We start from the raw sequence: 114,633 nt of genomic DNA on the forward strand, positions 1-114,633 counted from the left end.
ACCAGTTCGATCTGGAGCGCCTCCATATGCGCGTCATAGGCCTTGCCCTTCATCTCCTCGCGGTAAGGGTAGGACGGATCAAGAATGTCATCCTTTCCGGCCTTCTCTATCGCCTTGCGGACCGAAGGGGGGGCTTTCTCCTTGAAGAATGCGCTGATTGCGCCGTCAAAAGGCAATGTCATGCGTGGCTCCATCCTGTGTGCGGCCGCCAGCCTGTGGCCCGCTGTCTTTGGCAAGTATGGCGATTGGCCGCCTTAGCGCAATCCGGCGCGCAGGGCGGCCCTGTCGATTGCGGCTATAACTGCCTCGGGGTGGGTGTGATGCGGCATGTGGCCCGCACCTTCCAGAACGGTCAGGGCGGCGTTGGCAATCATTTGCGACAGCGGCTTGGAATGGATGTGCAGGGGAACGATTGTATCGGCATCGCCATGCACGAGTTCGATCGGCAAGGTCAAGCGCGGGTAATCCTGCTGCATCTTCTCTACCTGTGGTCTCAGGCCATTGATTTGCATGGCATTGGTGGCCATCGAGCTTTTGCGCAAGATCAGATCGATGCCCAGATGGTCGGCATATCCTTCAGGCACGTGCTGCGGCGCGAATACCCCGTCAATCGCGCGCCGCACATAGCTGTGACTGACAAAGGCCGAAGCCAGGGGCAAGATCGCGATGCGTCCGACGGCCGAGGCTGTGATCCGATACCAGATGTCCAGCTCCCCAGGCCACGGCAACGACGGGGAGGAGACAAGCACAAGGGCGGCGGGCGGGGCCTGCAGCGCCCATGCAAGCGCCACGGTGCCGCCATAGCTTTGTCCAAGCACAACAGGGTTTTGGGCCCCGACTTGCGCCACCGCCTGCCGCAGCACCTGCGCCTGGGCGGCGACGCTCGCTTCGTCCTCGGGAAGCGCGTCGGAATAGCCGAGGCCGGGACGGTCCACTGCGATGACCCGGTAGCGGTCTGAAAGCTGATCCATCATGGCGAAGGTGAATTCGCGCAGGTTTCCATTTGCGCCATGGATCAGCACAAGATCGGGGCCTTCGCCCGCGACCTGCAAGTGAACGCGGCGGCCTTCGACCAGTACGAATTCCCCGCTCGGCGGATGCGAGGCCAGCGCAGCCTGATCCCGCGCCGCCATGCGCCCCGTTGTGCCGGCCATCATGCCAATTCCGATGAGTGCGGCACTAGCGGCCAATATCCTGAGGGTCATAGGGCGTTGACTGGTAAATCTCGTTTATCCAGTTGCCATATAGAAGGTGCGCGTGACTTCTCCAGCGATTGAGAGGCTTTTTCGCGGGGTTGTCGTCGGGGTAATAGTTCAGCGGGACATTGATCGTCGTGCCATTCGCGATGTCGCGGTCATATTCCTGCTTGAGCGTATCGCTGTCATACTCGAAATGGTTGAAGATATAGAGCGCGCGGTGGCCCGGGTCTTCCACCAGACAAGGGCCAACCTCATCACTGCCCAGCAGCGTGCGCAGCCCGGATCGGGCGTCAATCTCTTCCTGCCGCATCTCGGTCCAGCGGCTTACGGGGATCACGCAATCATCTGAAAAGCCGCGCAAGAGGGGCGAGGTCGGGTCAAGGTTGCGATGGCGGAAACAGCCAAAAGCCTTGTGGTCCAGCATGTGCTTTTGCACGCCATGGAAATGGTTGATCATCGCCATCCCGCCCCAGCAGACGCCAAAGGTGGACTGCACGTTTGTCTGTGTCCAGTCAAAGACCTCGCAGAGTTCTTCCCAATAGGTCACTTCGGTGAAGGGCAGATGTTCGATCGGCGCGCCCGTGATGATCAGACCGTCGAACTTCTCTGTCTTTACCTCCTGAAACGGGCGGTAAAATGCCTCCATATGCTCGGCGGCAGTGTTCTTGGTCTGGTGCTCCGACATGCGAATCAGTTGGAAATCGATCTGCAGCGGCGTCGCCCCGATCAGGCGCGCGAACTGGTTCTCGGTCTGGATCTTCTTTGGCATCAGGTTGAGCAACCCGATTTTCAGCGGCCGGATGTCCTGCCGCGCCGCGCGTTCGGGCGTCATGACCATCACGCCCTCGTTCCGAAGAACGTCAAAGGCGGGCAGGGTCTCTGGCAGGGTAATCGGCATGGAACGCTTCCTTGGAGCGGAGGATGTAGGGTCGGGTTCAGCGCCGATCAATGGCGCGGGCGATCAGGGCGTTGAAATCATCAGGGCTCGATACGGCGGCCACTTCTTCGGCCGTCACGGTCGCCCCCCATGTCGCCATCGCGGCATAGCGCGGCTGACGATGGGCCAAGGCACGGGCATAGGTCCAGCGCACAAAGTGATCTGGGTCGCAGGTTTCTTCGGATTTACCGCTTGTTACACGGTATTCCTCCCACGCTGCATGAAGAAACTCCGGCTGGTAATACATCGGCTTCGGCGCGCGGTCGAACCGCCGCGCCAGTTCCGCTGTATGCGCATCAGATCCTTTGATCCAGACCAGCAGCAGGGTATCGGCCAGTTGCCGCATCACCGGATCGGCGTGGTCATCGGGGTTGACGACCTCGCAGATGGAGCCCGAGGTGTCGCATACAAAGTTCTGATAGCCGTAGATGGTTTCGGCGCGGCCCATGAAATGCGCGGTGTCGAGCATTGCCGCAATCTCGGCCCGGCGATGCTGGTCCTGCCGGATCATGTATTCGGCGAAGGGCAGGCCGCCCTTTGCCGGATCGCCCGGCTTGCCCAGATAGGTCGAGAGCGGTGCCAGATTGTCGAAGGTGATGTTGGAAGCGATATAGACCGAATCCGTCATCAGCAGTTCGCGCAGCAGCGGAACCTTCATGGCTTCGCGCTTGAAATTGTCGGCGATGTATTCGCCCATGTAGCGGGTGCCGATCCGGTAATCGACCGAGTAATGGAACCAGCCCCCATGATCGGGACGGCTGGCACGCAGCATGTTGGACAGGTGGGTCTTGCCCAGACCGGACATGCCAAAGAGCAGCACACGCTTTTGCGCTGCCGCCAGATAGTCCGCCCCGGATGCGTAGATCATCGCCTTGCCCTTTTGTTTGCCCCTGACAGTTACCGCCCGCCGCCGCCGCCTTCAATGAAAAACCCGCCCCTGTGAAGGGGCGGGTCTGTGGCCTTGTTCGGTCTGGATCAGAAGCTGAAGCCGACGCGGAGTCCGAAGGCGAGCGCGTTGTTTCCGGCAAAACGCGCGTTGCCCGTCGTCGAGGTCGGCGTGGACTTGAGCGCCGAGGCATTGCCGATATCGACATAGCGCACGCCTGCGGTGATCTTCATGTTCTGATGCGTATAGGTGCCGCCCACTTGCAGGCTCAGCAGGCCATCCGTTGGCCCGAGGTTCCCGGTGGGGATGCCTTGGGTCTTTTCGTAGCCGATCGAAACCGCCCCCGAAAATGCGTCCGAGAATTTCCGTCCGACGCCGATGTTATAGGTGATGGTGTCCTTGGCATAGCTGACCAGCGGATTGACCGGCGGCAGCGGTGCAGGCGGGTTGGCAAAGGGGGCGTCAAGGCGCGTCACGCTCCAATCCACCCAGCGGATCGAGCCGAACACCAGCGTATCTGCCGCCACACCCGACTGGAAATCGAGGGTGAGCGATTTGGGCAGGCGCACGGTGGTCGAGCCCGAAATGACGCCGCCCGGCGCAAAGGCGGAAAAGCCCGAAGCATCAAGCTCATGCTTGGTTTCCGAGGCATAGGTCAGGCCAACGCGCAGCGCGATCTCGGGCTTTTCATAGGCGACGCCGATCAGGTAGCCCACGTCACGGTCATTGTTGAAAGTCGCGCGATAGAAGTTCGAGCCGCCGTTCACAAGGCTCACATCTCCGCCGATCCCGACCGAGCGCAGACCGCCATGAACCGAGACATTCTCGTTGATCTTGTAGCGGCCGATCACAGCAAGTGTATCGCCGCGCAATTTGGCCGTAGACCCGGCAATGGGATAGCCGGTTCCGGTCGGATAGGCGACATCGGCGCCAAAGGTCGGATCGAGCGTGACGCCAAGCGAAATCTGGTCATTCAGGTCGCTTTTGAAGGCAAGACCGACCGTGCTGTAATTCTTGGTCACGTTGCCCGTCGTCACCGAAGGGGCTGCGTTCAACGCGCCGGAAACCTTGGGACGTGCCGAGCCAAAGCTCAGTTCGGCATAGTTGCCTTTTTCAAACATGAACCCGAGCGGCGTGGCCGAACGCTCAAACCCACCTGCCTGTGCCGAAGTGGCGCAGGCTGTCGCAGCAGCGGCTGCGATCACGATTTTCTTCATCTTGTTCCTCATCCTGTGTAAAGGATTTCCCCTGCAAGAAGGCTATTTGACGCAGGCTTGCGCGGTCAATCAATGACGCGGCGTCACAGACTTCTGGATTGAAGGCTGTGTGTCTTTCGGGTCTCGGAGCGGATATTGATCCAGTTGGCCAAGACGATCAGCCCCGCCCCGACAAAGAGCAGCATTTCAAGCTGTTCCTGATAGAGCAGCGCCCCCGCCAGGGCCATGAGGGGAAGGCGGATGAAGTCGACAGGCATGACAAAGGTGGCAGGGGCGAGCCGTAGTGCTGAGGTCAGGCACAGATGTGCAAGCACGCCCGTGACCCCGATCACGAAAAGCCAAGGCGCCGTAGAGGCAGTGGGCCATGCGATCTGTCCGTCTGCCGCGGCAAGACCCGCGCCGAAGATGAACTGCATCACCGTCAGCCAGAACAGGATCGACAAGATGGTGACATCGCGTGCAAGGCGTTTGGTCGCGATATTGGTCGCGGCAAAGCAGACAGCCGCTCCTGCCGCGGCCAGAACGCCGATGTTGAGCGCGTCGAAATCGGGCCGCACCACGATGAGAATGCCGACAAAGCCAAGCCCCGCCGCCATCGCGCGCGGCTTCGTAATCCGCTCGCCCAGCAACAGCGGCGAGAGCAGGATGACCCAGAGCGGCGAGGTAAACTCGATGGCAATCAGCTGCGCCAACGGGATCAGGGTCAGCGCCCAGAACCATAGGTTCTGGCCTGTGAAATGTACCACATTGCGCAGCACATGCCCCCTGAGACGCAAGGTGCTGATGTCACCCATCTTGCCCATCGCTGCAGCGGCAGCCAGCACGAGAAAGAAGCTGACGAACGAGCGGGCGGCCATGATCTCGAAAGTATCATGCGCGCCCTGAAGCTGGCGTCCGGCAATCGCCATACCGCTGAAGGAAATCACGGAGCCCAGCATCCAGAGGATCGCGACAATCGGGCGGTAGGGTGCGGGCGTGTTCATGCCCTTGTTCTGGCCTCTCGGGCGCTGACTGTCCAGAGTGCATGCCGGTGCCACACGACAGGGGCGCGCGCGAAAAATAACGCTGCGGACGCTAGTCCCGCAGTTCTTCGATCTGGAAATCGCGCAAGATATGCCGCGTTGCTTCGAACCAGCGGCTGGCGCGGGTGCGGGTCTGATGGGCATCGAAATCGGCGCGGGTCCGGAACGATTCGCGCACGTCCCAGATCATCGGATCATCGGTCTGGCTGATCTCGAAAGACAGGCAGCCCGGTTCTGCCTGTGACAGGCGGATGTGTTCGGCCATATGCTCACGCACCGTCTGCGCTTCCTCGGGCGTCATGCAGATCAGGTGCCCTTTGAGGCGGATCATGGCGTCTCCTTTGCGAAACCGGGGCGGGGCGCGACAAAAGCGAGTTTTCTGCGCAGAATCCGCCCCCTCCGATCACTCCAGCTCGATCGTGCCCGGCGGCTTGCTGGTGCAGTCGTAAAACACCCGATTGATGCCCTGCACCTCGTTGATGATTCGGGTCGAGGTCTCGCCGAGGAAATCATGGGTGAAGGGATAGTAATCGGCGGTCATCCCGTCGACAGATGTCACCGCGCGCAGCGCGAGCGCATAATCATAGGTGCGCCCGTCACCCATCACACCCACGGTTTTCATCGGCAGAATGGCCGCAAAGGCCTGCCAGATCTCGTCGTAAAGGCCGTGCTTGCGGATCTGGTCAATATAGACCGCATCGGCCCGGCGCAGGATATCCAGCTTTTCGGCGGTGATTTCGCCGGGGCAGCGGATGGCAAGGCCGGGGCCGGGGAAGGGGTGGCGGCCAATGAAACTGGCGGGCAGGCCAAGCTCGCGGCCCAAGGCGCGCACTTCGTCCTTGAAGAGTTCCCGCAAGGGTTCGACCAGTTTCAGACCCATCTTTTCGGGAAGGCCGCCGACATTGTGGTGCGACTTGATGGTGACGGATGGGCCGCCGCTGAAGGAGACGGATTCGATCACATCAGGATAGAGCGTGCCTTGCGCAAGGAACTTGGCGCCACCGACTTCGGTCGCGTGTTTCTGGAACACATCGATGAACAGGCGGCCAATGGTCTTGCGCTTCACTTCGGGGTCCGAGACGCCTTCGAGCGCGCCAAGAAACAGCTCGGATTCGTCGGCATGGATCAGCGGCATCTGGTAGTGGTCACGGAACATGGTGACGACCTGCTCGGCCTCACCCAGACGCAGCAGCCCGTGATCGACGAACACGCAGGTAAGCTGGTCGCCGATGGCCTCATGGATCAGCACCGCCGCAACCGAGCTGTCGACCCCGCCAGACAGGCCGCAGATGACCTTCGCATCGCCGACCTGTTCGCGGATCTTGCGGATGGCCTCTTCACGATAAGCCCCCATCGTCCAGTCGCCCTTGAAGCCGGCGAGCTTGACGAAGTTCTCGTAAAGTTTAGCGCCCTTGGGGGTGTGATGCACCTCGGGATGAAACTGGACCGCGTAGAAATGGCGCGAAGGGTCGGCGGTGATAGCGAAAGGCGCATTGGGCGAGGTGCCGAACACCTCGAACCCCGGCGCGATGCGCGAGACATGGTCGCCGTGGCTCATCCAGACCTGTTCGCGCCCGCCCGTCGTGTTGGGATCGAACCAGCCGTCAAGCAAAGGCAGACCCGACCCGCTGGGCGTGACATAAGCGCGCCCGAACTCTGCGGTGCCGTGGCCGCGTTCGACATGCCCGCCAAGGCAGTGCATCATCACCTGCTGGCCATAACAGATGCCGAGGATCGGCACGCCCATCGTGAAGACCGTCGGCGGCGGCATCGGCGCGCCGGGCGCAAACACCGAGGCAGGCCCGCCCGAAAAGATCACAGCCTTCGGCGCGAAGTCGGCCAGAAAGGCATCGTCCACTTTGTTGAACGGGTGGATTTCGCAATAAACGTTCAGCTCGCGCAGGCGGCGCGCGATCAGCTGCGTCACCTGAGAGCCAAAGTCGATGATGAGGAGGCGATCATGATGGGTCATGCGCCCGCATACGAAGGGGCGCGCAGAATCGCAAGGGGGGAAAGCGGGCCTGCGCGCCACGGCGCGTGCGCCGCCTTGGGTTGCGCCACGATGGCGAGGCTTTGGCCGCATGTCGCTTTTGGGCGTCAAGCGACGGAAACGGGTGCCGGACGCGCAGGCTTTGGCGGCATAAGGGCGGCAAACAGGCTTTGGAGGGCTAGTCATGAGCGATGGTTCGGGTGAAGGGCGCCGGGCGCGCGGCGGTGGCGGTTCGGCCCGGCGCGCGGAACGCACCGCGGTGTCGCTGGAAACCGCAAAGTTCATTCAGCGCAACATTCCCAATTTCGAGATCCTGAACGAGGAAGCGCTCGCCATCATCGAATGGAACGCCGATACGGTTCTCGAGGAAATCGGCGTCAATTTCGTCGAGAATCCGGCGGCGCTTGCCTTGTGGAAGGCAGCAGGCGCCGATGTTCAGGGTGAGCGCGTGCGCATCCCGCGCGGTCTGGCCCGCAAGCTTTGCGCCACCGCGCCGTCCAGCTTTACCCAGCACGCGCGCAATCCGGCCCGCAATGTCGAGATCGGCGGGCGCAATCTGGTGCTGGCACCGGTCTATGGCCCGCCCTTCGTGCGGGACATGGAGGGCGGTCGGCGCTATGCCACGATCAACGACTTCCAGAACTTCGTGAAACTTGGCTACATGTCCAAGTGGCTGCACCATTCCGGCGGCACCGTTTGTGAGCCGACGGACGTTCCGGTGAACAAGCGCCATCTGGACATGCTGCATGCGCATATGGTGCTCTCGGACAAGCCCTTCATGGGCTCTGTCACCGAACCCAGCCGCGCCGCAGATTCGGTCGAGATGGCGAAACTGCTGTTCGGGTCCGATTTCGTGGACCAGAACACGGTGATGACCAGCCTGATCAACATCAACAGCCCGTTGACCTTTGACGGCATCATGATGGGCGCGCTCGAGGTGTTTGCCCGCGCCAATCAGGCGGCGATCATCTCTCCCTTCATCGTGGGCGGGGCGATGGCTCCGGTGACGGTGGCTGGGACGCTGACACAGGTGCTGGCCGAAGTGCTGGCGGGCGTTGCCTATTCGCAGCTTGTGCGCCCGGGCGCGCCGGTGATCTTCGGTGCCTTCGTGACCAGCATCGACATGAACTCGGGGGCGCCCACCTTTGGCACGCCCGAAGCCGCCCATATCACCTATGGCGCAGGGCAACTGGCCCGCCGACTCAATCTGCCTTACCGTTCGGGCGGCTCTTTCTGTGGCTCGAAACTGCCGGACGCGCAGGCTGCCTATGAAACCGCCAACAGCTTGAACATGGCATTGCTTGCGGGCGTCAATTTCATGCTGCATGCCTGCGGCTGGCTGGAGGGCGGCCTCGTGTCGTCCTACGAGAAATTCGTGATGGATGCCGACCAGCTTGGCACCCTGCATCATCTGGCCCAAGGCGTGATGATGGATACCAACGGTCAGGCGATGGACGCGCTGCGTGAAGTGGGGCCGGGGGGGCATTTCCTCGGCTGCGCACATACACAGGCAAACTTCAAATCGGCGTTCTGGCGGTCTGACCTTCTCGATTACAAGCCGTTCGAGACATGGGCCGAAGAGGGCGCGCGCGACACTCAGAGCCTTGCGGCGGAACGGGTCAAAAAGCAGCTGTCCGACTATCAGCAGCCCGCGCTTGACCCCGCGATCCGGGAATCGCTCGATGCCTATGTGGCACAAAAAAAGGCGTCGATGCCCGACGCCTTCATCTGATCAGTCTGACGTCAGAACGTAAAGGGCGGCCACCTCGGGGCCGCCCTTTTGCTTAGGCCTGACGCATGACCAGCCGAGACTCCGCCAGCAGCGCGATCAGCACCTCGATATGGCGGGCGATCGAATAGGCAGCATCACCGCGCTGCCTGTTTTGTTCCAGTTTATCTTCTTGCGACAACAATTGGCTGACCGTTGCCTCGGGTGAGGCCGGAAGGCTGATCAACCGCCGCAGATCACGTTCGCGGCGGTAGTCGGACACGCCAAAACGGGCGGCATGCATCAACAGCTTTGGGCGGCGCAGATCGGCAAGCGGGGCGCGGAAGTCAGACATTTGATGTCTCCTGATTGTTGCCAGATCAGCATAAATCACTCAACCCTGCGTTGCATTTTATGTGGATAACCGCGCGCTCGGTTCGAAATCGTTTCACTTTCTTCACCAATTATCCACAGAGCCGTCCGATCAAACCGGGAAATTAACCAATGCGTAACCGACTCCCTTCAGGTTGTGTTAACCATGATTAAGTCAGGACACCGCAGGGCGGCACCGGAAACGAAGATGACATCGAACCTGTCCGCCGAGATAAGCCTGCCAGAATGGTTGCCCGACGACGTCAGACTTTACCTCAGCCATATCGGCATCGGGGTGACGTTCCGGGAACTGGCGCGCCGCAAAGGGGCACATGCCTCGACCGTGATGCGCCAGATCCGCCGTTGCGAAGCCCGCCGCGAAGACCCGCTGGTGGACGAAGCGCTGGCACTTCTGGGCGGCAGGACGATGGCTCCACACACAGAGGAAGCCCCTGCCATGACCCTGTCCTTCTCGCCCCATACCCTGCAGATTGATGAAACCACACTCGCACGGGAAGGTCGGCGCATCCTGCGGCGCATGGCCGAGCCCGGTGCCGTTCTGGCCATCGCTCCGGATCTGGAAAAGGCGGTGGTTCTGCGCGAGTTTCCCGACGGCCAGCAGGCGCGAACCGGCGTTGTAGAGCGCGCCGTGGCGCAGGCCTTTGCCGTCAAGGACTGGATCACCTGCCGCAAGAAGGGCAGGGTCACCACCTACGAGATCACCGCAGCCGGTCGCGCCGCGCTCAAACGCCTGATCGACGAAAGCGATCTGGCTCGGCAGACGCATCACGCGGGGCTTGCCGAGGCTCCGATGCCCTTCGCCGGCCAGCACCGCATCTGGGACGAGCGCGACATCGAAGAGAACGGCGCCTCCCGCAAGATCCGCTACAATCTGGCCGAAAGCCCTCTGGCTGTGCTGGGGCGGCGGCGCGACAAGGATGGCAAACCCTTCCTTGAAAACGAGTTGATCCGCGCCGCAGAACGGCTGCGCGAAGATTTCGAACTGGCCCAGATGGGGCCGCGCGTCGCACAGAACTGGGAGCGGTTTTTGACCGCGGGCGATCGCGGCGGCTTTCGGCCCGATGCCGGACACGGCGAAGGGCCGGGGCGGGCGCGCGATCGTGTGGCAGCGGCGCTGCGCGATCTTGGCCCCGGTCTAGGCGATGTGGCGCTGCGGGTCTGCTGCTTTCTCGAAGGCATCGAGACGGCGGAAAAGCGCATGGGCTGGGCGGCCCGCTCCGGCAAGATCGTGCTGCGCATCGCCCTGCAGCGCTTGCGCCGCCATTACGAGGAAACCGGCGGCGAACGGCGCAATTTCATCGGCTGATCGCGGCAGAGTGCCCTGCGCACAGTCCGGCCCTGCCATGCACGGCATGCAATGCCTTGCGCCCGCAGCGCCGGTTGTGCGCGGGGCCGGTTCGGGCTAGATAGGGCACATGGCATGGTTTGGCGGAGGACCCTATGCGCGATCTGACAATTCCCGATCAGCGGCACCCGGAAAAGGCGCATCGCCCCGACAATGCCCAGCCCAAAAAGCCTGATTGGATTCGCGTCAAGGCACCCACATCCGAAGGCTATAAAAAGACCCGCACCATCCTGAAAGAAAAGAAGCTGGTGACCGTCTGCGAAGAGGCGGGCTGCCCGAATGTCGGGGAGTGCTGGAGCCAGGGCCACGCCACCATGATGATCATGGGCGAGATCTGCACCCGTGGCTGCACCTTCTGCAACGTGGCCACCGGCAAGCCGCAATCGCTCGATGCGTTCGAGCCGGGCCGCGTCGCCCATGCCGTCGCCGAACTCGGCCTCAACCATGTGGTCATCACCTCGGTAGACCGTGATGATCTCGAAGATGGCGGGGCCGAACATTTTGCCCAGACCATCCGCGCCATCCGCCACCGTAGCCCCGGCACCACCATCGAAATTCTCACGCCCGACTTTCTCAAATGCGCCCCTTCCGCGCTGGTAAAGGTGGTCGAGGCGCGTCCGGATGTGTTCAACCACAATCTTGAAACCGTTCCCGGCCTTTACCTCGAGGTCCGGCCTGGTGCGCGTTACTTCCACTCCTTGCGCCTCTTGCAGCGCGTCAAGGAACTCGACCCGACACTCTTCACCAAATCCGGCATCATGGTGGGTCTGGGCGAGGATCGCGCCGGCGTTTTGCAGGTGATGGACGACATGCGCAGCGCCGATATCGATTTCCTGACCATCGGCCAGTATCTGCAGCCCACGCCGAAACACCACCGAGTAGACCGCTTCGTCACACCTGACGAATTCAAAAGCTACGAGACGGCTGCCTACGGCAAAGGTTTCCTGATGGTTTCGGCCACACCGCTCACCCGGTCATCCTACCACGCCGGTGATGACTTCGCGCGCCTGCGCAATGCGCGTCTGGCCAAACTGGGCCGTGCCTGATCCCTGCATTTCTGCAAAGGCCGCTGCAAGCTCCGTCGCTTGCTGCTTGCCCAAATACTCCCGCCGGAGGCGCTTTGCCCGAGGAGACGCGCGGCACGCGCGCGACGAGAGATAGGGTCGCGCCGAAGGCGCTCCTTTGAGTCACCCACGCTCGGGTCATCGCCGCTCTGGTCAGCTGCGGCCGTAAAGCTCTGCTGCCCGCCTCTCGAAGGCGCGCACGATCCGCTGCATCGCCTCGTTGAACACCACCCCGATGATCCCCTGCAAAATGGCATTGCGGAACTCGAAGTCGACAAAGAAGTCCACTTCGCAGCCGCCCTGCGCCTCGCGGAACTTCCACGTGGACCGCATGTAGCGGAACGGCCCGTCCAGATACTCGGTCTCGATCCGATGCGCCTCGGGCCAAAGCACTACACGGCTGCCAAAACGTTCGCGAAACACCTTGAAGCTGATCACAAGATCGGCCTCCATCACTTCCGACCCGTCAGCGCGGGGCGTGCGCGACCGGATTCGCGCTGCCGAATTCCACGGCAGGAACTTCGGATAAGAACCGACATCGGCCACCAGATCATACATCTGTTGCGGCGCATAAGGCAGAAAGCGGGTTTCGGAATGGGTAGGCATCAGCAGGTCCCGTGACTCGGTCCGTGCTTTTCGATAGAAAGCGCGCAGAAATCAAGGGGACGCCATGACGCAACGACCTTATCTGATCGACCAGATGATCAGCGCCAAATCCATCGCGGCGCGGGTCGAGACACTGGCACGCGAGATCACTTCGCATTTTTCCGGCACCGACAAGCTGGTGGTGGTGGGTCTTTTGCGCGGATCTTTCGTGTTCATTGCCGATCTTGTGCGGGAACTCGATCTGCCGGTCGAGGTGGATTTTCTGGAAGCCTCCAGCTATGGCAACAGCATGCATTCCTCGCGCGAAGTGCGCATTCTCAAGGACTTGCGGGGCGAGATTGCGGGGCGTGACGTGCTCTTGGTCGAAGATATCGTCGACACCGGCTTCACCCTCGGCCATGTGATTCACCTGCTCAAGGCGCGCGAGCCTGCACGGCTCAAGGTCTGCGCGCTGCTGGACAAACCGTCGCGCCGCGAAGTGGCGGTCAAGGCGGATTGGACGGGCTTCGAGATTCCCGATGAATTTGTCGTGGGCTATGGCATCGACTTCGCCCAGCGCAACCGCAACCTGCCTTTCATCGGCAAGGTGCGCTTTGCCGACGGTGCGGAATGAACCCGATCTGGCTTTTGCGCATGGCCAAATGGGTGCGCAACCCGCCGTCTTGGGCGCGCGTCAAACTGGTGGCGGGGGTGGTGCTGGCCTGTTTCGTTATTTTCGGAATCGAATATTTCTTTGGCTGGCCCGAAGCACTGACCCCGCAACGCATCAGGCCCTGACCGCGCTGGCGAAAAGGTGATCCCGATGCGAGGACGAACCCGCTAGACTAAACCCGTAGCTATCGGGATCGGAGATTGCATGCGGCGGCTTTTGGGTCTCGCGCTGGCGGCGGCGGCGCTTGGTGGGTCGGCATTCTGGGGGCTGACCCGCCCCTTGCCTCTGCCAGAGGCCCGGTTTTCCGGTCTGACAGGGGACGCGCTGCGCGGTGAGGCGGTTTTTGACGCAACAGGCTGCGCCTCGTGTCATATGGCCCCCGGCGCCAGCGCAGAGGCAAGGCTCGTTCTGGCAGGCGGTCAGGCCTTTGTCTCTGACTTTGGCACTTTCCTCGCGCCCAATATCAGCCCTGATCCGCAGCATGGCATTGGCGGTTGGTCGCTCGGCGACTTTGCAAATGCCCTTCAGCGGGGGATATCGCCGGAGGGCGCGCATTACTACCCGGCCTTGCCCTACGGCGCCTATAGCCGGATGGAGCCGCAGGAGGTGGCAGATCTGTTCGCCTATATGCAGACCTTGCCCACCGATGCCACGCCCAGCCAGCCGCACCAGATCGGCTTTCCCTTCAGTGTCAGGCGCCTGGTGGGCGGGTGGAAACTGCTAAACACCCCGCCGGATTTCGTGGTGCAGGGACCGCTGAGCGAAGCCGAGACGCGCGGGCGTTATCTGGTCGAAGCAATGGCGCATTGCGGCGAATGCCATACGCCCCGCAACGCGCTTGGCGGTCTCGACACCTCCCGCTGGCTTGCCGGTGCGCCCAATCCGTCCGGCCAAGGGACCATTCCGAACATCACACCCGCCAAGCTCGACTGGTCCGAGGGAGAGATCATCGCCTATCTGACCAGCGGCTTTACGCCTGACTACGATTCGGCGGGCGGCCATATGGTGCCGGTGATCGAGAACATGGCGCGCCTGCCCGAAAGTGACCGCGCCGCCATCGCGGCCTATCTCAAGAAGGTTCCGGCGGTAGAATAATTCCCCGCCTGCCATAATCCATTCGCGAGCGCCGCATCAGCCGGTCACAGCGCTTCCAGCGCTTCGGCCAGAAGCATCAGCGCATGGCTCACACTGGCCTGTCGCACCGCTCTCCGTCCGATCGCGCCAAACTCTACCGTTTGCGTCCGCACCGCGCGCCCCGTCTCGGCGATGCCGAAGCAGACCCTGCCTTCCGGCTTGAACTCCGATCCGCCCGGCCCCGCGATTCCGGTGACCGATACCGCAAGACCCACTCCAGCCCGCGTCAGGGCTCCCCGTGCCATCTCGGCGGCGACCTCCTGGCTGACCGCCCCGTGACTGGCCAATGTCTTTTCCCGCACATCCAGCATCTCGACCTTGGCGCGGTTGCTATAGGTGACAAAGCCGCGGTCAAACACATCCGACGATCCCGCCACCTCGGTCAGCGCGCCTGCGATCAGCCCGCCGGTGCAGCTTTCCGCGGTTGCAATGCGGACGCCCTTGGCGCGAGCGAGTGCAAGAACCTGCTCCGCCGTCATCGCATCAATACCCCGTGCGCCAGACCTGCGGCAAGGATCACCGCCACACCGGCGAAAAGCCCTGCCCAAAGGTCATCGAGCATCACTCCGGCCGCATCGCCCCTGCGGTCTGCGCGGCCGACCAGCCACGGCTTCCAGATGTCGAACAGGCGGAAGAACACAAAGGCCGCCACCCAGCCCGGATAGGCCACCAGCCACCAGCCTTCCATGCCGCGCCACCAGAAAGCGGCGGCTGGGAAGAGCAGGGCAATCCATTGTCCTGCCACCTCGTCGATTACGATTTCGGACGGGTCCTCGCCGGGCCGGTCCCGCAGCGCCAGATCGCAAGCCCAAAAGCCCAAAGCCGTGACCGCTGCCGTTGCCACAACCAAAGCCGGAAATCCGATCAGATGGTCAATCGCCACGCCCAGCACCAGCGCCGCCGCCGATCCCCAGGTGCCGGGCGCGGGCCGCAGCAATCCGACATAGCCAAAGGTGGTGATCGCGCGGATCATGCCGGCACCAAGGTGCAGGAGGCCAACGCGGCAATCCCCTCTTCGCGGCCGGTAAAGCCCAGCCGTTCCGAGGTGGTTGCCTTGACGCTGATCCGCTCCGCCTCGATGCCCATGATATCGGCAAGCGCCGCCCGCATCGCCGCCTGATGCGGCCCGATCTTGGGCCGCTCGCAGACCAGCGTCACATCGCAATTCGCCACACGATAGCCGCGCGCGGCCACCCGTTCCATCGCATGGCGCAGGAAGATGTGGCTTGCCGCGCCTTTCCATTGCGGGTCGCTGGGCGGGAAATGAACCCCGATATCCCCTTCGGCCAAAGCGCCATAAATCGCATCGGTCAGCGCATGCATCCCCACATCCGCATCGGAATGGCCCAGCAGCGCCCGCCCATGCGGCACATGAACTCCGCAAAGCCAGACCCCGTTGCCTTCGGTAAAGGCATGCACGTCAAAGCCGTTGCCCAGACGGATTTCCATCTTGCGCCCTTTCAGAATACTGGCCGCGCGGGTGAAATCCCCCGGATAGGTCAGTTTCAGGTTGTCCTCGTCGCCCGGAACGATTGTCACCGCGTGACCCGCCCAGCGCGCCACTTCCACATCATCTGCCGCCCCGCCCGGATGGGCACGGTGGGCGGCAAGGATGCTTTCAAAATGAAATCCCTGCGGTGTCTGCGCCCGCCACAGCCCGTCGCGCGCGGCGGTCCCTTCCACCTGCGCCGTGCCGCGCCATAAGGCATCGGAAACAGGCAGCGCAGGGGCCGCGCCGGGCGCGCTGTCCAGCGCGCCCAGCACCGCAGTGACCACAGCCTCGGGCACCAAGGGGCGCGCGCCGTCATGGATCAGCACTTTCGTCACGCCGCGGCCATCCAGCCATTCCAAGGCATTGCGCACCGATCCCGCCCGCGTGTCGGCTCCGGTGACAATCGGAAGGCCAAACCCTTCGGCGCGGGCGATGTCTTCGGGGTGGATCACAAGCACGATCTGATCGACAAGACCCCTGAAGGCACGCACGCTGTGGACAAGCACGGGTTGACCTGCCAGATCCTGCCACTGCTTGGGCAAATCGCCCCCGGCACGGGTGCCGCGTCCTGCGGCGACGATGATGGCGGCTGTGGTCATGAACACCTCTTTATGCCTTGCTTAAATCAGGGGAAAGAGTTGCGCAACGTGCGCAGAAACCGCGCGTAAATGCCTAAAAAGTAGGCATTGCATGTTTTTCAACCGTTTCAATGCCCATCTGCCTTTGTTATCCCCGGCAAACACGGTTACCTCGATTACAGGCGCATAAGGATTGTGCAATTGGCCCTCTCGCTCGACACACTTCGCATCGACCCGCCGGTGTTGCTGGCCCCTCTGGCCGGAATAACCGACCTGCCGTTCCGGCGGATGGTGGCGCGGTTCGGGGCAGGGCTTGTGGTTTCGGAAATGATCGCGAGCGAGGACGTGATGCGCGCCCAGCCCTTGGCGCGTGCCAAGGCCGAACTCGGCTTTGGCGAAGCGGCAACCTCGGTGCAGCTTGCGGGGCGCGATCCATACTGGATGGCCGAGGCGGCGCGCTATGCCGAAGCGCAAGGCGCGCGCGTGATCGACATCAATATGGGCTGCCCTGCAAAGCGGGTCACCGCAGCAGGCGGCAATGGCGCCTGCGGCTCTGCCCTCATGCGCGAACCCGATCTTGCCACGGCGCTCATCGAGGCGGTGGTCGGTGCGGTTTCGCTGCCGGTCACGCTCAAGACCCGGCTGGGCTGGGACCATGACTGCCTGAACGCGCCGGAAATCGCGGCGCGGGCCGAGGCGGCAGGCGTCCGCATGATCACCATTCATGGCCGCACACGGAACCAGTTCTACAAGGGCAAAGCCGATTGGGCGGCGATTCGCGCTGTCAAGCAGGCGGTGGGCATTCCGGTGATCGCGAATGGCGATATCGTGGACAGCGCAGCCGCAGCACAGGCGCTCGCGCAATCGGGGGCCGATGGCGTGATGGTCGGGCGCGGGGCGCAAGGCGCGCCGTGGCGACTGGCGCAAATCGCGCATAGCCTTTTCGGCACTCCCGCGCCGCAAGTGCCGCAAGGCGCAGCGCGGGCCGAACTGATTGTCGAGCATTACGAGACGCAGCTTTCCTTCTATGGCCGCGCCCTTGGCGTCAAGACGGCGCGCAAGCATCTGTCCTGGTATCTGGAAGAGGCAGTTGCGTTGGCGCAGCGCGCGGCAATCGTCACCAGCGACGATCCGGCACAGGTGATCCGCCTGATCCGCGCCAGTTTTGCCGATGGCGGAAAGGCGGCCGCGTGACACCCTATCGCACGCCATATCCGGTGCCGGGCGTGATCTGGGCCAGCCTGCCCATTCCGGCGCTGTTGGTGGGGCCGGATGGCAGCATCACCGAAGTGAATCCGGCAGCCGAGACGTTCTTCAACGCCTCGTCCCGCTCTCTCATCGGGCAGCCGCTGCTGGACCGTCTGTCCATCGACGCGCCGATGGAAGAGGCCTTTCACCGCGCCCGGGCCAACCAGTCGACCATTTTCATCAATGATGTCGACGTGACCACAGGCGAGCGCGCGCCGGTGCAGTGCAATGTGCAAGTCGCGCCGATGCACGACAATGCCGATTATCTGATGCTGCTGATCAGCCCGCGCGACATCGCGGATCGTCTGGGCCGGTCGATGAGTGTGAAATCCGCCGCCAAATCGGCCATCGGCATGGCCGAGATGCTGGCCCACGAAATCAAGAATCCCTTGGCGGGTATTTCGGGGGCGGCGCAACTGATCAGCATGAACGCCAACCCCGAAGATCGCGAGTTGACCGATCTGATCGTCGAGGAAACCCGCCGTATCGTCAAACTGCTCGAGCAGGTGGAGCAGTTCGGCAACCTGCGTCCGCCAGACCGTCGCCCCGTCAACATCCATGACGCGCTCGACCGGGCCCGCAAATCGGCAATGGTGGGCTTTGCGGCCCATATGCAGATCGTCGAGGATTACGACCCCTCGCTGCCCTCCACTCTCGCCGATCCGGACCAGTTGATGCAGGTGTTTCTCAACCTCATCAAGAATGCCGCCGAGGCGAGCAAGGGCCGTCCCGGCACGATTCGTCTGCGCACCTTTTATGATCTGTCGCTGCGCCTGCGCCGCAAATCCGGCACTCCTTCGGTTTTGCCGCTGACAATCGAGATTATTGACGATGGTCCCGGAATTGCGCCGGAAATCGCGGCTGATATTTTTGAGCCCTTCGTTTCGGGCCGCGAGAATGGCACAGGCCTCGGTCTGGCGCTGGTCTCGAAAATCATTTCCGACCACGAAGGCTGGGTCCAGGTGGACTCTGTCCCGGGGCGAACAGCCTTTCGCGTCTCGCTCCCCGTGGCCCCCAAGAAGATGGAGAAAAGCTGATGGACGGCACTGTTCTGGTGGCAGATGACGACCGCACGATCCGCACCGTGCTCACGCAGGCGCTGACGCGCGCAGGCTGCAAGGTGCATGCGACCTCCAGTCTGATGACGCTGATGCGCTGGGTCGAAGAGGGCAAGGGCGATCTGGTGATTTCTGATGTGATCATGCCCGATGGCAACGGGCTTGATGCACTGCCCCGCATCGGCAAGATGCGGCCCGGCCTGCCTGTCATTGTGATCTCGGCACAAAACACCATCATGACCGCCATTCAGGCCGCCGAGGCCGAAGCCTATGACTACCTGCCAAAGCCCTTCGATCTGCCGGATCTGATGAAGCGGTCGGCGCGTGCGCTGGAGATGAAGCGGCGTGCGCCAAAAGTTCCTGTGCAACCGCTCAAGGACCCCGGTGACGATCTGCCGCTGGTGGGGCGCACTCCGGCGATGCAGGCGCTTTATCGGCTGGTCGCGCGGGTGATGAACACCGATCTGGCTGTGCTGGTCACCGGCGAATCAGGCACTGGCAAAAGTCTGATCGCCCGCGCGATCCATGATTTCTCCGACCGTCGCAGCCAGCCCTTCGTTGTGGCGCAGGCCGCAGACCTGCAAGGCATGGAAGGCCCGTCAAGCCTTCTGTCGCGCGCGCGCGGCGGCAGTCTGGTGTTTGACGAAGTGGCCGATTACGACGACGACACGCAGGCCCGTATCGTGCGGATGCTTGATCTGATGGGCGACGGCGCGCCGCGTATCATGGCGACAAGCCAGGTCGATCTTTCCGCGCGGATGGAGTCAGGGGCCTTTCGCCAAGACCTGTTTTACCGTCTGTCGGGCGTGACCCTGCATGTCCCGTCGCTGCGCGAGCGGGTGGATGATATTCCGCTGCTGGCTGACCATTTCCTGAGCCGGGGCGAGCGCGATATCGGTTCGGTGCGACGGCTGTCAAATGATGCGCGCGATCTGGTGCGCGGCTATTCCTGGCCGGGCAATGTGCGCCAACTCGAAAACACCCTGCGGCGGCTGATGGTCACCTCGTCCGAGGCGGAAATCAGTCGCGCGGAAGTCGAATCGGTGCTGGGCAACCAACCGGTGATGGAGCCGCTCAAGGGGGGCGGCGAGAATGAAAAGCTGTCGGCTTCGGTGGCGCGGCACCTCAAGCGCTATTTCGACTTGCATGGCGGACATTTGCCACCCGCCGGCGTTTATCAGCGCATCTTGCGCGAAGTAGAGATGCCGCTGATCGAAATCGCGCTGGATGCCACCGCAGGAAATCAGGCCAAATGTGCTGATCTGCTTGGCATCAACCGCAATACCTTGCGTAAGAAGATCACAGACCTCGATATCCGCGTGACACGGAGGCGCAAGCTGATGTAAAACCGCAACATCTGGCGTGTCCTTGTCGCCCTATGGCGGAATGGACGCATGATGTGGCGGAACAGGCACGCTTTGGGCGCGCCTGCATCGGGGGCAGGGACGAGTGCAGCGTGCGTTGGGATCAGCGGCCTGGGATCGGCTGGCGCATCTGCGCAGGCAACGCCGGGTGCAGACTGCGACAACCTTCGGGCTTGTGTTTCTGGGGCCGCTGCTGGCGGTGATGACCTTTCTCACGCTCGGGCCGTTCAGCCAAGGGTCGAACAGTCCGGCGCTTCGGCTGATCCTGCTGGCCGACCTTGTCTACATTCTTGTCGTGGCCGCATTGGTGCTGGCGCGCGTGGCGCGGCTGATGGCCGATCGGCGCAGCCAGTCGGCAGGCTCGCGGCTGCACTTGCGCCTGTCGGGCGTGTTCGCGCTGGTCGCGCTGGTGCCGACGGTTCTGGTCGCCGTCTTTGCGGTGCTGACGGTGAACATCGGCCTTGAGGGGTGGTTTTCCGACCGCGTGCGCTCTGTGGTGGGCAGCTCGCTTGCGGCCGCGCAGGCCTATGACAGACAAAGCCGCGAGGACCTGATCGAGGATGCAACCGGCCTCGCGGCCTATCTGAACGTTGCCAAACAGTCGACCTTCTTCTTGCCGGATGACGGGCTGCGCCCCTTGCTCTCGCAAGGGCAGGCGGCGGTGCAGCGCGGGCTGAAGGAGGCGTTTCTGATCGATGGCAGCGGCACTTTGCTCACGCGGGGGCAGCGGTCCTATCTGTTTGATTTCGAAACCCCGCCACCCGAGGCCCTGATCCGCGCCCGCACCGAAGGGCCTCAGTTGATCGAGGATTGGGAAAATGACGAATTCCGCGCCGTGGTGGCGCTGGAGGCCTTTGTCGACCGTTACCTCTATGTCAGCCGGACGGTTGATGGCCAGCTTCTCTCGCTTCTCGACTCCACGCGCGAAACCGTTCGGCTTTACAACCAGCTGGAGGCAGACCGGGGCAGGGTGCTGCTCAACTTCGGCCTGATCTACTTGGGCTTCGCCATCATCCTCATCCTTGCCGCCACGTGGATGGGCCTGTGGTTTGCCGAACGCCTGTCCAAGCCGGTGGGACGTCTGGCCGGAGCGGCGCAGCGCGTGGGCGGGGGTGATCTGGACGTGCAGGTCAAGGAGGAACAGGGCGATGACGAAATCGCCATGCTGGGCCGCCTGTTCAACCAGATGACCCGGCAGCTCAAAGGCCAGCGCGAGGCGCTCATGGATGGCCACCGCCAGACCGAACGCCGCCGCCGCCTGTTCGATTCCGTGCTCTCCAACGTCACCGCCGGGGTGATCGGACTCGATTCCGAAGGCAAGATCGACTTCGTGAACCGCGCTAGTGAGCGGTTGCTCGACATGGCGGGCGGTGTCGAAGATCAATCGCTGTCAGAAGCGGTGCCAGAGTTCGCGCCCTTGTTCGAGCGACTGCGCGAAAGCAACACCAGCGCTGTGCAGGAAGAGGTGCGGCTGACGCGCAAAGGCAAGCTGGAAAGCCTTCTGGTGCGCATGAGCGTGCGGCGCAGCGATACCGGGCGGCTGGAAGGCTATGTCGTGGCGTTCGATGATGTGACCGAACTGGTATCGGCGCAGCGCATGGCAGCATGGGGTGATGTGGCGCGGCGCATCGCGCATGAGATCAAGAACCCGCTGACGCCGATTGCCCTGTCGGCCGAACGCATCAAACGCAAGTTCCGCGATCAGGTCAGCCAGCCGGAGGACCTTGAGCAGTATACCGATGTTATTGTTCGTCAAACCAACGACTTGCGCCGCATTGTTGATGAATTTTCCAAATTCGCCCGCATGCCCGAACCTGACCGGCGCGAAACGGATCTGACCCGTCTTTTGCGCGACGCGGTGACTTTGCAGGAAAGCGGGCAACCGTCGGTGCAGTTCGTCACGGATATTCCCGAAGGCGCGCTGCTGATGGAAATTGACCAGACAATGATCACGCAGGCGCTGACCAACCTTATCAAGAACGCGGGCGAAGCCATTGAAACCCTGTATGAAAAGGGTGTGCCAGAGGGGCATCGCGCCCAGATCAGGGTGCAGATGCTGCCGGATGAGGAGGGAGTGACCATCCGCATCATGGACAACGGCACCGGCCTGCCGCCTGACCGGGCCCGCCTGTTCGAGCCCTATGTCACCACGCGCGAGAAGGGCACCGGCCTTGGCTTGCCGATCGTGAAGAAGATCATCGAAGAACACGGCGGCCAGCTGTCCTTGCTGGACGCCCCGATATTTGACGGAAACACCCATGCGGGTGCGATGGCAGAAATCCGTCTGCCACGCCTGACCCGCAAGCGGACACGCAACAACATGGTCGCACAGGGCCAGGGAGGCTGAGATGAGCATTCTGATTGTCGATGATGAAAAAGACATTCGCGAACTGATCGGAGACATTCTGAAGGACGAGGGCTATGCCGTTCGTCTTGCAGGAAATTCCGATGATGCGATGGCCGAGATCAACGCCGATCCGCCCAGCCTGATGATCCTTGATATCTGGCTGAAAGACAGCCGGATGGATGGCATCGACATTCTGAAAACCGTCAAGCGAGACAACCCTGATGTTCCGGTCGTCATCATTTCGGGGCATGGCAACATCGAGATCGCCGTCGCTGCCATCAAGCAGGGCGCCTATGACTTCATCGAAAAGCCGTTCAACATCGACCAGTTGATGGTGGTGGTCAGCCGCGCAATGGAAACCAGCCGTCTGCGCCGCGAAAACGCCGATCTGCGGCGGCGCGAAGTGACCAGCGCCGAAATGCTTGGCTCGTCGCCCGCGTTCCGCGCGCTCAAGGCGCAGTTGGAAAAGGTCACCAAATCGAACGGGCGTGTGATGCTGACTGGGCCTTCGGGCAGCGGCAAGGAAATGGCGGCGCGCTTTATCCATTCCAACTCCAACCGCGCTTCGGCGCCTTTCGTTTCGGTGTCTTCCGCGACGGTGGAGCCGGACCGAATGGAAGAGGTCCTGTTCGGGCGCGAAACCGCAGAACGTGGAATCGAGAAAGGCCTGCTGGAACAGGCACATGGCGGCGTTGTTTACTTTGACGAAGTCGCCGACATGCCCATCGGCACCCAGTCCAAGATCTTGCGGGTTCTGGTGGAGCAGCAATTCACGCGCGCGGGCGGCACCGACAAGGTGCGCGTCGATCTGCGGGTCATCTCCTCGACCACCCGCGATCTGCGCGCCGAAATCGCGGCGGGCCGCTTCCGCCAGGAACTTTACGACCGCCTCAACGTGGTGCCGATCCCGGTTCCCAGTCTGGAGGAACGGCGCGAGGATATTCCCGAACTCACCCGCCATTTCATTGACCTCTTCCACCGCACGCAAGGCCTGCCGCTGCGCCAATTGACGCAAGAGGCCGAGGCGATGCTGCAAACCACGGCCTGGCCGGGCAATGTGCGCCAGTTGCGCAACGTGATCGAACGGGTGTTGATCCTTGGCGAAGCCTCGGGCCCGATCGAGGCAAGCGAATTGCCGGGGCACGAAGCGGCGGTGGAAGGCAACGGCAGGCTGGTTCTGGGCGGGGCGATGGCCACGCTGCCCTTGCGGGAGGCGCGCGAGGTGTTCGAGCGCGAATATCTGCTGACCCAGATCAACCGTTTTGGCGGCAACATCAGCCGCACCGCGAATTTTGTCGGCATGGAGCGGAGCGCCCTGCATCGCAAGCTGAAATCCCTGGGCGTCGTCACCACATCAAAGTCGGGCGGACGCTCGGCGCATTTCGATGACGTGGAAGAAGACGACGAGGCATGATGGCCGCAACATTGACCCCGCCACCGGCTTCTGCGATGCAAGGTCGGTGTGGCGGGGCCAAGCGGCCCGCGCCATAGCATAAGGGGCTGATATGAAGGTCATCATCTGCGGCGCAGGTCAGGTCGGATGGCAGATCGCGCGTCAGTTGTCGAGCGAGCGCAACGATGTGACGGTGGTCGATGTGAACCCCGATCTGGTGCGCCGGGCAACAGATACGCTGGATGTTCAAGGTGTTGTCGGCTTTGCCTCTTATCCTGATGTGCTCGAGCGGGCAGGAGCGCGCGATGCAGATCTGGTGATCGCCGCCACCTATTCCGACGAGGTGAACATGGTCACCTGTCAGGTTGCCCATTCGGTGTTTTCGGTGCCGCGCAAGATCGCGCGCCTTCGGGCGCAGAATTATCTGGAGGCGCTGTATTCCGACCTCTACCGCCGTGACCATCTGCCGATCGACGTGGTGATCAGCCCCGAGCGCGAGGTGGCCGAAGCCGCCTTGCAGCGTCTGGCGGCCCCGTCGACCTTTGATACCGAAAGCTTCATGCTGGGCCGGGCGCAGCTTTTGGGCATCGCTCTGGATGAAGACTGCCCGGTGCTGAACACGCCGCTGCGCCAGTTGAACGATCTGTTTTCCACCCTGCGCGCCATCGTGGTCGGTGTGCGGCGCGACGGGCGGCTTTTTGCGCCCGATCCGGGCGATCAGCTTTTTGCCGGTGATCAGATCTATGTGTTCACCCATTCCGAGGACGTGAACCGCGCGCTTGAAATCTTTGGAAAGAAAACGAAAAAGCAGGAACGGGTCGTCATCATCGGGGGCGGCAACGTGGGCCTCGGCGTGGCTCGGACGCTCGAGGCCCGCAGTGACCGCGTGCGCGCCAAGATCATCGAGAAATCGCGCCCGACCGCAGAGCGTGCCGCCGACAGTCTGGAGCGGACGATCGTGCTGCATGGCGACGGGATGGATATGGACGTGCTGCTGGAGGCAGCGGTCGACCGTGCCGATGCCGTGCTGGCGGTGACTGATGACGACAAGACCAACCTGCTGGTCGCCGTGCGTGCCAAGCAGGCCGGCTGCAGCATGGCGATTGCCTTGGTGAACGACCCCACGCTGGCACCGTTGATGGCCCCGCTCGACATCGACGCCTACATCAACCCGCGCGCCACAACGGTTTCGTCGATCCTTCGGCATATCCGGCACGGCCGCGTGCGCGCCGTCTATTCCATCGGTGATGCCGAGGCCGAGATGATCGAGGCGCAGATCTTGTCGACCAGTTCCCTGGCGGGCAAGATGATCCGCGAGATCGACTTTCCCGAAGGGGTTCTGGTCGGGGGGGTGATGAAGGGCGAAAAGGTGATGAAGCCCACCGCCGAATTGCGGCTCGAGGCGGGTGACGTGATCGCTCTCTTCGCGATGGCCCCCGATGTGAGAGAGGTGGAGCGCTTGCTGCAAGTCTCCATCGACTTTTTCTGATGACCCTGCGGGACCGGGTGCTGGCGGCGCCGCTTCTGGTGACGCTCTCGGCCCTGTCCGGGCTGGCGATGTTCCTGCCCGCTGCCCACGCCACGCTCACGGGGCTGCACCGCGTTGCGCAGGCCTTCTTCTATTCGGGCGTTCTGGTGCTGATCCTTACGGGGATGGTCTGGCTCGCCACCTCCAACTGGCAACCCCGCAATATCGCGCGCAGCCAGCTTGCGGCGCTTGCAGGGTCTTATGCGCTGATGCCGGTGATCTTTGCCCTGCCGCTGACGCAGGCGCTGCCCGATACCAGTTTCAAGAACGCCTGGTTCGAAATGGTATCCTGTTTCACCACCACGGGGGCCACGATTTATGACACGCCGGGGAGGCTATCGCCCCCCTTGCACCTGTGGCGGGCCACGGTCGGCTGGCTTGGCGGGCTGTTCATTCTGGTGGCAGCAACGGCGATTCTGGCGCCGATGAATCTGGGGGGGGTCGAGGTCATGTCTGGCCGCGCGCCGGGGCGCGGCGCGGCAGGGCTTAGCCAGATCACCCGCGTCGCCGATCCGTCGCAGCGCTTCCTGCGCTATACCTTGCTGCTCTTTCCCATTTATGCGGGGCTGACACTGCTGCTCTGGCTGTTGCTGATGATTGCCGGCGAGATCAATCTGGTGGCGCTGATCCATGCGATGGGAACCCTCTCGACATCGGGAATTGGCATCGACGGTGATCTGAGCGGCCTCAGGACCGGTCTTTGGGGCGAGGCGCTGATCGTCTTGTTCCTGACACTTGCCCTGACGCGGCGCTTCATGCCCGGCACGCAGTTTGCGCTTATGGAAGGCCCGTTGCGCCGCGACCCCGAAGTGCGGCTGGCGGTGGTTCTGGTGGCGCTGACCACCTCTGTCCTGTTCTTTCGCCATTTCATCGGTGCGATCGAGGTCGAGGCGACCGATGACGCTGCCTCTGCCTTGCGCGCGCTGTGGGGCACATTTTTCATGGCCGTCAGCTTTCTGACAACCACAGGCTTTGAATCGGGCGAATGGACAGCGGCGCGCAGCTGGTCCGGTCTGACCAGCCCGGGGCTTGTCCTGCTCGGGCTTGCGATCATTGGCGGCGGGGTGGCGACCACGGCGGGCGGGGTCAAGCTGCTTCGCGTCTTTGCGCTGTTCCGGCATGGCGAGCGCGAGCTGGAAAAGCTGATCCACCCGTCCTCGATCGGCGGTCAGGGTCAACAGGCACGGCGGCTGCGCAGGGAGGGGGCCTATTTCGCATGGCTTTTCTTCATGCTGTTTGCGCTGTCGATCGCCGTCGGCACCGCTGCCCTGTCACTGATCGGGCGGCCTTTCGAAGATGCGCTGGTGCTGACCCTCGCGGCGCTGTCGACCACGGGGCAGCTGGCCGACCTCGCTGGGGCGGCCCCCATCCGCTATGCCGAACTTGAATCATCGGCAAAGGTGTTTCTGGCCATCCTTATGGTGGTCGGACGCCTCGAGACGCTGGCGCTCTTGGCGCTCTTTGCTCCGGCAAGTTGGCAACGCTGACCCGTCCTTCTGTAACGGACTGTTTTTTGGGCTGGAATCTCGCCGTTTCCCGTCCCATACTCGCGAACAATGCGCCATCGGCAGCCTGATAAGCCGAGGGACAGGGATAAAACGCGCAAAGTTAAGGGCACGAAGAGAATGGCCGGTGATAAACAGAATTTGCAGGATGCCTTCCTGAATCATGTCCGCAAGGCAAAGGTTCCTGTGACGATTTTCCTGATCAACGGGGTGAAGCTTCAGGGCGTCATCACGTGGTTTGATAATTTTTGTGTGCTTTTGCGCCGGGATGGCCAGTCGCAGCTTGTCTACAAACATGCGATTTCCACCATCATGCCGGGCGCGCCGATCAACCTTTATGAAGGTGAAGACTGATTTCCGATCTTCCTGAAGACGTTGACGACGACGAAATCTGGCCCGACAGGGGCACAGGCATCGACGCATACGAAAGCGAAAGCCCCGCCATGCGGGCCTTTGTGCTGCATCCTGACATCAAGTCGAACCCGTCGCGGCGCTTGCCCGAGCATGGTCTGGCCGAAGCTGTAAGCCTTGCCGCCGCGCTTCCCGCGATGGAGGTGGTGGGGGCGGAAGTGGTGCGCCTGCCCCGTCTGCACCCCGGAATGCTGTTCGGCTCCGGCAAGGTCGAGGAACTGGCAGCGCGTTTCAAGGCGCTCGACGTGGGGCTGGTGCTGGTGGATGGCCCGGTCTCTCCGGTGCAGCAGCGCAATCTGGAAAAGGAATGGGGCGTCAAGCTGCTGGATCGCACCGGCCTGATTCTCGAAATTTTTGCAGACCGAGCGCGCACCCGTGAAGGTGTGCTGCAGGTCGAACTGGCCGCGCTCAGCTATCAGCGCACCCGTCTGGTGCGGGCCTGGACTCACCTTGAACGCCAGCGCGGTGGATTCGGCTTTGTCGGCGGCCCCGGCGAGACGCAGATCGAGGCCGACCGTCGCGCCATCGACGATCAGGTGATCCGGCTCAAGCGCCAACTCGCCAAAGTGGTGAAAACCCGGGAACTGCACCGGGCGGCGCGCAAGAAGGTGCCGTTCCCGATTGTCGCACTGGTGGGCTATACCAACGCCGGAAAGTCGACACTTTTCAACCGGGTGACCGGGGCAGAGGTGCTTGCCAAGGATATGCTGTTCGCAACGCTCGATCCGACCATGCGGGCGATGGTGCTGCCGCCCGCCGGCTCGGGGCCGGGGCGCAAGATCATCCTGTCGGATACGGTGGGCTTTATCTCGGATCTGCCGACCCAACTGGTTGCCGCCTTCCGCGCGACGCTCGAAGAGGTGCTGGCCGCAGACCTGATCGTGCATGTCCGCGACATCGCCCATCCCGAATCCGCCGAACAGGCCGCCGATGTGATGGACATTCTGGGCTCGCTCGGCGTGAACAAGGCCACCCCGTTTCTGGAGGTGTGGAACAAGGTCGATCTGGTGGATGGCACGGCGCGCGAGGCACTCATCGCGCAGGCCCGCCAGCGCGATGATGTCCTCGCCGTCTCGGCGGTTACCGGCGAGGGGGTGGACGCCCTGCTCGAGCGCATCTCGCAGGGCTTTGACGAGGCCACCACGCAGCGCACCCTGATCTTGCCTTTCAGCGATGGCAAACGCCACGCTTGGCTGCACGCCCAAGGTGTGGTCGAGGCCGAAACGCAAGATGAGAGCGGTTGGACCCTGTCGCTGCGCTGGACCGCGCGGCAGGAAAAGCGGTTTCGCGACCTGTAGGCCCTGTGCCTTGCCCAACTGTCGCCGGGGGCTGTCTGCCCCCGCGGCCTTCGGCCCACCCCCGAGGATATTTAAGAACAGATGAAGGCGGATGCGTTGCTTTGCTATCTGTTACCAAAAATCCTCGGGGGGAAAGGGGGGGGCAGACAGCCCCCGGCGATGCTGACCACAATGGGCGGCATTTCCTCTTGCATCCCCCACAGACCCGTGAAACAGGGAACCGCCAAACGATCACTCCTAAGGAGGCTCCCATGGAGATTCGCGAGGCCCTTACCTTTGATGATGTTCTGCTTGTTCCGGCGGCCTCTTCGGTCTTGCCGTCCGATGCGGACACATCGACATTTGTCACCAAATCCATCCGGCTGAACATCCCCTTGTTGTCCAGCGCGATGGATACCGTGACCGAGGGGCGCATGGCCATTGCCATGGCGCAGGCGGGTGGCATCGGGGTTATCCACCGCAATCTCGACCTTGAGGCGCAGGCGCGCGAGGTGCGGCGCGTCAAGCGCTTTGAATCAGGTGTTGTCTATGCGCCCATCACCCTGACGCCGGACCAGACCCTTGCCGATGCCAAGCTGCTGATGGAGCGCTACAACATCACGGGCTTTCCCGTGGTTGATGCGCAGGGCCGTGTCTTGGGCATCGTGACCAACCGTGACATGCGTTTTGCCAGCGATGACAAGACACCCGTTTCGGTGATGATGTCCTCTGAAAACCTTGCGCTGCTGCACGAACCGGTGGACCGCGAACAGGCGATCAGCCTGATGAAGGCGCGGCGGATCGAAAAGCTTCTGGTGACCGATGGCACAGGCAAGCTGACCGGCCTGCTGACCCTCAAGGACACCGAAAAATCGGTGCTCAACCCCAATGCCTGCAAGGATGAGATGGGCCGCCTGCGTGTGGCGGCGGCCTCTACCGTGGGAGATGCCGGGTTCGAACGCAGTCAGGCCCTCATCGATGCGGGCGTCGACATGGTGGTGATCGACACCGCCCACGGCCATTCCGAAGGTGTGGCCCGCGCGGTCGAACGGATCAAGAAACTGTCCAACACCGTGCAGGTGGTCGCGGGCAATGTCGCGACAGGCGAGGCCACGCGCGCGCTGATCGGCGCGGGGGCAGATGCGGTGAAGGTCGGTATTGGCCCCGGCAGCATTTGCACCACCCGGATCGTGGCGGGGGTTGGTGTGCCGCAACTGACCGCGATCATGGATTCGGCGCAGGCGGCTGGCGATATCCCCGTGATCGCTGACGGCGGCATCAAGTATTCCGGTGATTTTGCCAAGGCGATTGCAGCCGGCGCCTCTTGCGCCATGGTCGGCTCTGCGATTGCCGGAACCGATGAATCTCCCGGCGAGGTGATCTTGTGGAACGGCCGGTCCTACAAGTCCTATCGCGGCATGGGCTCTCTGGGGGCGATGGCGCGGGGTTCGGCGGATCGCTATTTCCAGAAGGATGCCGCCTCTGACAAACTTGTCCCCGAAGGGATCGAGGGGCAGGTGCCTTACAAGGGCTCGGCCGCGCAGGTTATTCACCAGATGGTCGGCGGCCTGCGCGCCGCGATGGGATACACCGGCTGCGCGACCGTGGCCGAGATGCGCAGCAAATGCACTTTTGTGCGCATCACGGGCGCGGGCCTGAAGGAAAGCCACGTCCATGACGTGCAGATCACGCGCGAAAGCCCGAACTACCGGGTCGGGTGATGACGCCTGCCGCGCGCCTTTCCGCCGCGATCGAGGTTCTGGACCGTATCCTTGCCGGCACCGCCGCCGAGCAGGCTCTGGCCAATTGGGGACGGGCCAGCCGCTTTGCCGGATCTGGCGACCGTCTTGCCGTGCGCGATCTGGTCTATGATGCGCTGCGCTGTCGCCGCTCTTATGCGGCGCTCGGGGGCGGCGATACCGGACGTGGCCTAGTTCTGGGCGGGCAGCGCGCGGCAGGTGCGGATCTGGCCGCACTATTCACCGGCGAGGGGCATGCCCCTGCCAAAATCGCGGCGTCAGAGGTCGGGCAGGAGCCCGAGGGCGCGGCGGCGCTCGATTTGCCGGAATGGCTGATGCCGCAACTCGGTGCCTCTCTGGGCGCCGATCTGGGCGCCGTCGCCGAGGCCCTGCGCCAGCGCGCTCCGGTGTTTCTGCGCGCAAATACGCTGCGAGCGAGCCGGGACGAGGCCATCCGCGCCCTGCACTCCGATGGGGTGCTGGCCGTGCCGCATCCCTTGGCCGATACCGCGCTGCAGGTCATGGAGGGCGCGCGCAAGATTCAGGCCGGTCAGGCCTATCAGTCGGGTCTGGTCGAACTTCAGGACGCCGCATCGCAGGCCGTGGTCAATGCCTTGCCGCTCTGCGACGGACAGCGGGTTCTCGATCTTTGTGCAGGTGGCGGCGGCAAGACGCTTGGCATGGCGGCGCGCGCGCGTCTTTCGCTGTTCGCCCATGATGCCTTTCCGGCGCGTATGCGCGATCTGCCCGCACGAGCGCGTCGCGCCGGGGCCAAGGTCACGCTGACCGAGACGCCGGAAAAGCTCGCAACCTTTGATCTGGTGCTTGCCGATGCACCCTGTTCCGGCTCGGGCAGCTGGCGGCGCGATCCGCAGGGCAAATGGGCGCTGACGCCGCAACGTCTTGCACAGATCCTTTCGGTGCAGGACCAGATCCTGGACCGGATGGCGCATCTTGTGAAACCGGGCGGCTTTGTGGCCTATGCTACCTGCTCTTTGCTGCGTGCCGAGAACGAAGATCGCATCGCCGCCTTTCTGGATCGCACCCCGGGATGGCAGTTGCACAAGGCAGAGGTCTACACCCCCTTGTCTGGCGGCGACGGGTTCTTTGTCGCGCTGTTGACCCAAGCGAGCCGCTGAATTACACAACCATAAGTGGTATTTTTCAGTTCCCCGCAGCGCGGTTAAGAGCGCCTTAACGATTGGCATGCTCTGCTGGCCCGGAACAACGGACCGGATGGGGAGTGGGCGTGCTGGCGGGCATCAAAGGAAGCAACGAAGTTGTGGCCGCGATGCGCGGTTTGGCTTCGCGGTCACGCCTGTTGCTGGCAGCGGCCCTTGCGGCGCTGGTTGCGGCGGGTTTCGCCACCGATCCCTCGGTCCGGATTGCGGCGGGCGTGGTTGCGCTGACGCTGGGCGCGCTGGTGGGGCTGCTCTGGGGTGCTCTTTTTCTGGCGGAACGGTCCGACAGGCTGGCAGAGCGCGCGCTTGTTCTGCTTGTCGGGCAGGATGCAACGCCCTGTTTTACCACCGATGCCCAGGGTCAGATCCTTTACCGCAATGCCGCCGCACAAGCCCGGTTCGGGCTGGCAGTGGCAACGCTCATGGCGGCCTTGCAAGACCATTTCGCCAGCCCTGCCTCCGTGCTCTATCGTCTGCAGGCCCGCGCAGCGACCTCTGGGGCCGCACGGGAAGATGTCGTCACGCGGCGCGGCCACTCGCGTCTGGCGGTGCATCGGGTGGCCGATGGCAGGTTTCTGTGGCGGCTTGAGGAGTTCGTAGACCGCGGGGCCGCAGGCCGCGGGGCCGAAGGGCTGAGCCTGCCCATGCTGATCGTGAACAAGGCGGGGGTCGTGCTTTTCACCAACGAGGCGATGCGCCGCCTGCTGGGGGGGCGCCCGCGGCGGCTTGACCGGGTGTTCTCGACCCAGGTCCTGCGCAACGGCGAAGAGCTTGAGGTGGCGAGTATCGACGGCCCGGTGCGGGCGATCCTTGCCGAGATTCCCGGTGTGGGGGAACGGCGGGAAATCTATCTGATGCCCGTTGATAACCGCCCGTCGGGTGAACAGATTATGGAAAATTTCGAAGGATTGCCCGTCGCGCTCTTGCGCTTTGATGCCGAAGGACGATTGCAGGCCGCAAACCGCGCAGCCCGCGATGTGCTTGACCTTGGTCCGGACGCGCGGCCGATGTTCCATGATGTCTACGAAGGTTTGGGCCGTTCCGTGCTGGATTGGCTGGGTGACGTTGTGGCCGAACGCCATGCCGGCGGGTCGGAGGTGCTGCGCGCCCGTCTTGGTCAGCCGGATGCTTTCCATCAGGTGACGTTGCGGCGCCATGTCGATCACGGTCGTCCGGGGGTTTTGGCGGTTGTGCAGGATGCGACCGCCATGAAACTGCGGGAGGCGCAGTTCGTGCAAAGCCAGAAAATGCAGGCCATCGGCCAGCTTGCAGGCGGAATTGCGCATGATTTCAACAACTTGCTGACAGCGATTTCGGGCCACTGCGACTTGCTTTTGCTGCGCCACACGCGCGAGGACAAGGATTTTGCCGATCTCGTCCAGATCAACCAGAACGCCAATCGTGCCGCTGCGCTGGTCGGGCAGTTGCTTGCCTTCTCGCGCAAGCAGACGCTGAAACCCGAACGCATCGATCTACAGGAGGCGCTGTCGGAAATGGCGCATCTGCTCAATCGGCTGGTGGGGGAAAAGGTGCGGCTGCGCCTTGCCCATGCGCATGACCTGGGCATGATCCGCGCCGACAAGCGGCAGCTGGAACAGGTTCTGATGAACCTTGTGGTCAATGCCCGCGACGCGATGGCAGAGGGCGGCACGATCCGCGTCGAGACTGAGGCATTGACGCTGCACGACGAGATGCGCCGTGACCGTGCGGTTGTTCCTGCGGGGGAATATGCGGCAATCCGCGTGATCGACACCGGGATCGGGATTCCGCCCGAACGGCTTGACAAGATATTCGAGCCGTTTTTCACCACCAAGCGCGCAGGAGAGGGCACGGGCCTTGGCCTCTCCACCGTCTACGGCATCGTCAAGCAATCGGGCGGCTTCATTTTCGTCGACTCCACGCCCGGAGAGGGGTCTGTGTTTCATCTCTACTTCCCGATCCACATCGCAGGTGAAGAGGATGAGGATGCGCCCGCACCGGAGCCCGCGCGCAAGATCGTGCTCAAGCAAGGCGAAGGGGTGGTCCTACTGGTCGAGGATGAGGCGCCGGTGCGCGCCTTCGCCAGCCGCGCATTGCGCCTGCGCGGCTATACCGTGCTTGAGGCCGACTGCGCAGAAGAGGCGCTGCGCCTGCTGGAAGACGCGACGCTGCAGATCGATGTCTTTGTCACCGATGTGGTGATGCCCGGCATGGATGGCCCCAGCTGGGTCAAGCTCGCACGCGAGGCGCGGCCCGATGTGCGCGTGGTCTTCATGTCGGGCTACGCCGAGGATTGTCTTTCAGAAGAACAGGGCAGGGTGCCCAATTCGGTGTTTCTGGCCAAGCCGTTCTCGCTCAATGATCTGGCGGTGACGGTGCAGGGCCAACTGAATTGACCGTGCACCGCCATTCGAAGCCCCGTCATTCCAGACTGCTGTAAAGCGCGTAATCCTCGGCTGCGACCTCTTGCAGACGTGCGGCGGTCTTGGCGGACAGCTCGGTCGATCCTTTCGGAGAGACGTTGAGCTGCGGCAGAAAGATCTGGAAATCCAGCCGGTCTTCAAGAAAGGCGATGAAACGGTCGATGTTTTCGTAGCGGAACAGCTGATCGGCCCCGCGCCCTTGGCCAGCCTTCAGAAAGCGCGCCTGTGATCCGACATCGGCAAAGGCAGGGCGCGGATTGCTGCACCAACCTTGCACAAAGGCATCAAAGCTGATGCCTTGGGTGCTTTTCGCCGGATCGGGAATGTCGTCGCGGCTGCGGTAGCGATACCAGCTTCCCAGCCAATCGCGCGGCTCGCGCATCAGGGCCACCACGGTGAACGGCCCGCCGGCCGCGCTTTCCAGATAGGGGCCGACAAAGCGGTGAAACCGCGCGACATTGGTGTGCTTCAAGGCCGGAGGCCGCTGGATTGATACAGCAGCGAGCGATTCCAGCGCTGCCTCGATCGCTGTCGATCCGGTTTTTGGCGTGGCCAGAATGGCCAATCTTTGTTCCCAGAATACCAACACGGCCCTTGGTCCCTTTGCGTCTTGCCGGCAAAAGGCGGTGTGCCTTGCCTCTCAGGTTCGGGCCACGACATAAACGATCACTTAACCAAATTGTGAAAAAGTTGAATTTACGAAAAGTCGATTGAAATGTTCCCGATTTGATCTCATATAAGCGAGAACACTTCGCGAACACATGCAATGATTGCCGCGATGCTGTGGCTGTGAAATAAGGAGCGGGATGATGGCGGTGGCGAACCTCCTCGATTTGAACGGGAAGCGCGAAATGGACAAGTCGAAGGCGCTGGAAAGCGCTCTGGCACAGATCGAACGGCAGTTCGGCAAGGGCTCTATCATGAAACTGGGGGCCAACAGCCCCGCAATGGATATTGAAGCCACATCGACGGGCTCGCTCGGGCTTGATATCGCCTTGGGTATCGGCGGTTTGCCAAAGGGCCGGATCATCGAGATTTACGGGCCGGAATCTTCGGGCAAGACCACACTGACCCTGCATGTTGTTGCAGAAGAGCAGAAGAAGGGCGGGGTTTGCGCCTTTGTCGATGCCGAACACGCCTTGGACCCGCAATACGCCAAGAAACTGGGCGTCAACCTTGATGAATTGCTGATCAGCCAGCCCGACACGGGCGAGCAGGCGCTGGAAATCGTCGACACTCTGGTGCGCTCGGGTGCGGTCAGCCTTGTGGTCGTCGATTCGGTCGCCGCGCTTACCCCCAAATCGGAGATCGAGGGTGACATGGGCGATATGCAGATGGGCGCTCAGGCCCGTCTGATGAGTCAGGCGATGCGCAAGCTGACCGCCAGCATCGGGCGCAGCAACTGCATGGTGATCTTCATCAACCAGATCCGGATGAAGATCGGCGTCATGTTCGGCAGCCCCGAAACCACCACGGGCGGCAATGCGCTCAAGTTTTATGCCAGCGTGCGGCTTGATATCCGCCGCATCGGGTCGATCAAGGAAAAGGACGACGTGGTCGGCAACTCCACCCGCGTCAAGGTCGTCAAGAACAAGGTCGCCCCGCCCTTCAAGCAGGTGGAATTCGACATCATGTATGGCGCGGGTATCTCCAAGACCGGCGAGTTGATTGACATCGGGGTAAAGGCGGGCGTGGTCGAGAAATCGGGCAGCTGGTATTCCTACGGGGATGAGCGGATCGGACAGGGGCGTGAAAACGCCAAGCTGTTCCTCAAATCCAACCCCAGCATCGCTGCCGAGATCGAAGATCGCATCCGCGCCGCCAACGGGCTGGATTTCCACATGGCCGAAGGCGATGTCGCCGATGATGATGTAATGGACGGCTGAAACGCTGGACATGCAACTATGGCCGGGGCATGCCCCGGCCTTTTTCATGGCGCTTTCCCCGCCTTTTTGCCCGCTGTGCCACCGCCGCCGGTGGACAGGCCCCGCGCACGGCGCTAGACGGAAGCCAGACCCGATGAACCCCTCAGCCGAAGAGCACTAACATGGCGTCGCTGAACGATATCCGCTCGACCTATCTCGATTTCTTTGCCCGCAATGGCCACAAGGTGGTGGAAAGCTCGCCCCTCGTGCCGCGCAACGATCCGACGCTGATGTTCGCCAACTCCGGCATGGTGCAGTTCAAGAACCTGTTCACCGGGGTTGAGACGCGCGATTATACCCGCGCGACGACGGCGCAGAAATGCGTGCGCGCGGGAGGCAAGCACAACGACCTTGACAATGTGGGCTATACCGCGCGCCACCACACGTTTTTCGAAATGCTGGGTAATTTCAGCTTTGGCGATTACTTCAAGGCCGAGGCCATTGCCTTTGCCTGGGAATTGCTGACGAAGGACTTCGGCCTGAACAAGGACAAGCTGCTGGTCACCGTCTATCACACCGATGACGAAGCGGCCGAGATCTGGAAAAAGGTCGCCGGATTTTCCGACAGCAAGGTGATCCGCATCCCCACCGATGACAACTTCTGGCGCATGGGGCCGACGGGGCCCTGTGGTCCTTGCACGGAAATTTTCTATGATCACGGCGATCACATCTGGGGCGGCCCTCCGGGTAGCCCGGAAGAGGATGGCGACCGCTTCATCGAAATCTGGAACAACGTGTTCATGCAGAATGAGCAGTTCGCAGATGGCTCGATGCGCCCGCTCGACATGCAGAGCATCGACACCGGCATGGGGCTGGAGCGGATCGGCGCGCTGCTGCAGGGCAAGCACGACAATTACGACACCGACCTGATGCGCAGCCTGATCGAGGCATCGGCCCATGCGACGAGTTCTGATCCGGATGGCCCCGGCAAGACGCATCACCGCGTGATTGCCGACCACCTGCGCTCCACCTCCTTCCTGATTGCCGATGGCGTGATGCCGTCAAATGAGGGGCGCGGCTATGTGCTGCGCCGCATCATGCGCCGCGCGATGCGCCATGCGCATATGCTGGGCAGTCAGGACCCGGTGATGTTCAAGCTGGTTCCGGCGCTGGTGCGCCAGATGGGCGCAGCCTACCCCGAGTTGGCCCGCGCGCAAAGCCTGATCGAGGAAACGCTGAAGCTGGAGGAAACCCGCTTCAAGACCACACTCGACCGCGGTTTGAAACTTCTCGATGAAGAGCTCGGCCGCCTGCCCGAAGGTGGCGATCTTCCGGGCGCGACCGCGTTCAAGCTGTATGACACCTATGGCTTCCCGCTTGACCTTACGCAGGATGCGCTGCGCGAGCGGGGCCGTGCGGTGGATGTTGGCGGTTTTGACGCTGCCATGGCCGAGCAGAAGGCCAAGGCGCGCGCCGCATGGTCCGGCACGGGTGAGGCGGCAGACAGCAAGATCTGGTTCGAACTGGCCGAAGAACACGGCGTGACCGAGTTCTTGGGCTATGACACCGAAACGGCGGAAGGCGTCATCAATGCACTTGTGCGCGATGGCGCCGCGATTGACGCGGCCAAGACCGGCGAGACGGTGCAGATCGTCGTCAACCAGACCCCGTTCTATGCCGAGTCCGGCGGACAGGTCGGCGATACCGGCTGGATCCGCACTGCGACCGGCCTCGCCGAGGTGACGGACACCCGCAAGGTGGCGGGGGTGTTCCTGCACATCGCAAAGCTCAGCGAGGGCACGATCAGCAAGGGCCAGCCTGCCAAGCTGGAAGTGTCGCACAGCCGCCGCGGCCAGATCCGCGCCAACCATTCGGCGACCCATCTTCTGCACGAGGCGCTGCGCCGTGCGCTGGGGGATCATGTAGCGCAAAAGGGCAGCCTGAATGCGCCGGACCGCCTGCGTTTTGACTTCAGCCATGCCAAAGGCCTGACGCCGGCAGAGCTGAAGGTGGTTCAGGCCGAGGTGAATGATTTCATCCGCCAGAACACGCCCGTTGATACGCGGATCATGACACCGGATGATGCCCGTGCCTTGGGGGCGCAGGCGCTGTTCGGCGAAAAATACGGCGAAGAAGTGCGCGTCGTCTCGATGGGGCGGCTGGAGGGCAGCGCCAAAGGGGTCGATGGCGACACCTATAGCCTTGAGCTCTGCGGCGGCACCCATGTGCAGCGCACGGGCGATATCGGCGCTTTCTATATTCTTGGCGACTCGGCCTCCTCTGCCGGTGTGCGGCGGATCGAGGCGTTGACGGGGGCGGGCGCCATCGCGCATCTGGAGCAGAGTGCGGACGAGCTTCACATGCTGCTTGCGCGCCTGAAATCACCCACCGCCGCGGATGCGCTGCAGAAGCTGGAAGGCCTGTTGTCGGAAACCCGCGCCTTGCAGAACGAAGTGGCGCAACTGCGCCGCGAAGTGGCGATGGGCGGCAAATCTGGTGGGCCGGAGGCAAAAGAGATCAACGGCGTCAAGTTCATCGCGCAAGTGCTGCAGGGCGTCTCGGGCAAGGATCTTCCCGCGCTGATTGACGAGATGAAGGCCAAGCTTGGCTCGGGTGCTGTGCTGCTGATCGCCGATACCGGGGCCAAGCCGGCTGTTGCGGCGGGGGTGACGGCGGATCTGACCGCGACGCTTTCTGCGGTGGCGTTGGTCAAGGCGGCCGCCGAGGCGCTTGGCGGCAAGGGCGGCGGTGGTCGTCCCGATATGGCGCAGGCCGGCGGCGTCGACATTGCCGGAGCAGAGGCCGCGATTGCTGCCGCCGAAGCTGTCATCAAAGGATAAGACGATGCCAACAGCCCTGTGGATTGCCCATGTCGAAGTGACCGATGCCGACGCCTACGGCCTTTACGCCAAAGGTGCGGGCCCGGCGATTGCGGCGCATGGCGGTGTCTTTCTGGCGCGCGGCGGGCGCTATGTGCAGCTTGAAGGCCGCGACCGCGCCCGCAATGTGGTGGCGCGCTTTCCCAGCCTTGAGGCTGCGGTTGCCTGCTACAACAGCGCCGAATATCAGGCGGCGCTGGCCCATGCCAAAGGGGCCTCTGTGCGGGATCTGGTCGTCGTCGAAGAAATCGGCTGATTTTTCAGCATCAATTCGCCAAATCTGCGCAACGCCGTAAGGAACCTCCTTACGGCGTTGTTTTGTTTCATGCTATTGTCATGAAAACGAACGCCGAGGCAGAACCATGTCCAGAACCGGGGCGCGCTGATGTGCCGTTGGGCCGCATATACCGGAGCGCCGATTTTTCTCGAGGAAATCGTCAGCCGTCCGGGCCATTCCCTGATCCAGCAGTCGCACTGTGCTACACAATGCCACACCGCCATCAACGCCGACGGCTTTGGCGTTGCATGGTATGGGGAACGGGCAGAGCCCGGGCTTTACCGCGACGTGATGCCCGCGTGGTCCGATCCTAACCTGCGCAGCCTGACCGCGCAGGTCCGGTCAGGCCTGTTCTTGGCCCATGTCCGCGCCAGCACCGGCACCGCGACCAGCCGTAACAACTGCCATCCCTTCACATGGGGCCGCTGGTCTTTCATGCACAACGGCCAGATCGGTGGCTATGATGCCTTTCGCCGTGACGCCGATATGATGATCCCCGATGCGCTGTATCCCAGCCGCAAGGGCGCGACCGATTCCGAGGCGCTGTTCCTGATCGCCGTCGCCGAAGGGCTGGACGATGACCCTAAGGGCGCGATGGAGCGGGCGGCAGCCAAACTGATCCGCCTCTCGCGCGCCAAGGGTGCCGCGCCGCACCTGCGGCTGACCGCAGCCCTGTCGGATGGCCAGCGTCTCTATGCCATCCGTTACGCCACAGATGACCATGCGCCCACGCTCTACCACCGCTGGTCAGAGTCGCGTCAAGGCACGGCCGTCGTATCCGAGCCGCTGGAGAGCGGCGAATGTGGCTGGATCGAAGCCCCGCCGTTCAGTTTCTGCACCTTCGACGGGCCAGAGGTGCGGGTGGAGGACTTTCACCCTTGCCGCCTTGCCCTTGCCGCCTGAAGTCCGGTTGCACCGGCCCCGCCTTTGCCGCTAGGCTTTGACGGATGCGCAAGACCTCACCCCGTTTGTTGCTTATGGCGGCCGGTCTGGCTGTTCTGGGCTGCTGTCTGGCCGGATGGCTGACGTGGCGGCAAAGCCTTGCGCAATCGCTCGACGATACGGTGCGGCGCGGTGATAACGTGCTGCAACTGGCCACCACGGCGCTTGAAGGCGCGCTGGACCGTTTTGAACGTCTGCCCCCCCTGATCGCCGAGCAGACCATCGTCACCCGCCTTGCCGCCGACCCTACCAATCCCGCGCTGGTTGCCGAGACGAATGCCTATCTGCGCCGCATCCAGCGTCTTCTGGGCGCGACAGATATCTATGTGATGAATCGTGACGGCCTTACCATCGCCGCTTCGAACTTTGATACCGATACCTCGTTTATTGGCGGCAACTTCGCCTTTCGCCCCTATTTCTACGATGCCTTGCGCGGCGAGTCCGGCCAGTTCTATGCGCTTGGCACAACCAGCGGCAAACGCGGCTATTACTTTGGCGCGCCGGTGCGGGTGGCGGGGCAGACAGCGGGGGTGCTGGCTTTCAAGATCGACCTTGATGCGATTGAAAGCACATGGGCGGCCGGCGATTACGCGGTGCTGGTGACCGATCCCGAGGGCGTGACCTTTCTGTCATCACGCCCCCAATGGCGGTTTGCGGCGATGCGGCCGCTGGACGAAACAGCAAAGGCCAATATCGCCGCCACGCGCCGCTATGCCGGAACGCCCATCGGATTGCTGAACATCACCGACGAAGGGCAGCACCGGGGCAGCCCTGTCTTGCGGATTGCCGATGCGCAGGGCGTGCGCGAATACCTGCAACGCGACATGAAGATGGAGCGCGCGGGCTGGGTGGTGCATGTGCTTATCAACACGGCAGCGGCCCGCGCCACGGCGCTGACGCTCGCCTTTGTTGCGATGCTGGCCTTTGGCGTCCTCGCCATGGTGGGGGCGGTGCTGTGGCAGCGTCGGCTGCGGCTGGACGAGCGTTTGCAGGTTCAGGCCGAAGCGCGCGCCGATCTGGAGCGGCGGGTGGAAGAGCGCACGCATGAATTGCGCCAGGCTCAGGCCGATCTGGTGCAGGCGGGCAAGATGGCTGCCTTGGGCCAGATGTCGGCTGCGCTCAGCCATGAATTCAACCAGCCGCTGGCCGCTGCCCGCACCTATGCCGACAATGCGGGCGTGTTGATGGACAGGGGCCGCATGCTGGAAGCGCGCGGCAACATAGATCGCATCCTCAGCCTGATCGACCGTCTGGCCAGCATCAGCCGCCATCTGCGCAGCTTTGCCCGCGCGCCGGGGCAAAAGCTGACGCATGTCACACTGGCCGAGGTGGTGGAGGCAGCGGTGGAGATCGCGGCGCTGCGTATCCGCGCCGCCGATGCGACGCTCACCGTCGTGCTGTCCCCTGATCTGCCACAGGTGGTGGCGGGGCCGGTGCGCTTGCAGCAGGTGCTGGTCAACATCCTGACCAATGCTGCCGATGCTGTCGAAGGATTGTCCGAGCGTCAGATCACCCTGACCGCCGAGGCAGCGGCGGGAGATGTGCTGATCCGGATTGCCGACAGCGGCACCGGCGTTCCCGAAGGTCTGGCCACCCGCATCTTCGATCCGTTTTTCTCGACAAAGGGCGTGGGCAAGGGGCTTGGCCTTGGCCTGTCGATTTCCTACAACATCATCAAGGACTTCGGCGGCGATCTTTCTGTTTCGTCCGGTCCCGGTGCCTGTTTCGTGCTGCGTCTGCGCGCAGCCCCCGTCCCCTTGAAAGAGGCCGCCGAATGACTCCGCTGCGTATCCTTCTGGTCGATGACGAGCCTGACCTGCGCGCCTCGACTGCGCAGGCGCTCGACCTTGCGGGCTTTGTGGTGCAGGATTTCGCCGCGCCCGAGCGGGTGATGGATCTGGTCAGCTTCGGCTTTCCCGGCGTGGTGCTGACCGATATCCGCATGCCCGGCATGGACGGGCTGACGCTGATGAACCGCATCCACGAGATTGATCGTGACATTCCGGTGATCCTGATCACCGGGCATGGCGATGTGCAACTGGCAGTGCGGGCAATGCGCGAAGGGGCCTATGATTTCGTCGAAAAGCCCTTCGCGGCCAGCCAGTTGACGGAAATCGTCGCGCGGGCCTCGGATTACCGCCGACTCGTGCTGGAAAACCGTGTGCTCAAGGCCGCCGCGGGGCAGCTTGATGATATGGAGCAGCGCCTGATCGGGCGGTCCACCGCCATGATCGATCTGCGCCGCCGCATCCGCACGCTTGGCCCGACCGAGGCAGATGTGCTGATCGTCGGCGAAACCGGCGCGGGCAAAGAGGTGGTTGCGCGCGCATTGCACGATCTGTCGCCGCGGGCGCGCAAACCTTTTGTCGCCATCGATTGCGCCGCGATCCCGGCGGCCCTGATCGAATCCGAGCTTTTTGGTCATGAGGCAGGGGCCTTTGCAGGAGCCTTGCGGGCGCGCTATGGCAAGTTTGAACATGCACGCGGCGGCACCATCCTGCTCGATGACATCGCGTCAATGCCGCTCGACATGCAGGGTAAACTGGTGCGGGTGATCGAAGACCGCACAGTGACGCGGCTTGGTTCGAACGAGGCGCTGCCGCTGGATGTGCGCTTCATGGCCACGTCGCGCGTTCCGCTTGAGGCGGAGGTGGAGGCGGGACGGTTCCGCGCCGATCTGCTTTACCGGCTGAACGTCGTCACCCTTCAGGTGCCGCCGCTCTCGGCCCGGCGCGAGGACATTCCGCTGCTGTTCCTGCGCCTTCTGGCCGAGGCCGCAAGCCGGCACCGGTCCGACCCCGCACCGGTGCCGCCTTCGCTTGTCGCCCAACTGACCGCGCGCGACTGGCCCGGCAATGTGCGCGAGTTGCGCAACGCCGCCGATCGCTACGCCTTGGGGCTTGGCGAGGGCGCGCAAACCGCCGACGATCCTCCCTCGCGCCTTGCCGAGCGGGTCGCCGAATTTGAAAAGCGCGAGATCGAGGCCGCACTTGCCGCCCATCGCGGCAACCTCAAACCGGTCTATGAATCACTCGGCCTGTCGCGCAAAACCCTGTGGGAGAAGATGCAAAAGCATGGGCTCGACAAAGCGCAATTCGGCGCGGGGCCGGAGGGCGAGGCGGAATAGGCCACGAAATCCGCCCATGCTTTGCGGCATATGTTACGATTTCCACCCATCACAGGGCCGTGTTTGCGAATTCATGGCGCGATCATGCCGAAACACGGTTGAGTGAAACCCCGATATCTTCCTTTCCTGCCCCCATCACGGCCCCGCGCAGGAGGCGCTGGCCAGTGTAGGAATTTTGGGAGGACTGCATGTTCATCAAAACACTCGCCGCCGCCGCGGCGGTCGGCATCGTTGCAACCGGCGCTATGGCGCAAGACAAGAGCGACTGGCCGTCGGAAATCACCATCGGCACCGCTTCGCAAGGCGGCACCTATTTTGTCTATGGCAACGGATTTGCAGGCTATATGTCCGAAGCCCTTGGCGTGAATGCCACGGGCGAAGTCACCGGCGGGCCGGTGCAGAACGTCACGCTGGTGGAAACCGGCGACCACCTGATGGGGCTGGTCACGATGGGGCCTGCCTATGATGCGTGGAACGGCAAGTCGGAACTGGCACCGGGGCTGGAGCATAAATCCATCCGCGCGCTGTTCCCGATGTATCAGACACCGTTCCAGGTTGTGGTCCTGCGTTCTTCGGGCATCACTTCGGTGTCAGACCTTAATGGCAAGCGCGTGTCGGTCGGTCCCGCTGGCGGCACCCCCGGCACCTACTGGCCGCAGTTCATGACCGCCGTCGGCGTCAACGCCACCGTTTCCTACGCCGGTGCCGCCGATGCGGCAGGCCAGTTGCAGGACGGCCTGATCGACGCCTTCGCCTTTGCCGCGGGCGTGCCGATCTCGGCCTTCGCCGAACTCGCCGCGCAGCAGGATGTTCTGATGTTCGGTCTGAACGAGGAAGAGCAGGCCAAGGTTCTCGAGGCCTTCCCGGCAATGGCTGCGTTCAACATCCCGGCTGGCACCTATGCCGGTCATGATTATGACCAGCCCACCGTGGCGCTATGGAACTTCGCCATCGCCCATTCCGACATGCCGGACTCGCTGGCCTACGAGATCACCAAGCTCGCGCTCGACAACAACGACCGCATGCTGCAGATCCACGCGACCGCAGCCGAAACTCTGGCCGAGAACTGGGACAAGAACAGCTTCATGCCCTTCCACCCCGGTGCGGTGAAATACTACGAAGAAAAAGGGATCACCATTCCCGATACCCTGAAGTAAGGCACGCCAAGCGGTGCTGTGCGGGCGTCCGGCCACAATCGGACGCCCTTTTTCGATAAAACCGTCATCAGGGACACCATATCATGACCGCTCCCAGCACGGATGCCCCAAGCAAGGAAATTGCCTCGGGCGTCGACAATGAAATCTTCGCAGCCAATCAACGCAAGCCGATCGGGTCGCTCGGCCTGTTCATCGCCGTGCTTTGCGTGGCCTATACCGCCTTTCATATCGGGGTGATGAACCTGTATCCGATTGAAACCTGGACCTACCGGCTGCTGCACGTCGGTGGCGGGCTGGTGATCGGGTTCCTGCTGTTTTCCTCGCTGACCTTTGCCGAACAGGATGCCGACCCGCGCGCGGGGCGCACGCTCATGCTGGCTCCGGCAGGGCTTCTGGTGGGCATCGCCCTTCTGCAGGTGCTGTGGTTCTGGATCAGCGGCACGGGCGTGGATCAGGCCGCACAGGCCACCGCCGCGCGCTGGACCTTTGGCGCGCCCCTGCTGATCGGCACGGTATGGGCCATTCTGGTGGCCTGGTTCATGCCTGATCCGCGTCGCGGGCGGCTCGATCTGGCCGATATCATTCTGGCTTTCGCCGCAGTGGCGGTGACCGCCTATATCATCTTCCACGCGCCGCTTCTGCGCCTGCGCGGGGGCACCGCGCTGGCCAAGGAAGCCGATATGTTCGCCGCCCTTGTGGGCGTGATCCTGATCCTCGAGCTGACGCGGCGCATGGCGGGTCTGGCGCTGGTGATCATCGCCGGCATCTTCGTGCTCTACAGCTTTGTCGGCCCGTGGCTTCCGGGAATCCTCTATCACCGGGGCTATTCGCTGACCCGCTTCTTCACCTACATCTTCACCGATCAGGGCATCCTCGGGCCGACGACGGCGATTTCCTCGACCTACATCATCCTTTTCGTGGCTTTTGCTGCCTTCCTGCAGGCCAGCCGCGTGGGCGAATACTTTGTCAACTTTGCCTTTGCCGCAGCGGGCGACCGTCGGGGCGGGCCGGCCAAGGTGGCGGTGTTCGGCTCGGGCCTGATGGGCATGATCAACGGCACCTCGGCAGGCAATGTGGTGGCGACGGGGTCGCTGACCATCCCGCTGATGAAAAGGGTGGGCTACAAGCCGCAAACTGCGGCTGCGGTCGAGGCGGCCGCCTCGTCCGGCGGGCAGATCCTGCCGCCGATCATGGGGGCAGGGGCCTTCATCATGTCGGAAATCACCGGTATCGCCTATTCAGAGATTGTGGTGGCGGCGATCATTCCGGCGCTTTTGTATTTCGTCAGCGTCTACTTCAACGTCGATCTGGCAGCACAGAAATACAACATGAAGGGCCTGCCACGCGAAGAACTGCCGCAATTCGCCAAGCTGGCCAAGCAAGTCTATCTCTTCATCCCGATCTTCATCCTGATCGGCGCGCTGTTCATGGGCTATTCCGTGATCCGTGCGGGCACGCTGGCAATGGCGGCGGCGGCGGTCGTCTCGTGGCTGACGCCTTACCGTATGGGCGTGAAGGAAATTCTCTTTGCACTGGAAATCTCCACCAAGATGACGCTGCAACTGGTGGCCGTCTGTGCCGCAGCAGGGATCATCGTGGGCGTGATCGCCCTGACCGGCCTTGGCACCCGCTTCTCCAGCCTGCTGCTCGGTCTGGCCGAGAACAATCAGGTCGTCGCCCTGTTCTTTGCGATGATCGTCTCTATCGTGCTGGGGATGGGCATGCCCACCACGGCGGCCTATGCGGTGGCGGCATCGGTGATTGCGCCGGGGCTGATCAGCATGGGCATCGACACGCTGACCGCGCATTTCTTCATCTTCTACTTCGCGGTGATGTCCGCGATCACCCCGCCGGTGGCGCTGGCCGCCTATGCCGGTGCGGCGATTGCGAGGTCGGACCCGATGCGCACCTCGGTGGAATCGTTCAAGATGGGGCTCGCGGCCTTTGTCGTCCCGTTCATGTTCTTCTCCTCGCCTGCTTTGCTGATGCAGGGGGAATGGCTCGACATCATCCATGTGGTCGCCGGGGCGCTGTTGGGCGTGTTCCTGCTCTCCTCGGCGGTGCAGGGCTGGTTCTTCGGCCATCTGCACATGGCGCTGCGGATCGTGCTCGCGGTGGCGGCAGTGGCGATGATCGACTCGGGCTTCCTGACTGACTTCATCGGCATCGGCACCGCCTTCGGGGTCTGGGCGATCCAGAAACGTCTGGTGAAACCCGGCAGCGTGGCGCGCGGCGCAGACTAGGCCCACACCAAGGCGGCCCTGTTCCCCAGACGGGGCCGCCCTTTTCCCTTGACGCGCCTGGGCTACATAACGCCCATGCGCGTCTTTTTCATTCTGGTCCTGATCTTCCTCGCCAGCCCGCTCCGGGCCGATCCCTTGGCCGCCGCGTCCGAACCCGGTGCCATTCTCTTGATGCGTCACGCCATCGCCCCCGGCACCGGCGATCCTGCGAGCTTCCGGCTGGAGGATTGTTCGACGCAGCGCAACCTGAACGCCGCAGGCCGAGCGCAGGCCCGGGCTATCGGCGCGCGCTTCAGGGCGGCGGGCATCACCTTTGCGCAGGTTCTGACCTCTGAATGGTGCCGCGCCCGCGACACGGCCGCGCTTTTGGACCTCGGCCCCGTCACACCCTTTCCGCCCGCCAATTCCTTCTTCTCCTCCCGTCAGGACGAGCCTGCGCAATCTGCTGCCCTGCTGGAGCATCTGGCCACACTGCCGCCCGAGGCGCGGGTGATCATCGTCACCCATCAGGTGAACATCTCCGCGCTGACAGGCATCGTGCCACAATCGGGCGAGGCGCTGGTGACGCGGCACACGGGGCAGGGCCTTGAGGTCGTAGATCGCCTGCCGCCCCCCTGAAAAGCAAAACGGCCCCCGAAGGGGCCGTTTCCATCAGGCGCTGCGCGACTGGCGCTTGCGCTCGTGCGGGTCCAGATAGCGTTTGCGCATCCGCACCGATTTGGGCGTCACCTCGACCAGTTCATCATCGTCGATATAGGCGATGCACTGCTCAAGGCTCAGCTTGACCGGAGGGGTCAGGCGCACCGCTTCATCGGTGCCGCTGGCGCGCACGTTGGTCAACTGCTTGCCTTTCAGCGGGTTCACTTCCAGATCATTGTCACGGCTGTGCTCGCCGATGATCATGCCGGTGTAGACGGGTTCCTGCACGCCGATGAAGAAGTGGCCACGGTCTTCCAGTTTCCACATCGCATAGGCAACAGAGATGCCAGATTCCATCGAAATCAGCACGCCCTGACGCCGCCCCTCGATCGGGCCCTTGTGCGGAGCCCAGCCGTGGAACACGCGGTTCAACACGCCGGTGCCGCGGGTGTCCGTCATGAACTGACCATGATAGCCGATCAGACCGCGTGACGGCACATGCGCGATGATCCGGGTTTTGCCAGCGCCTGCAGGCTTCATCTCCACCAGATCCCCTTTGCGCGGGCCGGTCAGCTTTTCGATCACGGGGCCGGTATAGTCATCATCCACGTCGATGGTGACTTCCTCGATCGGCTCGTGCTTGACACCGTCAACCTCGCGGAACAGCACGCGCGGGCGGCTGATCGACAGCTCGAACCCTTCGCGGCGCATGTTCTCGATCAGGACGCCCATCTGCAATTCGCCACGGCCCGCCACTTCAAAGGCATCGCCACTCGGGGTGTCGGTGACCTTGATCGCCACGTTGATCTCGGCCTCTTTCATCAGACGCTCGCGGATAACGCGGGACTGCACCTTGGTGCCTTCCTTGCCAGCCAGAGGCGAGTCGTTGATGCCGAAGGTGATCGAGATGGTCGGCGGGTCAATCGGCTGCGCGGGCAGGGCGGTGTCGATCTCCAGCGCGCAGAGCGTATCGGCAACGGTCGCCTTGGTCATGCCCGCCAGCGTCACGATGTCGCCCGCCTCGGCGGCGTCAATCGCCGTTTGCACCAGACCACGATAGGCCAGAACCTTCGAGACACGGAACTGTTCGATCTTTTCGCCATTGCGGCTGAGCGCCTTGAGCGTCTCGCCAGCGCGCAGCGTGCCTGCCTCGACGCGTCCGGTCAGGATGCGCCCGATGAACGGGTCTGCCGACAGGGTGGTCGCCAGCATCTGGAACGGTTCGGACCGGCGCGCGATCTGCTTGGGCGCAGGCACATGCCGCAGCACCAGATCGAACAGCGCCGAAAGGTCCTTGCGAGGCCCGTCCAGTTCGGCATCGGCCCAACCAGAGCGGCCCGAGGCGTAAAGCACAGGGAAATCAAGCTGATCGTCGTCGGCGCCAAGGTTGGCGAAGAGGTCGAACACCTCGTTCAGCGCGCGCGAGGGTTCGGCATCGGCCTTGTCGACCTTGTTCAGCACCACGATCGGGCGCAGCCCCAGCGCCAGCGCCTTGGAGGTCACGAACTTGGTTTGCGGCATCGGGCCTTCGGCGGCGTCGACCAACAGCACCACACCATCGACCATCGACAGGATGCGCTCCACCTCGCCGCCAAAATCGGCGTGGCCGGGGGTGTCGACGATGTTGATGCGTGCGCCCGCCCATTCCAGCGAGGTGCACTTGGCCAGAATGGTGATGCCGCGCTCGCGTTCGATGTCATTGCTGTCCATCGCGCGCTCGGCCACGGCCTGATTGTCGCGGAAAGACCCGGACTGTTTCAAAAGCTCGTCGACGAGCGTGGTTTTGCCATGGTCAACGTGGGCGATAATGGCAATGTTGCGAAGCTCCATCGGGAGGGGTCACTTTCAATAGGGTCTGATGATTGTTGGCCTGCCCTTACAGGGTTTCGCCCTGATTGGCCAGTGCAGATCACGCGCAGTCAGGTCGCGATATAGCGGTCGCGGCGATGGTTGATCGCGATGATGAGGTTGAGCACGACCGCTCCCGCAAGGGACCACAGCACCACCGTCAGCGGAAACAGGAACAGTGCCACGCCAAAGATGATCGCATCGGCGCAAAGCTGCACATAGCCCGCCCGAAAGCCGGTCTTGTCCTGCACCATCAGCGCCACGACGCCCAGCCCGCCAAGGCTGCCGTTGTGACGAAAGATCACCAGCAAGCCCACGCCCGTCAGCGCGCCAAAGGTCAGCGCGGCCATCGGGGTGGACAGGTTGGCAAAGGCAAGCTGATCGGGAAGGATCAGCGTCAGCGCCGACAGCGCGGTGACAGAGATCAGCGACTTCACGGTGAACTGCGGCCCCAGCCTTGCCCATGCCAGCAGATAGAAGGGCAGGTTGATGACAAAGAACACCACCCCAAAGCTCCACCCCGTCAGATAGGACAGGATCACCGCGATCCCCGCCGTCTGTCCGGTGATCAGCCCGGCATGGGTCAGGAATTGCAGCCCGAGCGCGCACAGGAAAACCCCAAGCGCAAAGCCTTGGGCATCTTCGGTCACCGTATGTCGGGCGCTGTCGGTCATGGCCTGTGGTTACGTCAGCTTTGCTGACCTGTCCAGCCCCTTTGCTGCCTTACATTGGCCAAAATGCTGGTGTTTCGTATCAATGGTCAAAGGACCGGAAACCGGTCGATAGTCTGTAAAAAAGAAACGACGAGGGTGATCATGCAGGCAAAACGTGTATTGGGAGTCGTGGCAACGCCGGTGGCCGAAGAGGTGCCCGACCAGACGGCGGCACTTTCGGCCAAGCTGGACCAGATGATCCGGCTGACCGAGGAATCGCTCCATCTGCAACGCGTCGCCTTGCTCGAAGCGGGGCATATCCTGCGCTTTCACGCAGGGATCACCCCCGTTGCGCTGTCGCTGCCCGACGCTCAGGAAGATTTCGTTCAGCGCACGGTCCTGCGCACCCGCCAGTTTTATGAAGCAAAGCTGTTGGCCGCGGTGCAAGAGCTTGGGCTGATCACCGCAACGACCACGGTTTGCGACATTGGGGCCAATATCGGCAATGCGTCGGTTTTCTTCGGTAAGGTTCTGGGGGCAAAGCGGGTGCTGGCCTTCGAGCCATTGCCGCATGCCTACACCACCCTGTGCCGCAATCTGGAACTGAACGGGCTGACCGATGCCTTGGCCTATAGCTGCATGGTGGGGGCGACCTCGGGCCGGGGCGATCTGGCGCGCTTCAACCCGCGCAATCTGGGCGCCACCTCTTTTGTTGCCGCGAAAGCGGGGCCCATCCCGATGGTGGCACTGGATGATCTGATCGAAGCCGAGGAATTGCAGGGGCTTGGCTTCATCAAGATCGACGTGGAAGGCATGCACATGGACGTGCTCTCGGGCGCGAAAAAGGTCATCAAGGCTTTCAAGCCCGCCATCTGGATCGGTCTGAGCAACCATAACGCCGATTACGCCGCTTGCGCCAAGATGCTGGAAGGTCTGGGCTATGGCGCGCAGCGCATCGGCCCGAACGATCATGTGTTCAAACCCAAGAAGTGAACGGGCACCGGACGGGTGCCAATGAAAAAACCGGGGGATGGTGCGCCATCCCCCGGTTTCTTTTTGTCTGTGGCGGCGGGCCTTAGCCTTGCAGCGCCTTGTTCAGGTATTCGTCCACCTTTTCCAGATAGCCCATCGTGGTCAGCCACTTCTGGTCGGGGCCGACCAGCAGCGCCAGATCCTTGGTCATGTGGCCGTCTTCCACCGCATCCACGGTGACCTTTTCCAGCGTGGTGGCAAAGCGCATCAGCTGTTCGTTGTTGTCCAGTTTGGCGCGGTGCTTCAGACCGCCGGTCCAGGCAAAGATCGACGCGACCGAGTTGGTCGAGGTCTGCTGGCCCTTCTGGTGCTGGCGGTAGTGGCGCGTCACGGTGCCGTGCGCCGCCTCGGCCTCGACCGTCTTGCCATCGGGCGTCATCAGAACCGAGGTCATCAGGCCAAGCGAGCCAAAGCCCTGCGCCACGGTGTCGGACTGCACGTCGCCGTCATAGTTCTTGCAGGCCCAGACATAGCCACCCGACCATTTCATCGCCGAAGCAACCATGTCGTCGATCAGGCGGTGTTCGTAATGGATGCCGGCGGCCTTGAACTTGTCGGCGAATTCTTCGTCGTAAACCTTCTGGAACAGGTCCTTGAAGCGCCCGTCATAGGCTTTCAGGATGGTGTTCTTGGTCGACAGGTAGACCGGCCAGCCTTTGAGCAGCCCATAGTTCATCGACGAGCGGGCAAAGTCGATGATGCTGTCGTCAAGGTTGTACATGCCCATGTACACGCCCGCGGACGGAGCCGAATACACGTCCTTTTCAATCACGGTGCCGTCTTCGCCGACGAATTTCATCGTCAGCTTGCCCGCGCCGGGGAATTTGAAATCGGTCGCGCGATACTGGTCGCCAAAGGCATGGCGGCCCACCACGATGGGCTGGGTCCAGCCCGGCACAAGGCGCGGCACGTTCTTGCAGATGATCGGCTCGCGGAAGATCACGCCGCCAAGGATGTTGCGGATGGTGCCGTTGGGCGATTTCCACATCTGCTTCAGACCGAATTCCTCGACCCGCTGCTCATCGGGGGTGATGGTCGCGCATTTGACGCCAACGCCATACTTCTTGATCGCCTCGGCCGAGTCGATGGTGATCTGGTCATTGGTGCGGTCACGCTCCTCGATCCCGAGGTCGTAATACTTCAGGTCGATGTCCAGATAGGGCAGGATCAGCTTTTGCTTGATGAAATCCCAGATGATCCGGGTCATCTCGTCGCCGTCGAGTTCGACGACGGGGTTTTCCACCTTGATTTTGGTCATGAACGGCCCTTTCGGTGTTGGATTCGCTTGGCGCGTCTATAGCGCAAGACAGGCTTCATGTGAAGCCTTGTATGCAATGGCATACCGAAAAGTCGCGGCTTAACCGAAGAAGGGCGCGGTCCTGGCCCTGACCCACTCCCAAAGCGCGGGCGCGCCTCTGGCTATCTTGACGCCCACCCGAGATTCCAGCTGGTCGCGGGTCACTTTGTAGGTGGTCCATGTGCCGCCGCCAGACATCAGATTGGCCATCACCGGTTGCACACGGTCAAGGCTCTTGGCGAAGACCGCATCGGGGGTTTGCGCAGCTTCGAACTCTTCCCAAAGCGCTCGCAGATCGTCGCGCAGGTCGGGGGGCAGCAGGCCGAAGATCCGGTCAGCCGCCTTGGCCTCGGCCGCCATCGTGTCGACCGAGCCGTGCGCCAGCCCGTTTGCGGAATGGATCGGCACATCGCCCACGTCGATCTCGACCAGATCATGGATCAGCAACATGCGGATCACGCGGTTGATATCCACACCGGGCCCCGCCTGATCGGCCAGAACCAGCGCGTAAAGCGCCAGATGCCACGAATGTTCGCCCGAATTCTCGGGGCGCGAGCCATCCACCAGCGTGGTCGCACGCAGCACCGATTTCAGCCGGTCCGCCTCGTTCAGAAAGGCGAATTGCGCCCCAAGGCGGCTGTCGCCTGATGCAGCAGACATCTCAATGACCGCCTTTTTCCGCCTCGCGAGGGGCTTCGGGCATTTTGGTTCCGGCGCGTTTGGCGGCAAGCGCCTTGTTCAGAAACTCGCGCCCGCGCTTTTCGGCCAGCCGGATGCGGATCGAGGTCATGAACGCCTCTTGCAAGGTGGGGGAGGATGCACCCACCACCTTGGCCACCTGTTCAAAGAAATAGGGGTCCTCCAGATCGACCGAGCCTGCCAGCACATCGCGGGCAAGCGCATCGGCCAGATCCTGGATGAAGTCGCTCACCGCGACACCTCGCCAAGACGGCGGCGCACGTAATCGGATACGGTGCCGATCATGGGCTTCATATGCGCCTCTTCATCCTTGAAGAAGTGATCCGCCCCCTCAATCTCGGTATGGGTGATGGTGATGCCCTTCTGCTCGTGCAGCTTGCCCACCAGCGTCCGCGTGTCCTTGGGCGGGGCCACCTTGTCGGCGGTGCCGTTGATGATCAGGCCCGAAGAAGGGCAGGGCGCGAGGAAGGAAAAGTCATAAAGGTTCGCCGGTGGCGCAACAGAGATGAAGCCGGTGATTTCCGGCCGCCGCATCAGAAGCTGCATCCCGATCCACGCGCCAAAGCTGAAACCGGCCACCCAGCAATGCTTGGCGTTCTGGTTCATCGATTGCAGGTAATCCAGCGCGCTTGCCGCATCCGACAGCTCGCCGATACCCTGGTCATATTCGCCCTGGCTGCGCCCGACCCCGCGGAAATTGAACCGCAGCACCGTGAAGCCCAGATTGTAGAAGGCGTAATGCAGGTTGTAGACCACCTTGTTGTTCATCGTCCCGCCATAGGCCGGATGCGGATGGAGCACGATGGCGATGGGGGCGTCCCGATCCTTTTGCGGGTGGTATCGGCCTTCAAGTCGGCCTTCCGGGCCTGCGAAGATCACTTCGGGCATAGGTTTCCTGCCTGTCATTCGGCCAAGGCTTTCTTGACGAAAACGCTTGGCATATCTAGAACCGTTCTAAAGCGTCGCCTGCCAACGGGTGACAAGGCTCGGCCAAGGGTTAATTGCAGGTAATGGCCTCGCTGTTCCGCGTCAATCCATTTGCAGGCGGTATTTCCGCCATTCAGGGGTGCAAGATGAAACTCTCGACAAAAGGCCGCTATGCGATGGTGGCGCTGTCTGATCTGGCGCTGATGGAGGCAAAGTCGGATGAGCTTGTCTCGCTCGCGGCGATTGCCAAGCGGCAGGATATTTCCTTGCCGTATCTGGAACAGCTTTTCGTCAAGCTGCGACGTGCCGGTCTGGTCGAGGCGGTGCGCGGGCCGGGGGGCGGCTACAAACTGGCGCGCAGCCCGTCCGACATTCGCGTCTCGGAAGTGATGGAGGCGGTGGAGGAAACCGTCGACGCGCTGCACACCGGGGCAGGGGCTTCGGGCGGCGTCTCCGGCACGCGGGCGCAAAGCCTGACCAACCGGCTGTGGGAGGGGCTGAGCGCGCATGTCTATGTCTTCCTGCATCAGGCCCGGCTTTCCGATGTGATCCGCAACGAGATGCAGCCCTGTCCGGCGGTGCCGGCGCTGTTTCGCGTCGTGGACGAAGACTGAACGCCTGCGCACGAACGCAATCGTCTGACATCGGGGTTTTCGCCAAGCGGCACACGGGTCAGGCATGAAGGAGACCACCATGCGGCTCTATCTTGACTGGAATGCCACCACGCCGCTGCGCCCTGAGGCGCGCAGCGCGATGCTCGCGGCGATGGATGTCGTCGGCAACCCGTCCAGCGTGCATGCCGAGGGGCGGGCCGCCAAGGCGCTGATCGAAAAATCCCGTGCGCAACTGGCCGCCGCCCTTGGCGCGGATGGCGCCGACATCGTCTTCACCTCCGGCGCGACCGAGGCTGCCGCCCTCGCCTCCGCCGGGCGCGATCTGGCCTGTTCCGAGGTGGAACATGACGCCGTGCTCGCATGGTGTGACCCGCTGCTGCCCGTCGATGCCGACGGTCGGGTCGAGGTGCGCGCCCCGCGCGAATCTGCGCTCCAACTCGCCAATTCCGAAACCGGCATCCTGCAGACGCTGCCGGAAGGGCTCGCGCTTTCAGACCTCACGCAGGCCTTTGGCAAGGTGCCTTTTGCTTTCAACTGGCTGGGGTGTGACATGGGGCTGGTCTCGGCGCACAAGCTTGGCGGTCCCAAGGGAATCGGCGCGCTCGTGCTGCGGCAGGGCATCGAGACTTCGGCGCAACTGCGCGGCGGCGGGCAGGAAATGGGACGTCGGGCCGGAACCGAGAACGTCATCGGCATCGCAGGCTTTGCCGCCGCTGCCGAAGCCGCCGCACGCGACCTTGCCAACGGGGTCTGGGAGGAGGTGGCGGAAATTAGAAATATTCTAGATTCAGCATTGTCCGATCTGGCAAACAATACTATTTCGGTCGGAAAAGGGGCTTCGCGGCTTCCAAACACGATCTGCCTGATCGCGCCCGGCTGGAAGGGCGAGACGCAGGTGATGGCGATGGATCTTGCGGGGTTTGCGGTGTCGGCGGGTTCCGCCTGTTCCAGCGGCAAGGTCCGGGCCAGCCGGGTGCTGCGGGCGATGGGCTTTGAGGACGGTCTGGCGTCGCAGGCGATACGGATCTCGATCGGCCCCGGCATAACGCGCGATGACGTGTTGCGTTTTGCCGAAAGCTGGGCCGCTGCCTATGTCAGGGCGCGTGCGCGCGCCGCATGAATAACGGGCCGCAAGGCCCTGATGAAAAGGAAAAGTCCGATGGACAGTGTTGAGACAGAAGTGCGCGAAGGTGTGGATCGGGAAACGATCGAGACCGTGCAGGCCATGTCCGGCAAATACAAATACGGCTGGGAAACCGATATCGAGATGGATTATGCGCCGAAGGGCCTGTCCGAAGATATCGTGCGACTGATCAGCGCCAAGAATGAAGAACCGCAGTGGATGCTCGACTGGCGGCTGGCGGCCTATCGGCGCTGGGTGAAGATGGAAGAGCCGACCTGGGCTATGCTGTCCTATCCCGAGATCGACTATCAGGACCAGTATTACTACGCCAAACCCAAAAGCATGGCCGTCAAGCCCAAGTCGCTCGACGAGGTGGACCCGAAGCTGCTGGCCACCTACGCCAAGCTGGGTATCCCGTTGAAAGAGCAGGCGCTGCTGGCGGGCGTGGAAGCACCCGAGGGGGGCGAGCGCAAGGTGGCGGTCGATGCGGTGTTCGACTCGGTGTCCGTTGGCACCACCTTCAAGGCCGAACTGGCAAAGGCTGGGGTGATCTTCTGCTCGATTTCCGAGGCGGTGCGCGAACATCCGGAACTGGTGCAGAAGTATCTAGGCTCGGTTGTGCCGCAGTCCGACAACTTCTTTGCGACGCTGAATTCGGCCGTGTTCTCCGACGGCTCCTTCGTCTACATCCCGCCGGGCACCCGCTGCCCGATGGAGCTTTCGACCTATTTCCGCATCAACGCCGAGAACACCGGCCAGTTTGAACGCACGCTCATCATCTGCGACCGTGGCGGCTATGTGAGCTATCTTGAGGGCTGCACAGCGCCCAAGCGCGACACCCACCAGCTTCACGCCGCCGTGGTGGAAATCGTCATTCTGGAAGATGCAGAGGTCAAGTACTCGACCGTGCAGAACTGGTATCCGGGCGACGAGAACGGCAAGGGCGGCATCTACAACTTTGTCACCAAACGGGCCGATTGCCGCGAGGCGCGGGCCAAGGTGATGTGGACGCAGGTGGAAACTGGCTCGGCCATCACGTGGAAATACCCGTCCTGCATCCTGCGCGGCGATGACAGCCAGGGCGAATTCTATTCCATCGCCATCGCCAACAACGCCCAGCAGGCCGACACCGGCACCAAGATGATCCATTTGGGCAAGCGCACCAAATCGCGCATCGTCTCGAAAGGGATTTCGGCAGGCCGCGCGCAGAACACCTATCGCGGTCAGGTCAGCATGCACCCCAAGGCGGTGGACAGCCGCAACTACACCCAGTGCGACAGCTTGCTGATCGGCGACAAATGCGGCGCGCACACGGTGCCCTACATCGAGGTGCGCAACAACTCGTCCCGCGTCGAGCATGAGGCGACCACCTCCAAGGTGGATGAAGACCAGCTCTTCTACTGCCGCTCGCGCGGGATGGACGAGGAAGAGGCCGTGGCCTTGGTCGTGAACGGCTTCTGCAAGGATGTGCTGCAGGCGCTGCCGATGGAGTTTGCGATGGAAGCACAGGCGCTGGTGGCCATCTCGCTGGAAGGATCTGTCGGGTAAATCAACCATTTCAGGGATTTGGGCGATGATCGTCACAACCACGCATAACGTCGAAGGCTACCAGATCGCCGATTACAAGGGCATTGTGACCGGCGAGGCGATCATGGGCGCCAACATCGTGCGCGACCTGTTCGCCGGGATCACCGATATCATCGGGGGCCGGTCAGGGTCATATGAGGCCAAGCTGGCAGACGCGCGCGAAACCGCCTTGCGTGAAATGCAGGAACGCGCGTCCGAACTGGGGGCCAATGCTGTCGTGGGCGTGGATCTGGATTACGAGGTCATCGGCCAGATGCTGATGGTGTCCGCCTCGGGCACGGCGGTGCGCCTTGGTTAAACTGAAAGACCGCCCCATCGTGACCTTGCCGGAGGCGGAAGCCGAGGCTTTGGCACGTGCCTTGCGCAAGGCCAAGGTGGTGCTGGAATACGGCTCGGGCGGTTCGACGGTCATGGCGGCCGAGATGGGCAAGACGGTGTTCTCGGTCGAAAGCGACGCCGAATGGCTGGCCGGCATGAGCGCGTGGTTCAAAGCCCATCCGCCCAAGCAAAAGCTGGTCCTGCACCATGCCGACATCGGCCCGACGGGCAAATGGGGCATGCCGACAGGGCAGAGGGCGTTTCGCAAGTTTCCCGGCTATGCCCTTGATATCTGGGATCACCTCGAGTTTGAGCATCCCGATATGGTGCTGATCGACGGGCGCTTTCGCCCCGCCTGTCTGCTGGCCACCGCCTTTCGCATCACGCGGCCGGTGACGGTGCTGTTTGACGATTACGCCGACCGCGACCCCTACCATGCGATCGAAACGATGTTTCATCCCGTCAAGTTGCACGGGCGCATGGCCGAATTTCATCTGGAACCGACGCCGTTTCCCGCCGACAGACTGGCCTGGGTCATGGGGTGGTTTCTCAAACCGCAATAGGGCGCCTTGCGCCGTATCTGAATACCAAGAGGCCAGAAATGTTGGAAATCAAGAACCTGCACGTAAAACTTGAGGAAGAGGATAAGGTTATCCTCCGGGGCGTCGATCTGACCATCGGGGCAGGTGAGGTGCATGCCATCATGGGCCCGAACGGGTCGGGCAAATCCACGCTCTCCTATGTTCTGGCGGGACGCGAGGGCTATGAGGTCACCGAAGGCAGCGCCACGCTGGAAGGCGAGGAACTGCTGGAGATGGAGCCCGAAGAGCGCGCGGCGGCGGGGCTGTTTCTGGCCTTCCAGTATCCGGTCGAGATTCCGGGCGTGGGCAACATGACCTTCCTGCGCACTGCAGTGAACGCACAGCGCAAGGCCCGCGGCGAGGAGGAACTCTCCGCTGGCGATTTCCTCAAGATCGTGCGCGAAAAGGCCAAGACCCTCAAGATCGACAGCGAGATGCTCAAGCGTCCGGTCAACGTCGGCTTTTCGGGTGGCGAAAAGAAGCGCAACGAGATCCTCCAGATGGCCATGCTGGAACCCAAGATGTGCGTTCTGGACGAAACCGACTCGGGTCTTGACGTCGACGCGATGAAACTGGTGTCCGAAGGGGTGAACGCGCTGCGCGACCAAGGCCGGTCTTTCCTTGTCATCACGCACTATCAGCGGCTTCTGGACCATATCAAACCGGATTTCGTGCATATCATGGCGGCGGGCCGCATCATCAAATCGGGCGGTCCCGAACTGGCGCTCGAGGTGGAAACCAACGGCTACGCCGATCTGCTGGCGGAGGCGCAGTGATGGCGCTGGCCCAGGCAAAAACCGATACGCTGCGCGCGCGGACAGCGGATCTGTCTGCGGGCGGGTCCGGCTGGCTGGGTGCGGCGCGGCGCGATGCCGCGGCGCGTTTGGCCGCAATGGGCTTGCCCACAAAGCGCGATGAATACTGGCGCTACACCGATCCCGCCAGCCTGACCCAAGCCGCACCCATTCCCGCCGCGCTGTTTGACGCGGGCGACGAAGCTCCGGTGTTCGACGGGATCGAGGCGGTGAAGCTCGTCTTCGTCGACGGGGTCTTCGACGCGGGCCAGTCGGATGATCCGGCACTTGCCGGCGTCGAGATCACGCATCTTTCAGCGGTGGATGGCGTCGACATCCACTGGGCGCGCGACATTTACGGCGTGCTGGAAACGCGGGGCCAAATTCCGGTGCAGCGCCCGCTTGCCACGCTCAACACCGCCTACGCGACCGAAGGCTTCCTGATTCGCGCGACCGCCAAGGCGGAAAGGCCGGTCTCGTTCATCTATCTGCACCAGTCCGAAACCTCTGATGCGCTGATCCACCATTGCATCAAGATCGATCAGGGCGCCGAGCTGACCGTGCTGGAAAATGGCCCCGCCGCCGCGCGCGTCACCAAGGTGATGGAGGTCGAGGTTGCCGATGGTGCGCGCTTCCACCACATCCGCGCGCAGGGGCGCGACCATGAACGCCGCGCCGTGACCCATGTTTTCGCGCGGGTCGGGGCAGGGGCCTTGTTCAAGTCCTTCACCCTGACTGCCAACGGCTGCCTGACCCGCAACGAGCAGGTGATCGAACTGGTCGGCGATGATGGCGTGGCCCATGTCGCAGGCGCTGCGGTGGGCGATGGCACCTTCCACCATGATGACACCGTGTTCATGACCCACGAAGGCCTGCGCTGCGAAAGCCGTCAGGTCTTCAAGAAAGTGCTGATGAATGGGGCCGTCGGCGTGTTTCAGGGCAAGATTCTGGTCAAGCCCGGCGCACAGAAGACCGATGGCTACCAGATCAGCCAAAGCCTTCTGCTCGATGGCGACAGCCAGTTTCTGGCCAAGCCGGAGCTGGAAATCTATGCCGATGACGTGAAGTGCAGCCACGGCAGCACCTCTGGCGCGATTGATGAAACCGCGCTGTTCTATCTGCAGTCGCGGGGGGTACCAAAGCGGGTCGCGCAAAGCCTTCTGGTCCTTGCCTTTCTGGCGGAAGCCATCGGCGAGATCGAGGACGAGACGATTGCCGAGGATATCCGCAGCCGATTGGAAGGCTGGCTGCAACGCCACGAGCACTGATGTCGATCACCACCGATATCGTTGAATCCTGGCGGCGTCCGCGCGTCGTGGTGCGCAGGCATCTGGCGCGCGGCCAGTCCGAGCCCTTTGCCTTCGCGTTGCTGGCGTCGTTTCTGGTTCTGGCCTTCGTGGCACAATGGCCGGTCGCCTCGCGCGCGGCCTACGAGGATGGCGGCACGCCGGTGGCCCCGCGACTTCTCGCCATAGCGCTGGCGCTGTTGGCGACGGTGCCGCTGTGGTATGGGGTGGCAGCCCTCAGCCGGATCTTGGCGCGCGCGCTTGGCGGCAAGGGCAGCTGGTATGGCGCACGTATCGCGCTCTTCTGGTCGCTGGTGGCGGTCACGCCGCTGATGCTCTTGCAAGGGCTGGTGGCCGGAATGATCGGCCCTGGTCCGGGCCTTACGGCGGTCGGGGTGCTGGCTGGCGTGGCCTTCGTGGTTTTCTGGGGGCTTGCCCTGATCGAAGTGGAACGCTGAATGGACCTGTCGCTGTCAACCTTGCTGTCACTGGCGCGGTTCACCATGCAAAATCCGCGCGAAGGCGCACGTATGGTGATGCGGGCCAATCTGCCTATGGTGGCCCGCTGGGTGGCCTTGGCGCTGATGGCGGTGGCTTCGGCCATTCTGGCACATCTGGCCTTTGCGCTGATGCCGCTCGAGGTGCGTCAGGCGATGGCAGGGGCGATGGCCAGCCCGTTGACCAGCGCATTGATGCAGGGCGGGCTCATGCTGGGCGCGGTCTTTGTCATCCACTGGGTCGGGCGCTGGCGTGGCGGCGCGGGCCGCTTCGAGGATGCCCTGATCCTGATGGTCTGGCTTCAGTTCATCCTGCTGATCCTGCAAGTGCTGCAAATCGTCACGCAGGTGATCTTCCCGATTGCCTCGGTTCTGGTGGGCTATGCTTCGGTAGGCATTTTCCTGTGGCTTCTCAGTAACTTCGTGGCAGAACTTCATGGTTTCAGATCGGTGCTGATGACCTTTTTCGGCGTGCTGCTGACCTTGCTCGCCATCGGGTTCATCCTCGCACTGGTGTTGATCCCCTTCCTTGGCCCGGTGGCATGATGACGCTTGATATCGCAAAGATCCGCGCCGATTTCCCGATCCTGTCGCGGCAGGTCAACGGCAAACCCTTGGTCTATCTCGACAACGGGGCAAGCGCGCAAAAGCCGCAATGTGTGATCGATGCGGTGACAACGGCCTATTCGATGGAATATGCGAATGTGCACAGGGGCTTGCATTACCTTTCGAACCTTGCGACCGACAAATATGAAGCCGTGCGCGGCATCATCGCGCGGTTTCTGAATGCCGGCTCGGAAGACGAAATCGTCTTCACCACCGGCACGACCGAGGCAATCAACCTTGTCTCCTACGCATGGGCCGCGCCGCGGTTCGAGCCGGGTGATGAAATCGTGCTCAGCATCATGGAGCATCACGCCAACATCGTGCCGTGGCATTTCCTGCGCGAAAGGCAGGGCGTGGTGCTGAAATGGGTTGATTGTGATGCCAATGGCGATCTCGACCCGCAGGCGGTGATCGACGCCATCGGCCCGCGCACGAAACTGGTGGCGATCACCCATATGTCCAACGTGCTTGGCACTGTGGTGGATGTGGCCAGCATCTGCCATGCCGCGCGGGCGCGCGGGGTGGCCACGCTGGTCGACGGGTCGCAATCGGCCGTGCATATGCCGGTCGATGTGCAGGCGATCGGCTGTGATTTCTTTGCGATCACCGGCCATAAGCTATACGGACCAAGCGGTTCCGGCGCGATCTTCATCCGCCGTGACAGGATGGCGGAAATGCGGCCCTTCCTCGGGGGCGGCGATATGATCCGCGAAGTGACACGGGACAGCGTCAGCTATAACGACGCGCCGATGACCTTCGAGGCGGGCACGCCCGGCATCGTGCAGCAGACCGGCCTTGGCGTAGCGCTGACCTATCTGATGGACATCGGAATGGACAAGATTGCCGCGCAAGAACGCCGCCTGCGCGATTATGCGCAGCAGCGGCTTTCCGGCCTCAACTGGCTGAACATTCAGGGAAATTCGGCCAGCAAGGGCGCGATCTTCAGCTTCACGCTGAACGGCGCGGCCCATGCGCATGACATATCGACCATTCTCGACAAGCGCGGCATCGCCGTGCGCGCCGGCACACATTGCGCAATGCCCTTGATGGCGCATATGGGCGTGGGCGCAACCTGCCGCGCGTCTTTCGCCATGTATAACACCGAAGCCGAAGTGGATGCGCTGGTCAGCGCGCTGGAGTTCTGCCACGAGATTTTTGGCTAGGCACCGGTTTGGCAATTCCTTTCCCGTTGCAGGGCCGAGCCATCACCGTTATAGAACCTCACAGGCACCCATAGCTCAGCTGGATAGAGCGTTGCCCTCCGAAGGCAAAGGTCGCACGTTCGAATCGTGCTGGGTGCGCCAATCCCATGTTATGAGCTTCGACGCGGCAGGGCGCCGGTTGCTTGTTGCCATCCCGAGTGGCGTTTAGCCGCCAACCGTCTCGCCTTAGCGGTCATTTGCGGATTAAGTTGATATAATGCCGCTTTGGGGTATCCTGCCTTTACAGGGTGTTTTGGGTATTGGCGATCACGATGCAACGATCGGTGATGACGCGTCTTGCCTTGGGTTTTGTCGTGCTTTGCATGGCCGTGCCAGCCGCTTGGGCGGAGAAAAAGCTAAGCCCGCCAAAGAGCTATGTCTGCAGCGCCGAGCATGATATGTGTTTCTGCAAGTCGCAGCAGACCTGCAAGGACATGCTTGGCATGTGCAAGGACAGGACGATGGATTGCGCCGGAGATACCTGTTCCTGCACCCGCGCGCGTGTGTCGTTTGATCCAGTGGTCAAGCCGCCTGTCGCCAGGGGAGGTGCGGTCGATGGCAGCATTGGCAATTAGCGAGGGGCTACGGTGGTGCAGGGCGCTGCTGGCTGTGTGTTTCGGGCTGGCGTTGTTGTCCGCAACGGCCTTTGCCGAAAGCCAGGCCCCGCCGACGATTGGCAGCACCTGCACCAAGGTCAATTCTGTGGTGACCTGCACGTGCATCGGCCCGACGGCGTGCCGCATCATGCAAGATCAGCAATGCAAGGGCGGCACGTCGAAATGCTCCGGCAATACATGCAGTTGCGAGATGAAGCGGTCGGCGGCCTTGCCGGGGGCAGCAGGCCCGAAGGCAGGTGCCGCGCGTGCCGCAATCGGCGGGAATTAGGGGGCTGCAGAATGCGGGGGTTCAACAGATTCCTTGCCGTTCATGTGATGCTGATAGCCTGCCTGTTCGGCAGATTGGCCTTGGCCGAAGCGAATGCGCCGCTGGATGACCAGACCTATCGCTGTTCGGGCAATCCGGGGGCGGAAAGCTGTGTCTGCGCCGCGCCTGCAGCCTGCAAGGCCATGCTGGACCGCTGCAAGAATGCCAGCATGAACTGCATCGGCCCGGTCTGCACCTGTGACATGGCCAGAAAGCGGCCCGGTCTGACAGTTGGCGGCAAGCCGAAGCCGGGGGGCGCGATGCAACGGCCAGTGACAGAGTAAGCGGCCATGCCTGCGGACCATCGGCCTGATGTCTTGATTCCGATAATCCATATTATGTAATATATGGACGGGCAATCGGCTCAAAAATCGACGCGGGCCTAAACATATTCAAATCTTGATATGTTTTATCGGGGCCGCTATATCACCTCCAAAGCAGAGGTGTCTCATGGCCCGATATCTTCCCATCCTCGACTGGTTGCCACACTATGACCGCCCCACGTTCGGCGCGGATGTTCTGGCGGCGCTGATTGTCACGATCATGCTGATCCCGCAATCCTTGGCCTATGCGCTGCTGGCGGGACTTCCGGCCGAGGTCGGGCTTTACGCCTCGATCGCGCCGTTGCTGATCTATGCGGTCTTTGGCACCTCGCGCACGCTGGCAGTGGGTCCGGTTGCGGTGGTCAGCCTGATGACGGCGGCTGCGGTCGGACAGCTTGCGGCAACCGGCACGCCGGAATATCTGGGCGCGGCGATTGCGATGGCGGTGCTTTCGGGGCTGATGTTGCTGGCGATGGGCCTGCTGCGGCTTGGCTTCATCGCCAATTTTCTCAGCCATCCGGTCATTTCGGGCTTCATCAGCGCCTCGGCGGTGCTGATCGCCGTGGGTCAGCTTCCCGGCCTTCTGGGCATTTCCGCGTCCGGTCACACGCTGGCCGAAATCGCCCTCGGAATCGCGGCGGGCCTTGGCGGGGTGAACCCGTTCACGCTGATGATCGGCGGCTTTGCACTTGGGTTTCTGTGGTGGGCACGCACGCGGCTCAAGGGCAGCCTGCTGCGTCTGGGCGTCAAACCGGCGCTCGCCGGGGTGATCGTGCGCGCGGCTCCGGTGCTGACGGTGGCGCTGACGACAGCGGCGGCTTGGGCGCTGGAGCTTTCGGCACGCGGCGTGGCCCTGGTGGGCGAAATCCCGTCGGGTCTGCCCATGCCCGCGCTGCCACCGCTGGACACCGCGCTCTGGCAAGCCATCCTTCTGCCTGCCGCGCTGATCTCCTTGGTGGGCTATGTGGAAACCGTCTCGGTCGCGCAAACCCTTGCCGCCAAGCGCCGCCAGCGGATCGACCCGGACCAGGAGCTGGTGGCGCTGGGGGCTGCCAATATCGGGGCTGGCCTGTCGGGCGGTTTTCCGGTGACGGGCGGCTTTGCGCGTTCGGTGGTGAACTTCGACGCGGGGGCGCAGACGCCCGCCGCCGGGGCCTTCACCGCCATCGGCATGGCGCTGGCGACCCTCTTTCTGACCCCCCTGCTCTACCACCTGCCCAAGGCGACGCTGGCCGCCACCATCATCGTGGCCGTGCTGGGTCTGGTAGATCTGGCCTCGATCAAGCGGGTCTGGTCGGCCAACCGCGCCGATTTTGCGGCGATGGCGGTGACCATCGCGCTGACCTTGGGCCTCGGGGTGGAGGCGGGTATCGCCGCGGGTGTCGCCCTGTCGGTTCTGCTGCATCTTTACCGCACGTCAAAGCCGCATGTGGCCGTCATCGGTCAGGTGCAGGGCACCGAGCATTACCGCAACGTGCTGCGCCATGCCGTCACCACCGCGCCCGATGTGCTTGCCTTGCGCATTGACGAGGCGCTCTATTTCCCCAACGCCCGCTTTCTCGAGGACACGCTCCTGTCGGCCATCGCCGAAAACCAGCGCATCCGCCATGTGGTGCTCAACTGCGTTGCGGTGAATGACATCGACAGCAGCGCGGTCGAAAGCCTCGAGGCGAGCAATGCGCGGCTGCGCGACGCCGGGGTAAAGCTGCATCTGGCCGAGGTGAAAGGTCCGGTGATGGACCGCCTTCTGCGCACGCATTTCCTGCAGGACCTGACAGGCGCCGTGCATCTGACGATGTATGACGCGATGCAGGTGCTGGCGCCCGAACTGTCGCGCGCCACCCGCGATCTGCCGCGCTGCGAAACCGCGCGCGGCCAGACCGCGACCTAGACCGCAGCCTAGACTACGGCCAATTCGCGGAACGCGCGGCCTTCGACCATCCGGCTGGCTGACAGATCGGACAGATCGATCGTCTGCCAGCCGCCCGTAAGGATATGTTCGGCAATGCCGCGCCCCACGGCAGGCGATTGCTGCAACCCGTGGCCGGAAAACCCGTTGCACAGATGCAGGTTCTGCACCTCCGGATGCGGCCCCAGCACCGCGTTCTGGTCCAGCGTGTTGTAATCGTAATGCCCGACCCAGTGGCGCACCACCTTCACCGCATCAAAACCCGGCGCGCGGGCGTAAAGCTGCTCCCAGATCACCTCTTCGAACAGGTGCAGGTCGGGCTCGAAATCATCGGGCGCGCAGGGCCCGTCATCCTGCGGCACCGTCGCGGTGATCCAGTGGTTTTGCTCGGGGCGCAGGTAGAACCCGGCATCCACCAGCAAGGGCGCATCGGGGTGGCGCGCATTGGGCGCGTCGATCACAAAGACGGTGCGCTTGCGCGGCTCGATCGCCAAGGGCAGCCCTGCCATCCGGCAAACCTCGGCCGCACGCGTTCCGGCGGCGTTCACCGCATGGCGGCAGGCCACCTCGCCCGCGCGCTCCAGCACCACGCCGGCAACACGCCCCCCCGCCATCCGCAGGCCCGTCACACGGTCGGTGACAAAGCGCGCGCCCTGCGTCTTGGCCATGCTGCGGAACCCCGAAAGCAGGCCCATGTTGTCAAACCAGCCCTCTGCCTGCGGGCCAAAGCTGCCCGCCGTCAGATCGCCCACCTCCAGCCACGGATAGCGCGCCTTGATCTGGTCAGGCGACCAGACCTCGGTGGCAGCCCCATGATCGCGCTGCGTCTGCGCCACGTCGCGCAGCGTCTGCGCCCCGGCCTCGGTCTGCGACAGGAACAGATAGCCCTGTTCCTTCAGCCCCAGATCCAGCCCCATCCGCGCCTTGAAATCCCGGATGAACCCGATGCCAAAGCGCGAGATTTCCACATTCACCGCCGTGGTGAACTGCTGCCGGATCGAGGCCACCGACAGCGCGGTCGCGGCGCGGGCGAATGTCGGGTCCGGCTCGACCACCAGCACATCCAGCCCCGGTTGCATGAGCGTCAGCCAATACGCCACCGAAGACCCCATGACCGCGCCGCCGACGACAACCACATCCGCTTGCATTATTTGCCCTTTTCGGAATCACGCTCGTTTGACCGAAGCTCTGGCGGTGGTTAGAACAACTGTTACAGGTAAGAACAAGACGCGTTTAAGAGTGCAGGAATGACGAATGGTGTGCCGGCGGTTTTGCCACTGATCTCGCGGATGGCCGAAGCCTCCTCGATCGACGAGGTCTGGTGTTTGGCGACAGGATTTTTCGGCGGGCTTGGTTTCGGCCTTGCCAATTATGGCTTCACCCGCTTTCTGCACATGCGCAACGTGGGCGATCCGGATGACGCGATCTTCCTGACAACAGGCAGCGCCGGATATGCGCGATTCTATTTCCAGAACGGATTTTACGCCCGCACCCCCGTCTATCGCTGGGCGGTGTCCAACGTCGGGGCCTGCACATGGAAATGGGTGCGTGACGCCTTCGAGGCCGGACAGCTGACGCCCGATGAAATGGATGCAGTGCGGCAGAACGCCGCCATCGGCATCGTCGCGGGCGTCTCGATCAGCTTTCCCGAAAGCAACACCCGCTCCAAGGGCGCGCTCGGGCTGGTCGCCGATCCGGGCATCGGGACCGATCAGGTCGAGGCGATCTGGGAGCGTCACCGCGACGAGATCCAGGCCGTCGCCCATCTGATGCATCTCAAGATCATCACCCTGCCCCAGCCCAAGGCCAAGCGCAGCCTGACCGACCGCCAGAGACAGGCGCTCGAATGGGTGGCCGATGGCAAGACCACGCAGGATGTCGCGCTGCTGATGCAGGTTTCGGCGGCAATGGTGGAAAAGCACCTGCGCCTCGCGCGTGAGGCTTTGCAGGTTGAAACGACCACGCAAGCCGTTGCCAAGGCTTCACTTCTGAACATGATCTTCCAGCGCCACGACAGCGGCCCGAGGGTAGGGAAATCCTGACTTACGCTACGTCATCTCTTGGTGCAGAGTCACGGCGTTCCATGAGTGGTCGCCTTCGGGCAATGGAACGCCAAATGGCAGACGGTGCATTTTCACTGCCCTGACATCTGAGCTTGTGGTCGTCGGCGGGTCTTCCCTACCCGTCGGCTTTGTAATCTGCGTCGTGCGTCAATTACGGGCGCGTGTCACAGCCGGTGCCGCTTGCGTCTTTGGTCCTCATCCCCAGTAGGTGCAGCGCAAGCATGTGGCGGTGCGTCCAGACCAGGGCGCACCGCCTTTTCCTTGCCCGTTGGGCAGCTGCGGCCCCGCCCTGCCCCTCTGACGCCGCCCGGAATGCAAAGGGCGGCCCGAAGGCCGCCCTGTCACAAAGTCCCTTGCACAGGTGCCGAAAATCAGCCCTGAACCATTTTCGCGACTTCGGCCGCGAAATCTTCTTCTTTCTTTTCGATGCCTTCGCCAACCGCCACGCGGGCATAGCCGGTGATTTCAACGCCGGCCTCTTTGGCGGCCTGTTCGACGGTCAGATCGGGGTTGATCACGAAGGCTTGGCCCAGCAGCGTGTTCTCGGCCAGATACTTCTTCATGCGGCCCGGAATGATGTTCTGGGTGATGACGTTCTCCGGCTTCGGCTTGGCCGAAGAGGCGTTTTCTTCCAGCGCCTTGGCGGTCTGCACAGCCAGTTCACGCTCGACCACGGCCGGGTCCATCGTGGCTTCGGACAGCGACAGCGGGTTGGTCGCGGCGATGTGCATCGCGAACTGCTTGCCAATCGCCTGCGCCTTGTCGGCCGGGCCGTTCAGCGCGACCAGCACGCCGATCTTGCCCATGCCATCCGCAGCGGCATTGTGGACGTAGGACACGACGGTGCTGCCTTCCAGCAGGTGCATGCGGCGGAAGGTCATGTTCTCGCCGATGCGGGCAATCGCTTCCTGGATCACATCATCCACGGTCTTGCCGTTCAGATGCGCGGCCTTCACCACTTCGACCGAGTCGCCGGTGGTCAGCGCCACATTGGCCACATCGCGCACCAGAGCCTGGAAATCGGCGTTCTTGGCCACGAAGTCGGTTTCCGAGTTGATCTCGACAGCTACGCCGCGCCCATCGGCCACAGCCACGCCCACCAGACCTTCGGCGGCCACACGGTCGGCCTTCTTGGCGGCTTTCGCCAGACCCTTGGTGCGCAGCCAGTCGATCGAGGCCTGCATGTCACCGTTGTTCTCGGTCAGCGCCTTTTTCGCATCCATCATGCCTGCGCCGGTTGTCTCGCGCAGTTCTTTCACCATTGCAGCGGTGATTGTCATGGTCAGTCTCCTGAAATCCATAAAATGGGGTTGGCGGGGGTTATCCCCCCGCCATGTCACGATTTGACGACAGCCGATCAGGCTTCGATGGCTTCTTCGGCAGGTGCTTCGTCCAGCGCGCCGAGGTCGACACCGGCCGCGCCCAGTTGCGCCGACATGCCGTCAAGGGCTGCACGGGCGATCAGGTCGCAATACAGCGCGATCGCGCGCGAGGCGTCGTCGTTGCCGGGGATCACGTAATCCACGCCCTTGGGCGAGCAGTTGGTGTCGACCACGGCCACAACCGGAATGCCCAGCTTCTTGGCTTCGAGGATCGCCAGATCTTCCTTGCCCACATCGATGATGAAGATCAGGTCGGGCGTGCCGCCCATTTCGCGGATGCCGCCCAGCGACGCCTGCAGCTTGGCTTGGTCACGTTCCATGCCCAGACGCTCTTTCTTGGTCAGACCTTCGGCGCCGGCAGCCAGCTGCTCGTCGATCTGCTTCAGCCGCTGGATCGAGGCCGAGATGGTTTTCCAGTTGGTGAGCGTGCCGCCCAGCCAGCGGTGGTTCATGTAGAACTGCGCGCAACGCTCTGCGGCTTCGGCGATCGGCTTCTGGGCCTGACGCTTGGTGCCGACGAACAGGATGCGGCCGCCCTTGGCAACCGTGTCACGCACGACTTTCAGCGCCTGATCCAGCATCGGAACGGTCTGCGTCAGGTCGAGAATGTGAATGCCGTTACGGTCGCCGTAGATGTATTCGCCCATCTTCGGGTTCCAGCGCTGGGTCTGGTGGCCGTAGTGAACGCCAGCTTCCAGCAGCTGACGCATGGTAAATTCGGGGAGCGCCATGTCCAATATCCTTTTCCGGTTTGCGCCTCGGCAGATGGTCTCAGGGTTGCCCCCAACCGGTGGACCAGACGGGATTTCTCCCCGCCCAAGCCCGCACCTGCCTGTGAAGTGGCGCGTCGTTACCCCGACCACGCCGCAATGGCAAGCCCGAACCTTGTGCTGCAGCGCAGAAACACTACCTTGAGACCAACAAGGAGAGACGCATGCCCACCAAGATCAATCTGGCCCTGCAAGGCGGCGGCGCCCACGGTGCCTTCACATGGGGCGTGCTCGACCGTCTGCTCGACGATGACAGCATCGAGATCGCCGCCATTTCCGGCACCTCGGCTGGGGCGCTCAACGCGGCGGCGCTCAAGGCGGGCATGATCGCCGACGGGCGCAAGGGCGCCAAGGCAAGCCTTGCGCGGCTCTGGCGCGATGTGGCCCGCGTCGCCGATCTGCGCATCCCCGGCTGGATGCAGCCGATGGTGCCGGGCATGCAGGCACTCGGCCAGATCGCCCTCACACTCTCGCCCTTCTCGCCGCAGGGGATCGCCTCACAGCTTTACACGCCCTACGCCTGGGGGCCGGCATGGCGCAACCCGTTGGAGCGGATCGTGCGGCGGATGGATTTTCGCAACGTCTGCGCCAGCGCGGGGCCAAAGCTGTTTATCGGGGCGACGCGCGTCGACACAGGGCGCATCCGCATCTTTTCAGGCGACGAAATCTCGCCCGAGGCGCTGATGGCCTCGGCCTGTCTGCCTACCGTGTTTCAGGCGGTGGAAATCAATGGCAACGCTTACTGGGATGGCGGCTTTGCGGGCAATCCGGCGCTGTTCCCGCTCTATCAGCCCGATCTGCCAGATGACATCCTGATCGTCTCGATCAATCCTTTCGTGCGGGAAGGGGTGCCGAAAACCCCGATCGAGATCCAGAACCGCGTGAACGAGATCAGTTTCAACGCGGCACTCTTGGGCGAATTGCGCGCCGCCCATTTCGTGCGCCGCCTGGTCGCCGACGGGCGGCTGGCGCGCGGCAGCATGAAAGCGGTGCGCACCCATCTTGTCAGCGATGATGCCCTGATGACGGAAATGACCGGCAGCACCAAGATGTCGCCCTCGCCTGCCCTTCTGGCCCGGTTGCACAGCGCGGGCCACGCGGCGGCAGACGGCTTTCTGGCCGAACACCGCGCCAAGCTGGGTAAAGAGGCCAGCCTTGACCTTGGCGCTCTATTTGGCTGACGGATTCTGCACCACGATCCCGGCGGCATCCTTGCCGTTGGGATAGACCAGCCCCGCCGAGATGATCAGCTTGGCCGCATCCTCTACCTTCATGTCCAGATACACCACATCCCGCTCCGGCACATAGAGAAGGAAGCCCGACGTCGGGTTCGGCGTGGTCGGCAGAAAGACCGAGATCACATCCATATAGCCACTGTCATTCAGCTTGGCCTGCAATTCCCCCTTGGCGCGGGTCGAGACAAAACCGATAGCCCAGATATGTTCCTTGGGGTATTGCACCAGACAGGCGCGTTCAAAGCTGCTCTCGTTTTGCGAGAACACGGTTTCCGCAATCTGCTTCAACCCGTTGTAGATCGAGCGCACCACCGGCATCCGGTCGACCAGACCCTCGGCCCACAGCAGGAACTTGCGCCCGATAAAGCCCTTGCCCAGCCAGCCGACAAAGACGGTGAAGATCAGGAACACCACCACGCCGACCCCGCGCACCGGAATCGTGGCATCGGGGCCGAACCATTGCCGCACCAGCACGTCGGGCTTCCATGGTCCGGGGATCAGCGGCAGGATCCAGCCATCGATCCAGCCCACCACCGTCCAGATCAGATAGATGGTCAGCCCGATCGGCAGAACCACCACCAGACCCGTCAGAAAGGAAGACCGCAACCCGGCAAGCAGGCTGCGGCGTTTGTTTGGTGGCTGCGGTTCTGACATCGGTCCTCACTGGTCGCGCCATAGTTAAGGACAGCGAGGGCCCTTCACAATGGGCGCAAACCCGCCAACCGCCTGCGCCACGCGAAATTTATACAGGCGCAGACTCGCCCCGCGCCATCTCGCTCGCAATTTCCGCAGCCAGCCGCGCATTGTTCAGAACAAGGGCGATATTGGCCTGCAGCGACCGGCCTTCGGTCATCGCATACATGCGGTCCAGAAGGTAGGGCGTCACCGCCTTGGCGCTGATTCCCTCGGCCTCGGCCTGATGCAGCGCCCGTTCGATCACGGGCGTGATCTCGTGGCTGGCAATCTCCGCCTCGGGCGGGATCGGATTGGCCACCAACTGCCCCCCCGGCAGACCGAGCGCCGTGCGCAGCCGCTGCGCCGCCGCGATATCGGCCGCGCGGTCCATCCGCAGCGGGGCCTTCAGCCCGGACGTGCGCGACCAGAAGGCCGGAAACGCGTCCTGACCATAGGCGATCACCGGCACGCCGTGGGTTTCCAGCACCTCCAGCGTCTTGGGCAGGTCCAGGATCGCCTTGGCCCCCGCCGCCACCACCGTCACCGGCGTGGCCGCCAGCTCCAGAAGATCGGCGCTGATGTCAAACGTGGTTTCCGCCCCGCGATGCACGCCGCCGATGCCACCCGTCGCAAACACATGAATCCCCGCCAGATGCGCGCAGATCATCGTGGCCGCCACCGTGGTCGCCCCGATCCCGCCGGTGGCAAGACAGGCCGCCAGATCGGCGCGGCTCAGCTTGGCCACATCCTTGGCCTGCCCCAGCGTATCAAGCTCCTCCGCCGTCAGACCGATGTGAATCCTGCCGCCCATGATGGCGATGGTGGCCGGAACCGCTCCATGCGCGCGCACCTCGTCCTCCACCGCCCGCGCCGTCTCCACATTCTGGGGAAACGGCATCCCGTGGGTGATGATGGTCGATTCCAGCGCCACAATCGCCGCCCCTGCCTTGCGTGCGGCGGCCACCTCGGGCGAGAAAACAAGCGGTAAGGTCATGATCCGATATCTCCTGAAACGTAATCGGCAGCCGCCCGCAGCGCCGCCTCCAATGCATCTGTGCGGCTGGCACCGCGCGCCTCGGCGACGATATGGGCCGCCATGAAGGTATCACCCGCGCCCGTGACCCGCGTCACCAGCACCTGCGGCGGCTGTCCGGTGATCACACCCTGCCCCGCCGTGCCTTCCGCCGCCAGCCGCCCGCCATCGGTCACCAGCACCCGCGCCGCCCCGCGCGCAAGCAGCGCCTCGGCCCCCTCGGCCGCCGTCTCGAACCGGCCCTTGGCGATCAACCCCGCCTCTTCCAGATTGACGTAAAGCGTCGCGCGCGGGTGCCCCAAAAGCGGCATCAGCCGCTCCGCCTTTCCGGGGCTCGCAGGTGCCACCCGCAGATCGGCCCGCGCGAACAGGGCCGAGCGCGCGATGTCCGAAAGCAGCGCTTCGGTCAGGTTGCCGTCGAGCGCGATCAGCCCCGCATAGGGCGCCTCTGCCGATCCCAGACTCCCGTCGCCAAGCGCGCGCAAGATCTTGTCGCCCGCCATCTCCAGAGAATGGGCATCGGCAATCGCCGCGATCAGCCCGTTCGCCCCCTCGATCGCCATGTAGCGATCGGTCGGCAGATCATCCGAGCGGTAGATATGCCCGCAGTCCAGCCCCATGCGCAAACAGGCCGCGATCAACTCGTCTCCCTCGGCATCGCGCCCCACCGCCGTCAGCAGCGCCGGACGCAGGCCAAAGCGCGTCAGCGTCATCGCGATGTTCATCGCAACCCCGCCGGGCAGGCGCGTGATCCGCCCCGGCACATCTGACCCCAGCCGCAAGGACGAGGGCGCGCGCCCGATGATGTCCCACAGCACCGACCCGATGCACAGAATGTCGCTCATTTGCCCCTCCTGCCTTCGGGGCCTTCATCGCGCGCGGCTAGAGCGCCGTCCAGCCCCCATCGACCGAAATCGTGGTCCCGGTGATCTGCGCCGCCGCGTCAGAGGCCAGAAACACCGCCGTGCCGCCGATCTGCTGCACGGTGGCGAATTCGCGGCTCGGCTGGCGCTCCAGCATCACCTGCTTGATGACGGTCTCGCGGTCCATGCCATGCTTCTTCATCTGGTCGGGAATCTGCGCCTCGACCAGCGGCGTCAGCACATAGCCGGGGCAGATCGCATTGGCCGTGATCCCCTGCCCCGCACATTCCAGCGCGGTGACCTTGGTCAGCCCGACCACCCCGTGCTTGGCCGCGACATAGGCCGACTTATAGGGGCTCGCCGTCAACCCATGCGCCGAGGCCACGTTGATGACCCGGCCCCAGCCCTTTTCGCGCATCATCGGCAGGGCGGCGGCAGTGGTGTGGAAGGCCGAGTTAAGGTTGATCGCCAGAATGGCGTTCCATTTGTCGACCGGAAAATCGTCGATTCCTGCCACATGCTGGATACCGGCATTGTTCACCAGAATGTCGCAGGCTCCGGCCTCCGTAATCAGGCGGCGGCAATCATCGCCCCTCGACATGTCGGCTGCGATATAGCGCACATTCACCCCGTGCCGCGCCGCCAGGGCTCCGGCCAGCGCATGGTCTTCCTCGCGGTCGGTGAAGGAGTTGATCACAATATCCGCGCCCGCGCGCGCCAGTTCCTCTGCCACCCCCAGCCCGATCCCCGAATTGGACCCGGTGATGACAGCGGTCTTGCCCTTCAGGCTCATGGTGATCCCCTCTTTTTGCACTGCGGCAGGTTACATGCTGCAAACGCGAATAACAGGGGGCTGTTCCGCAAACGCCCAAAAAAAAACGCCGGCACGAAGCCGGCGTTAAGTTATTGAGGCAGGTTTCATACAGGCAAGAAACCTATCGAGCAGTGCATCCTATATACGCCGCATCGCGCCGATGGCCAAGTTAAAAGTTTGAAAAGGCTCACAAGCCGCCGTAGCTTGGGGGCCAAGAATCCAAGGCCATGGGGGAATGTTGCCGGAATGGGACGAGATTTTTTCCACATCACACAGGGATTTGCACTCGCGGCACTGCTGGCGGTCACGGCCGCTCCCGCGCTTTCACAGGTAGGTGATTCTCCGGCGCACGGCATAGCTATGTATGGAGAGCCCGCCCTCCCACCGGATTTTGTGTCCCTGCCCCATGTGAATCCGGATGCGCCCAAGGGCGGCCGCATCGTCTTCGGGGAATCGGGAAGCTTTGATTCCATGAACCCTTTCATCCTCAAGGGCCGCGCTCCGGCGGGTCTTTCGGCGCTCACCGTCGAGACGCTGATGGGCCGCTCCTATGACGAACCCTTCACCCTCTACGGCCTTCTGGCCGAATCGATCACCACCGATGCGGACCGCACCTACGTAGAATTTACCTTGCGTGAAGAGGCCCGATTCTCTGACGGCAGTCCGGTGACGGTCGAGGATGTGCGCTGGTCCTTCGAGACGCTCGGCACCTTGGGCAATCCGCGCTATCACACTGCGTGGAACAAGATCGGCAGCACCGAGATCACCGGCCCTCGCTCCATCCGCTTCACCTTCAACACGGTGGACCGCGAATTGCCGCTGATCCTCGGCCTGCGCCCAATCCTGCAGAAGGCGCAGTGGGAAGGCAAAGCCTTCGACGAGTCGACCCTCGAGGCCCCCATCGGCTCCGGCCCCTATGTGGTCGGGCCGTTCGAGACGGGCCGCTATGTCAGCTACGTCAAGAACCCCGACTGGTGGGGCAAGGACCTGCCCTTCAACCGCGGCCAGCACAATTTCGACGAGGTGCGTTACGATTACTTCGGCGATGGCGGCGTGGTGTTCGAGGCGTTCAAGGGCGGCCTCATCACCTCGTGGCGCGAAACCAATCCGGCCAAATGGGCCAGCAGCTATGACTGGCCCGAGGTGGGCAACGGCACCATCGTGAAATCGGAAATCCCGCACAGCCGACCCTCGGGGATCGAGGGCTTCGTGATGAACACCCGCCGCGCGCCCTTCACCGACTGGCGCGTGCGCGAGGCGCTGATCCTCGCCTTCAACTTCGAACTGGTGAACCAGACCCTCAACGGCGGCGCGAACCCGCGCATCCCCTCGTATTTCGGCAACTCGCCGCTTGGCTTCACCCCCGGCACCCCCGCCGAGGGCAAGGTGCTGGAACTGCTCGAGCCCTTCCGTGCCGATCTCCTGCCCGGCGCGATCGAAGGCTACAGCCTGCCGACGGGCGACGGAACCGAAGCCAACCGCCGCAACATCCGCGCCGCAACCGACCTTCTGGAACAGGCAGGCTACACGATTGATGCCGGCGTGCTGAAGGACCCGGCGGGCCAGCCGGTGAGTTTCGAGATCCTGCTGGTCAACGGCGCGCGCGACATGATCGCCGCCGCGGAAATCTATGTCGAAAGCCTGAAGCGCCTCGGCATCAACGCCCGCGTCACCACCGTCGACAATGCCCAATATGTCGAACGCACCAACACCTATGCCTTCGACATGACCCATTACATCCGCTCGCTTTCGCTCTCGCCGGGCAACGAGCAGACGCTTTACTGGGGCTCGGCGGGCGTGACCGAACCGGGCACCCGCAACTGGATGGGCATGAACTCCCCCGCCGCCGAAGCGATGATCGACGCCATGCTGAACGCCCCCGATCAGGAAGCCTTCGTGGCCGCCACGCAGGCGCTCGACCGGGTGCTGACCACGGGGCGTTATGTGGTGCCGATGTGGTATTCCGACGTCTCGCGTCTGGCGCATCGCAAGGAATTGAAGTTCCCCGAGCGCACCCCACTTTACGGGGACTGGATCGGCTTTCAGCCGGAAGTCTGGTGGTATGAGCAATAAGAGCAAGAGACGGGCAGAGAGACAGATGCGCAAACTTTCCCTGATCGCGGCCGCAGCCGCCCTCATGGCCCTCACGGGCTGCGCGACAATCGACGGCATCGGCCGCGACATCTCGGGCGGTGCCAACCGCGTGGCAGGCTGGGTGGGCTGAGTCTCGGCCGGTCGCGCGCCGCCTGAACCCGGCGCGCCTCGGGCTGGCAAAAAGATGAGTATTTGGAAAGCAGCAATGCGGAGGCGCGGTGCCCTGTGCCTTGCTGCTTTTAAATACTCCCGCGCGGAGCGCCTCCTTGCGGTTCCGCCGCGCGTCCGCAGAGGTAAGCCGGAGATGCTTTCGATCGGCGTTTCGGATTGCACCGGCGCCCGGGGCGGATTAGGCAAGTCCCCATGCTTTCGCTTCTTGAAACCGGCCCCGCCCCGACTGTTCCCGCGTCCTTCAACATGGCGCAGCACGTCCTCGGGCGTTCTGCCGCGCGCTGGCCCGACAAGCCGGCGCTGCAGATCGTCACGCCCGCGGGGGGCGAGACATGGAGCTATGCCCGCCTGCTGGCGGCGGTTCTGGGCTGCGCCACGGGGTTGCAGGCGCGTGGGCTCCGGCCCGGCGACCGCATCCTGATGCGCCTTGGCAGCCAGGTCGAGTTTCCCATCCTCTTTCTGGGCGCGCTCGCGGCGGGGATGGTGCCGGTGGCCACCTCCTCGCAGCTCACCGGCGCCGAGATCACCCCGATGGCCGCGCGCATCCAGCCCCGGCTGATCGTGGCAAGCCCCGGCGTGGCGGTGCCAGAGGGGCAGAACTGCCCCGTGCTGGCCGACGCGGACATCCGCGCGATGGAAAGCCTCCCCGCTGCTGCCTTCCATCAGGGCGCGCCGGACCGCCCCGGCTATATCATCTTCACCTCCGGCACCTCGGGCCAGCCGATGGCGGTGGTGCATGCGCATCGCGCCATCCTTGCCAGGCAGATGATGCATGCCGACTGGGAGGGTCTGGGCGAGACGGACCGTCTGTTGCACGCGGGGGCGTTCAACTGGACCTACACGCTCGGCACCGGCCTGATGGACCCGTGGACAGTCGGGGCCACCGCGCTCATCCCCGCGCCTTCGGTGGCGGCGGCAGAGCTTGGCACCTTGCTGGCCGCGCATCGCGCCACCATCTTCGCCGCCGCGCCCGGCGTCTTTCGCCAGATGCTGCGCGGCCCGCTCCCCGCGCTGCCGCATCTGCGCCACGGCCTTTCGGCGGGCGAAAAGCTGGGCCACGAGGTGCGCGCCGCCTGGACCAAGGCGACGGGCACCCCGCTCTGCGAAGCCTTGGGCATGTCGGAAATCTCGACCTTTGTCTCCGAATCTCCCGCGCGTCCGGCCCCCGAGGGTGCCACCGGCTTTGCGCAGGCAGGGCGCCGCATTGCCGCCCTCGGACCCGATCTGGCGCCGGTGCCGCGCGGCACCCCCGGCCAGCTTGCGATAGACCGCCGCGATCCCGGCCTGATGCTGGGCTATCTGGGTGCGCCCGAGGCCACTGCCGCGCGGCTCACGCCCGAATGGTTCCTGACCGGCGACAGCATCGTGATCGATGCAGGCGGGGCCGTCACCTATCTGGGCCGCGACGATGACCAGATGAACGCGGGCGGCTACCGCGTCAGCCCGGTGGAGGTGGAGGCGGCGATGGCCCGCTTCCCCGGTCTGGCCGAGGCGGCGGTGACCGAGGTGGAGGTCAAGCCCGGCGTCACCGTCATCGCCTGTTTCTACACCGCCCCCGCGCCGCTGGACCACGCGGCACTTGCCGCCCATGCCGCCGCGCATCTGGCGCGCTACAAGCAGCCGCGTCTCTTCCATCACCTGCCCGCGCTGCCGCGCGGGGCCAATGCCAAACTCAACCGCCGCGCCCTGCGCGTCCTGAGGCTCTCATGATCAAGCTCGATATCTTCTCCGATCCGGTCTGCCCCTGGTGCTATATCGGCAAGGCCAACCTTGACCGCGCGCTGGAAGCTGCCCCCGATCACCCGTTCGAGATCGAATGGCACCCGTTCCAGCTCAACCCCGGCATGCCGCCCGAGGGCGTCGACCGCGCCGAATATCTGGAGGCCAAGTTCGGCGGCAAGGCCAAGGCGGTCGAGATCTACGCCCGCGTCGAACAGGCCGCGCGCGAGGCAGGGCTTGCCATCGATTTCTCCACCATCCGCCGCATGCCCAACACGCTGAACGCGCACCGGCTGATCCATTGGGGCGGGCTGGAGGGGCGGCAGACCGCCATCGTCTCGGCGCTGTTCCGTGCCTATTGGCGCGAGGGGCGCGACATCGGCGATCCGGCCACGCTGACCGACATAGCCGAAAGCTGCGGGATGGACCGCCAGGTCACGCAGCGCCTGCTCGCTACCGACGCGGATGCCGAGGCGCTGAAGGCCCGCGACATCCACGCGCGCGAGCGTGGGGTGACAGGGGTGCCCTGCTTCATCATCGGCAACCAATACGTCGTCTCGGGCGCGCAGCCGCCGCAGGTCTGGGCCGATGTCATCGCCGAGTTGCGCGCCAGCGCACAACCCACAGGCCGCTAGCGCCGTGGCACCCTCCCGTCTCGCGTGCTAGCGAGGCAGGGAAAGGACACTCCCCCATGTCACATTCCCTGCCCCCGCAGCGCGCGCTTGGCCAGACCGAGTTTGTCGCGCTGATCGCGATGCTCTTTGCCACCATCGCCTTTTCCATCGATGCGATGCTGCCCGCCCTGCCCGACATCGCGGCCGAGCTGTCGCCCGCGGCCCCCAACAATGCGCAGCTCATCCTCACCAGCTTTGTGTTCGGCATGGGGGTCGGCACCCTGTTTGCGGGGCCGCTCTCCGACAGCTTCGGCCGCAAGACGGTGATCGTGGGCGGTGCGCTGCTCTACTGCGCGGGGGCCTTGCTCGCCTATGTCGCGCCGACGCTAGAGACGATGTTGCTGGCCCGCGTGCTGCAAGGCTTGGGGGCTGCAGGGCCGCGGGTGGTGGCGCTGGCGCTTGTGCGCGATGTCCATTCCGGCCCGCGCATGGCCCGCATCGTCAGCTTTGCCATGATGATCTTCACGCTGGTGCCCGCCGTGGCCCCGCTGCTGGGGCAGGTCATCATCGCGGGCTTTGGCTGGCGCAGCATCTTCCTGGCCTTCCTGATGTTTTCGGCCATCTCGGTGCTGTGGCTGGTGATCCGCCAGCCCGAAACCCTGCCGCAGGCCAAGCGCCGTCCGTTCCGCGCGGCCCCCCTCTGGGCCGCGCTGCGCGAGGTGCTGGCGCTGCGCAGCATCCGCCTGTCGATCCTTGCGCAGACGCTGGCCTTTGCTGCCCTGTTCGGCACCCTGTCCTCGACCCAGCAACTCTTCGATCAGACCTATGGCCGCGCCGAGACCTTTCCGCTCTACTTCGCGCTGATCGCTGTGGTGGCGGGCACTTCGTCGCTGCTCAACGCGGCGGTGGTGATGCGTCTGGGCATGCGGCGGCTGGTGCGCATCTCCTTTGCCACCCAGATGCTCGTATCGGCCGCCTTCGTCCTTGCCTTCACGCTGGACCTCTGGCCCGCGCCCGAAGTGTTTCCGGTCGAGTTTCTGGCCTATCTGGTCTGGACAATTGGTGTGTTCTTCATGATCGGCACCACCGTGGGCAACCTCAACGCGCTGGCGCTGGAACCCGTGGGCCATATCGCGGGCATGGCGGCATCGGTGATCGGCGCGCTCTCCACCGTGTTTTCGGTGGCGCTTGCCGCGCCCGTGGGGCTGGCCTTCAACGGCACCGCCCTGCCGCTGATGATCGGCGTCACGCTGTTCTCCGGCCTTGCCTATCTGGTGGTGCGCAGGCTCTGACCGCGCGTGCGCCGCAGGCCCAAGGCATCAGCCCTTGGGCCGCACGATCTTTTCCGCCAGATCGCGGGCGATGGCAAAAGCACCCTTGATCCGGTCGGCCTCGGTTTTCCAGTCGCGGATCAGCACGATCTTGTTGCCCTGCACCTTCGCCCCCACGCCCTCGGCCTTGATGAAATCGACCAGACCCGCCGGATTGCCGAACTTGTCATTGTGGAACTGGATCGTGGCCCCCTTCGGGCCGGCATCAATACGGGAAATCCCGGCGCGCTTGGCCATCGCCTTGATCCGCACGATCAGCATCAGCGTGTTCACCTCTTTGGGCAATGGCCCGAAACGGTCGATCAATTCGGCGGCGAACCCTTCCAGCTCCACCTTGGTGGACAGGCCCGACAGGCGGCGGTAGAGGCCCAGCCGCACATCCAGATCGACCACGTAATCCTCGGGGATCATCACCGGCAGGCCAAGGTTCAACTGAGGCGACCACGCATCATCAATCGGCGCCAGCCCGTTGATCTCGCCCGATTTTATCTTGGCAATCGTTTCTTCCAGCATCTGCTGGTAAAGCTCGTAGCCCACTTCCTTGATATGGCCCGATTGCTCTTCGCCCAGCAAGTTACCCGCGCCGCGCAGGTCAAGGTCATGGCTGGCAAGGTTGAAGCCCGCGCCCAGATTGTCGAGACTCCCCAAGAGCTTCAGCCGCTTTTGCGCCTGCGGCGTCAGCGGGCTGCGCGGCTTGGTCGTGAGGTAACAATAGGCCCGCGTCTTGGACCGCCCGACCCGTCCGCGGATCTGGTAAAGCTGGCTCAGGCCGAACATGTCGCCGCGATGGATGATCATCGTATTGGCGGTGGGAATGTCCAGGCCCGATTCCACGATCGTCGTCGCCAGCAGCACATCATACTTGCCGTCATAGAACTGGTTCATGCGGTCATCCAGATCGCCCGCCGCCAGTTGCCCGTGCGCGATGACGTAGCTCACCTCCGGCACATGGGTTTTCAGGAACTCCTCGATCTCGGGCAGGTCCGAGATGCGCGGCACCACATAGAACGATTGTCCGCCGCGGAACCGCTCGCGCAGCAGCGCCTCGCGGATCGTTACCGTGTCGAATTCGCTCACATAGGTGCGGATCGCCAGACGGTCCACCGGCGGCGTGGCGATGATCGACAGATCGCGCACCCCCGTCAACGAAAGCTGCAACGTGCGCGGAATCGGCGTCGCGGTCAGCGTCAGCACATGGATTTCCGACCGCATTTCCTTGAGCCGTTCCTTGTGGCCGACGCCGAAATGCTGTTCCTCGTCAATGACAAGCAGGCCAAGGTTCTTGAACTTCACCCCCTTGGCCAAAAGCGCATGGGTGCCGACCACGATATCCACCGTGCCATCGCTGATCCCCGCGCGGGTGGCATTGGCCTCCTTTGCACTCACAAAGCGCGACAAGGGCTTGACCGATATGGGAAATCCGCGAAACCGCTCGGCAAAGCTGCGGTAATGCTGGCGGGCGAGCAAGGTCGTCGGGCAGATCACCGCCACCTGCATCCCCGCCATTGCCGCCACAAAGGCCGCCCGCATCGCCACTTCGGTCTTGCCAAAGCCCACGTCGCCGACCACCAGCCGGTCCATCGGGCTGCCCTTTTCAAGATCCGCCACCACATCGGCAATCGCCGCCAGCTGGTCATCAGTTTCCTGATAGGGAAAGCGCGCGGCGAATGCCTCCCAGATGCTGTGCGGGGCCTCCAGGATGGGCGCATGGCGCAGCGCGCGTTCGGCGGCAATCCGCATCAGGCGGTCGGCAATCTCCTTGATCCGCTCTTTCAGCTTGGCCTTCTTGGCCTGCCACGCGCCGCCGCCCAAACGGTCCAGCAGCCCCTCCTCATGGCCATAGCGTGACAAGAGTTCGATGTTCTCGACCGGCAGGTAAAGCTTTGCTGCGTCGGCATATTCCAGCGCCACACAGGCATGTGGAGCGCCAAGCGCGGTAATCGTCTCCAGCCCCAGATAGCGGCCGACGCCATGCTCGACATGCACCACCAGATCGCCCGGTGTCAGCGTGTCCACCTCGCGCAGGAAGTTGTCGGCCTTGCGCTTGCGGCGCGGTTTGCCGACCATCCGGTCGCCCAGCACATCCTGTTCGGAAATCACCGCCAGACCGGGGGCGACAAACCCCGTCTCCAGCGCCCAGACCAGCAGGAACAGCCCGCCGCGCCCCTCCGGCACCTCGCGGAAATCCTTGATACGCTGAAAGCCGCTTACGCCCTGATCTTGCAGCAGCCCCTCAAGCCGCTCGCGCGCGCCTTCGGACCAAGAGGCGATGACCACCTGCACATCTTCACGCAGCTTGCGAATATGGTCCGACAAGGCCCCGAAAAGGCTGACAGATTCCATTTGCCGCTCGGGCGCAAAACTGCGCCCAAGCCGTCCCGCTGCATCCAGCACCCCCGGACCGGGGCTTTGCGCATGGGGCGACAGTTGCACCACGCGGTGCGCCTGCACCGCCGCTTCCCATGCGGCATCGTCCAGATAGAGCAGCCCCGGTGCCGCAGGCTTGTAGACAGTGTCCAGCCGGCCCTTTGCCGTCGTCGCCTCGCGCCGGGAGTCATAGGCATCATCAATGCCTTCCCAGCGCGACAGCCGCATCGGCGTCACCTGATCGTCCAGCATCACGCTGGCACCCGGCAGATAGTCGAACAGCGTTTCCAGCCGGTCATGGAACAGGCCCAGCCAATGCTCCATCCCCTGATGCTTGCGCCCCGCACTCACCGCCTCATAGAGCGGATCATCCGCGCCGCCGACGCCGAATTCGATGCGATAGGCCTGACGGAAGCGGGTGATCGACGCCTCGTCAAGGATCACCTCGGACACGGGCGACAGGTCCACCGTCGTCAGCTTTTCCACCGTGCGCTGCGTCACCGGATCAAAGCGGCGCAAACCATCCAGCACATCGCCGAAGAAATCCAGCCGCACGGGGCCGGGATGGCCGGGCGGGAAAATGTCGATGATCCCGCCGCGCAAGGCATATTCCCCGGCCTCAGCCACCGTCGAGACGGGCGAGAACCCCATGCGCGCCAGAAAACCTTTCAGATGCGCCTCATCCACCCTCCGGCCCACCTGCGCGGTAAAGCTGCTGGCGGCCACCGTGGCGCGCGATGGCACCCGCTGGGTGGCGGCGTTGACCGTCGTCAACAGCACGAACGGCCCCGGCACGCCTGCCGCCAGCGCGGCCAGCGTCGCCATGCGGCGCGCGGCAATCTCGGGGTTGGGCGAGACGCGGTCATAAGGCAGGCAATCCCACGCCGGAAAATCCAGCACCACCGCCTGCGGGGCCATCACCGCCAGCGCCAGCCGCATCGCCTCCATCCGCTTGTCGTCGCGGGCGACATGGATCACGGGCGCACCGCGCGAAAGCTCGCGCGCCAGCAGGCGGGCATCAAAGCCTTCGGGCGCGCCGCCCAGAAGAATGCGGTCGCCCCGCGCGGTCGGGGTGTGGGATGCTGTCTTGCTCATGGCGCCCTTACCTACGCCCCTTGTCCCGCCCGTCAAGGGCAGCAAGGCCGCGCGCCTTATCTGATATTGTGATACATGCCGAACAGCGCGGTGATGAAAATCGCGATCATCCCGATCAGCTGCACCATGAAGCGGTGCCGCAACATCAGCCGCACCAGCCCCGCCCCGCCCTCTGGCGTCAGGCTTTCCACCCGCAGCGCCAGCCGCAGGGTCAGGTATCCCACCAGCACCATCGGCGCGAACATCAAGAGCACCGCCTGCGCGAATTCAACGCGGTAGATCACCGCAAGCAGGCCCAGCAGCGTCAAAAGGAAAAACACGATCCCGATCAGCCAAGACCCGCCATTGCGCGAGATATACAGCATCCGCCGCGCGTTGATCGCGGCCAGTTGCGCCAGATCGTCGGCTGCCTCGCCCCCGTGCCTGCGGGCGCGGGTGATCATGTCAAACGGCACCCCCATCACCCAATGGCTGACAGAAGACCACACCGCCGCCAGCACGATCCAGTACCACAGGCTGGAAAACGACCGCATGTCGATCAACAGGAAGATCAGCGCATACCATTCCAAGACAGATCGCACCTTTTGCCGGATCTCGCGCGCAAGGCTTGCAGCGCCGCTGCTTTTCATGTCAGGCAGAAGGAAAAGCTGCAAGCCCCTGACCAGATGCGAGCCCCTTCATGCGCCTAACCGTTGCCCCCACACCCACGTCCCGCTTCCGGCGCCTGCGCAAATCGGCGGCCCTGCGCGCGCTGTCGCAGGAAAACACGCTGTCGGTGAACGATCTGATCTGGCCGGTCTTCGTGCGCGACGGAAACGGGGTGCGCGAACCCATCGCTTCCATGCCGGGGGTGGAACGGCTCAGCGTCGATCTGATCGTGAAGGCGGCGGAGGAGGCGGCGGCCTTGGGTATTCCGGCGATCTGCCTCTTTCCCTACACCGACCCCGCGCTGAAGACCGATGACTGCGCCGAGGCGTGGAACCCCGACAATCTGGCCAACCGCGCCATCCGCGCCATCAAGGCAGCGGTGCCGGAGATCGCGGTGATGACCGATGTGGCGCTCGACCCCTACAACGCCCAGGGCCATGACGGGCTGGTGCGCGACGGCATCATCCTCAACGACGAAACGGTCGAGGCCCTGGTGAAGATGAGCCTCGCACAAGCCGAGGCCGGGGCCGATATCCTCGGCCCCTCCGACATGATGGATGGCCGGATCGGCGCCATGCGCGCGGCGCTGGAAGGCGCGGGCCACAAGGATGTTGCGATCATGTCCTATGCCGCCAAATACGCCAGCGCCTTCTACGGCCCGTTCCGCGATGCCGTGGGGGCCTCGGGCGCGCTCAAGGGCGACAAGAAGACCTATCAGATGAACCCCGCCAACAGCGACGAGGCGCTGCGCCTGATCGAACGCGACCTGACCGAAGGGGCCGATATGGTGATGGTCAAGCCCGGCATGCCCTATCTCGACATCATCCACCGCGTCAAAACCACCTTCGGCGCGCCGACCTATGCCTATCAGGTCTCGGGCGAATACGCGATGATCCGCGCCGCGGCGCTGAACGGCTGGATCGACGGCGATCGCGTGATGCTGGAAAGCCTGATGGCCTTCCGCCGCGCGGGCTGTGATGCGGTGCTGACCTATTTCGCGCCGCAAGCCGCCCGCGCTCTGCACGCGGGACGTGGCTAGCCCCTGCGCCGTGTCGACCCTCTCGGCGATCTGCCGCGCAGGCCCCGCGGCCTCTGCTTTCAACCGATGACATCGGCTCACATTTTTGCTAGCGTTCCACGCAAGGGCCAGAAAGAGCCCGCACCCGCCGCAAGGCGGCCATGAGAGGCAGAAGGCGACAGCAAATGACCGATGCAGGCGGATTTTCCAGACGCAGCTTCCTTGCGGCGACCGGGGCCAGCGGCCTTTTGGCCGCCTGCGGCAACGGTGTGGGCAGCACGGCCGCAGCCCAGATCGACGCAAGGGTGAACTCGACCGAGCAATATCTCTTCAGCACCTTCCCCGGCACCCGCGATCTGGCCAATCGCGCCTCGGGCGTGCTCATCATGCCGCTCATCACCGAGGCCGGCTTGATCTATGGCGGCGGCTACGGGCGCGGTGCCCTGCGTGTCGGCGGGGTCACGGTGGATTACTATTCGGCCACCCGCGCCACTTTCGGCCTGCAGATCGGCGCGCAGCAATATGCCCATGCGCTGTTCTTCATGACCGAAGGAGCGCTCGGCCAGTTCCGCCGCAGCCCCGGCTGGGCGGTCGGGGCCGATGTGCGCTATGCCACCCCCGCGCAAGGTGCCTCGCTCGGCAAGGAATCGACCGAGGCCGAGCCGGTGATCGCGCTTGTGTTCGGACAACAGGGCTTCATTGCCGGTGCGACGCTTGCGGGCGTGAAGTACAACCGCATCATCCCCTGACCAGCACCACGGTCTTTCGGGAAGCCAAAAGGGCGGGCGGCCAGCGGCACGCGCGCCCTTTTTCGTTACGGAAAAGACGCTCCCGAACGGGATCGGGCGGATTGCGGCAAGCCGCCCGCTGCGCCTCAGCGCAAGCGCCGGATCAGGCTCGATGTGTCATTGCGCCCGCCCCCCATGCGCTGCACATCCTTGTAGAACTGGTCCACCAGCGCGGTCACCGGCAACGAGGCCCCGATGTCATTGGCGGTGGCAAGACAGATGCCCAGATCCTTGCGCATCCAGTCCACCGCAAAACCGTGGTCGAACTTGTCCTCCAGCATGGTCTTGTGCCGGTTCACCATCTGCCACGATCCTGCCGCGCCCTGGCTGATGACCTCGACCACCGCCTCGCCGTCCAGCCCCGCCTTCTCGCCAAAGGCCAGCGCCTCGGCCAAACCCTGCACCAGACCGGCAATCGCGATCTGGTTCATCATCTTGGCGATCTGCCCCGCACCGGACTCGCCCAGACGGCGGCAGATGCGCGCATAGGCGGCGATCACCGGCTCGGCGCGGGCATATGCCTCTTCTGCGCCACCGCACATCACCGACAGGACGCCGTTCTCGGCCCCCGCCTGCCCGCCCGACACCGGCGCATCGACAAAGCCGATCCCCAACCCTTCGGCCAGAGTCGACAGTTCCCGCGTCACCTGCGCCGACACCGTGGTGTGATCGACAAAGACCGCGCCCTTTTCCATCCCGGCAAAAGCGCCGTCCGGCCCGGCGCAGACCGCGCGCAGGTCATCGTCATTGCCCACACAGGCCATCACGAAATCCTGCCCCATCGCCGCCTCGCGCGGGGTTGCCGCCGCCCGCCCGCCATGCTTGGCCACCCAGTCCTCCGCCTTGGCCGGGCTGCGGTTATAAACCGTCACCTCATGCCCCTTGGCCGCCAGATGCCGCGCCATCGGAAACCCCATCACCCCCAACCCGAGGAATGCCACCTTTGCCATCGCCTGCTCCCTTCGCATTGCCCTTTTGCCAACGATGTCTTAGGTAACAGGCCCACCCCCGACGTCAAGAACAGGCCCCCCATGCTCAGAGTTTTCCGTTGGCTCATAAGGCTGTTGACCGGGCTTGTGGCCTTGGGCCTCCTGATGCTGATCGGGGCCTATTACTTTCTCGAACGCTCGATCCCGGACTATTCCGAGAATTACACCATCGCGGGCGTCTCGGCCCCCGTGGAAATCCTGCGCAACAGCGACAACGTCCCGCATATCTTCGGCGCAACCGACCCTGATGTGTTCTTCGCGCTCGGCTTTGCCCATGCGCAGGACCGGCTGTGGCAGATGACGATGCTCCGCCGCACAGCCCAGGGCCGCCTGTCCGAGGTGTTCGGCAACCGCACGCTCAAGATCGACGAACTCCTGCGCCGCTATGATCTCTACACCCTGTCGCTGCAATCGGTCGAGGCGCAGGATGCCCCTACCCGCGCCGCGCTCGAGGCCTATGCGGCAGGGGTCAACGCGTGGATCGGCCAGATCAACGAAGGCGCTCGGGGCCGGGGCGCGCCCGAATTCTTCTTCTTTTCCAATGAAATCGCCGCTTGGGCCCCCGCCGATTCCATCGCCATCCTCAAGCTGATGGCGCTTCAGCTCTCCGGCCATCTCGAGGCCGAGGTGCGGCGCGCGCGCTTCTCCATGCTGCTGCCCGCCGAACGGCTGCGCGACATCCTGCCCGATGATCCGGGCCAGGCCGTCACCGCCCTGCCCGATTACGCGCAACTGGTGCCGGGCGTCACCCCGTCGTCCGAGCCGCTCCGCATGGCGACGAACGATCCGCTCTCGCCTTTCCCGCGCCTTGATTTCGCGGGCGCGTCGAACGCCTGGGCTGCGGTGCCGGACCGGTCGGCAGCGGGGGGCGCACTTCTGGCCAATGACCCGCATCTGGGCTTCACCGCCCCCACCATCTGGTATCTGGCGCGTCTGGAACTCCAGTCGGGCGGCGTGATCGGCGCGACCATTCCGGGCGTGCCAAGCGTGCTGGCCGGCCGGTCGGCGGCGGTCGGATGGGGGCTGACCTCGGCCTATGTCGACGATCAGGATGTGGTGATGGAGCGTCTGAACCCAGACAATCCCGAGGAATATGAAAGCGCCACCGGCTTCAAACCCTTTGTCACCCGCCGTTCCATCATTCAGGTCAAGGACGAGGCCCCCGTCACCATCACCCTGCGCTGGTCCGAGGCTGGCCCCGTGCTGCCCGGCTCGCATTACGATCTGGCCACCGTCACCCCGCCCGGCCATGTGGCGGCCCTGTCATGGACCGCGCTGTCGGGGGCCGATACCACCATGACCGCCGCCCTGCGCATGATGCGCGCCCGCTCGATCCCCGAGGCGCTCGAGGCGGGGCGGCTTTTCGTGGCCCCCGCGCAGAACCTGATGCTCGCCGACCAGAACGGCATCGCGCTTCAGGTGATCGGCCATGTGCCGATGCGCGATCCGGGTCACCCGACCCAAGGGCGGATGCCTGCCCTCGGCACGCACCCTGCGGCCCGCTGGCAAGGCACCATGCCCTACGAGACCAACCCGCGCGTGGAAAACCCCACCAGCGGCATCCTCGGCAACACCAACAACAAGACGGTCGACCGCCCCTTCCCCGACCATCTGTCCTTCCTCTGGGGCGATACGCAGCGCATCCAGCGCTGGCTGTCGCTGATGCGCACGCGCGAGGTGCATACCCGCGAAAGCTTCATCGAGGCGCAGCTTGATACCGTCTCGCCCACCGCCCGCGCCATCCTGCCGCTGATCGGCGCCGATCTGTGGTTCACCGGCGAGGCCGCGCCCGACGGCACGCCCGAACGCCTGCGCCAGCGCGCGCTCTTGCTGCTGGCCGAATGGAACGGCGAGATGAACGAACACCTGCCCGAGCCGCTGATCTACATGGCCTGGATCAGGGCGCTGAACGACAGGCTGATCCGCGACGAGCTTGGCCCGCTGGCCGATACCATCACCCACCCCGATCCGGTGTTTCTGGACCGTGTCTACCGCAACATCGACGGCGCGGGCGTCTGGTGTGATGTGATCCAGTCGGCGGCGGTGGAAACTTGCACCGATCTTGCCCGCATCGCGCTCGACGAGGCGCTGATCGGCCTCACCGCCACCTATGGCCCCAACCCCGAAAGCTGGCGCTGGGGCGCGGCGCATGAGGCGACCCACGATCACCCCGTGCTGGGCGAGGTGCCTTTCCTCAAATGGTTCGTCAACATCCGCCAGTCCACCAGCGGCGATGACCACACGCTGATGCGCGGCCGCACCAAGGGCACGGGGCCGAACCCTTACCTCAACGTGCATGGCGCAGGCTATCGCGGGGTCTATGATTTCGCCGACCCCGATTCCTCGGTCTTCGTCATCGCCACCGGCCAATCGGGCCACCCGCTCTCGCGCCATTACGATGATCTGGGCGAGCGTTGGCGGCGCGGCGACTATGTGCCGATGAGCCTTGATCCGGGCCTTGCCCGCGCGGCGGCGGTGGGCAGCACCACGCTGTCACCGCCCTAGGCAGTGGCGGCATTGGTCTTGGCGGCCAGCGAGCCGTCGGGCCACATGCGGATCACCCGCCACGCAATCGCGGGCACCGCGCCAAGCGCAAGCACCGTCACCAGAACCCCGCCCATCGCCCAGCCGTTGATCAGCAGCGCCGAGCCGAAGGCGGCCATCGGAAAGGTGAAGGCCCCCCACAGGGGCGAAAATCCGGCCTCGGCGATCCAGCGTCCCGAGGCCAGCAAGGCCACCGCGATCGCGCAGCCCAGCACCACCATCCCCTGCGCCAGCCACGTCATTCCCAGCAGCCCCGCCACGCTGGCAAACAGGCTGGCCGGCGCAAGGTGGATCGCCAGCAGCGGGCGCAAGGGCGCGGGCGGCACGGTTTTCCACAACTGCCAGAGGCTTACCGCCCAGATGCCCGCCGCCACCGGCATCGTCGCCCACAAGATGCCCCGCGCCAGCGTCTCCCAACCCAGCGGCACCGCTGCCAAGGCCCCGACGATAAAGCCGACAAAGGCCAGATGCCACACGGGCGTGACCACCCGCCCCTCCGGCGGCGCGGCCAAGAGCGCGCGCAGCATCAAGACCGCCAGCGCCGCCTGCAACAGCAGCCCCAGCGCCAGAACCCCCCGCGCCAGCCCCGGCAGAAAGAACCCCAGCGCCGCCGCCACCGCCAGACCGCCGACCGAGGCGGCAGCAAGCCCCGCCCGTCCGGGCAGCACCCGCAATTCCTCACTCACCACGGCAGGCCGCCGCGCAATCTTCATCCCGTAGGCCACAGCGCAAAACAGCCACAGCCCCACCGCCACCCCCAGCGCCATGTCGCCAAGACCCTGCGGCAGACCAGCCTCGACCAGCGCCCGCTTCACCGCCAGCGCCATGCCCAGCACCCCCAGCACCACCGGGAACACCGCAGGCGGCATCCGCGCGAAAGGCGGCAGCCTGCGCGGCGGAAACTCGGGCGGCGGAAAGCGTTTCGGGCGGGCGCGGGCAGGGTCTACAGGCATGGAAAGCTCCTCTCTGGCCCGCAGTCAGACCGCATCTTGCGGGTCTGCGCAAGCGCCCGGATGCGGCAAATCCCCACACCGCCGTGGCAAAACAAAAGGCCCCGGTCTGCACCGGGGCCTTGGCATCCGCCGCGCGTGCTGCGGCGTCAGCGATAGAGCAGGCTGATGCCCTTGGCAAAAAGATGCACCTTCGACGGGTCCGCGCCCAAGGCCACCGTGGTGTGCCGCACATCGTTATGGATGCCGGGCAGCTTGGCCACCACCTGCGCGTCACCGCCATTGCGCCTGAAATACAGCAGCGTCACCTCGCCAAGCGCCTCGGTGATCTCCACCTCGCCGGTGAAGATCGCGGGGCCGGTCGTGGCCACCAGATCTTCGGGACGCACCCCGATGTTCACCTTCAGCCCCATGTCGGCCGCCAGCGTCGGCACGCTTGACACCGCCTCGCCGCCATTGGCAAGCCGCACCCGTGTCTGCGCGCCGGTCTCGATCACCTCGCCCGCCATCAGGTTCATCGCGGGGCTGCCGATGAACTGCGCCACGAACTCGTTCTGCGGCCGCTCGTAAAGCTCCAGCGGGGTGCCGACCTGGCTGATCCCGCCGCCCGCCAGCACCACGATCCGCGTGGCAAGGGTCATCGCCTCCACCTGATCATGCGTCACATAGATCATGGTGGAATTGGGCATCGACTCCTTCAGTTGCGCGATCTCGAGCCGCGTCGCCACCCGCAAGGCCGCGTCAAGGTTCGACAGCGGCTCGTCAAACAGGTAGACCTTGGGGTCGCGCACGATGCTGCGCCCGATCGCCACCCGCTGCCGCTGCCCGCCCGACAGCGCCTTGGGCAGACGGTCGAGGTAAGGCTCCAGTTGCAGGATCTTCGCCGCCTTCGCCACCGCCGCGTCAATCTCGGGCTGCGATTTCTTGGCGATCTTCAGCGCAAAGCTCATGTTGTCGCGCACCGTCATATGCGGATACAGCGCATAAGACTGGAACACCATCGCGATGCCGCGCTGTGCCGGCGGCACCTCGTTCATGCGCTCGCCGTCGATGGTGAAGTCCCCTCCGGTGATCTTCTCCAGCCCCGCGATCATCCGCAGCAAGGTCGACTTGCCGCAGCCCGACGGGCCGACAAAGACAATCAGCTCCCCCGTCTTGATGTCGAGGTTGATGTTGGAAAGAACCTTGACCTCGCCATAAGCCTTTTCAACGTTCTTCAGTTTCAGTTCGGCCATGCCGGGCTCCCCCCTCTTTATACCTTCCGCATCAGGCAATAGCCCCAGGGGCCAAGCGTCACCTCGCCCCCGATCGCCGCCGTCGCCCCAAGTTCCCCGCCAATCGCGGCCCATGTTCCCTCGGGCAACCCGACATGAGCCTGCTCTGCCCCCAAGTTGAAGGCGCAGAAAATCGTCTCCTCGCCGCCGCGCACAAAGGTGGCCACATCACCCTCTGCCCGCAGCCCCGACAAGGTGCCGGTGCGCAGCACCTCATGCGCGCGGCGGAACGCCAGCGCACGGCGGTAATGGTTCAGCATAGAGGTCTGGTCCGCATCCTGCGCCGAAACCGCGCGGTTCAGATGCGGCGCCTTCACCGGCAGCCACGGCGTGCCCTCGGAAAAGCCGCCGTTGCTGTTGTCGGTCACCCAGGTCATCGGCGTGCGGCACCCGTCCCGCCCCTTGAACTCGGGCCAGAACTCGATGCCATAAGGGTCACGCAACTCTTCAAAGTCGATATCGGCCTCCGGCAGGCCCAGTTCCTCGCCCTGATACAGGCAGAGCGAGCCGCGCAGACACATCAGCAAAACCGTATAGCTGCGCGCCGCCGCTTCGGGCAGGTTCCAGCGGGTGATATGGCGCACCGTGTCATGGTTGGAATAGGCCCAGCAGGGCCATGCATCGGGCGCCACCGCATTCATGCGCGCAAAGGTTTCCTCCAGCAGCGCCGCCGTCAGCCGAGTCGGCTGCAACATCTCGAACGGGTAGCACATCTGCACCTTGTCCCCGCCCGAGGTATACTCGGCCATGATCTCGAGGCCCCGCTGCGCATCGCCCACCTCGCCGACGGCCGCCGCGCCATAGGGCTCCAGCACGGCACGGAACTTGCGCAGGAACTCGATGTTTTCCGGCTGGTTCTTGTCGAAAAGGTGCAACTGGTGGTTATAGGGGTTCACCCCCGGCGCGATGCTGTCATTGCGCAATTCCTTGGGCAGCGGCGGGTTGTCGCGCAGATACCTGTCGGCAAAGTAGAAGTTGATCGTGTCCAGCCGGAACCCGTTCACCCCCCGCTCCAGCCAGAAGCGCACCACATCCAGCAGCGCCTCCTGCACCGGCTCGTGGTGAAAGTTCAGGTCGGGCTGGCTGGTCAGGAAGTTGTGCAGGTAATACTGCTCGCGCCGGCTGTCCCATTGCCAAGCCGACCCGCCAAAGATCGACAGCCAGTTGTTCGGCGGCGTGCCATCGCCCTTGGGCTCGGCCCAGACATACCAGTCGGCGCGCGGATTGCTGCGGTCACGGCGGCTTTCCTTGAACCACGGGTGCTGGTCGCTGGTGTGCGATAGCACCAGATCGATCATCACCTTCAACCCCAGCTCTTGCGCCCGCGCCACCAGCGCGTCGAAATCCGACAGCGTGCCGAACATCGGGTCGACGTCGCAGTAATCGCTGACGTCATAGCCGAAATCCTTCATCGGGCTGGTGAAGAACGGGCTGATCCAGATCGCATCCGCCCCGAGGCTGGCGATATGGTCCAGCCGCCGGGTGATCCCCTTCAGATCGCCGATCCCGTCGCCGGTGCTGTCCTGAAAGCTGCGCGGATAGATCTGGTAGATCACCGCGCCCCGCCACCAATCGGCATCGACGCCCATCACGATTTTGTCTTGCTTCGACATAAGCCTCTCACTTCACCGAGCCGGCCAGCAGGCCGCGCACCAGATATTTCTGCATCGCAAAGAACACCACCAGCGGCACGGCAATGCTGATGAAAGCCGCCGTCGCCAGAATTTCCCAATTGCCGCCGCGCGTGCCGAGCAGTTCCACGATCTGCTTGGTCATCACCGTGGTCTGGCCCGAGGAATCGATCAGGAACACCAGCGACACCAGCAGGTCATTCCACGTCCACAGGAACTGGAAGATCGCGAAGGACGCCAGCGCCGGGAAGGACAGCGGCAGGATGATCCGCGTGAAGATCTGGAAATCCGACGCGCCATCCACCTTGGCACATTCGATGATGTCGCGCGGCAGTCCCACCATGTAGTTGCGCAAGAGGTAAATCGCCAGCGGCAGCCCGAAGCCGGTATGCGCAAGCCATGTCCCCAGATAGCCCTTCCCGATGCCGATATCGTTGTGCAGTTTCAGCAGCGGGATCAGCGCCAGTTGCAACGGCACCACCAACAGGCCCACGATGGCCGCAATCAGCAGCGCCCGCCCCGGAAAATCCATCCACGCCAGCGCATAGGCCGCAAAGGCCGCCACAAGGATCGGGATGATCGTCGCCGGAATCGTCACCGTCAGCGTGTTGAAAAAGGCCCGCGACATGCCGTCGGTGTTGTTCGGCTCGAACAGGATCGCGCGGTAGTTCTGCAGCGTGAACTCGGGCGGAGTGGCCGCCGTGCTGAAGATCCGCGGCAGCCGCGCGCCTTGCGTCGAAACCGGGCTCGACAGCACATAGGCGCCATCCTCGGCCACCGTCAGCGTCACGCCGTCGCCCAGTTCCACCACATCGCCCGGCGCATTCGCCTCGGGCGCGGTGGATGTCGTGCCCCATGCGCTGACCACGGCATCGGCCGCGCTGAACAGCCGCCCCTCGATCACGAAACGCCCGTCCACCTCCACCTCGGTGCCGCCCACGCGGATCGCGGGCACCTGCCGCTCCTGCGTGGCCAGTGCCGACCACCACCCCGAGGTGGAAATCTGGTCCGCCGTCCGGAAGGACGACACGAACAGCCCCAGCGTCGGGAACAGCCACAGCGCGACCAGCACCGCCATCGAGATATGCACAGCCCAGGTCAGACCGGATTTCTTGCCTACGATGTTATCCATTGCTCCGGCCTTTCTCAGCGCATTTCTTTGCGGGCATTGTAGACGTTCCAGATCAGGATCGGCGTCACCAGCAGCATGATGACCATGGCCGAGGCCGACCCGACGCCCCAGTCATTGGCGCGGAACAGCTTGTCATACATGTAATTGGCCAGAACCTGCGTTTCCCACTGCCCGTTGCTCATCGCGAAGACGATGTCGAAGACCTTCAGCACCACGATGGTGATGGTGGTCCAGACCACAACGATCGTGCCCATGATCTGCGGCACCTTGATCTTGAAGAAGATCTGGAACGGGTTGGCCCCGTCGACAATCGCCGCCTCGATCGTATCCTCCGGCACACCGCGCAGCGCGGCCGAGAGGATCACCATGGCAAAGCCGGTCTGGATCCAGACCAGAACGATCATCAGGAAAAAGCTGTTCCAGAACGGAATGGTCAGCCATGTCTGCGGCACGCCATAGGGCAGATCGGCCCCGGCCAGCCCGATCACCGACCGCAGCGACATGTAGATCAGCCACAGCGCCGCCACCGCCACCAGCAACCGCAGCGGAATGGTGCCACCCCCAACCTGATCGCGCGCCTTCAGCATCGGGCGCACGAAAACCCAGGCGATCAGCCCCACCGCCGCCGCAAAGGCGATCAGCCCGAGGCTCGGCACGATCTTGAGAAACAGCACCGACATCGGCCCGCCCTCGAAGGCCAGCCAGACCGCGTTCAAGACGCCGATCTGCTCCTGATCCACCGGACGCGTGTCGTAAACCAGCTTCCAGATCACCGCAGCGCCGACAAAGGAAATCGCCATCGGCATGAAAATCAGCGACTTGGCCAGATTGCCCCAGCGGATACGGTCCGAAAGCTGCGCCGCCAGCAGGCCAAAGGCCGTCGACATCGCAGGCACCACGATCAGCCACAGCATGTTGTTGCGCAAGGCTTCCCAGAACTTCGGCTCGCCCGACATCTTGCGGTAATTGTCAAAGCCCACCCAGACATAGCCACCCCCCGGCACCCGCTGGGTCAGCGACAGGCGCAGCGTTTCGACCACCGGATAGGCCAGATACACCGTCAGCGCGATCAGCGCGGGGGCCAGAAACAGCCAGGGCCGGATCATGCCAGCGCGGTTGATGTTGCGCCCCGCGTTCGGACCCGATGCCGGAAACAGCACCTTGTCCAGAAACAGGTTGGAAAAGTAGAAATAGCCGACGCAGCCGCCAACCCCGATGATGATGGTGATCAAACCCTGAAGTGCCGGTGACATGGCGCCTCAACCTCCCCCTAAAGTGGTTCCCCGGTTCGTGGCCGGTATCCCGGCACTCGTTCTGGTGATCTGTCTGGAAAATCCGTCCGCTCTCCTGCCCGCACCGCCTCTGGCGCGCGGGAAAGAAAAACCCCGGCGGCATCAGGTGCCGCCGGGGGTCATCTTGGCTTACTTCAGGCCATCCCACGAGGACTGGATCGCATCGGCCACTTCCTGCGCGGACTTGCCGCCGGCATAGTCGACCATTCCGGTCCAGAACGAGCCTGCACCGACGCCGCCCGGCATCAGGTCCGACCCGTCAAAGCGGAAGGTGTCAGCGCCCAGCAGGATCTCGCCCATCTTCTTCAGCGTGGCATCGCCATAGAGCTCGACGTTCACACCCTTGTGCGGTGTCAGGAAGCCCGACTGCGCCATCCAGACCTCATGCGCGACCGGCACTTTCAGCCAGTCGATGAAGGCGCGTGCGGCGGGGCTGTCCTTGGTGATGCCGAACAGCGTGCCCGCACCCAGAACCGGCTTGCCCAGATCCTTCTCGGCATAGGCCGGGAAGTAGAAGAAGTCGGCATCCACGCCCATCTGCGTGCCTTCGGGGAAGAAGGACGGGATGAACGAGGCCTGACGGTGCATCATGCACTGGGGCGGCGACGAGAACAGACCCTTCGGGCTGTCGCGGAAGTCGGTGGTGGCAACAGCGCCACGGCCACCGGCCACCTTGCCATCCTCGATGAACCAGCCGAATTCTTCGATGGCGGCCACGACCTTCGGATCGTTGAACTTCAGGTCGTTGCTGACCCAGGCGTCATAATCTGCGGGCGTGTTCACGCGCAGCATCATGTCTTCCACCCAGTCGGTCGCCGGCCAGCCGGTCGCACCGCCCGACCCGAGGCCGACGCACCACGGCGTCACGCCATCCGCCACCATCTTCTCGGTCAGCGCCTTCAGGTCTTCCATCGTCTCGGGCACTTCATAGCCCGCGTCCTCGAAGTTCTCGGGGCTGAACCAGACCAGCGACTTCACGTCGACCTTGTAGAAGAAGCCGAACAGCGCATCATTGCCATCCGGCCCGGGGAAGCTGGCCAGATCAACCCAGGACTGGCCCGCGGCATAGTTCTCGCTCAGCCATGCGGCATCGGCCTCGGTCAGCGGTGCAACCTGACCCAGACGCGCCAGATCGGCGGTCAGACCCGGCTGCGGGAAGACCGAGATATTCGCGGCCGAACCGGCCTCGGCGTCGATGCGCACCTGCGTCTCGAAGCTGTCGGAGCCGACGTATTTCACGTCAACACCGGTTGCGGCTTCGAAATAGGCCAGCATCGATTCGACAAGTTCCTGGTCAGGGCCAAGCCACGGGCCGGCAATGGTCAGCTCTTGTCCGGCCAGATCGCCATGCGCGGCCTTGAATTCTTCAAGCGAAGCCCAGTTGAAAGCGCCCTCGCCGATCGGAAATTTCAGGTCTTGCGCATAGGCGCCACCTGCCAGCAATGCCAGCGCGGCAACGCTGACGGTCAGTTTCGATTTCATGTGCAGTCCTCCCGGATGACCCCGCCCATCTTAGCGAGGCGTTGTGCCAACAGCGGGTATCGGACGAAAAGACAGAATCGCCTTCAAACCGCTTTGGATGCCGCACCTTTGCCGATGGCACCCGACCTGTCAATCCAAAGCGCCCTCAATGGATGCGAAGCGCCGTTTTTGCAGGCGCAGCATCGATCTGAAACGATTACGGAGCCTGCGCTTTATCTTTGACCTTGGCGGCACTGCTGGCTAAGGTCAGCGCCGATTGAAACCGTTTTGGGCGCAAATGCCCATGCCTGCCCGATAGTGACCACGCCAGAATGAACCTCAAGGAACTCGCCTCACGTTTGGGCCTCTCGCCCACGACCGTCAGCCGCGCGCTGAACGGCTACCCCGAGGTGAACGAGGCCACGCGCGAGCGGGTGATGGCCGCCGCCAAGCGTCACAACTACCACCCCAACACCCGCGCCATCCGCCTTGCCACGGGCCGCGCGATGGCCATCGGCCATGTGATCCCCGTCGCCACCCGCCACGAGATCGTGAATCCGGTCTTTGCCGATTTCATCGCCGGCGCGGGCGAGACCTACAGCCGCAACGATTATGACATGGTGCTTTCGGTCGTCCCCGACGATCAGGAAGAAGCCGCCTATCGCAGCCTCAAATCCAAGGGCAATGTCGACGGCGTCATCGTCCACGCGCCCAAGATGGATGATCCGCGCATCGCGCTCCTGCATGATGTCGGCCTGCCCTTCGTGGTGCATGGCCGCGCCACCGGCACCACGCTGCCCTATAGCTGGCTCGATGTGAACAACCGCCGCGCCTTCCAGCGCGCCACCGAATTCCTGCTCGACCTTGGCCACACCCGCATCGCGCTCGTCAACGGGCTCGAGTTCATGGATTTCGCCATCCGCCGCCGCACCGGCTATGTCGATGCGCTGACCGCGCGCGGCATCGCGCCCGATCCGGCGCTGATGGCCTCGGACGAGATGACCGAAATCGCCGGCTACCGCGCCGCCCGCGCCATGCTGCTGCGCGCCCACCGCCCCACTGCCTTTCTCGTCGCCTCGATGATCTCGGGCATGGGCGTGCGCCGCGCGCTGGAGGAGGCGGGGCTCCAGATGGGGCGCGACATAAGCGTCATCATCCATGACGACGACCTCAGCTACATGAAGAACGGCGATGCGGTGCCGATCTTCACCGCCACCCGCTCCTCGGTGCGGGATGCGGGGCGGCTGGCGGCGGAAATGCTGCTCGACATCATCGCAACCCCCAACCCCGTCCCCCAGCAACGCCTGCTCGAGGCCGAACTCATCATGGGCCAATCCACCGGCCCCTGCCCGCGGCCCTGATCCGCCACATCGAAAGACCCCAGCCATGTCCCTGTCCCGCTTCGATTTCCCGCCCGGATTCCTGTTCGGCGCCGCCACTGCCGCCTACCAGATCGAAGGCGCAGGCTTCGGCGGCTGCGGCCCCTGCCACTGGGATACCTTCGCCGCCACCCCCGGCAATGTGGTGCGCGCCGAGGATGGCGCCCGCGCCTGTGACCATTACCACCACTGGCCCGCCGACCTCGACCTGCTGCGCGCCGCCAACATGGATGCCTACCGCTTCTCCACCTCATGGGCGCGGGTGATGCCCGATGGCGTCACCGTGAACCCCGAGGGCATGGATTTCTATGACCGTCTCGTGGACGGGATGCTGGAACGCGGGCTGAAACCCTTCCAGACGCTGTATCACTGGGAAATGCCCTCGGCGTTGGCCGATCAGGGCGGCTGGACCAACCGCGATACCTGCGCCCGCTTCGCCGATTTTGCGCAGGCCATCACCGGACGCCTCGGCGACCGCGTGTCCAGCATCGCCACCATCAACGAGCCGTGGTGCGTCGCGTGGCTGTCGCATTTCATCGGCGCCCATGCCCCCGGCCTGCGTGACATCCGCGCGGCCGCCCGCGCCATGCACCATATCCTGCTGGCGCATGGCATGGCGGTGGAACGCCTGCGCGGCATGGGGCAGCAGAATCTCGGCATCGTGCTGAACTTCGACTACGCCCAGGCCAACAGCGACAGCGCGCAAGACCAGCTTGCCGCCGCCCGCTGGGACGGCATCTTCAACCGCTGGTTCATCGAAGGCATCACCAAACAATCCTATCCCGACATCGTGCTCGAAGGGCTCGCCCCGCACATGCCGCAGAACTGGCAGGATGACATGCCGCTGATCGGGCAAAAGCTCGACTGGCTTGGGGTGAATTACTACACCCGCCACATCCTCGACCATGATGGCAAGGCGGCATGGCCGCATCTGCGCGATGTGACCGGACCCCTGCCGAAAACCCAGATGGGCTGGGAAATCTACCCCGACGGCCTGCACCACTTCCTCACGCGGATGGCCCGCGACTATGTGGGCGACCTGCCGATCTATGTCACCGAAAACGGCATGGCCAATGCGGACGAGCTGTCGGGCGGCGCGGTGACCGACACCGTGCGCGAAGAGTTTCTCTTTGCCCATCTGGCCGCCACTCGCCGCGCCATCGCGGACGGGGCCAATGTGCAGGGCTTTTTCTACTGGTCGCTGCTCGACAATTACGAATGGGCCGAAGGCTACGAGAAACGCTTCGGCCTCGTCCATGTCGATTTTGACAGCTTGGCAAGGACCCCGAAATCTTCGTATCACGCGCTCGCACGGGCATTGGCCCGCAACGACTGACTTCAAGGATGCCGCCCATGACCCTCGCCCTCCTTGCCGACATCGGCGGCACCAACACCCGCGTGGCCTTGGCCGAAGGCACCCGCGTGCTGCCCGACTCGGTCGCGCGGTTCTCCAACGCCGAATACAAGGCGCGCGGACAGGACATCGCCGATATCCTTGCCGATTACCTCAAGACCAGCGGCAAATCCGTCTCCGGCACCTGCGTTGCCGCCGCCGGTCCGGTGCAGGATGGCACCGCCAGCATGACCAACCTCGACTGGGTGATCGACGCGGCCAAACTGCGCGGCGCGACGGGTGCGGCCCGCGTGGCGATCCTCAATGACCTTCAGGCACAGGGGCAGGCGCTCGGCCATATCGCGCCAGCCAACCTGCGCCCGGTGGTCCCGGGTCCGCAGACCGCCGGCACCATGCTGGTGGTGGGGCTCGGAACCGGCGTCAATGCCGCGCCCGTGCATGGCAGCGGAGCCGCGCGCATCGTGCCGCCTTCGGAATGCGGCCATGTGAACATGCCCGTGCGCTCCGAGGAAGACCTGAGCCTGATGCGCTTTGTCGAATCGCTGCTCGCCAGCCGGGGCGAGGTCGCGCATTGCGGCGTGGAAGAGGTGCTCTCGGGCCGGGGCCTCATCAACCTGCACGCCTTCGCCGCCGATCAGGCGGGCGAGCCGGCGGCGACGACCTCGGCTGAGGTGCTCTCCGATCTCGACAAGGGCCACCCCGTCGCCACCCATGCCGCCAGCCTCTACACCCGCATCCTCGGGCAGACGCTGGCCGATCTCGCGCTGATCCACCTGCCCTATGGCGGCATCTACCTGATCGGCGGCATGGCCCGCGCCATGACCCCGCATTTCGCGCGGCTGGGGCTGGGCGACCATTTCCGCGAAACCCGCAGGGTAGACCTGCTGGAAAAGGACTTCTCGATCACCGTGGTCGAAGATGATTTCGCCGCGCTGACAGGCTGCGCCGCCTATCTCGCCGCGCAAACCGCCTGACCCCTGACGCGCCCCGCAAGGATCGTGTCCCGCAAGGGCCACGATCCTTCGGTCAGGTCTGCTATGCCGGCAGCCGTTCGCGCAGGAATTGCAGCGCGACGCCCAGACCGTCGGGGGCGATGCCGTGGCCCGTCCCCTTCATCACATGGCCGTAAACCTCGAACTCGGCGCCCAGCAGCGCGTTTCCGGCCAGAGACATGTCGGCGAACGGCACCACAGGGTCCTGATCGCCGTGGATCAGCAGGACCGGCGGCCGCGTCACCGCCTCTGCCGCCAGAGCCTCGGGCTGCAGCAGCCGCCCCGAAATCGCGACCACCCCCGCCACCGGCACCGCGCGGCGCGGCGCGACATGCAGGCTCATCATCGCGCCCTGCGAAAAGCCCACCAGCGCCAGCGCCTCCGGCCCCAGCCCCTCGGCGGCCAGCACCGCGTCCAGAAACCCGTTCAGGTCTTCTGCGGCGCGCATCAGCCCGTCGCGGCTTTGCGCCTCGCTCGACCCGTCCAGCCAGGGGATAGAGAACCACTGGCGGCCAAAGCCGTTGCTCGCGCAAGGCTCGGGCGCGTCGGGGGCATAAAAGGCGGCTCCGGGCAGATGCGGGGCCAGCGGATCGGCCAGCCCCAGCAGATCGGCCCCATCCGCGCCATAGCCATGCACAAAGACCACCACGCTCGTCGCGCGCCCCTGCGCCGCGCCGCGCCGTACCGATTGCAATTCCCGCATGCCCTAGATCCCCTCACGTTCCTTTGCGACGCGGTAATACGCCCAAAGCACCCGTGCCGCAACCGACCGCCAGGGCGACCAGCGTTCCGCCATCTGCCGCAGCGCCCGCTCCGCAGGGCGCGCCTCCAGCCCGTAGAGCAGCCGCGCCGCCTCCTGCAGCGCCAGATCGCCGGGGGCAAAGACATCGGCCCGGCCAAGCGCGAACATCGCATAGATTTCCGCCGTCCATGTGCCGATGCCCGGCACCGCCACCAGCGTGCCGATCACAGCGTCATCCGGCTGGCTGCGCAGCGCCGCAAAATCGATGCCCGCCTGCGCCAGCGCCTGCCCGTAACGCGCCTTCTGCCGCGACAGGCCCACCGCGCGCAACTCTGCCTCGCCCGCCGCCGCCATCGCCTCGGGCGCGGTCAGCCCCGCCGCCTCCAGCCGCCCCCAGATCGCGCGGGCAGAGGCCACCGACACCTGCTGCGAGACGATCGCCGAGAGAAGCGCCGCGAACCCGTCCGGCTGCCGCCGCAGCGGCAAGGGGCCGCAGAGCGCCAGCGCCGCCGCCATGCCCGCATCGCGCGCAACAAGCCAGGCCGCACCTTCGGCCACGCAGTGATCTGTTTCGATGATCCGTCCCGCCATCCGGCCACCCTGCCCCGTCCCGCGCGCCCCGGCAACCCGAAGCCTGCGCAATTTGCCCCCTTGCCCCGCCCGGACAAACCGCCTACCGCTTGTGCATCATGACCCAGGATGCCACCGCCAGACGCAATGTGCTTGTCCTTGTCGCGGCACAGGCCGTGCTGGGCGCACAGATGCCGATGATCTTCACCATCGCCGGTCTGGCGGGACAGAGCCTTGCCCCCAATGCCTGCTGGGCGACGCTGCCGATCTCGCTCACCGTGATCGGCTCCATGCTGACCGCCACCCCGATCTCGGCCTTCATGCAGCGCCACGGGCGGCGCGCAGGCTTTGTCGCGGGCGCGCTTGGCGGCGCGATCGGGGCCGCCATCGGGGCCTACGGACTGATGACGGGCAGCTTCCTTCTGTTCTGCATCGGGGGCCTGTTCACCGGCATCTACATGAGCGCGCAAGGATTCTACCGCTTTGCCGCCGCCGATACCGCCTCCGATGCCTTCCGCCCCAAGGCGATTTCCTGGGTGATGGCGGGGGGCCTGCTGTCTGCCGTGCTCGGGCCGCAACTGGTGAAGGCCACGGCCGAGGCGATGGTGGTGCCTTTCCTCGCCACCTATCTGTCGGTGATCGTGCTGAACCTTGTCGGCATGTTCCTGTTTTTGGGCCTGTCGATCCCCAAGCCGAAGCCACCCGCCGCCGGCGCTTCGCAAGGGCGCACGCGGGCCGAACTGGTCCGCAATCCGACCATCGCCGTTGCGATGATCTGCGCCACCGTCTCCTATGCGCTGATGAATCTGGTGATGACCTCCTCACCGCTCGCCGTCGTCGGCTGCGGCTTCGAGACGGCGGATGCCGCCGATGTGGTCACCGCCCATGTGGTGGCCATGTATGCCCCCAGCTTCTTCACCGGCCATATCATCGCCCGTTTCGGGGTCGAGCGGGTGATCGCCCTCGGCCTGCTGATCCTTGCAGGCTCCGGCGCGGTGGCGATGGCGGGCGTCGCGCTCGAGAATTTCTTCATCGCCCTGATCCTGCTCGGGGTCGGCTGGAACTTCGGCTTCATCGGGGCCACCACCATGCTCACCTCGGCCCAGCGGCCCGAAGAGCGCGGGCGCCTGCAGGGGTTGAACGACCTGATCCTGTTCGGCGGCGTGTCGGTCGCCAGCTTCGCCTCGGGCGGGCTGATGAACTGCTCGGGCGGCTCGGTGCAGGCAGGATGGCAGCTCGTCAACATGGCGATGCTGCCCTTTCTGGTGGCAGCAGGCGGCGCGCTGATCTGGCTCTGGCTGCGCCCGCGCGAGATGCGCGGGAGCTAGGCTGCGCGAGACGCGCGGGAGCTGGGCTGCGCGAGACGCGCGGGCGGGCATCGCCCCTGTCAGGCTGCGGCATGCGCTCCGCGCGGGAGTATTTGGAAAGCAGCAATGGCAGGGCAGAGAGCCCCTCAGAACAGCCCCGTTGTCGCCTGCCAGAGCAACCGGCCCCGCCGCGCGAAATCCGAAAGCTGCAACCGGCCCTCGGCCACGGCGGCAGGGTCGCGCGCGGCCAGTTTCAGCAAGCCTTCGGCCTGCCACCCCGCCAGCAGCGCCGGACGCTGGGCGCGCGGCACCCCGGCGCGGCGGGCGGCCTCCAGCCGGATCAGCCCGCGCAGGGCGAGTTCAGCCACCGCCTCGGGGCGGCCATCGACCAGCGGGATACGCCCGCGCTGCGCCAGTTCGGGAATGGCGCGCAGATAGCTGGCCAGCGCCGACGCCCAGCCATAGGCGCGCACTGCCGCCCCGGCCTCGGGCGGCGCGCCAAGCGCACAGGCCGTCAGCCACATCAGGCCGGCGCCGGTATCCTCCAGATAGGCGTCCAGCGCCGCCTGATCCTCGAAGGGCGCGCTGTAGATGTCCCAGCGGCGGGCCTCGATCATCCGGTCCAGCACGTCGAGCGGCAGGCGCGCGCTCTGGATCAGATCATGCAGCGGGGCCGCCACCTCATGCGCGCGGGGGCCGGGTTCGGCCACCACGTCGCGCCACCATTGCAGCCGCATCTCGGCGATCATCGCCTCCTTGCTGACCCAGGGCGCGCGCGCGACTTCAAGGTTCAGCGCATAGAGCGGCAACAGCCGCGCGCGGGCGGACTGCGGGGCCGCCATCACGGCGGCAAAACGGTCGGGGTCGCCCCGCTGCACCAGTGCCGCACAGGCATCAAGGCTCATGGCCGCGCCCCGCCAGCGGGTCCGTGGCGGCCCCCAGGTGCCGCCCCGCTCATTCCGCCGCCTCCTGCACCGGCTGGCCCAGATCACGGATCAGCTTCCACTGGATCGCATCCAGCAGCGCCTCGAACGAGGCGTCCACGATGTTCGGGCTCACCCCCACCGTCGACCAGCGCCGCCCCTCGTCATCTTCGGAATCGATGATGACCCGCGTCACCGCCTCGGTGCCGCCTTGCGTGATGCGCACCTTGAAATCGACCAGCTTCATGCTGTCGATACAGGCCTGATAGGGCCCGAGGTCCTTGGCCAGCGCCTTGGCCAGCGCGTTCACGGGGCCACGGTCGGTGCCGGTCTCGTCCATCGACTCGCTGACCGACAGCATCTTGCGCCCGCCGATCTTGACCACCACCACCGCCTCGGACAGGCTGATCATGCGGTCATACTTGTTCTTGCGCCGTTCCACCGTCACCCGGTAACGCTTGACCTCGAAGAACTCGGGGCATTGACCCAAGGCGCGCCGCGCCAGCAATTCGAAACTGGCCTGCGCGCCGTCATAGGCATAGCCCTGATCCTCGCGCTCCTTCACCACCTCAAGGATCCGGCCCAGACGCGGGTCCTTCGGGTCCACCGCCAGCCCCGCCTGCATCAGCCGCGCCCGCAGGTTCGACTGCCCGGCCTGATTGCTCATCGGGATCACCCGCGCATTGCCCACCGTCTCGGGCGGCACATGCTCATAGGTGGCGGGGTCCTTCAGGATCGCACTGGCATGCAGCCCCGCCTTGTGGGCAAAGGCGCTCGCCCCCACATAGGGCGCGGCCCGCACCGGCACGCGGTTCAGGATGTCATCCAGCACCCGGCTGGTCTTCAGGATGCCCGCCAGAGCCTCGTGGCTCACCCCCGTCTCGTAGCGGCTGGCATAGGGCTCCTTGAGCAGGAGCGTCGGGATCAGGCTCACCAGATTGGCATTGCCGCACCGCTCGCCCAGCCCGTTCAGCGTGCCCTGCACCTGCCGCACCCCGGCATCGATCGCGGCAAGCGAACAGGCCACCGCGGTTCCGGTGTCGTCATGGCAGTGAATGCCCAGCCGCTCCCCCGGGATGCCCGCCGCGATCACCTCGGACACCACCCGCCCCACCTCGGCGGGCAAGGTGCCGCCATTGGTGTCGCACAGCACCAGCCAGCGCGCCCCCGCATCATGGGCCGCGCGCAGACAGTCCAGCGCATAGGCCGGATTGGCGCGATAGCCGTCAAAGAAATGCTCGGCGTCAAACAGCGCCTCGCGCCCACGCCGCACCAGATGCGCGACCGATTGCGCAATCGCCTCGCGGTTTTCCTCCAGCGTGCAGCCAAGGGCGGTGGTCACATGGAACTCATGCGTCTTGCCCACCAGACAGACCGCAGGCGTGCCCGCATCCAGCACCATCGCCAGCACATCGTCATTCTCGACCGACCGCCCGATCCGCTTGGTCATGCCAAAGGCCGCCATCACCGCCCGCGTCGGCGGCCTTGCGGCGAAAAACTCCGAATCCGTCGGATTGGCCCCCGGCCAGCCGCCTTCGATGTAATCCACCCCCAGGGCATCCAGCGCCTGCGCGATCATGCGCTTTTCGGCCACCGAGAACTGCACCCCCTGCGTCTGCTGCCCGTCGCGCAAGGTGGTGTCATAGAGGTAAAGACGTTCACGCATCGCCCGCCCCCTTTTCCGTCGCCAAATATCCTCGGGGGGAGTCGCCGCCGGCGACGGGGGGCAGACAGCCCCCCCGAATTTTCGCAGAAAATTGGCTCACTTCAGCGCCTCCAGCTTGGTGGGGTCGAAGTCTGGGCCGGGCACGAGTTCGACTGCTGTTTTTGACATACGCACTTCCACGCCTGCAGCAAGAAGAGCAGATTTTAACGCGTCTACCGGCGTAAAATCTTTAGTTTTTATAGCCTCTGTTCTGAGATTAATTAAAAGAATCTTAAAGTTATCCAAGTCGATGGGATCAGACCACCAAACATCCTGACTAGGAAGCAATAAACCAAGCAATTGTGCCGAAGCGAGAAATTCGGCGACAGCGGCTTTAGGATCAGGTCCAGTATAATCACCCTTAAGAGCAGAATTCCAATTTGCAAACGTCAGAACATTTCCTGCAAGATTGTGCAGTTCCGTAATTGCTTGGCGGGTGTTCAAATCGTCACCAAGTGCAGCAATTACAGCTTTACTTGGCTTAGAGGGTTTGACGTCCTTGGTCATAAGGCGCCAACGTTCAAGATGATGTTTTGCCTCCCGCGCCTTTTCCTCCGTCCAATCCATCGGCTTCCGATAATGCGTGCTCAAAAGCACAAACCGGATCACTTCCCCCGGAACCCCCTGCTCCAGCAAATCCCGCACGGTAAAGAAGTTGCCCAGCGACTTGGACATCTTCTTGCCCTCGACCAGCAGCATCTCGTTGTGCAGCCAGACCCGTGCAAAACTCCCGTGCCCGTGCGCGCAGGCGCTCTGCGCGATCTCGTTCTCGTGATGCGGGAATTGCAGATCCAACCCCCCGCCGTGAATGTCGAAACTCTCCCCCAAAAGCTCATAGGCCATGGCCGAGCATTCGATATGCCAGCCCGGACGGCCATAGCCCCAGGGGCTCTCCCACCCCGGCACGCCCTCGCCTGACGGCTTCCACAGCACGAAATCCATCGGGTCTTCCTTGAAGGGCGCGACCTCCACCCGCGCGCCCGCGATCATGTCATCGACAGACCGGCCCGACAGAGCGCCATATTCGGCATAGGACCGCACTCGGAACAGCACATGCCCTTCCGCCGCATAGGCATGGCCCTTCTCGACCAGCCCCTCGATCATCGCGATCATCGCGCCGATGAACTCGGTCGCGCGCGGCTCGTGATTGGGCCGCAACGCCCCCAAAGCGTCCATGTCATCGTGATACCAGCCGATCGTCTCGTCGGTGATGTCCCGGATCGCGCGGCCCGTCTCGGCGGCCTTGGCGTTGATCTTGTCATCCACATCGGTGAAGTTGCGGACATATGTCACATGCTCGGCGCCAAAGACATGGCGCAGCAGCCGGTACAGCACGTCAAACACCACCACAGGCCGCGCATTGCCCAGATGCGCGCGGTCATAGACCGTCGGGCCGCAGACATACATGCGCAGATTCTGCGCATCCAGAGGCACAAACGCCTCCTTGCGGTGGGTTTTCGAATTGGTCAGCCTGATCGTCACCATAGCCCGTCGTCCCTTATGCACAGCGGCATCCCGGCGCGGGGTCTAGCAAGTTCCAATCCGTTTGGAAATGATGACAAGCCCCCGCAAGACCAAAGGTCAGCAGGAAATGCAGCCGCAGATGATGCCACGCGTTGTCGTTGCCATGCCCCCTGCATAGCGCCGCCCCGTCGCCGCGCCAAGCCCTTTTCGCATCGCCCGCAAGCTGGCATGATGCCTGCGCAAACCAAAGGGGGCTGCCCATGTTGCGCGTGCTTTTCCTCGCCCTGTGCCTGTTCCTTGCCCCCGGCCTTGCCGCCGCCCAGCCCTACCCCGACCCGCTCGGCGACACGCTCAGCGATTACGCGGGCCTCCTGCCGCCCGAGGCACAGCTCCGCCTCTCCGAGACGCTGGCGAAAGGCCGCGCCGAAACCGGCGTGCATGTGGTGCTGGTCATCATGAACCGGCTGGCAGATCACGGCGGCGCAGGCGCGCGCATAGAAGATTACGCCAAGGCGCTGTTCAACCGATGGGGCGTCGGCGATGCCGCCCGCGATGATGGCATCCTCATCCTGATCGCCCGCGACGACCGCGAAATGCGCATCGCGCTCGGCGCAGGATATGAGGTGATCTGGGACAATGCCGCACAACGCGTGATCGACCGCTCCTTCCTGCCCGCCTTCCGCAATGATGATTATGTCGGCGGGATCGAGGCCGGGGTTGCCGCCACCTTCGACCTCATCGCCAGACCCTTCGCCGCCGGGGCCGAAACCCCGCCCGCGCCGCCCTTCGACTGGCAGGCGATCACGCCCTTCCTGATCTTCGGCGGGGCCATCCTCGGCTTCATCGCGCTGGTGGCGCGCGCGGTGATCGGCGATGCGCTGGTGCGCCTGCGCGCCTGCCCCTCCTGCGGCGCGCGCAGCCTGTCGCGCCGCCGCGACGTGACCCTAGCCGCCAGCACCGCCCGCGCAGGCCACGGCATCCTGCACACCCGCTGCGCCGCCTGCGGCTATGACAGGTCGGAACCCTACAGCATCGCGAAAATCTCGCGCGGCTCGGGCTCTTCGGGTGGCTTCGGCGGCGGATCGTCCTCGGGGGGCGGTGCCACGGGCCGCTGGTAGGCCGGCGTCAGGCGCGCTCTTCCAGCGCCAGCCATTCCTCTTCGGCGCCTTGCAGGGCGATCTGCCGCTCGCTCAGCGCCTCGGTCCCCTTGCGAAACTTCACAGGGTCCTTGGTGTAGAGGTCGGGCGCCGCCAGAAACTCTTCCAGCTTGGCAATCTCGGCCTCCAGCCGCGCGATGATCGCGGGCAATTCGTCCAGCCGCTTGCGTTCGGTGAAGGACAGGCCCGTGTTCTTCGACGGCCTCGGCGGCTCGCGCCCCGCAGCAGTCTTTGCCGCGCTCGCCGAAGCGGCCGCTGCCGACTTCGCCGCCGCCGCCATCACCTCGGGCCGCTGCGCCGCGTAATCCGACCAGCCGCCCGGATAGGCAGTGGCGCGCCCGTCCCCCTCCATCGCCACCGTGGCGGTGGCGATGCGGTCGATGAAATCGCGGTCATGGCTCACCAGCAGAACCGTGCCGTCATACTCGCCCAGCACATCCTGCAACAGATCCAGCGTTTCCACGTCCAGATCGTTGGTCGGTTCGTCCAGAATCAACAGGTTCGAGGGCCGCGCCATCAGCTTGGCCAGCAACAGCCGCGCCTTCTCGCCGCCCGACAGGCTGCGCACCGGCGCGCGCACCTGCCGCTCGTCGAACAGGAAATCCTTGAGATAGGCCACCACATGCTTAGGATTGCCGCGCACCATCACCTGATCCGACGCGCCCGAAACCGCCATCAACGGGTCTCCGGTCAGGTTCTCCCACAGCGTCGCATTCGGATCGAGCTGTGCGCGCGTCTGGTCAAACACCGCAATCTCCAGATTGGTGCCAAGCACCACCTCGCCGCTGTCAGGCGCGATCTCGCCGGTCAGCATCTTGAGAAGCGTGGTCTTGCCCACCCCGTTCGGCCCGACAAAGGCCACGCGGTCCCCGCGCAGGACGCGCAGGTCGAACCCCTGCAGAATGGTCTTGTCGCCAAAGCGCTTGCCGATGCCCTTGGCCTCGATCACCCGCTTGCCGCTCACCGGCCCGCTCTCGATCTCCAAGGCCGCCGTGCCCTGCCGCCGGATCTGGCTGCTCCGCTCCTCGCGCAGGGCCGCCAGCGCGCGCACGCGCCCCTGATTGCGTTTCCGGCGCGCCGAAATCCCCTCGACCGCCCATTTCGCCTCGGCCTTGATCTTGCGGTCCAGCTTGTGGCGCGCCTCGTCCTCCTCGGCCCAGACCGTCTCGCGCCATTCCTCGAAGCCGTCAAAACCGGCCTCGCGCCGCCGCACCTCGCCCCGGTCGACCCAGAGCGTCGCCTTGGTCAGCGCCCGCAGGAACGCGCGGTCGTGCGAGATCAGCACAAAGCCCGTCCGCGTCGATGAAAGCTCCGCCTCCAGCCATTCGATCGCCTGAATGTCCAGATGGTTGGTCGGCTCGTCCAGCAGCATCAGCTCCGGCGCTTCCGCCAGCAGCTTGGCCAAAGCCGCCCGCCGCCGCTCGCCGCCGCTGGCGGTGGCCACCGGCGTCGCGGGGTTGAACTTCAACCCCTCCGCCACCATCGCCACGCGGTATTCCTCGCCCACATCCAGCCCGCTCGCGGCGAAATCGCCCAGCGTCTCGAAGCCCGACAGGTCCGGATCCTGCTCCATATAGCCCACGCTGACCCCCGGCGAGACGACGCGCAACCCGCGATCGGCCTCGGTCAGCCCCGCCATCACCTTCATCAGGGTCGACTTCCCCGATCCGTTGCGCCCCACCAGCGCCACCCGGTCACCGGGCTGGACCACCAGCGACAGGTTGTCGAACACAGGATTCCCGCCAAAGGTCAGCGAGATGTCGGAAAGCTGGAGAAGGGGTGCGCGTGCCATGCGCCGTCAGGTATGCGCCCCTGCCTGCGCCGTCAAGCCACCTGACAGCGTGGCACGCGGGGGCTGGCCCCCGCGCGACAGCAGCCACGGGCGCAGCACCGCCCGTCTCAGACCAGACGTGGCGGGCGCTTGGGGTCCATGCCGGGGGCTGTCCCCGGCACGGCGGGCTTTTCCACCTCGGGCAGATCGAAGCGCAGGGCCACCCGCGCCATTGCCACCGCCGCCGGATCGGCGCTGTGCAGGAAGGCCACGTCCAGCTCGCCGGCCTCGATCCCCGAAAACACCAGCGCCTCCGAAGCCGCCCGCGCCAGTGCCGCCTGCGCCCCCTCGGCCACATCGAGAAACGCGAGCATATGCCCCCGCCGCCCGCCGCGATAGCTGACCCCTGCCAGCAGCGCGCCAGAGGCCAGCCCCGCGGCCCGCGCCAGCTTGGCATCCAGCCCCGCAACCAGCCCTTCCGGCACGGCGGGCGCATGGAACTGCTCGGGCAGCGCCTGCACCTCCTCGGGGCCTTCGTCCAGCGTCTCGGCCAGCCAGTCCATCGCCTCTGGCGGCAACAGCATTTCCGACCGCCCTACCCCCAGATTGACGCCAAGCCCGATGCCCTGCCCCTTCAGCAGCCCCGCAATCACCCGCCCCGGCAGCGCGGCATAGGGGGCGATGCCGCCTGTAAATCCGGCCAGCCGTTCCTCGCGGTCAAAGACCAGCACGAAACGCCCGTCTTCAAGGTCAAACACCCGTGGCTCCAGCACCTCGCCCACCGCCTCGCGCTCCAGCAGGAGGAACATCTCGCCATCCGCCAGCCGCTCGAAGAAGCGCAGCCGCAGCGCCTCGTTCTCGGGGTCGGCATGCACGGCGGCATGGGCGGCATCCAAAAGGCTTACAATCTCGCTCATCTCTCGCTCTCCATCACCGCGGCCACGGCGCGGCGCAGTTCGGGCACCAACTCGGCCTCGAACCACGGGTTCCGTTTCAGCCATCCGGTATTGCGCCACGACGGATGGGGCAAGGGAAAGATGCCGCGCGCGGCGTGCTTGCGCCAATCCGCCACCGTGGCCGTGACAGAAGTCCCCGCCCCCAGATGCCAGCGCATCGCCGCCCCGCCCACCAGAAGCGTCAGCCGCAGGTGCGGCAGCGCCGCCATGACCCGCCCCCGCCATGTGGCCGCACAGATCGCGGGCGGCGGCAGGTCCGCCCCGCGCGCATCATAGCCCGGAAAGCAGAAGGCCATCGGCACGATGGCCACACGGTCCAGATCATAGAACGCATCGCCGGAAAGCCCGCACCAGTCGCGCAACCGCTCGCCCGAGGCATCGGTAAAGGGCCGACCGCTCTCATGCACCCGCGCGCCGGGGGCCTGACCCGCAATCAGCACCCGCGCCGAAGACCGGAACCACACGACGGGGCGCGGCGCATGGGCGGTGGCGGTCGCGGCAAAACGGGCCGCGCACAGGCGGCAGCCCGCGATCTCGTCTTGCAGGGTCAGCGGAACAGCACCAGCGCGCTCGCGCTCCATGCCACATCCACCTTGCTGCCCACCTCGAGGATGGGCCGCCCGGGCGTGTTGCGCATCGACAGCCGCACCTCCACATCGGTGCCGCCCAGATAGACGTCATAATAGGTCATGTCGCCAAAATAGATCACCTCGTCGATGATCCCGTCCACCGTACGCTCGGTCGTGGTCTGGCCGGGGTAAAGCAGCGTCAGCGTCTCGGGCCGCAGCCCCACCACCGGCGCATCGCCGCGCCCCGCCGGGCACTGCTCGGCCTCCAGCCGCGCGCGGCCAAGGCCCTTCACCTGCACCTCGATCTGCCCGCCCGTCTCGCCCACCACCTCGGCGGGGATGAAGTTCATCGTGCCGATGAAATCCGCCACCTTCTTGCTGTTGGGGCGCCGATACAGCGTCTCGGGGTCGGCCAGTTGCGCGATCTCGCCCTCGAACATCACCGCGATCCGGTCCGACATGACCAGCGCTTCCTCCTGGTCATGCGTGACCAGCACAAAGGTGATGCCCACCTGCCGTTGCAGCTTGATGAGTTCCACCTGCATATGCTCGCGCATCTTCTTGTCGAGCGCGCTCAAGGGTTCATCCAGCAGCAGCACCTTGGGCTTGAGGATCAGCGCCCGCGCCAAGGCCACCCGCTGCCGCTGCCCGCCCGACAGCGCATGCGCCGCCCGCGCGCCATAGCCTTTCAGGCCCACCATCTCCAGCGCGTCTTCCACCGCGCGGGCCTTTTCCGCCTTGCTGCGCGGATCGCGGCGCAGGCCAAAGCCCACGTTTTCCGCCACGCTCATATGCGGAAAGATGGCATAGGACTGGAACACCATGTTTGTGGGCCGCAGGTTGGCCGGAACCCGCGCCATGTCCTTGCCGTCGATCAGCACCGCGCCGCTGTCGATGCCCTCGAACCCCGCGATGGTGCGCAAGAGCGTGGTCTTGCCACAGCCCGAAGGCCCCAGCAGCGAAAAGAACTCGCCCGCCCGTATGGTGCCGTTGATTCCGCGCAAGGCGTGGTATTCGCCATAGTATTTGTGGACGTCGCGGAACTCGATCATCGTGGGCTTGGGCTTTGGGGGGGTGTTGCTCACAAGAAGCCTCCGGTGTCCTTGCCGCCGGTCTTTGCGATGCCGCGACGGCGGAAGAATTCTGCGATGGAAAGAAGGGTGACCGACACCAGCACCAGAATGGTGCCAAGCGCCAGCATGGCCGGAACCTTGGCTGGAAAGCGGAACTGGCTGTAGATATAGGACGACAGCACGGTATCGGCGCCGGCAAGGAAATAGGCGATGATGAACTCGTCAAGGCTGATGGTGAAACAGATCAGCAGGGACGAGATGATGCCGGGTGCCACCAGCGGCAGGATGATGAGCCGGAAGGTCGAAACCGGCCCCTCGCCCAGATCATAGGCGGCTTCCTCCAGCGACTTGTCCAGCGACTGGAAGGCCGACGACAGGATCGCCACCGCAAAGGGCGTGGTGATGAGCACATGGCCCAGAATGACGGTGAAGATCGACAGCGGCACCGAGATCGCCAACAGCACGACCAGCAGCGACATCGCCACGATCATCTCGGGCAAGACCAGCGGCAGCATGATCAGCCCCACCAGCCCCCCCTTGCCCGGAAAGGCATAGCGCGTGCTCGCCCGCGCGCCAAAGACGCCCAGCACCGTGGCGATCACCGCGGTAGACCCCGAGATGATCAGCGAGTTCTGCAAGGCCCGCCACAGCTGCCGGTCGGCCCACATCTCGGCAAACCAGTTGGTGGTGAAGCCCGACAGCGGAAAGGCGATGATGCGGCTGTCATTGAAGGCAAAGATCGGCAGCAGCGCGATCGGGGCATAGAGAAAGATCAGATAGCCGATGGCATAGGCCCGCAAACCCGGAGATTTCATCAGCAGCCCCCTATCGTGCCGGCCCGAGGAAGCGCCGGTTCACCAGCACGAAGGCCAGCGAAAGTAGCGCCACGATCAGCATCGCCGACACCGCGATGGCCGAGCCGAGGGGCTTGTTGTTGATCTTCAGCATCTGCACTTCCATCATGTTGGCGATCATCGGCAGCTTGCCGCCACCGATCAGATCGGGCGTCACATAATCGCCGATCGTCGGGATGAACACGATCAGCACCGCCGCAATCACGCCCCCCATCGACAGGGGCAGCGTCACCCGCCAGAAGGTGCGCAGCTTGCTCTCGCCCAGATCCTGCCCCGCCTCCAGCAGGCTGCGGTCGATCTTCTCCAGCGCGACGAAGATCGGCAGGATCGCAAAGGGCGCATAGGCATGGGCCAGCGTCACCACCAGGGCCCCGACGTTGTAGTTGATCCAGGTCAGCGGCTCGTCGATGATGCCGATCCCCAGAAGCCCCGAGTTGATCACGCCGTTATAGCCAAGGATCACCTTCCACAGGAACACGCGGATCAGATAGCTCGTCCAGAACGGAATCGTGATCAGGAACAGCCACAGCGACTTCTTCGACGGCGCGACATGGAAGCTCACGAAATAGGCGATGGGATAGGCGATCACCACCGTCACCACCGTCACCGACAGCGCCACGATCAACGACCGCAGCATGATCGCGCGGTAGACCGGCCCGGTCCAGACCTCGACATAATTGGCAAGGCTGAAATCCCAGGTAATCACCCCGCGACCCCCGGTCGCCAGCGAATAGATCACCACCGTCGCAAGGGGCGCCGCCAGCAGCAGCACCGCATAAAGCGCCGTCGGGCTGATCATCAGCAGGCCCGAGCGCGCCTCGGACCGGCCAAGCGCCGAA

103 protein-coding genes and 1 tRNA gene (2 of these 104 cut by a window edge) are annotated in these 114,633 nt (G+C 64.0%); 56 read left to right on the forward strand and 48 right to left on the reverse strand.

The features are described 5' to 3' along the window. The 8 genes from ppk2 to guaA all read right to left on the reverse strand — a co-directional run. On the reverse strand, nt 1-182 hold the 5' end (the start) of the coding sequence (gene ppk2 / locus G3572_RS01910; protein ID WP_164608980.1) for a polyphosphate kinase 2. The gene continues 694 nt to the left of window position 1, outside the view; 182 of the gene's 876 nt are visible here — the first part of the coding sequence; its start codon is at nt 180-182; its stop codon lies beyond the left edge, outside the window. Between the two features lie 72 nt (nt 183-254). Further along, the gene (locus G3572_RS01915) at nt 255-1,157 is read right to left on the reverse strand and encodes an alpha/beta fold hydrolase (RefSeq protein WP_240335374.1); all 903 of its coding nucleotides are present in this window, start codon (nt 1,155-1,157) and stop codon (nt 255-257) included. Between the two features lie 22 nt (nt 1,158-1,179). Next, the gene (gene metA, locus G3572_RS01920; protein ID WP_164608982.1) at nt 1,180-2,097 is read right to left on the reverse strand and encodes a homoserine O-acetyltransferase MetA; all 918 of its coding nucleotides are present in this window, start codon (nt 2,095-2,097) and stop codon (nt 1,180-1,182) included. Between the two features lie 37 nt (nt 2,098-2,134). Beyond that, nucleotides 2,135-3,004, reverse strand: coding sequence for an ATPase (locus tag G3572_RS01925; RefSeq protein WP_164608983.1), 870 nt, complete (start codon nt 3,002-3,004; stop codon nt 2,135-2,137). Between the two features lie 107 nt (nt 3,005-3,111). Beyond that, nucleotides 3,112-4,239: an OmpP1/FadL family transporter gene (locus G3572_RS01930; protein WP_164608984.1), complete on the reverse strand. Its 1,128-nt coding sequence runs from the start codon at nt 4,237-4,239 to the stop codon at nt 3,112-3,114. A gap of 83 nt (nt 4,240-4,322) precedes the next feature. Beyond that, the gene (locus G3572_RS01935) at nt 4,323-5,222 is read right to left on the reverse strand and encodes a DMT family transporter (protein WP_205518435.1); all 900 of its coding nucleotides are present in this window, start codon (nt 5,220-5,222) and stop codon (nt 4,323-4,325) included. A gap of 91 nt (nt 5,223-5,313) precedes the next feature. After that, nucleotides 5,314-5,592 carry a putative quinol monooxygenase gene (locus G3572_RS01940; RefSeq protein WP_164608985.1) on the reverse strand — a complete coding sequence of 93 codons (279 nt, stop codon included), beginning with the start codon at nt 5,590-5,592 and terminating at the stop codon, nt 5,314-5,316. A 72-nt stretch (nt 5,593-5,664) separates the two neighbouring features. Beyond that, nucleotides 5,665-7,233 carry a glutamine-hydrolyzing GMP synthase gene (gene guaA / locus G3572_RS01945; protein ID WP_164608986.1) on the reverse strand — a complete coding sequence of 523 codons (1,569 nt, stop codon included), beginning with the start codon at nt 7,231-7,233 and terminating at the stop codon, nt 5,665-5,667. Between the two features lie 202 nt (nt 7,234-7,435). Between guaA and G3572_RS01950 the strand changes: the two genes are divergently transcribed. Next, nucleotides 7,436-8,983, forward strand: coding sequence for a trimethylamine methyltransferase family protein (locus G3572_RS01950; RefSeq protein WP_164608987.1), 1,548 nt, complete (start codon nt 7,436-7,438; stop codon nt 8,981-8,983). Nucleotides 8,984-9,035: 52 nt separating this feature from the next. On the opposite strand, the gene G3572_RS01955 is transcribed toward G3572_RS01950, so the two are convergent. Further along, nucleotides 9,036-9,314, reverse strand: coding sequence for a DUF6477 family protein (locus G3572_RS01955; RefSeq protein ID WP_164608988.1), 279 nt, complete (start codon nt 9,312-9,314; stop codon nt 9,036-9,038). A gap of 225 nt (nt 9,315-9,539) precedes the next feature. Here G3572_RS01955 and G3572_RS01960 point away from each other — a divergent pair, with 225 nt between their 5' ends. Together G3572_RS01960 and lipA are read left to right on the forward strand one after the other, a co-directional pair. Beyond that, the gene (locus tag G3572_RS01960) at nt 9,540-10,658 is read left to right on the forward strand and encodes a DUF6456 domain-containing protein (protein WP_164608989.1); all 1,119 of its coding nucleotides are present in this window, start codon (nt 9,540-9,542) and stop codon (nt 10,656-10,658) included. A 134-nt stretch (nt 10,659-10,792) separates the two neighbouring features. Continuing rightward, nucleotides 10,793-11,743 carry a lipoyl synthase gene (gene lipA / locus G3572_RS01965; RefSeq protein ID WP_164608990.1) on the forward strand — a complete coding sequence of 317 codons (951 nt, stop codon included), beginning with the start codon at nt 10,793-10,795 and terminating at the stop codon, nt 11,741-11,743. A gap of 171 nt (nt 11,744-11,914) precedes the next feature. On the opposite strand, the gene G3572_RS01970 is transcribed toward lipA, so the two are convergent. Continuing rightward, nucleotides 11,915-12,367, reverse strand: a complete 453-nt coding sequence (locus G3572_RS01970; RefSeq protein WP_164608991.1) for a type II toxin-antitoxin system RatA family toxin — start codon at nt 12,365-12,367, stop codon at nt 11,915-11,917. A 64-nt stretch (nt 12,368-12,431) separates the two neighbouring features. Between G3572_RS01970 and hpt the strand changes: the two genes are divergently transcribed. The 3 genes from hpt to G3572_RS01980 all read left to right on the forward strand — a co-directional run bounded on the left by hpt (nt 12,432) and on the right by G3572_RS01980 (nt 14,114). Then, a complete protein-coding gene (gene hpt / locus G3572_RS01975; protein WP_164608992.1) occupies nt 12,432-12,980 on the forward strand; it encodes a hypoxanthine phosphoribosyltransferase in 549 nt (182 codons plus the stop codon). Beyond that, a complete protein-coding gene (locus tag G3572_RS21840) occupies nt 12,977-13,144 on the forward strand; it encodes a hypothetical protein (protein ID WP_205518436.1) in 168 nt (55 codons plus the stop codon). Before hpt ends, G3572_RS21840 begins: the two co-directional genes overlap by 4 nt. Before the next feature lie 79 nt (nt 13,145-13,223). Beyond that, on the forward strand, nt 13,224-14,114 hold the full coding sequence (locus G3572_RS01980) for a c-type cytochrome (protein WP_164608993.1): 891 nt from the start codon (nt 13,224-13,226) through the stop codon (nt 14,112-14,114). Between the two features lie 44 nt (nt 14,115-14,158). Here the strand turns inward: G3572_RS01980 and G3572_RS01985 are convergent, their stop codons facing one another. From G3572_RS01985 to G3572_RS01995, 3 genes are read right to left on the reverse strand one after another with little or no spacing between them, the layout of a single operon-like run. After that, nucleotides 14,159-14,632 carry a CinA family protein gene (locus G3572_RS01985; RefSeq protein WP_164608994.1) on the reverse strand — a complete coding sequence of 158 codons (474 nt, stop codon included), beginning with the start codon at nt 14,630-14,632 and terminating at the stop codon, nt 14,159-14,161. Further along, complete coding sequence (locus G3572_RS01990; protein WP_164608995.1) at nt 14,629-15,126, reverse strand: phosphatidylglycerophosphatase A family protein; 498 nt, start codon at nt 15,124-15,126, stop codon at nt 14,629-14,631. The genes G3572_RS01985 and G3572_RS01990 overlap by 4 nt, the downstream gene beginning before the upstream one ends. Next, the gene (locus G3572_RS01995) at nt 15,123-16,244 is read right to left on the reverse strand and encodes a bifunctional 2-C-methyl-D-erythritol 4-phosphate cytidylyltransferase/2-C-methyl-D-erythritol 2,4-cyclodiphosphate synthase (protein WP_164608996.1); all 1,122 of its coding nucleotides are present in this window, start codon (nt 16,242-16,244) and stop codon (nt 15,123-15,125) included. Before G3572_RS01995 ends, G3572_RS01990 begins: the two co-directional genes overlap by 4 nt. Before the next feature lie 180 nt (nt 16,245-16,424). On the opposite strand from G3572_RS01995, the gene dusB reads away from it, so the two are divergent. The 12 genes from dusB (at nt 16,425) to G3572_RS02055 (ending at nt 33,649) form a co-directional block, all read left to right on the forward strand. Next, a complete protein-coding gene (dusB, locus tag G3572_RS02000; RefSeq protein WP_164608997.1) occupies nt 16,425-17,417 on the forward strand; it encodes a tRNA dihydrouridine synthase DusB in 993 nt (330 codons plus the stop codon). Beyond that, nucleotides 17,414-18,508: a two-component system sensor histidine kinase NtrB gene (locus tag G3572_RS02005; protein ID WP_354003975.1), complete on the forward strand. Its 1,095-nt coding sequence runs from the start codon at nt 17,414-17,416 to the stop codon at nt 18,506-18,508. The genes dusB and G3572_RS02005 overlap by 4 nt, the downstream gene beginning before the upstream one ends. Continuing rightward, complete coding sequence (locus G3572_RS02010; RefSeq protein ID WP_164608998.1) at nt 18,508-19,875, forward strand: response regulator; 1,368 nt, start codon at nt 18,508-18,510, stop codon at nt 19,873-19,875. The genes G3572_RS02005 and G3572_RS02010 overlap by 1 nt, the downstream gene beginning before the upstream one ends. A 166-nt stretch (nt 19,876-20,041) precedes the next feature. Then, nucleotides 20,042-22,240: a sensor histidine kinase NtrY-like gene (locus G3572_RS02015; protein WP_435530945.1), complete on the forward strand. Its 2,199-nt coding sequence runs from the start codon at nt 20,042-20,044 to the stop codon at nt 22,238-22,240. A gap of 1 nt (nt 22,241) precedes the next feature. After that, on the forward strand, nt 22,242-23,654 hold the full coding sequence (gene ntrX / locus G3572_RS02020; RefSeq protein WP_164608999.1) for a nitrogen assimilation response regulator NtrX: 1,413 nt from the start codon (nt 22,242-22,244) through the stop codon (nt 23,652-23,654). Nucleotides 23,655-23,745: 91 nt separating this feature from the next. Continuing rightward, a complete protein-coding gene (gene trkA, locus G3572_RS02025; RefSeq protein WP_164609000.1) occupies nt 23,746-25,122 on the forward strand; it encodes a Trk system potassium transporter TrkA in 1,377 nt (458 codons plus the stop codon). Then, nucleotides 25,122-26,648 (forward strand): TrkH family potassium uptake protein, encoded by a 1,527-nt coding sequence (locus G3572_RS02030; protein ID WP_164609001.1) that lies wholly within the window; start codon nt 25,122-25,124, stop codon nt 26,646-26,648. Before trkA ends, G3572_RS02030 begins: the two co-directional genes overlap by 1 nt. Before the next feature lie 138 nt (nt 26,649-26,786). Continuing rightward, a complete protein-coding gene (hfq, locus tag G3572_RS02035; protein ID WP_023664101.1) occupies nt 26,787-27,020 on the forward strand; it encodes an RNA chaperone Hfq in 234 nt (77 codons plus the stop codon). A gap of 89 nt (nt 27,021-27,109) precedes the next feature. Further along, the gene (gene hflX / locus G3572_RS02040; protein ID WP_164609002.1) at nt 27,110-28,375 is read left to right on the forward strand and encodes a GTPase HflX; all 1,266 of its coding nucleotides are present in this window, start codon (nt 27,110-27,112) and stop codon (nt 28,373-28,375) included. Nucleotides 28,376-28,626: 251 nt separating this feature from the next. Next, nucleotides 28,627-30,075: an IMP dehydrogenase gene (gene guaB / locus G3572_RS02045; protein ID WP_164609003.1), complete on the forward strand. Its 1,449-nt coding sequence runs from the start codon at nt 28,627-28,629 to the stop codon at nt 30,073-30,075. Further along, nucleotides 30,075-31,232, forward strand: a complete 1,158-nt coding sequence (locus G3572_RS02050) for an RsmB/NOP family class I SAM-dependent RNA methyltransferase (RefSeq protein WP_164609004.1) — start codon at nt 30,075-30,077, stop codon at nt 31,230-31,232. Before guaB ends, G3572_RS02050 begins: the two co-directional genes overlap by 1 nt. A 152-nt stretch (nt 31,233-31,384) precedes the next feature. Beyond that, entirely contained in the window at nt 31,385-33,649 is a 2,265-nt protein-coding gene (locus G3572_RS02055; protein WP_164609904.1) for a hybrid sensor histidine kinase/response regulator, read from the forward strand. A 25-nt stretch (nt 33,650-33,674) separates the two neighbouring features. Here the strand turns inward: G3572_RS02055 and G3572_RS02060 are convergent, their stop codons facing one another. After that, on the reverse strand, nt 33,675-34,265 hold the full coding sequence (locus tag G3572_RS02060) for a hypothetical protein (protein ID WP_164609005.1): 591 nt from the start codon (nt 34,263-34,265) through the stop codon (nt 33,675-33,677). A 220-nt stretch (nt 34,266-34,485) separates the two neighbouring features. Between G3572_RS02060 and recA the strand changes: the two genes are divergently transcribed. From recA to G3572_RS02105, 9 genes are all read left to right on the forward strand, one after another. Beyond that, nucleotides 34,486-35,562, forward strand: a complete 1,077-nt coding sequence (gene recA / locus G3572_RS02065; RefSeq protein ID WP_164609006.1) for a recombinase RecA — start codon at nt 34,486-34,488, stop codon at nt 35,560-35,562. Nucleotides 35,563-35,723: 161 nt separating this feature from the next. Next, the gene (alaS, locus tag G3572_RS02070) at nt 35,724-38,381 is read left to right on the forward strand and encodes an alanine--tRNA ligase (RefSeq protein WP_164609007.1); all 2,658 of its coding nucleotides are present in this window, start codon (nt 35,724-35,726) and stop codon (nt 38,379-38,381) included. A 4-nt stretch (nt 38,382-38,385) separates the two neighbouring features. Beyond that, nucleotides 38,386-38,676 carry a DUF1330 domain-containing protein gene (locus G3572_RS02075; RefSeq protein WP_164609008.1) on the forward strand — a complete coding sequence of 97 codons (291 nt, stop codon included), beginning with the start codon at nt 38,386-38,388 and terminating at the stop codon, nt 38,674-38,676. Between the two features lie 129 nt (nt 38,677-38,805). Continuing rightward, a complete protein-coding gene (locus G3572_RS02080) occupies nt 38,806-39,600 on the forward strand; it encodes a class II glutamine amidotransferase (RefSeq protein WP_164609009.1) in 795 nt (264 codons plus the stop codon). Nucleotides 39,601-39,644: 44 nt separating this feature from the next. Further along, nucleotides 39,645-41,417 (forward strand): sensor histidine kinase, encoded by a 1,773-nt coding sequence (locus tag G3572_RS02085; protein ID WP_164609010.1) that lies wholly within the window; start codon nt 39,645-39,647, stop codon nt 41,415-41,417. Then, entirely contained in the window at nt 41,414-42,766 is a 1,353-nt protein-coding gene (locus G3572_RS02090; protein ID WP_164609011.1) for a sigma-54-dependent transcriptional regulator, read from the forward strand. The genes G3572_RS02085 and G3572_RS02090 overlap by 4 nt, the downstream gene beginning before the upstream one ends. A gap of 188 nt (nt 42,767-42,954) precedes the next feature. After that, complete coding sequence (locus G3572_RS02095; protein ID WP_164609012.1) at nt 42,955-43,923, forward strand: TAXI family TRAP transporter solute-binding subunit; 969 nt, start codon at nt 42,955-42,957, stop codon at nt 43,921-43,923. An 83-nt stretch (nt 43,924-44,006) separates the two neighbouring features. After that, nucleotides 44,007-46,166 (forward strand): TRAP transporter permease, encoded by a 2,160-nt coding sequence (locus tag G3572_RS02100; RefSeq protein ID WP_164609013.1) that lies wholly within the window; start codon nt 44,007-44,009, stop codon nt 46,164-46,166. A gap of 75 nt (nt 46,167-46,241) precedes the next feature. Next, nucleotides 46,242-46,784: a histidine phosphatase family protein gene (locus G3572_RS02105; protein WP_164609014.1), complete on the forward strand. Its 543-nt coding sequence runs from the start codon at nt 46,242-46,244 to the stop codon at nt 46,782-46,784. A 33-nt stretch (nt 46,785-46,817) separates the two neighbouring features. Here the strand turns inward: G3572_RS02105 and typA are convergent, their stop codons facing one another. After that, a complete protein-coding gene (typA, locus tag G3572_RS02110) occupies nt 46,818-48,635 on the reverse strand; it encodes a translational GTPase TypA (RefSeq protein ID WP_164609015.1) in 1,818 nt (605 codons plus the stop codon). Between the two features lie 89 nt (nt 48,636-48,724). Further along, a complete protein-coding gene (locus G3572_RS02115) occupies nt 48,725-49,327 on the reverse strand; it encodes a YitT family protein (protein ID WP_164609016.1) in 603 nt (200 codons plus the stop codon). 141 nt (nt 49,328-49,468) lie between these two features. Here G3572_RS02115 and G3572_RS02120 point away from each other — a divergent pair, with 141 nt between their 5' ends. Then, nucleotides 49,469-50,299, forward strand: a complete 831-nt coding sequence (locus G3572_RS02120) for an FkbM family methyltransferase (protein ID WP_164609017.1) — start codon at nt 49,469-49,471, stop codon at nt 50,297-50,299. An 82-nt stretch (nt 50,300-50,381) separates the two neighbouring features. Here G3572_RS02120 and G3572_RS02125 read toward each other — a convergent pair whose 3' ends face one another. The 4 genes from G3572_RS02125 to G3572_RS02140 form a co-directional block, all read right to left on the reverse strand. After that, the gene (locus G3572_RS02125) at nt 50,382-51,596 is read right to left on the reverse strand and encodes an NADP-dependent isocitrate dehydrogenase (RefSeq protein ID WP_164609018.1); all 1,215 of its coding nucleotides are present in this window, start codon (nt 51,594-51,596) and stop codon (nt 50,382-50,384) included. A 99-nt stretch (nt 51,597-51,695) separates the two neighbouring features. Further along, the gene (locus tag G3572_RS02130) at nt 51,696-52,295 is read right to left on the reverse strand and encodes an HD domain-containing protein (RefSeq protein ID WP_164609019.1); all 600 of its coding nucleotides are present in this window, start codon (nt 52,293-52,295) and stop codon (nt 51,696-51,698) included. A gap of 1 nt (nt 52,296) precedes the next feature. Continuing rightward, the gene (locus G3572_RS02135) at nt 52,297-52,566 is read right to left on the reverse strand and encodes a hypothetical protein (RefSeq protein ID WP_354003977.1); all 270 of its coding nucleotides are present in this window, start codon (nt 52,564-52,566) and stop codon (nt 52,297-52,299) included. After that, a complete protein-coding gene (locus G3572_RS02140; RefSeq protein ID WP_164609020.1) occupies nt 52,563-53,222 on the reverse strand; it encodes an alpha/beta hydrolase in 660 nt (219 codons plus the stop codon). Before G3572_RS02140 ends, G3572_RS02135 begins: the two co-directional genes overlap by 4 nt. A 185-nt stretch (nt 53,223-53,407) precedes the next feature. On the opposite strand from G3572_RS02140, the gene iscR reads away from it, so the two are divergent. The 11 genes from iscR to G3572_RS02195 all read left to right on the forward strand — a co-directional run bounded on the left by iscR (nt 53,408) and on the right by G3572_RS02195 (nt 61,971). Next, nucleotides 53,408-53,875: a Fe-S cluster assembly transcriptional regulator IscR gene (gene iscR / locus G3572_RS02145; protein WP_164609021.1), complete on the forward strand. Its 468-nt coding sequence runs from the start codon at nt 53,408-53,410 to the stop codon at nt 53,873-53,875. A 79-nt stretch (nt 53,876-53,954) separates the two neighbouring features. Continuing rightward, entirely contained in the window at nt 53,955-54,995 is a 1,041-nt protein-coding gene (locus G3572_RS02150; RefSeq protein ID WP_164609022.1) for a cysteine desulfurase family protein, read from the forward strand. A 39-nt stretch (nt 54,996-55,034) separates the two neighbouring features. Further along, entirely contained in the window at nt 55,035-56,546 is a 1,512-nt protein-coding gene (gene sufB / locus G3572_RS02155) for a Fe-S cluster assembly protein SufB (protein WP_164609023.1), read from the forward strand. 25 nt (nt 56,547-56,571) lie between these two features. After that, nucleotides 56,572-56,883, forward strand: a complete 312-nt coding sequence (locus G3572_RS02160) for a YbjQ family protein (RefSeq protein ID WP_164609024.1) — start codon at nt 56,572-56,574, stop codon at nt 56,881-56,883. Further along, nucleotides 56,876-57,466, forward strand: a complete 591-nt coding sequence (locus tag G3572_RS02165; RefSeq protein WP_164609025.1) for a hypothetical protein — start codon at nt 56,876-56,878, stop codon at nt 57,464-57,466. The genes G3572_RS02160 and G3572_RS02165 overlap by 8 nt, the downstream gene beginning before the upstream one ends. Nucleotides 57,467-57,504: 38 nt before the next feature. Beyond that, nucleotides 57,505-58,260: a Fe-S cluster assembly ATPase SufC gene (gene sufC, locus G3572_RS02170; RefSeq protein ID WP_164609026.1), complete on the forward strand. Its 756-nt coding sequence runs from the start codon at nt 57,505-57,507 to the stop codon at nt 58,258-58,260. After that, entirely contained in the window at nt 58,260-59,546 is a 1,287-nt protein-coding gene (gene sufD, locus G3572_RS02175) for a Fe-S cluster assembly protein SufD (protein WP_164609027.1), read from the forward strand. Before sufC ends, sufD begins: the two co-directional genes overlap by 1 nt. After that, nucleotides 59,546-60,022 (forward strand): YIP1 family protein, encoded by a 477-nt coding sequence (locus G3572_RS02180; RefSeq protein ID WP_164609028.1) that lies wholly within the window; start codon nt 59,546-59,548, stop codon nt 60,020-60,022. The genes sufD and G3572_RS02180 overlap by 1 nt, the downstream gene beginning before the upstream one ends. Continuing rightward, on the forward strand, nt 60,023-60,607 hold the full coding sequence (locus G3572_RS02185; protein ID WP_164609029.1) for a Yip1 family protein: 585 nt from the start codon (nt 60,023-60,025) through the stop codon (nt 60,605-60,607). Next, nucleotides 60,607-61,830 (forward strand): cysteine desulfurase, encoded by a 1,224-nt coding sequence (locus G3572_RS02190; protein ID WP_164609908.1) that lies wholly within the window; start codon nt 60,607-60,609, stop codon nt 61,828-61,830. The genes G3572_RS02185 and G3572_RS02190 overlap by 1 nt, the downstream gene beginning before the upstream one ends. Nucleotides 61,831-61,894: 64 nt before the next feature. Next, nucleotides 61,895-61,971 (forward strand) — tRNA-Arg (locus tag G3572_RS02195). 254 nt (nt 61,972-62,225) lie between these two features. Here G3572_RS02195 and G3572_RS02200 read toward each other — a convergent pair. Next, nucleotides 62,226-62,615: a hypothetical protein gene (locus G3572_RS02200; RefSeq protein ID WP_164609030.1), complete on the reverse strand. Its 390-nt coding sequence runs from the start codon at nt 62,613-62,615 to the stop codon at nt 62,226-62,228. Nucleotides 62,616-62,765: 150 nt separating this feature from the next. Between G3572_RS02200 and G3572_RS02205 the strand changes: the two genes are divergently transcribed. Continuing rightward, nucleotides 62,766-63,077, forward strand: coding sequence for a hypothetical protein (locus tag G3572_RS02205; protein ID WP_164609031.1), 312 nt, complete (start codon nt 62,766-62,768; stop codon nt 63,075-63,077). A gap of 166 nt (nt 63,078-63,243) precedes the next feature. Further along, nucleotides 63,244-65,007, forward strand: coding sequence for a SulP family inorganic anion transporter (locus tag G3572_RS02210; protein ID WP_164609032.1), 1,764 nt, complete (start codon nt 63,244-63,246; stop codon nt 65,005-65,007). 8 nt (nt 65,008-65,015) lie between these two features. Here G3572_RS02210 and G3572_RS02215 read toward each other — a convergent pair whose 3' ends face one another. Continuing rightward, nucleotides 65,016-66,173 carry an NAD(P)/FAD-dependent oxidoreductase gene (locus tag G3572_RS02215; protein WP_164609033.1) on the reverse strand — a complete coding sequence of 386 codons (1,158 nt, stop codon included), beginning with the start codon at nt 66,171-66,173 and terminating at the stop codon, nt 65,016-65,018. A gap of 99 nt (nt 66,174-66,272) precedes the next feature. On the opposite strand from G3572_RS02215, the gene G3572_RS02220 reads away from it, so the two are divergent. Further along, nucleotides 66,273-67,067, forward strand: a complete 795-nt coding sequence (locus tag G3572_RS02220) for a helix-turn-helix transcriptional regulator (RefSeq protein WP_164609034.1) — start codon at nt 66,273-66,275, stop codon at nt 67,065-67,067. A 392-nt stretch (nt 67,068-67,459) separates the two neighbouring features. Here G3572_RS02220 and tsf read toward each other — a convergent pair whose 3' ends face one another. Both tsf and rpsB read right to left on the reverse strand, forming a co-directional pair. Further along, on the reverse strand, nt 67,460-68,368 hold the full coding sequence (tsf, locus tag G3572_RS02225; protein WP_164609035.1) for a translation elongation factor Ts: 909 nt from the start codon (nt 68,366-68,368) through the stop codon (nt 67,460-67,462). Between the two features lie 77 nt (nt 68,369-68,445). Next, nucleotides 68,446-69,201 carry a 30S ribosomal protein S2 gene (gene rpsB / locus G3572_RS02230; RefSeq protein ID WP_164609036.1) on the reverse strand — a complete coding sequence of 252 codons (756 nt, stop codon included), beginning with the start codon at nt 69,199-69,201 and terminating at the stop codon, nt 68,446-68,448. A gap of 203 nt (nt 69,202-69,404) precedes the next feature. Between rpsB and G3572_RS02235 the strand changes: the two genes are divergently transcribed. Then, nucleotides 69,405-70,421 (forward strand): patatin-like phospholipase family protein, encoded by a 1,017-nt coding sequence (locus G3572_RS02235; RefSeq protein ID WP_164609037.1) that lies wholly within the window; start codon nt 69,405-69,407, stop codon nt 70,419-70,421. Here the strand turns inward: G3572_RS02235 and G3572_RS02240 are convergent. The 4 genes from G3572_RS02240 to G3572_RS02255 form a co-directional block, all read right to left on the reverse strand. Then, nucleotides 70,410-71,129 (reverse strand): DUF502 domain-containing protein, encoded by a 720-nt coding sequence (locus G3572_RS02240; RefSeq protein WP_164609038.1) that lies wholly within the window; start codon nt 71,127-71,129, stop codon nt 70,410-70,412. The genes G3572_RS02235 and G3572_RS02240 overlap by 12 nt on opposite strands. A gap of 88 nt (nt 71,130-71,217) precedes the next feature. Then, the gene (locus G3572_RS02245; RefSeq protein ID WP_164609039.1) at nt 71,218-72,144 is read right to left on the reverse strand and encodes a pseudouridine-5'-phosphate glycosidase; all 927 of its coding nucleotides are present in this window, start codon (nt 72,142-72,144) and stop codon (nt 71,218-71,220) included. After that, nucleotides 72,141-73,028, reverse strand: coding sequence for a PfkB family carbohydrate kinase (locus G3572_RS02250; protein WP_164609040.1), 888 nt, complete (start codon nt 73,026-73,028; stop codon nt 72,141-72,143). The genes G3572_RS02245 and G3572_RS02250 overlap by 4 nt, the downstream gene beginning before the upstream one ends. 37 nt (nt 73,029-73,065) lie before the next feature. Beyond that, entirely contained in the window at nt 73,066-73,839 is a 774-nt protein-coding gene (locus G3572_RS02255) for a 3-hydroxybutyrate dehydrogenase (protein WP_164609041.1), read from the reverse strand. 267 nt (nt 73,840-74,106) lie between these two features. Here G3572_RS02255 and G3572_RS02260 point away from each other — a divergent pair, with 267 nt between their 5' ends. The 5 genes from G3572_RS02260 (at nt 74,107) to G3572_RS02280 (ending at nt 79,750) form a co-directional block, all read left to right on the forward strand. Beyond that, entirely contained in the window at nt 74,107-75,933 is a 1,827-nt protein-coding gene (locus G3572_RS02260; RefSeq protein WP_164609042.1) for an extracellular solute-binding protein, read from the forward strand. A gap of 25 nt (nt 75,934-75,958) precedes the next feature. Next, nucleotides 75,959-76,084 (forward strand): entericidin, encoded by a 126-nt coding sequence (locus tag G3572_RS02265; RefSeq protein ID WP_164609043.1) that lies wholly within the window; start codon nt 75,959-75,961, stop codon nt 76,082-76,084. Nucleotides 76,085-76,317: 233 nt separating this feature from the next. Beyond that, a complete protein-coding gene (locus tag G3572_RS02270; RefSeq protein ID WP_164609044.1) occupies nt 76,318-77,835 on the forward strand; it encodes a class I adenylate-forming enzyme family protein in 1,518 nt (505 codons plus the stop codon). Continuing rightward, on the forward strand, nt 77,832-78,479 hold the full coding sequence (locus G3572_RS02275) for a DsbA family oxidoreductase (RefSeq protein ID WP_164609045.1): 648 nt from the start codon (nt 77,832-77,834) through the stop codon (nt 78,477-78,479). Before G3572_RS02270 ends, G3572_RS02275 begins: the two co-directional genes overlap by 4 nt. A 56-nt stretch (nt 78,480-78,535) precedes the next feature. Beyond that, nucleotides 78,536-79,750: a multidrug effflux MFS transporter gene (locus G3572_RS02280; protein ID WP_164609046.1), complete on the forward strand. Its 1,215-nt coding sequence runs from the start codon at nt 78,536-78,538 to the stop codon at nt 79,748-79,750. Nucleotides 79,751-79,777: 27 nt separating this feature from the next. Here the strand turns inward: G3572_RS02280 and mfd are convergent, their stop codons facing one another. Together mfd and G3572_RS02290 are read right to left on the reverse strand one after the other, a co-directional pair. Then, on the reverse strand, nt 79,778-83,251 hold the full coding sequence (gene mfd, locus G3572_RS02285; RefSeq protein WP_164609047.1) for a transcription-repair coupling factor: 3,474 nt from the start codon (nt 83,249-83,251) through the stop codon (nt 79,778-79,780). A 56-nt stretch (nt 83,252-83,307) separates the two neighbouring features. Then, nucleotides 83,308-83,820 (reverse strand): component of SufBCD complex, encoded by a 513-nt coding sequence (locus tag G3572_RS02290; RefSeq protein ID WP_240335375.1) that lies wholly within the window; start codon nt 83,818-83,820, stop codon nt 83,308-83,310. A gap of 110 nt (nt 83,821-83,930) precedes the next feature. On the opposite strand from G3572_RS02290, the gene hemB reads away from it, so the two are divergent. Next, entirely contained in the window at nt 83,931-84,938 is a 1,008-nt protein-coding gene (gene hemB / locus G3572_RS02295) for a porphobilinogen synthase (RefSeq protein WP_164609048.1), read from the forward strand. Nucleotides 84,939-85,102: 164 nt separating this feature from the next. Continuing rightward, on the forward strand, nt 85,103-85,666 hold the full coding sequence (locus G3572_RS02300; protein WP_164609049.1) for a lipid-binding SYLF domain-containing protein: 564 nt from the start codon (nt 85,103-85,105) through the stop codon (nt 85,664-85,666). Between the two features lie 125 nt (nt 85,667-85,791). Here G3572_RS02300 and G3572_RS02305 read toward each other — a convergent pair whose 3' ends face one another. After that, entirely contained in the window at nt 85,792-86,655 is an 864-nt protein-coding gene (locus tag G3572_RS02305; RefSeq protein ID WP_164609050.1) for an NAD(P)-dependent oxidoreductase, read from the reverse strand. Between the two features lie 81 nt (nt 86,656-86,736). Between G3572_RS02305 and G3572_RS02310 the strand changes: the two genes are divergently transcribed. Further along, nucleotides 86,737-89,199 (forward strand): penicillin acylase family protein, encoded by a 2,463-nt coding sequence (locus G3572_RS02310; protein ID WP_164609051.1) that lies wholly within the window; start codon nt 86,737-86,739, stop codon nt 89,197-89,199. Here G3572_RS02310 and G3572_RS02315 read toward each other — a convergent pair. From G3572_RS02315 to G3572_RS02340, 6 genes are all read right to left on the reverse strand, one after another. Then, entirely contained in the window at nt 89,196-90,191 is a 996-nt protein-coding gene (locus G3572_RS02315) for a TDT family transporter (protein WP_164609052.1), read from the reverse strand. The genes G3572_RS02310 and G3572_RS02315 overlap by 4 nt on opposite strands. A gap of 146 nt (nt 90,192-90,337) precedes the next feature. After that, nucleotides 90,338-91,423 (reverse strand): ABC transporter ATP-binding protein, encoded by a 1,086-nt coding sequence (locus G3572_RS02320; RefSeq protein WP_164609053.1) that lies wholly within the window; start codon nt 91,421-91,423, stop codon nt 90,338-90,340. 17 nt (nt 91,424-91,440) lie between these two features. Next, a complete protein-coding gene (locus tag G3572_RS02325) occupies nt 91,441-93,075 on the reverse strand; it encodes an alpha-amylase family glycosyl hydrolase (RefSeq protein WP_240335376.1) in 1,635 nt (544 codons plus the stop codon). A gap of 7 nt (nt 93,076-93,082) precedes the next feature. Then, nucleotides 93,083-94,225, reverse strand: a complete 1,143-nt coding sequence (locus tag G3572_RS02330; protein WP_164609054.1) for a carbohydrate ABC transporter permease — start codon at nt 94,223-94,225, stop codon at nt 93,083-93,085. A 14-nt stretch (nt 94,226-94,239) separates the two neighbouring features. After that, nucleotides 94,240-95,478, reverse strand: coding sequence for a carbohydrate ABC transporter permease (locus G3572_RS02335; protein WP_164609055.1), 1,239 nt, complete (start codon nt 95,476-95,478; stop codon nt 94,240-94,242). A gap of 168 nt (nt 95,479-95,646) precedes the next feature. Next, on the reverse strand, nt 95,647-96,999 hold the full coding sequence (locus G3572_RS02340) for an ABC transporter substrate-binding protein (RefSeq protein WP_164609056.1): 1,353 nt from the start codon (nt 96,997-96,999) through the stop codon (nt 95,647-95,649). Nucleotides 97,000-97,310: 311 nt separating this feature from the next. Between G3572_RS02340 and G3572_RS02345 the strand changes: the two genes are divergently transcribed. Genes G3572_RS02345 through G3572_RS02355 form a run of 3 tightly spaced genes read left to right on the forward strand, consistent with a single transcriptional unit; the run spans nt 97,311 to nt 100,685 of the window. Continuing rightward, on the forward strand, nt 97,311-98,339 hold the full coding sequence (locus G3572_RS02345) for a substrate-binding domain-containing protein (RefSeq protein WP_164609057.1): 1,029 nt from the start codon (nt 97,311-97,313) through the stop codon (nt 98,337-98,339). A gap of 25 nt (nt 98,340-98,364) precedes the next feature. Further along, nucleotides 98,365-99,693, forward strand: coding sequence for a GH1 family beta-glucosidase (locus G3572_RS02350; RefSeq protein WP_164609058.1), 1,329 nt, complete (start codon nt 98,365-98,367; stop codon nt 99,691-99,693). A gap of 17 nt (nt 99,694-99,710) precedes the next feature. Beyond that, entirely contained in the window at nt 99,711-100,685 is a 975-nt protein-coding gene (locus G3572_RS02355) for a glucokinase (protein ID WP_435530946.1), read from the forward strand. A gap of 61 nt (nt 100,686-100,746) precedes the next feature. Here G3572_RS02355 and G3572_RS02360 read toward each other — a convergent pair whose 3' ends face one another. Both G3572_RS02360 and G3572_RS02365 read right to left on the reverse strand, forming a co-directional pair. Continuing rightward, complete coding sequence (locus G3572_RS02360) at nt 100,747-101,406, reverse strand: alpha/beta hydrolase (RefSeq protein ID WP_164609060.1); 660 nt, start codon at nt 101,404-101,406, stop codon at nt 100,747-100,749. Nucleotides 101,407-101,409: 3 nt separating this feature from the next. Continuing rightward, nucleotides 101,410-102,036: a DNA-3-methyladenine glycosylase family protein gene (locus G3572_RS02365; protein WP_164609061.1), complete on the reverse strand. Its 627-nt coding sequence runs from the start codon at nt 102,034-102,036 to the stop codon at nt 101,410-101,412. 98 nt (nt 102,037-102,134) lie between these two features. On the opposite strand from G3572_RS02365, the gene G3572_RS02370 reads away from it, so the two are divergent. Then, nucleotides 102,135-103,343 carry an MFS transporter gene (locus G3572_RS02370; protein WP_164609062.1) on the forward strand — a complete coding sequence of 403 codons (1,209 nt, stop codon included), beginning with the start codon at nt 102,135-102,137 and terminating at the stop codon, nt 103,341-103,343. Between the two features lie 125 nt (nt 103,344-103,468). Here the strand turns inward: G3572_RS02370 and G3572_RS02375 are convergent, their stop codons facing one another. From G3572_RS02375 to cysS, 3 genes are all read right to left on the reverse strand, one after another. Next, entirely contained in the window at nt 103,469-104,227 is a 759-nt protein-coding gene (locus G3572_RS02375) for a phytoene/squalene synthase family protein (protein WP_164609063.1), read from the reverse strand. Nucleotides 104,228-104,276: 49 nt separating this feature from the next. Continuing rightward, complete coding sequence (gene cimA, locus G3572_RS02380; RefSeq protein WP_164609064.1) at nt 104,277-105,911, reverse strand: citramalate synthase; 1,635 nt, start codon at nt 105,909-105,911, stop codon at nt 104,277-104,279. 96 nt (nt 105,912-106,007) lie between these two features. After that, nucleotides 106,008-107,435 (reverse strand): cysteine--tRNA ligase, encoded by a 1,428-nt coding sequence (gene cysS / locus G3572_RS02385; RefSeq protein WP_164609065.1) that lies wholly within the window; start codon nt 107,433-107,435, stop codon nt 106,008-106,010. A 239-nt stretch (nt 107,436-107,674) separates the two neighbouring features. Between cysS and G3572_RS02390 the strand changes: the two genes are divergently transcribed. Further along, nucleotides 107,675-108,532, forward strand: a complete 858-nt coding sequence (locus G3572_RS02390) for a TPM domain-containing protein (RefSeq protein ID WP_164609066.1) — start codon at nt 107,675-107,677, stop codon at nt 108,530-108,532. Nucleotides 108,533-108,539: 7 nt separating this feature from the next. Here G3572_RS02390 and G3572_RS02395 read toward each other — a convergent pair whose 3' ends face one another. The 6 genes from G3572_RS02395 to G3572_RS02420 all read right to left on the reverse strand — a co-directional run. Beyond that, entirely contained in the window at nt 108,540-110,363 is a 1,824-nt protein-coding gene (locus G3572_RS02395; RefSeq protein ID WP_164609067.1) for an ABC-F family ATP-binding cassette domain-containing protein, read from the reverse strand. 107 nt (nt 110,364-110,470) lie between these two features. Beyond that, nucleotides 110,471-111,259, reverse strand: a complete 789-nt coding sequence (locus G3572_RS02400; RefSeq protein ID WP_164609068.1) for an SseB family protein — start codon at nt 111,257-111,259, stop codon at nt 110,471-110,473. Continuing rightward, complete coding sequence (locus tag G3572_RS02405; protein WP_164609069.1) at nt 111,256-111,879, reverse strand: uracil-DNA glycosylase family protein; 624 nt, start codon at nt 111,877-111,879, stop codon at nt 111,256-111,258. Before G3572_RS02405 ends, G3572_RS02400 begins: the two co-directional genes overlap by 4 nt. Continuing rightward, nucleotides 111,846-112,919 carry an ABC transporter ATP-binding protein gene (locus tag G3572_RS02410; RefSeq protein ID WP_164609914.1) on the reverse strand — a complete coding sequence of 358 codons (1,074 nt, stop codon included), beginning with the start codon at nt 112,917-112,919 and terminating at the stop codon, nt 111,846-111,848. Before G3572_RS02410 ends, G3572_RS02405 begins: the two co-directional genes overlap by 34 nt. 29 nt (nt 112,920-112,948) lie before the next feature. Next, on the reverse strand, nt 112,949-113,755 hold the full coding sequence (locus G3572_RS02415; protein ID WP_164609070.1) for an ABC transporter permease: 807 nt from the start codon (nt 113,753-113,755) through the stop codon (nt 112,949-112,951). Nucleotides 113,756-113,765: 10 nt separating this feature from the next. Then, nucleotides 113,766-114,633: the 3' portion of an ABC transporter permease gene (locus G3572_RS02420; protein ID WP_164609071.1), read on the reverse strand. Its footprint extends 14 nt past the window's final position; 868 of the gene's 882 nt are visible here — the last part of the coding sequence; the start codon falls outside the window, past its right edge — the gene reads right to left on this strand; its stop codon occupies nt 113,766-113,768.

It is taken from the genome of Pseudotabrizicola algicola, from assembly GCF_010915705.1.
In the GTDB taxonomy this organism is placed as follows: domain Bacteria; phylum Pseudomonadota; class Alphaproteobacteria; order Rhodobacterales; family Rhodobacteraceae; genus Pseudotabrizicola; species Pseudotabrizicola algicola.

Excerpts from the sequence above, each read along its gene's own strand:
- G3572_RS01915 (WP_240335374.1), bottom strand. The coding sequence starts at position 1,157 with ATGATGGCCGGCACAACGGGGCGCATGGCGGCGCGGGATCAGGCTGCG.
- metA (WP_164608982.1), bottom strand. The coding sequence starts at position 2,097 with ATGCCGATTACCCTGCCAGAGACCCTGCCCGCCTTTGACGTTCTTCGG.
- G3572_RS01925 (WP_164608983.1), bottom strand. The coding sequence starts at position 3,004 with ATGATCTACGCATCCGGGGCGGACTATCTGGCGGCAGCGCAAAAGCGT.
- G3572_RS01930 (WP_164608984.1), bottom strand. The coding sequence starts at position 4,239 with ATGAAGAAAATCGTGATCGCAGCCGCTGCTGCGACAGCCTGCGCCACT.
- G3572_RS01935 (WP_205518435.1), bottom strand. The coding sequence starts at position 5,222 with ATGAACACGCCCGCACCCTACCGCCCGATTGTCGCGATCCTCTGGATG.
- G3572_RS01940 (WP_164608985.1), bottom strand. The coding sequence starts at position 5,592 with ATGATCCGCCTCAAAGGGCACCTGATCTGCATGACGCCCGAGGAAGCG.
- guaA (WP_164608986.1), bottom strand. The coding sequence starts at position 7,233 with ATGACCCATCATGATCGCCTCCTCATCATCGACTTTGGCTCTCAGGTG.
- G3572_RS01950 (WP_164608987.1), top strand. The coding sequence starts at position 7,436 with ATGAGCGATGGTTCGGGTGAAGGGCGCCGGGCGCGCGGCGGTGGCGGT.
- G3572_RS01955 (WP_164608988.1), bottom strand. The coding sequence starts at position 9,314 with ATGTCTGACTTCCGCGCCCCGCTTGCCGATCTGCGCCGCCCAAAGCTG.
- G3572_RS01960 (WP_164608989.1), top strand. The coding sequence starts at position 9,540 with ATGACATCGAACCTGTCCGCCGAGATAAGCCTGCCAGAATGGTTGCCC.
- lipA (WP_164608990.1), top strand. The coding sequence starts at position 10,793 with ATGCGCGATCTGACAATTCCCGATCAGCGGCACCCGGAAAAGGCGCAT.
- G3572_RS01970 (WP_164608991.1), bottom strand. The coding sequence starts at position 12,367 with ATGCCTACCCATTCCGAAACCCGCTTTCTGCCTTATGCGCCGCAACAG.
- hpt (WP_164608992.1), top strand. The coding sequence starts at position 12,432 with ATGACGCAACGACCTTATCTGATCGACCAGATGATCAGCGCCAAATCC.
- G3572_RS21840 (WP_205518436.1), top strand. The coding sequence starts at position 12,977 with ATGAACCCGATCTGGCTTTTGCGCATGGCCAAATGGGTGCGCAACCCG.
- G3572_RS01980 (WP_164608993.1), top strand. The coding sequence starts at position 13,224 with ATGCGGCGGCTTTTGGGTCTCGCGCTGGCGGCGGCGGCGCTTGGTGGG.
- G3572_RS01985 (WP_164608994.1), bottom strand. The coding sequence starts at position 14,632 with ATGACGGCGGAGCAGGTTCTTGCACTCGCTCGCGCCAAGGGCGTCCGC.
- G3572_RS01990 (WP_164608995.1), bottom strand. The coding sequence starts at position 15,126 with ATGATCCGCGCGATCACCACCTTTGGCTATGTCGGATTGCTGCGGCCC.
- G3572_RS01995 (WP_164608996.1), bottom strand. The coding sequence starts at position 16,244 with ATGACCACAGCCGCCATCATCGTCGCCGCAGGACGCGGCACCCGTGCC.
- G3572_RS02010 (WP_164608998.1), top strand. The coding sequence starts at position 18,508 with ATGGACGGCACTGTTCTGGTGGCAGATGACGACCGCACGATCCGCACC.
- ntrX (WP_164608999.1), top strand. The coding sequence starts at position 22,242 with ATGAGCATTCTGATTGTCGATGATGAAAAAGACATTCGCGAACTGATC.
- trkA (WP_164609000.1), top strand. The coding sequence starts at position 23,746 with ATGAAGGTCATCATCTGCGGCGCAGGTCAGGTCGGATGGCAGATCGCG.
- G3572_RS02030 (WP_164609001.1), top strand. The coding sequence starts at position 25,122 with ATGACCCTGCGGGACCGGGTGCTGGCGGCGCCGCTTCTGGTGACGCTC.
- hfq (WP_023664101.1), top strand. The coding sequence starts at position 26,787 with ATGGCCGGTGATAAACAGAATTTGCAGGATGCCTTCCTGAATCATGTC.
- hflX (WP_164609002.1), top strand. The coding sequence starts at position 27,110 with ATGCGGGCCTTTGTGCTGCATCCTGACATCAAGTCGAACCCGTCGCGG.
- guaB (WP_164609003.1), top strand. The coding sequence starts at position 28,627 with ATGGAGATTCGCGAGGCCCTTACCTTTGATGATGTTCTGCTTGTTCCG.
- G3572_RS02050 (WP_164609004.1), top strand. The coding sequence starts at position 30,075 with ATGACGCCTGCCGCGCGCCTTTCCGCCGCGATCGAGGTTCTGGACCGT.
- G3572_RS02055 (WP_164609904.1), top strand. The coding sequence starts at position 31,385 with ATGCGCGGTTTGGCTTCGCGGTCACGCCTGTTGCTGGCAGCGGCCCTT.
- recA (WP_164609006.1), top strand. The coding sequence starts at position 34,486 with ATGGCGGTGGCGAACCTCCTCGATTTGAACGGGAAGCGCGAAATGGAC.
- alaS (WP_164609007.1), top strand. The coding sequence starts at position 35,724 with ATGGCGTCGCTGAACGATATCCGCTCGACCTATCTCGATTTCTTTGCC.
- G3572_RS02075 (WP_164609008.1), top strand. The coding sequence starts at position 38,386 with ATGCCAACAGCCCTGTGGATTGCCCATGTCGAAGTGACCGATGCCGAC.
- G3572_RS02080 (WP_164609009.1), top strand. The coding sequence starts at position 38,806 with ATGTGCCGTTGGGCCGCATATACCGGAGCGCCGATTTTTCTCGAGGAA.
- G3572_RS02085 (WP_164609010.1), top strand. The coding sequence starts at position 39,645 with ATGCGCAAGACCTCACCCCGTTTGTTGCTTATGGCGGCCGGTCTGGCT.
- G3572_RS02090 (WP_164609011.1), top strand. The coding sequence starts at position 41,414 with ATGACTCCGCTGCGTATCCTTCTGGTCGATGACGAGCCTGACCTGCGC.
- G3572_RS02095 (WP_164609012.1), top strand. The coding sequence starts at position 42,955 with ATGTTCATCAAAACACTCGCCGCCGCCGCGGCGGTCGGCATCGTTGCA.
- G3572_RS02100 (WP_164609013.1), top strand. The coding sequence starts at position 44,007 with ATGACCGCTCCCAGCACGGATGCCCCAAGCAAGGAAATTGCCTCGGGC.
- G3572_RS02105 (WP_164609014.1), top strand. The coding sequence starts at position 46,242 with ATGCGCGTCTTTTTCATTCTGGTCCTGATCTTCCTCGCCAGCCCGCTC.
- typA (WP_164609015.1), bottom strand. The coding sequence starts at position 48,635 with ATGGAGCTTCGCAACATTGCCATTATCGCCCACGTTGACCATGGCAAA.
- G3572_RS02115 (WP_164609016.1), bottom strand. The coding sequence starts at position 49,327 with ATGACCGACAGCGCCCGACATACGGTGACCGAAGATGCCCAAGGCTTT.
- G3572_RS02120 (WP_164609017.1), top strand. The coding sequence starts at position 49,469 with ATGCAGGCAAAACGTGTATTGGGAGTCGTGGCAACGCCGGTGGCCGAA.
- G3572_RS02125 (WP_164609018.1), bottom strand. The coding sequence starts at position 51,596 with ATGACCAAAATCAAGGTGGAAAACCCCGTCGTCGAACTCGACGGCGAC.
- G3572_RS02130 (WP_164609019.1), bottom strand. The coding sequence starts at position 52,295 with ATGTCTGCTGCATCAGGCGACAGCCGCCTTGGGGCGCAATTCGCCTTT.
- G3572_RS02140 (WP_164609020.1), bottom strand. The coding sequence starts at position 53,222 with ATGCCCGAAGTGATCTTCGCAGGCCCGGAAGGCCGACTTGAAGGCCGA.
- iscR (WP_164609021.1), top strand. The coding sequence starts at position 53,408 with ATGAAACTCTCGACAAAAGGCCGCTATGCGATGGTGGCGCTGTCTGAT.
- G3572_RS02150 (WP_164609022.1), top strand. The coding sequence starts at position 53,955 with ATGCGGCTCTATCTTGACTGGAATGCCACCACGCCGCTGCGCCCTGAG.
- sufB (WP_164609023.1), top strand. The coding sequence starts at position 55,035 with ATGGACAGTGTTGAGACAGAAGTGCGCGAAGGTGTGGATCGGGAAACG.
- G3572_RS02160 (WP_164609024.1), top strand. The coding sequence starts at position 56,572 with ATGATCGTCACAACCACGCATAACGTCGAAGGCTACCAGATCGCCGAT.
- sufC (WP_164609026.1), top strand. The coding sequence starts at position 57,505 with ATGTTGGAAATCAAGAACCTGCACGTAAAACTTGAGGAAGAGGATAAG.
- sufD (WP_164609027.1), top strand. The coding sequence starts at position 58,260 with ATGGCGCTGGCCCAGGCAAAAACCGATACGCTGCGCGCGCGGACAGCG.
- G3572_RS02180 (WP_164609028.1), top strand. The coding sequence starts at position 59,546 with ATGTCGATCACCACCGATATCGTTGAATCCTGGCGGCGTCCGCGCGTC.
- G3572_RS02185 (WP_164609029.1), top strand. The coding sequence starts at position 60,023 with ATGGACCTGTCGCTGTCAACCTTGCTGTCACTGGCGCGGTTCACCATG.
- G3572_RS02190 (WP_164609908.1), top strand. The coding sequence starts at position 60,607 with ATGACGCTTGATATCGCAAAGATCCGCGCCGATTTCCCGATCCTGTCG.
- G3572_RS02200 (WP_164609030.1), bottom strand. The coding sequence starts at position 62,615 with ATGATGCGGCACGCCGTCGGGCCGATGCACGTGCAGGTCACCACAGAA.
- G3572_RS02205 (WP_164609031.1), top strand. The coding sequence starts at position 62,766 with ATGCGGGGGTTCAACAGATTCCTTGCCGTTCATGTGATGCTGATAGCC.
- G3572_RS02210 (WP_164609032.1), top strand. The coding sequence starts at position 63,244 with ATGGCCCGATATCTTCCCATCCTCGACTGGTTGCCACACTATGACCGC.
- G3572_RS02215 (WP_164609033.1), bottom strand. The coding sequence starts at position 66,173 with ATGCAAGCGGATGTGGTTGTCGTCGGCGGCGCGGTCATGGGGTCTTCG.
- G3572_RS02220 (WP_164609034.1), top strand. The coding sequence starts at position 66,273 with ATGACGAATGGTGTGCCGGCGGTTTTGCCACTGATCTCGCGGATGGCC.
- tsf (WP_164609035.1), bottom strand. The coding sequence starts at position 68,368 with ATGACAATCACCGCTGCAATGGTGAAAGAACTGCGCGAGACAACCGGC.
- rpsB (WP_164609036.1), bottom strand. The coding sequence starts at position 69,201 with ATGGCGCTCCCCGAATTTACCATGCGTCAGCTGCTGGAAGCTGGCGTT.
- G3572_RS02235 (WP_164609037.1), top strand. The coding sequence starts at position 69,405 with ATGCCCACCAAGATCAATCTGGCCCTGCAAGGCGGCGGCGCCCACGGT.
- G3572_RS02240 (WP_164609038.1), bottom strand. The coding sequence starts at position 71,129 with ATGTCAGAACCGCAGCCACCAAACAAACGCCGCAGCCTGCTTGCCGGG.
- G3572_RS02245 (WP_164609039.1), bottom strand. The coding sequence starts at position 72,144 with ATGACCTTACCGCTTGTTTTCTCGCCCGAGGTGGCCGCCGCACGCAAG.
- G3572_RS02250 (WP_164609040.1), bottom strand. The coding sequence starts at position 73,028 with ATGAGCGACATTCTGTGCATCGGGTCGGTGCTGTGGGACATCATCGGG.
- G3572_RS02255 (WP_164609041.1), bottom strand. The coding sequence starts at position 73,839 with ATGAGCCTGAAGGGCAAGACCGCTGTCATCACCGGGTCCAATTCGGGG.
- G3572_RS02260 (WP_164609042.1), top strand. The coding sequence starts at position 74,107 with ATGGGACGAGATTTTTTCCACATCACACAGGGATTTGCACTCGCGGCA.
- G3572_RS02265 (WP_164609043.1), top strand. The coding sequence starts at position 75,959 with ATGCGCAAACTTTCCCTGATCGCGGCCGCAGCCGCCCTCATGGCCCTC.
- G3572_RS02270 (WP_164609044.1), top strand. The coding sequence starts at position 76,318 with ATGCTTTCGCTTCTTGAAACCGGCCCCGCCCCGACTGTTCCCGCGTCC.
- G3572_RS02275 (WP_164609045.1), top strand. The coding sequence starts at position 77,832 with ATGATCAAGCTCGATATCTTCTCCGATCCGGTCTGCCCCTGGTGCTAT.
- G3572_RS02280 (WP_164609046.1), top strand. The coding sequence starts at position 78,536 with ATGTCACATTCCCTGCCCCCGCAGCGCGCGCTTGGCCAGACCGAGTTT.
- mfd (WP_164609047.1), bottom strand. The coding sequence starts at position 83,251 with ATGAGCAAGACAGCATCCCACACCCCGACCGCGCGGGGCGACCGCATT.
- hemB (WP_164609048.1), top strand. The coding sequence starts at position 83,931 with ATGCGCCTAACCGTTGCCCCCACACCCACGTCCCGCTTCCGGCGCCTG.
- G3572_RS02300 (WP_164609049.1), top strand. The coding sequence starts at position 85,103 with ATGACCGATGCAGGCGGATTTTCCAGACGCAGCTTCCTTGCGGCGACC.
- G3572_RS02305 (WP_164609050.1), bottom strand. The coding sequence starts at position 86,655 with ATGGCAAAGGTGGCATTCCTCGGGTTGGGGGTGATGGGGTTTCCGATG.
- G3572_RS02310 (WP_164609051.1), top strand. The coding sequence starts at position 86,737 with ATGCTCAGAGTTTTCCGTTGGCTCATAAGGCTGTTGACCGGGCTTGTG.
- G3572_RS02315 (WP_164609052.1), bottom strand. The coding sequence starts at position 90,191 with ATGCCTGTAGACCCTGCCCGCGCCCGCCCGAAACGCTTTCCGCCGCCC.
- G3572_RS02320 (WP_164609053.1), bottom strand. The coding sequence starts at position 91,423 with ATGGCCGAACTGAAACTGAAGAACGTTGAAAAGGCTTATGGCGAGGTC.
- G3572_RS02325 (WP_240335376.1), bottom strand. The coding sequence starts at position 93,075 with ATGTCGAAGCAAGACAAAATCGTGATGGGCGTCGATGCCGATTGGTGG.
- G3572_RS02330 (WP_164609054.1), bottom strand. The coding sequence starts at position 94,225 with ATGGATAACATCGTAGGCAAGAAATCCGGTCTGACCTGGGCTGTGCAT.
- G3572_RS02335 (WP_164609055.1), bottom strand. The coding sequence starts at position 95,478 with ATGTCACCGGCACTTCAGGGTTTGATCACCATCATCATCGGGGTTGGC.
- G3572_RS02340 (WP_164609056.1), bottom strand. The coding sequence starts at position 96,999 with ATGAAATCGAAACTGACCGTCAGCGTTGCCGCGCTGGCATTGCTGGCA.
- G3572_RS02345 (WP_164609057.1), top strand. The coding sequence starts at position 97,311 with ATGAACCTCAAGGAACTCGCCTCACGTTTGGGCCTCTCGCCCACGACC.
- G3572_RS02350 (WP_164609058.1), top strand. The coding sequence starts at position 98,365 with ATGTCCCTGTCCCGCTTCGATTTCCCGCCCGGATTCCTGTTCGGCGCC.
- G3572_RS02355 (WP_435530946.1), top strand. The coding sequence starts at position 99,711 with ATGACCCTCGCCCTCCTTGCCGACATCGGCGGCACCAACACCCGCGTG.
- G3572_RS02360 (WP_164609060.1), bottom strand. The coding sequence starts at position 101,406 with ATGCGGGAATTGCAATCGGTACGGCGCGGCGCGGCGCAGGGGCGCGCG.
- G3572_RS02365 (WP_164609061.1), bottom strand. The coding sequence starts at position 102,036 with ATGGCGGGACGGATCATCGAAACAGATCACTGCGTGGCCGAAGGTGCG.
- G3572_RS02370 (WP_164609062.1), top strand. The coding sequence starts at position 102,135 with ATGACCCAGGATGCCACCGCCAGACGCAATGTGCTTGTCCTTGTCGCG.
- G3572_RS02375 (WP_164609063.1), bottom strand. The coding sequence starts at position 104,227 with ATGAGCCTTGATGCCTGTGCGGCACTGGTGCAGCGGGGCGACCCCGAC.
- cimA (WP_164609064.1), bottom strand. The coding sequence starts at position 105,911 with ATGCGTGAACGTCTTTACCTCTATGACACCACCTTGCGCGACGGGCAG.
- cysS (WP_164609065.1), bottom strand. The coding sequence starts at position 107,435 with ATGGTGACGATCAGGCTGACCAATTCGAAAACCCACCGCAAGGAGGCG.
- G3572_RS02390 (WP_164609066.1), top strand. The coding sequence starts at position 107,675 with ATGTTGCGCGTGCTTTTCCTCGCCCTGTGCCTGTTCCTTGCCCCCGGC.
- G3572_RS02395 (WP_164609067.1), bottom strand. The coding sequence starts at position 110,363 with ATGGCACGCGCACCCCTTCTCCAGCTTTCCGACATCTCGCTGACCTTT.
- G3572_RS02400 (WP_164609068.1), bottom strand. The coding sequence starts at position 111,259 with ATGAGCGAGATTGTAAGCCTTTTGGATGCCGCCCATGCCGCCGTGCAT.
- G3572_RS02405 (WP_164609069.1), bottom strand. The coding sequence starts at position 111,879 with ATGGAGCGCGAGCGCGCTGGTGCTGTTCCGCTGACCCTGCAAGACGAG.
- G3572_RS02410 (WP_164609914.1), bottom strand. The coding sequence starts at position 112,919 with ATGATCGAGTTCCGCGACGTCCACAAATACTATGGCGAATACCACGCC.
- G3572_RS02415 (WP_164609070.1), bottom strand. The coding sequence starts at position 113,755 with ATGAAATCTCCGGGTTTGCGGGCCTATGCCATCGGCTATCTGATCTTT.